General features: G+C 39.1%; 104 protein-coding genes, 2 tRNA genes and 2 pseudogenes (2 of these 108 running past the window's edge). 57 read left to right on the forward strand and 51 right to left on the reverse strand.

What is annotated here, in order from left to right; all coding sequences use genetic code 11:
• From G7074_RS07145 to G7074_RS07205, 13 genes are all read right to left on the reverse strand, one after another.
• Nucleotides 1-284 carry the 5' portion of a hypothetical protein gene (locus tag G7074_RS07145; RefSeq protein ID WP_166207615.1) on the reverse strand. It extends 181 nt beyond the left edge of the window, so only the first 284 of its 465 coding nucleotides appear in the window; the start codon lies at nt 282-284; its stop codon lies beyond the left edge, outside the window.
• Nucleotides 285-335: 51 nt separating this feature from the next.
• A complete protein-coding gene (gene argH / locus G7074_RS07150) occupies nt 336-1667 on the reverse strand; it encodes an argininosuccinate lyase (RefSeq protein WP_124560633.1) in 1332 nt (443 codons plus the stop codon).
• 6 nt (nt 1668-1673) lie between these two features.
• Complete coding sequence (locus tag G7074_RS07155; protein ID WP_166207618.1) at nt 1674-3092, reverse strand: sialate O-acetylesterase; 1419 nt, start codon at nt 3090-3092, stop codon at nt 1674-1676.
• A 101-nt stretch (nt 3093-3193) separates the two neighbouring features.
• Nucleotides 3194-4261, reverse strand: coding sequence for a M20 family metallo-hydrolase (locus G7074_RS07160; protein ID WP_124560635.1), 1068 nt, complete (start codon nt 4259-4261; stop codon nt 3194-3196).
• A gap of 144 nt (nt 4262-4405) precedes the next feature.
• Nucleotides 4406-5215 (reverse strand): pyrroline-5-carboxylate reductase, encoded by an 810-nt coding sequence (gene proC / locus G7074_RS07165; RefSeq protein ID WP_124560636.1) that lies wholly within the window; start codon nt 5213-5215, stop codon nt 4406-4408.
• A gap of 250 nt (nt 5216-5465) precedes the next feature.
• A complete protein-coding gene (argB, locus tag G7074_RS07170; protein WP_166207620.1) occupies nt 5466-6254 on the reverse strand; it encodes an acetylglutamate kinase in 789 nt (262 codons plus the stop codon).
• 105 nt (nt 6255-6359) lie between these two features.
• The gene (locus G7074_RS07175; RefSeq protein WP_124560638.1) at nt 6360-7331 is read right to left on the reverse strand and encodes an acetylornithine carbamoyltransferase; all 972 of its coding nucleotides are present in this window, start codon (nt 7329-7331) and stop codon (nt 6360-6362) included.
• A 168-nt stretch (nt 7332-7499) separates the two neighbouring features.
• The gene (locus G7074_RS07180; protein WP_166207623.1) at nt 7500-8630 is read right to left on the reverse strand and encodes an aspartate aminotransferase family protein; all 1131 of its coding nucleotides are present in this window, start codon (nt 8628-8630) and stop codon (nt 7500-7502) included.
• 83 nt (nt 8631-8713) lie between these two features.
• Nucleotides 8714-9697, reverse strand: a complete 984-nt coding sequence (gene argC, locus G7074_RS07185) for an N-acetyl-gamma-glutamyl-phosphate reductase (RefSeq protein WP_166207626.1) — start codon at nt 9695-9697, stop codon at nt 8714-8716.
• A 2-nt stretch (nt 9698-9699) separates the two neighbouring features.
• Complete coding sequence (locus G7074_RS07190; RefSeq protein WP_124560641.1) at nt 9700-10170, reverse strand: N-acetyltransferase; 471 nt, start codon at nt 10168-10170, stop codon at nt 9700-9702.
• On the reverse strand, nt 10163-10513 hold the full coding sequence (locus tag G7074_RS07195; protein WP_124560642.1) for a cupin domain-containing protein: 351 nt from the start codon (nt 10511-10513) through the stop codon (nt 10163-10165). Before G7074_RS07195 ends, G7074_RS07190 begins: the two co-directional genes overlap by 8 nt.
• A 104-nt stretch (nt 10514-10617) precedes the next feature.
• A complete protein-coding gene (argG, locus tag G7074_RS07200) occupies nt 10618-11808 on the reverse strand; it encodes an argininosuccinate synthase (protein WP_166207629.1) in 1191 nt (396 codons plus the stop codon).
• Between the two features lies 1 nt (nt 11809).
• Entirely contained in the window at nt 11810-12508 is a 699-nt protein-coding gene (locus G7074_RS07205; protein WP_124560644.1) for a GNAT family N-acetyltransferase, read from the reverse strand.
• Nucleotides 12509-13090: 582 nt separating this feature from the next.
• Between G7074_RS07205 and G7074_RS07210 the strand changes: the two genes are divergently transcribed.
• A complete protein-coding gene (locus tag G7074_RS07210; protein WP_166207632.1) occupies nt 13091-13789 on the forward strand; it encodes a DUF4397 domain-containing protein in 699 nt (232 codons plus the stop codon).
• A gap of 75 nt (nt 13790-13864) precedes the next feature.
• On the opposite strand, the gene G7074_RS07215 is transcribed toward G7074_RS07210, so the two are convergent.
• From G7074_RS07215 to G7074_RS07235, 5 genes are read right to left on the reverse strand one after another with little or no spacing between them, the layout of a single operon-like run.
• The gene (locus G7074_RS07215; protein ID WP_166207635.1) at nt 13865-14848 is read right to left on the reverse strand and encodes a DUF5007 domain-containing protein; all 984 of its coding nucleotides are present in this window, start codon (nt 14846-14848) and stop codon (nt 13865-13867) included.
• 19 nt (nt 14849-14867) lie between these two features.
• Nucleotides 14868-15110, reverse strand: coding sequence for a hypothetical protein (locus tag G7074_RS07220; RefSeq protein ID WP_166207638.1), 243 nt, complete (start codon nt 15108-15110; stop codon nt 14868-14870).
• Between the two features lie 23 nt (nt 15111-15133).
• Entirely contained in the window at nt 15134-15553 is a 420-nt protein-coding gene (locus tag G7074_RS07225; RefSeq protein WP_166207641.1) for a hypothetical protein, read from the reverse strand.
• A gap of 27 nt (nt 15554-15580) precedes the next feature.
• A complete protein-coding gene (locus G7074_RS07230) occupies nt 15581-17098 on the reverse strand; it encodes a RagB/SusD family nutrient uptake outer membrane protein (RefSeq protein WP_166207644.1) in 1518 nt (505 codons plus the stop codon).
• A gap of 10 nt (nt 17099-17108) precedes the next feature.
• Nucleotides 17109-20288, reverse strand: coding sequence for a SusC/RagA family TonB-linked outer membrane protein (locus tag G7074_RS07235; RefSeq protein WP_166207647.1), 3180 nt, complete (start codon nt 20286-20288; stop codon nt 17109-17111).
• Between the two features lie 493 nt (nt 20289-20781).
• Here G7074_RS07235 and G7074_RS07240 point away from each other — a divergent pair, with 493 nt between their 5' ends.
• The 6 genes from G7074_RS07240 (at nt 20782) to G7074_RS07265 (ending at nt 28821) form a co-directional block, all read left to right on the forward strand.
• On the forward strand, nt 20782-23208 hold the full coding sequence (locus G7074_RS07240; RefSeq protein ID WP_166207650.1) for a TonB-dependent receptor: 2427 nt from the start codon (nt 20782-20784) through the stop codon (nt 23206-23208).
• A gap of 59 nt (nt 23209-23267) precedes the next feature.
• Nucleotides 23268-23978: a DUF4198 domain-containing protein gene (locus tag G7074_RS07245; RefSeq protein WP_166207653.1), complete on the forward strand. Its 711-nt coding sequence runs from the start codon at nt 23268-23270 to the stop codon at nt 23976-23978.
• 73 nt (nt 23979-24051) lie between these two features.
• Nucleotides 24052-25275, forward strand: coding sequence for a PepSY domain-containing protein (locus G7074_RS07250; protein ID WP_166207656.1), 1224 nt, complete (start codon nt 24052-24054; stop codon nt 25273-25275).
• A gap of 1 nt (nt 25276) precedes the next feature.
• The gene (locus G7074_RS07255; protein ID WP_166207659.1) at nt 25277-26215 is read left to right on the forward strand and encodes a DUF6607 family protein; all 939 of its coding nucleotides are present in this window, start codon (nt 25277-25279) and stop codon (nt 26213-26215) included.
• A 213-nt stretch (nt 26216-26428) separates the two neighbouring features.
• Nucleotides 26429-27571, forward strand: coding sequence for a M28 family metallopeptidase (locus G7074_RS07260; protein ID WP_124562730.1), 1143 nt, complete (start codon nt 26429-26431; stop codon nt 27569-27571).
• A 173-nt stretch (nt 27572-27744) separates the two neighbouring features.
• Nucleotides 27745-28821, forward strand: a complete 1077-nt coding sequence (locus G7074_RS07265) for a DUF5694 domain-containing protein (protein WP_166207662.1) — start codon at nt 27745-27747, stop codon at nt 28819-28821.
• A 61-nt stretch (nt 28822-28882) separates the two neighbouring features.
• Here G7074_RS07265 and G7074_RS27065 read toward each other — a convergent pair whose 3' ends face one another.
• The 6 genes from G7074_RS27065 to G7074_RS07285 all read right to left on the reverse strand — a co-directional run bounded on the left by G7074_RS27065 (nt 28883) and on the right by G7074_RS07285 (nt 32516).
• Nucleotides 28883-29032, reverse strand: a complete 150-nt coding sequence (locus G7074_RS27065; RefSeq protein ID WP_240916494.1) for a hypothetical protein — start codon at nt 29030-29032, stop codon at nt 28883-28885.
• The gene (locus tag G7074_RS27070; protein ID WP_370526641.1) at nt 29029-29703 is read right to left on the reverse strand and encodes an MsnO8 family LLM class oxidoreductase; all 675 of its coding nucleotides are present in this window, start codon (nt 29701-29703) and stop codon (nt 29029-29031) included. Before G7074_RS27070 ends, G7074_RS27065 begins: the two co-directional genes overlap by 4 nt.
• Complete coding sequence (locus G7074_RS27075; protein ID WP_240916495.1) at nt 29697-29885, reverse strand: hypothetical protein; 189 nt, start codon at nt 29883-29885, stop codon at nt 29697-29699. Before G7074_RS27075 ends, G7074_RS27070 begins: the two co-directional genes overlap by 7 nt.
• A 63-nt stretch (nt 29886-29948) precedes the next feature.
• Nucleotides 29949-30635: a bifunctional 2-polyprenyl-6-hydroxyphenol methylase/3-demethylubiquinol 3-O-methyltransferase UbiG gene (locus tag G7074_RS07275; protein ID WP_124562727.1), complete on the reverse strand. Its 687-nt coding sequence runs from the start codon at nt 30633-30635 to the stop codon at nt 29949-29951.
• 190 nt (nt 30636-30825) lie between these two features.
• Complete coding sequence (locus G7074_RS07280) at nt 30826-32226, reverse strand: MBL fold metallo-hydrolase RNA specificity domain-containing protein (RefSeq protein ID WP_166207665.1); 1401 nt, start codon at nt 32224-32226, stop codon at nt 30826-30828.
• A 62-nt stretch (nt 32227-32288) separates the two neighbouring features.
• Complete coding sequence (locus G7074_RS07285; RefSeq protein WP_124562711.1) at nt 32289-32516, reverse strand: YtxH domain-containing protein; 228 nt, start codon at nt 32514-32516, stop codon at nt 32289-32291.
• A 90-nt stretch (nt 32517-32606) separates the two neighbouring features.
• Here G7074_RS07285 and G7074_RS07290 point away from each other — a divergent pair, with 90 nt between their 5' ends.
• The 7 genes from G7074_RS07290 to G7074_RS07320 all read left to right on the forward strand — a co-directional run bounded on the left by G7074_RS07290 (nt 32607) and on the right by G7074_RS07320 (nt 41722).
• Complete coding sequence (locus tag G7074_RS07290) at nt 32607-33230, forward strand: HAD family hydrolase (RefSeq protein WP_124562712.1); 624 nt, start codon at nt 32607-32609, stop codon at nt 33228-33230.
• Nucleotides 33231-33469: 239 nt separating this feature from the next.
• Entirely contained in the window at nt 33470-34054 is a 585-nt protein-coding gene (locus G7074_RS07295) for an RNA polymerase sigma factor (RefSeq protein ID WP_124562713.1), read from the forward strand.
• 96 nt (nt 34055-34150) lie between these two features.
• Nucleotides 34151-35323, forward strand: a complete 1173-nt coding sequence (locus tag G7074_RS07300; RefSeq protein ID WP_124562714.1) for a FecR family protein — start codon at nt 34151-34153, stop codon at nt 35321-35323.
• Between the two features lie 261 nt (nt 35324-35584).
• Entirely contained in the window at nt 35585-37948 is a 2364-nt protein-coding gene (locus tag G7074_RS07305) for a SusC/RagA family TonB-linked outer membrane protein (protein WP_166207668.1), read from the forward strand.
• A complete protein-coding gene (locus G7074_RS07310) occupies nt 37894-38904 on the forward strand; it encodes a hypothetical protein (protein WP_166207671.1) in 1011 nt (336 codons plus the stop codon). The genes G7074_RS07305 and G7074_RS07310 overlap by 55 nt, the downstream gene beginning before the upstream one ends.
• Before the next feature lie 2 nt (nt 38905-38906).
• The gene (locus G7074_RS07315; RefSeq protein WP_124562716.1) at nt 38907-40748 is read left to right on the forward strand and encodes a RagB/SusD family nutrient uptake outer membrane protein; all 1842 of its coding nucleotides are present in this window, start codon (nt 38907-38909) and stop codon (nt 40746-40748) included.
• Nucleotides 40749-40765: 17 nt separating this feature from the next.
• Nucleotides 40766-41722 (forward strand): discoidin domain-containing protein, encoded by a 957-nt coding sequence (locus G7074_RS07320; RefSeq protein WP_124562717.1) that lies wholly within the window; start codon nt 40766-40768, stop codon nt 41720-41722.
• A gap of 96 nt (nt 41723-41818) precedes the next feature.
• On the opposite strand, the gene G7074_RS07325 is transcribed toward G7074_RS07320, so the two are convergent.
• Entirely contained in the window at nt 41819-43492 is a 1674-nt protein-coding gene (locus G7074_RS07325) for a DUF6600 domain-containing protein (protein ID WP_124562718.1), read from the reverse strand.
• A 280-nt stretch (nt 43493-43772) separates the two neighbouring features.
• Between G7074_RS07325 and G7074_RS07330 the strand changes: the two genes are divergently transcribed.
• Nucleotides 43773-44474: an SAM-dependent methyltransferase gene (locus tag G7074_RS07330; protein ID WP_166207674.1), complete on the forward strand. Its 702-nt coding sequence runs from the start codon at nt 43773-43775 to the stop codon at nt 44472-44474.
• A 307-nt stretch (nt 44475-44781) separates the two neighbouring features.
• On the forward strand, nt 44782-44961 hold the full coding sequence (locus G7074_RS07335) for a hypothetical protein (protein WP_124562720.1): 180 nt from the start codon (nt 44782-44784) through the stop codon (nt 44959-44961).
• Nucleotides 44962-45015: 54 nt separating this feature from the next.
• Here G7074_RS07335 and G7074_RS07340 read toward each other — a convergent pair whose 3' ends face one another.
• A complete protein-coding gene (locus G7074_RS07340) occupies nt 45016-45540 on the reverse strand; it encodes a DinB family protein (protein ID WP_199748432.1) in 525 nt (174 codons plus the stop codon).
• A 318-nt stretch (nt 45541-45858) separates the two neighbouring features.
• Here G7074_RS07340 and G7074_RS07345 point away from each other — a divergent pair, with 318 nt between their 5' ends.
• The gene (locus G7074_RS07345; protein WP_124562721.1) at nt 45859-46620 is read left to right on the forward strand and encodes a M57 family metalloprotease; all 762 of its coding nucleotides are present in this window, start codon (nt 45859-45861) and stop codon (nt 46618-46620) included.
• Nucleotides 46621-46692: 72 nt separating this feature from the next.
• On the opposite strand, the gene G7074_RS07350 is transcribed toward G7074_RS07345, so the two are convergent.
• A complete protein-coding gene (locus tag G7074_RS07350) occupies nt 46693-47364 on the reverse strand; it encodes an NAD-dependent epimerase/dehydratase family protein (RefSeq protein WP_124562722.1) in 672 nt (223 codons plus the stop codon).
• Between the two features lie 116 nt (nt 47365-47480).
• On the reverse strand, nt 47481-49619 hold the full coding sequence (locus tag G7074_RS07355) for a S9 family peptidase (RefSeq protein WP_124562675.1): 2139 nt from the start codon (nt 49617-49619) through the stop codon (nt 47481-47483).
• 225 nt (nt 49620-49844) lie between these two features.
• Here G7074_RS07355 and G7074_RS07360 point away from each other — a divergent pair, with 225 nt between their 5' ends.
• From G7074_RS07360 to G7074_RS07390, 7 genes and pseudogenes are all read left to right on the forward strand, one after another.
• Nucleotides 49845-50417, forward strand: a complete 573-nt coding sequence (locus tag G7074_RS07360; protein ID WP_166207677.1) for a Crp/Fnr family transcriptional regulator — start codon at nt 49845-49847, stop codon at nt 50415-50417.
• A 107-nt stretch (nt 50418-50524) separates the two neighbouring features.
• Nucleotides 50525-51061, forward strand: a complete 537-nt coding sequence (locus tag G7074_RS07365; RefSeq protein WP_166207680.1) for a YceI family protein — start codon at nt 50525-50527, stop codon at nt 51059-51061.
• 28 nt (nt 51062-51089) lie between these two features.
• Nucleotides 51090-51308: a 4-oxalocrotonate tautomerase family protein gene (locus tag G7074_RS07370; RefSeq protein ID WP_166207683.1), complete on the forward strand. Its 219-nt coding sequence runs from the start codon at nt 51090-51092 to the stop codon at nt 51306-51308.
• 4 nt (nt 51309-51312) lie between these two features.
• Nucleotides 51313-52047, forward strand: coding sequence for an SDR family NAD(P)-dependent oxidoreductase (locus tag G7074_RS07375; RefSeq protein ID WP_166207686.1), 735 nt, complete (start codon nt 51313-51315; stop codon nt 52045-52047).
• Between the two features lie 49 nt (nt 52048-52096).
• Nucleotides 52097-52501: a nuclear transport factor 2 family protein gene (locus G7074_RS07380; RefSeq protein ID WP_205944169.1), complete on the forward strand. Its 405-nt coding sequence runs from the start codon at nt 52097-52099 to the stop codon at nt 52499-52501.
• Between the two features lie 12 nt (nt 52502-52513).
• Nucleotides 52514-53361, forward strand: a pseudogene (locus G7074_RS26535) (NAD(P)H-dependent flavin oxidoreductase).
• A gap of 421 nt (nt 53362-53782) precedes the next feature.
• A complete protein-coding gene (locus tag G7074_RS07390; RefSeq protein ID WP_166207692.1) occupies nt 53783-54490 on the forward strand; it encodes a DoxX family protein in 708 nt (235 codons plus the stop codon).
• 42 nt (nt 54491-54532) lie between these two features.
• Here G7074_RS07390 and G7074_RS07395 read toward each other — a convergent pair.
• From G7074_RS07395 to G7074_RS07405, 3 genes and pseudogenes are all read right to left on the reverse strand, one after another.
• A tRNA-Ser gene (locus tag G7074_RS07395) sits at nt 54533-54617 on the reverse strand.
• 85 nt (nt 54618-54702) lie between these two features.
• Nucleotides 54703-56132: pseudogene (pyk, locus tag G7074_RS07400) on the reverse strand (pyruvate kinase).
• Between the two features lie 149 nt (nt 56133-56281).
• Nucleotides 56282-56701, reverse strand: coding sequence for an IPExxxVDY family protein (locus G7074_RS07405; protein ID WP_090765092.1), 420 nt, complete (start codon nt 56699-56701; stop codon nt 56282-56284).
• A 158-nt stretch (nt 56702-56859) separates the two neighbouring features.
• Here G7074_RS07405 and G7074_RS07410 point away from each other — a divergent pair, with 158 nt between their 5' ends.
• The 3 genes from G7074_RS07410 (at nt 56860) to rnc (ending at nt 59194) form a co-directional block, all read left to right on the forward strand.
• Nucleotides 56860-57096, forward strand: a complete 237-nt coding sequence (locus G7074_RS07410) for an acyl carrier protein (RefSeq protein WP_008508386.1) — start codon at nt 56860-56862, stop codon at nt 57094-57096.
• Between the two features lie 21 nt (nt 57097-57117).
• Nucleotides 57118-58371 (forward strand): beta-ketoacyl-ACP synthase II, encoded by a 1254-nt coding sequence (fabF, locus tag G7074_RS07415; RefSeq protein WP_124562681.1) that lies wholly within the window; start codon nt 57118-57120, stop codon nt 58369-58371.
• A gap of 94 nt (nt 58372-58465) precedes the next feature.
• Nucleotides 58466-59194, forward strand: a complete 729-nt coding sequence (gene rnc / locus G7074_RS07420) for a ribonuclease III (protein WP_124562682.1) — start codon at nt 58466-58468, stop codon at nt 59192-59194.
• 204 nt (nt 59195-59398) lie between these two features.
• Here rnc and G7074_RS07425 read toward each other — a convergent pair whose 3' ends face one another.
• From G7074_RS07425 to G7074_RS07435, 3 genes are read right to left on the reverse strand one after another with little or no spacing between them, the layout of a single operon-like run.
• Nucleotides 59399-60109 carry a hypothetical protein gene (locus tag G7074_RS07425; RefSeq protein ID WP_166207695.1) on the reverse strand — a complete coding sequence of 237 codons (711 nt, stop codon included), beginning with the start codon at nt 60107-60109 and terminating at the stop codon, nt 59399-59401.
• Between the two features lie 7 nt (nt 60110-60116).
• Nucleotides 60117-60833 carry a hypothetical protein gene (locus G7074_RS07430; RefSeq protein WP_124562684.1) on the reverse strand — a complete coding sequence of 239 codons (717 nt, stop codon included), beginning with the start codon at nt 60831-60833 and terminating at the stop codon, nt 60117-60119.
• Between the two features lie 10 nt (nt 60834-60843).
• Nucleotides 60844-61554, reverse strand: coding sequence for a hypothetical protein (locus G7074_RS07435; protein ID WP_124562685.1), 711 nt, complete (start codon nt 61552-61554; stop codon nt 60844-60846).
• A gap of 70 nt (nt 61555-61624) precedes the next feature.
• On the opposite strand from G7074_RS07435, the gene G7074_RS07440 reads away from it, so the two are divergent.
• From G7074_RS07440 to G7074_RS07465, 6 genes are all read left to right on the forward strand, one after another.
• Entirely contained in the window at nt 61625-62353 is a 729-nt protein-coding gene (locus G7074_RS07440) for a 1-acyl-sn-glycerol-3-phosphate acyltransferase (protein WP_124562686.1), read from the forward strand.
• Nucleotides 62354-62887: 534 nt separating this feature from the next.
• On the forward strand, nt 62888-63751 hold the full coding sequence (locus G7074_RS07445; RefSeq protein WP_124562687.1) for a YicC/YloC family endoribonuclease: 864 nt from the start codon (nt 62888-62890) through the stop codon (nt 63749-63751).
• Nucleotides 63752-63831: 80 nt separating this feature from the next.
• Nucleotides 63832-64398, forward strand: coding sequence for a guanylate kinase (gene gmk / locus G7074_RS07450; protein WP_124562688.1), 567 nt, complete (start codon nt 63832-63834; stop codon nt 64396-64398).
• A 122-nt stretch (nt 64399-64520) separates the two neighbouring features.
• Nucleotides 64521-65096 carry a nicotinate (nicotinamide) nucleotide adenylyltransferase gene (gene nadD, locus G7074_RS07455; protein WP_166207697.1) on the forward strand — a complete coding sequence of 192 codons (576 nt, stop codon included), beginning with the start codon at nt 64521-64523 and terminating at the stop codon, nt 65094-65096.
• A gap of 189 nt (nt 65097-65285) precedes the next feature.
• Nucleotides 65286-66905, forward strand: coding sequence for a glycoside hydrolase family 3 protein (locus G7074_RS07460; protein WP_370526642.1), 1620 nt, complete (start codon nt 65286-65288; stop codon nt 66903-66905).
• A 150-nt stretch (nt 66906-67055) separates the two neighbouring features.
• Nucleotides 67056-67259 carry a hypothetical protein gene (locus G7074_RS07465; protein WP_166207703.1) on the forward strand — a complete coding sequence of 68 codons (204 nt, stop codon included), beginning with the start codon at nt 67056-67058 and terminating at the stop codon, nt 67257-67259.
• An 87-nt stretch (nt 67260-67346) separates the two neighbouring features.
• Here G7074_RS07465 and G7074_RS07470 read toward each other — a convergent pair whose 3' ends face one another.
• Both G7074_RS07470 and G7074_RS07475 read right to left on the reverse strand, forming a co-directional pair.
• Complete coding sequence (locus tag G7074_RS07470) at nt 67347-67718, reverse strand: hypothetical protein (RefSeq protein WP_166207706.1); 372 nt, start codon at nt 67716-67718, stop codon at nt 67347-67349.
• A 43-nt stretch (nt 67719-67761) separates the two neighbouring features.
• On the reverse strand, nt 67762-68295 hold the full coding sequence (locus G7074_RS07475; RefSeq protein WP_124562693.1) for a thioredoxin family protein: 534 nt from the start codon (nt 68293-68295) through the stop codon (nt 67762-67764).
• 192 nt (nt 68296-68487) lie between these two features.
• Between G7074_RS07475 and G7074_RS07480 the strand changes: the two genes are divergently transcribed.
• From G7074_RS07480 to G7074_RS07545, 15 genes are all read left to right on the forward strand, one after another.
• Nucleotides 68488-69144, forward strand: a complete 657-nt coding sequence (locus tag G7074_RS07480) for a TatD family hydrolase (RefSeq protein ID WP_166207709.1) — start codon at nt 68488-68490, stop codon at nt 69142-69144.
• Between the two features lie 75 nt (nt 69145-69219).
• Entirely contained in the window at nt 69220-70014 is a 795-nt protein-coding gene (locus tag G7074_RS07485; RefSeq protein ID WP_124562695.1) for a ThiF family adenylyltransferase, read from the forward strand.
• A 78-nt stretch (nt 70015-70092) separates the two neighbouring features.
• Nucleotides 70093-71829: an exodeoxyribonuclease V subunit beta gene (locus G7074_RS27080; protein ID WP_240916496.1), complete on the forward strand. Its 1737-nt coding sequence runs from the start codon at nt 70093-70095 to the stop codon at nt 71827-71829.
• A gap of 38 nt (nt 71830-71867) precedes the next feature.
• Nucleotides 71868-73307, forward strand: coding sequence for a 3'-5' exonuclease (locus G7074_RS27085; RefSeq protein WP_240916497.1), 1440 nt, complete (start codon nt 71868-71870; stop codon nt 73305-73307).
• A gap of 87 nt (nt 73308-73394) precedes the next feature.
• On the forward strand, nt 73395-74525 hold the full coding sequence (locus G7074_RS07495; RefSeq protein ID WP_166207712.1) for a carboxypeptidase-like regulatory domain-containing protein: 1131 nt from the start codon (nt 73395-73397) through the stop codon (nt 74523-74525).
• A complete protein-coding gene (locus G7074_RS07500) occupies nt 74462-76225 on the forward strand; it encodes an outer membrane beta-barrel protein (RefSeq protein ID WP_166212373.1) in 1764 nt (587 codons plus the stop codon). Before G7074_RS07495 ends, G7074_RS07500 begins: the two co-directional genes overlap by 64 nt.
• Nucleotides 76226-76249: 24 nt before the next feature.
• Nucleotides 76250-79105, forward strand: a complete 2856-nt coding sequence (locus tag G7074_RS07505) for a PD-(D/E)XK nuclease family protein (protein WP_166207715.1) — start codon at nt 76250-76252, stop codon at nt 79103-79105.
• Nucleotides 79106-79207: 102 nt separating this feature from the next.
• Nucleotides 79208-79765, forward strand: a complete 558-nt coding sequence (locus G7074_RS07510) for a GNAT family N-acetyltransferase (protein ID WP_124562699.1) — start codon at nt 79208-79210, stop codon at nt 79763-79765.
• A gap of 246 nt (nt 79766-80011) precedes the next feature.
• Nucleotides 80012-80998: a pyruvate dehydrogenase complex E1 component subunit beta gene (locus G7074_RS07515; RefSeq protein ID WP_124562700.1), complete on the forward strand. Its 987-nt coding sequence runs from the start codon at nt 80012-80014 to the stop codon at nt 80996-80998.
• Nucleotides 80999-81154: 156 nt separating this feature from the next.
• Complete coding sequence (locus G7074_RS07520) at nt 81155-81631, forward strand: hypothetical protein (RefSeq protein ID WP_166207717.1); 477 nt, start codon at nt 81155-81157, stop codon at nt 81629-81631.
• 25 nt (nt 81632-81656) lie between these two features.
• Nucleotides 81657-82229 carry a pentapeptide repeat-containing protein gene (locus tag G7074_RS07525; protein WP_233603995.1) on the forward strand — a complete coding sequence of 191 codons (573 nt, stop codon included), beginning with the start codon at nt 81657-81659 and terminating at the stop codon, nt 82227-82229.
• 42 nt (nt 82230-82271) lie between these two features.
• Nucleotides 82272-82643 carry an iron chaperone gene (locus tag G7074_RS07530; RefSeq protein ID WP_124562703.1) on the forward strand — a complete coding sequence of 124 codons (372 nt, stop codon included), beginning with the start codon at nt 82272-82274 and terminating at the stop codon, nt 82641-82643.
• A gap of 125 nt (nt 82644-82768) precedes the next feature.
• The gene (locus G7074_RS07535) at nt 82769-85060 is read left to right on the forward strand and encodes a Tex family protein (protein ID WP_124562704.1); all 2292 of its coding nucleotides are present in this window, start codon (nt 82769-82771) and stop codon (nt 85058-85060) included.
• Between the two features lie 232 nt (nt 85061-85292).
• The gene (gene pnuC, locus G7074_RS07540; RefSeq protein WP_240916498.1) at nt 85293-85904 is read left to right on the forward strand and encodes a nicotinamide riboside transporter PnuC; all 612 of its coding nucleotides are present in this window, start codon (nt 85293-85295) and stop codon (nt 85902-85904) included.
• 111 nt (nt 85905-86015) lie between these two features.
• Nucleotides 86016-86369: an ORF6N domain-containing protein gene (locus G7074_RS07545; protein ID WP_124562706.1), complete on the forward strand. Its 354-nt coding sequence runs from the start codon at nt 86016-86018 to the stop codon at nt 86367-86369.
• 147 nt (nt 86370-86516) lie between these two features.
• Here the strand turns inward: G7074_RS07545 and G7074_RS07550 are convergent, their stop codons facing one another.
• Nucleotides 86517-87362 (reverse strand): hypothetical protein, encoded by an 846-nt coding sequence (locus G7074_RS07550; RefSeq protein WP_166207723.1) that lies wholly within the window; start codon nt 87360-87362, stop codon nt 86517-86519.
• A gap of 352 nt (nt 87363-87714) precedes the next feature.
• Here G7074_RS07550 and rplM point away from each other — a divergent pair, with 352 nt between their 5' ends.
• The 4 genes from rplM (at nt 87715) to tsf (ending at nt 90375) form a co-directional block, all read left to right on the forward strand.
• Nucleotides 87715-88158 carry a 50S ribosomal protein L13 gene (rplM, locus tag G7074_RS07555; RefSeq protein ID WP_039481184.1) on the forward strand — a complete coding sequence of 148 codons (444 nt, stop codon included), beginning with the start codon at nt 87715-87717 and terminating at the stop codon, nt 88156-88158.
• A 3-nt stretch (nt 88159-88161) separates the two neighbouring features.
• Entirely contained in the window at nt 88162-88548 is a 387-nt protein-coding gene (gene rpsI, locus G7074_RS07560; RefSeq protein ID WP_124562708.1) for a 30S ribosomal protein S9, read from the forward strand.
• An 18-nt stretch (nt 88549-88566) separates the two neighbouring features.
• On the forward strand, nt 88567-89400 hold the full coding sequence (gene rpsB, locus G7074_RS07565; RefSeq protein ID WP_039481189.1) for a 30S ribosomal protein S2: 834 nt from the start codon (nt 88567-88569) through the stop codon (nt 89398-89400).
• Between the two features lie 129 nt (nt 89401-89529).
• Nucleotides 89530-90375: a translation elongation factor Ts gene (tsf, locus tag G7074_RS07570; RefSeq protein ID WP_124562709.1), complete on the forward strand. Its 846-nt coding sequence runs from the start codon at nt 89530-89532 to the stop codon at nt 90373-90375.
• A 55-nt stretch (nt 90376-90430) separates the two neighbouring features.
• Here tsf and G7074_RS07575 read toward each other — a convergent pair whose 3' ends face one another.
• Nucleotides 90431-91636 (reverse strand): metallophosphoesterase, encoded by a 1206-nt coding sequence (locus G7074_RS07575; protein ID WP_124561088.1) that lies wholly within the window; start codon nt 91634-91636, stop codon nt 90431-90433.
• Between the two features lie 85 nt (nt 91637-91721).
• Here G7074_RS07575 and nagA point away from each other — a divergent pair, with 85 nt between their 5' ends.
• From nagA to frr, 3 genes are all read left to right on the forward strand, one after another.
• Nucleotides 91722-92819 carry an N-acetylglucosamine-6-phosphate deacetylase gene (gene nagA / locus G7074_RS07580; protein ID WP_166207726.1) on the forward strand — a complete coding sequence of 366 codons (1098 nt, stop codon included), beginning with the start codon at nt 91722-91724 and terminating at the stop codon, nt 92817-92819.
• A gap of 64 nt (nt 92820-92883) precedes the next feature.
• The gene (gene pyrH / locus G7074_RS07585) at nt 92884-93588 is read left to right on the forward strand and encodes a UMP kinase (RefSeq protein ID WP_124561090.1); all 705 of its coding nucleotides are present in this window, start codon (nt 92884-92886) and stop codon (nt 93586-93588) included.
• Nucleotides 93589-93626: 38 nt separating this feature from the next.
• The gene (gene frr / locus G7074_RS07590; RefSeq protein WP_124561091.1) at nt 93627-94190 is read left to right on the forward strand and encodes a ribosome recycling factor; all 564 of its coding nucleotides are present in this window, start codon (nt 93627-93629) and stop codon (nt 94188-94190) included.
• A gap of 58 nt (nt 94191-94248) precedes the next feature.
• On the opposite strand, the gene G7074_RS07595 is transcribed toward frr, so the two are convergent.
• The gene (locus G7074_RS07595; RefSeq protein WP_124561092.1) at nt 94249-95265 is read right to left on the reverse strand and encodes a LacI family DNA-binding transcriptional regulator; all 1017 of its coding nucleotides are present in this window, start codon (nt 95263-95265) and stop codon (nt 94249-94251) included.
• Nucleotides 95266-95412: 147 nt separating this feature from the next.
• Nucleotides 95413-95557, reverse strand: a tRNA-Asp gene (locus G7074_RS07600).
• A 344-nt stretch (nt 95558-95901) separates the two neighbouring features.
• On the opposite strand from G7074_RS07600, the gene G7074_RS07605 reads away from it, so the two are divergent.
• Nucleotides 95902-96378 carry an Lrp/AsnC ligand binding domain-containing protein gene (locus G7074_RS07605; RefSeq protein WP_025145395.1) on the forward strand — a complete coding sequence of 159 codons (477 nt, stop codon included), beginning with the start codon at nt 95902-95904 and terminating at the stop codon, nt 96376-96378.
• 467 nt (nt 96379-96845) lie between these two features.
• Here G7074_RS07605 and G7074_RS27860 read toward each other — a convergent pair whose 3' ends face one another.
• The 6 genes from G7074_RS27860 to gcvH all read right to left on the reverse strand — a co-directional run bounded on the left by G7074_RS27860 (nt 96846) and on the right by gcvH (nt 103344).
• Complete coding sequence (locus tag G7074_RS27860; protein ID WP_370526606.1) at nt 96846-97925, reverse strand: ferrous iron transporter B; 1080 nt, start codon at nt 97923-97925, stop codon at nt 96846-96848.
• Nucleotides 97877-98953: a FeoB small GTPase domain-containing protein gene (locus G7074_RS27865; protein ID WP_370526607.1), complete on the reverse strand. Its 1077-nt coding sequence runs from the start codon at nt 98951-98953 to the stop codon at nt 97877-97879. Before G7074_RS27865 ends, G7074_RS27860 begins: the two co-directional genes overlap by 49 nt.
• 10 nt (nt 98954-98963) lie before the next feature.
• Nucleotides 98964-99179 carry a FeoA family protein gene (locus G7074_RS07615; protein ID WP_039481214.1) on the reverse strand — a complete coding sequence of 72 codons (216 nt, stop codon included), beginning with the start codon at nt 99177-99179 and terminating at the stop codon, nt 98964-98966.
• Between the two features lie 306 nt (nt 99180-99485).
• Complete coding sequence (locus G7074_RS07620) at nt 99486-102293, reverse strand: outer membrane beta-barrel protein (RefSeq protein WP_124561094.1); 2808 nt, start codon at nt 102291-102293, stop codon at nt 99486-99488.
• Between the two features lie 260 nt (nt 102294-102553).
• Nucleotides 102554-102952: a VanZ family protein gene (locus tag G7074_RS07625; RefSeq protein WP_124561095.1), complete on the reverse strand. Its 399-nt coding sequence runs from the start codon at nt 102950-102952 to the stop codon at nt 102554-102556.
• Between the two features lie 11 nt (nt 102953-102963).
• Nucleotides 102964-103344 (reverse strand): glycine cleavage system protein GcvH, encoded by a 381-nt coding sequence (gcvH, locus tag G7074_RS07630; RefSeq protein WP_124561096.1) that lies wholly within the window; start codon nt 103342-103344, stop codon nt 102964-102966.
• Between the two features lie 239 nt (nt 103345-103583).
• Here gcvH and G7074_RS07635 point away from each other — a divergent pair, with 239 nt between their 5' ends.
• Entirely contained in the window at nt 103584-104048 is a 465-nt protein-coding gene (locus tag G7074_RS07635; RefSeq protein WP_166207728.1) for a hypothetical protein, read from the forward strand.
• A gap of 97 nt (nt 104049-104145) precedes the next feature.
• On the opposite strand, the gene sprA is transcribed toward G7074_RS07635, so the two are convergent.
• The 5 genes from sprA to G7074_RS07660 form a co-directional block, all read right to left on the reverse strand.
• Nucleotides 104146-111342 carry a cell surface protein SprA gene (gene sprA, locus G7074_RS07640; protein ID WP_166207731.1) on the reverse strand — a complete coding sequence of 2399 codons (7197 nt, stop codon included), beginning with the start codon at nt 111340-111342 and terminating at the stop codon, nt 104146-104148.
• A gap of 12 nt (nt 111343-111354) precedes the next feature.
• Complete coding sequence (gene ruvA / locus G7074_RS07645) at nt 111355-111939, reverse strand: Holliday junction branch migration protein RuvA (RefSeq protein ID WP_124561099.1); 585 nt, start codon at nt 111937-111939, stop codon at nt 111355-111357.
• Between the two features lie 6 nt (nt 111940-111945).
• Nucleotides 111946-114264 (reverse strand): NADP-dependent malic enzyme, encoded by a 2319-nt coding sequence (locus G7074_RS07650; protein WP_124561100.1) that lies wholly within the window; start codon nt 114262-114264, stop codon nt 111946-111948.
• 348 nt (nt 114265-114612) lie between these two features.
• A complete protein-coding gene (locus tag G7074_RS07655) occupies nt 114613-115221 on the reverse strand; it encodes a Fic family protein (protein WP_166207734.1) in 609 nt (202 codons plus the stop codon).
• Between the two features lie 120 nt (nt 115222-115341).
• Nucleotides 115342-115343: a 2-nt sliver of a lytic transglycosylase domain-containing protein gene (locus G7074_RS07660; protein ID WP_124561102.1), read on the reverse strand. Its footprint extends 1402 nt past the window's final position; just 2 of its 1404 coding nucleotides fall inside the window; the start codon falls outside the window, past its right edge; its stop codon straddles the right edge of the window (only 2 of its three bases are visible, at nt 115342-115343).

A 115343-nucleotide genomic window follows, 5' to 3' on the forward strand; every position in this document is an offset into this window, starting at 1 on the left:
AAGGCCGTTGCATTCATTACCTCCGCATCTTCTTTCAATGAAATATCAACCCCTATTGATTTGTCAATCTTTGGCTTTAACATATCTGTAGAACTAATGCCGGATAAGCCTACTGCTTTAAAATCTTTTGGGTCTACAAGTTGTCCTACCAAAATATCACAGGCATTCCCATTAAATGAAGCTTTTGATATTGGATTAGGTTTTTCCTGGTGATTTGGCTTTTTTTGTGCATTAGCAATACTTACAGCGAACAGAAGTGCGAAGGTAGCTAGGTAAAATTTCATTTTTTTTAATTTATATTATTAAAATTTCAACAACTTGAGATTTAATAAAAGTTATTTAACCAAATCCCTTATCGCTTTATTCACTTTTTCGAAACCAAATTGTGCTAAAACAGCGTTCATTGAAGCAGAAATTTGCTCGTTACAAAGGTTACCTATACTGCCTTCATGTGTATGATGTATTTGGCTTGATGGTGCAAAAGTACCACTTTCAATCTGTTCGCCAACTATTTTGTAGGCCTCTCTAAATGGAACACCTTGCAATGCCAAATCGTTTACCACTTCTACACTGAACAGGTAATCGTATTTTTTATCTTTTAAAATATCATCCTTTATCGTAATGTTCTGGAACATAAACGTAGCGATCTCTAAACACTCATTTAATGAAGTAATTGCCGGGAAAAGGTTCTCTTTTAACAATTGTAAATCGCGGTGATAGCCTGATGGCAGATTGGTGATCATCATGGCAATTTCATTTGGCAGTGCCTGAATTTTATTGCAGCGCGAACGGATCAGTTCGAAAACATCAGGATTCTTTTTATGCGGCATAATGCTCGAACCTGTGGTAAGCTCAGGTGGAAAACTGATAAAGCCGAAATTCTGGTTGATAAACAGGCAAACATCCATAGCCATTTTTGCAAGAGTTGCGGCCACTGCACTCATGGCTTGCGCCAGGATTCTTTCGGTTTTACCACGGCCCATTTGTGCATAAACCACATTATAATTTAAGCTTTCAAAGCCAAGCAATTTAGTGGTTAAAGTTCTGTTTAACGGGAACGACGAGCCGTAACCTGCTGCAGAACCCAATGGATTTTTATTGGTGATTTTCCAGGCAGCCAACATCAGTTCCATATCATCAGCAAGACTTTCAGCGTAAGCCCCAAACCATAAACCAAACGATGAAGGCATAGCAATTTGCAAGTGCGTATAGCCCGGAAGTAATTTATCTTTGTGGGTATTGCTCAGTTCAATTAGCTGGTTAAATAAAGTTGCAGTTTGACCGACCATGTCTTCGATACAGGCGCGGAAAAACAGTTTTAAATCAACCAAAACCTGGTCGTTGCGCGAGCGGCCACTGTGGATTTTCTTACCCGCCTCGCCAATACGCTGCGTAAGCAACCACTCTACCTGCGAGTGTACATCTTCTACAGTATCTTCGATGGTAAAATTACCGGCTTCAATTTCGGCGTAAATATTTTTCAGTTCCTGCTGAACGGTTTTTAATTCATCAGCAGTAAGCAAATTAATAGTTTCCAACATTTCTGTGTGGGCCAAAGAACCCAAAACATCAAATTTTGCCATTTGCAGATCCAGTTCGCGGTCTTTACCAACGGTAAAGGTTTCTACAAATTTATTTACATCTATATTTTTTTGCCAGATTTTCATGTCTAATTATTTGATTTTCGTCTGCCCTATTTCCCAATTATCTGTTCTAAAAGGGGCTACTGGTAATCCTTCTTTATTTTTTAAATTTCCAATACCTGTATTACTGAATTGGTACCTTACCGCTTTAGGAGATTTAACCTGATTGCTACTTACTGTAATTATATTCTTTCCAATATTTGCCTTAGCAGGATAAAATATACCATCCTGGCCAGCGAGAAACAGCTCATCGATATTTTCACCCTGTAACTGAAGGCCTTTACTATCGCCAATATTAAAAGTTACCTGTGCCTTTGCCCCATTAAAGCTCACAGATTGATAAAGGGGACTGCCAGCACCTGGTATAATTTTTCCATAGGTTTTAGACAAAGCTAAATTGCCCAATCGGGTGCCTACATCTTTCTTATTTGTAGGGTGGATATTGGTTACATCGCCGGTAATGTCAGAAACTACAACCATACCGGCATTAGTATTCTGACCAAGAAATTTAGCCTGTTGCTCCTGCAATAGCGCAACCTCATTATCAATAGCCGATTTAAACGGTGCAATTTGTACAAAATAAAAGGGAAAATCTTTTTGCCATTTATTACGCCATGCGTCCAACATTTTACCTAATAGCTTGCTATAGGTTGAAGGGAAATCGCGGTTGCTTTCGCCCTGGTACCAAATAACACCAGCAATATTAAAATTGGTTAAGGGAGCTATCATGCTATTATAAGCCAGGCCTGCGCTTACCGGCCACCAGGCAACCTGAGCTCGCTTTTCTGCAACCGTCTTTAAAGACGTATCTGCATTTACCAATTGCTCGGGTGTCCAAACTTCAGCAGGCGTACCACCCCAATTGCTCCCGATTAAGCCAATAGGTACATTTAAATTCTGATTTAATTTTTTGCCGAAATAGTACCCTATCGCACTAAATGCCTTTAAAGTATTACTATCACATACTTTCCAACTGGCCTGCAAATCGTCCTGCGGAGATTTAGAAGTGCTTTTAGGCACCTGGAAAAGCCTGATTTTTAAGCCACTAAGCTGCCCGAACTCCTCTTTAATACTTTTAATGGTTTGATTGTAACTCCATTCCATATTTGATTGACCGCCACATACCCAAACTTCTCCAATCAGGATATCTTCCAATACCACTTTATTCTGCCCCTCAAAGGATATGGTATAAGGTCCACCGGCAGCGGGCGTTTGCACACTAGCTTGCCAATCGGCATTCCCTGTTGCGGTAACTTCAATTGTTTTATTGTCCCATGAAGTAGTAATTTTAATTTTCTCAGCAGGACTTGCCCAACCCCATAATTTTGTAGTCGATTTTTGTTGCAAAACCATATTACTGGCCAATACATTAGGAAGCCGGATATCCGCTTTCGCAACGAAAAAATTAAATAATAGGATGGAGAATAAAAATGTGATATTTTTTTTCATCTGCTTAGATTTGTTTCAGTAATAATGAAACTGACAGGCTATAATCATTTGATTTTTATAAATCCTGGTCGTTTCATTTTGTCATTTCAAACCAACAACTGCTATAAACCTAATACAGGTTTTAACATATTAACATACCCTTCAACACCTTCAGCTACTTCCCTAACATACAAAAATTCATCGGCCATGTGCGAACGGCCTGAAAAACCCGGACCAACTTTTACTGATGGAATATCCAGTAGAGCCTGGTCAGAAGTTGTTGGCGAGCCATAGGTTGTTCTTCCCAAAGCAACTCCAGCCTGTACAAGTGGGTGGTTTTTATCAATAGACGAAGGTTTTAAGCGGATAGAACGTGGGGTAACATCACAATCAACATTGGCACGGATAATCTCCAAAACCTCTTCGTTGGTATAGGAATCTGTTACGCGTACATCAACTGTAAAAGTACAATTGGCCGGCACAACATTATGCTGCGAACCTGCATTGATAATGGTCACCGTCATTTTTAACGGGCCGAAAACCTCTGATACTTTTGGGAAATGGTAGTTTCTGAACCACTCAATATCTTTTAATGCTTTGTAAATGGCATTCTCGCCTTCTTCACGTGCAGCATGCCCGGCTTTACCGTGCGATACACAATCTAAGACCAGTAAACCACGCTCGGCGATGGCTAAATTCATTTCTGTAGGTTCACCTACAATACCAAATTCAAGCTCCCCTAAATCTGGCAGCACCAGTTCTAAACCATTATTGCCCGAAATTTCTTCCTCGGCAGTAGCAGCCAAACAGATATTATATTTTAAATTTTCCTGATCGTAGTAATACAGAAACGTTCCAATTAGCGAAACCAGACATCCTCCCGCATCGTTACTGCCCAAACCAAATAATTTATCACCTTCAATTGCTGCATCGTACGGATCACGGGTATAACCAGAATTTGGCTTAACCGTATCGTGGTGCGAGTTTAAAAGAAAGGTTGGCTTAGCGGCATCGAAATGCTTGTTGTAGGCCCAAACGTTGTTCATTTTACGCTGGGTCTTAATCCCTCTCTCTTCCAGAAACTGAGCAATTAAATTCGCCGTTCTATCTTCTTCTTTGCTAAAAGACTGGATACGGATTAACTGCCGCAATAAGTCCAGACTTTCTTTTTGTATATTTTCTAATGACATAGTATCAAGTACTCTTTATCTGGTATCAAGTATTCAGTATCAGGATTAACCTGTTCGAGATACTGAATACTTGATACCTGTTTTATTTTAGCTTTAAAAGTATAGGCATTGCACGTCCTTCTTTAAACTTTAGTCTTTAAGCTTTTAGCTCTCTTTAGTGTACAAGTTCCCGGCTTTTAAGGCCGAAAGTTTAATACCTTTTATCAGCGAAGAACTATAACCATTGTGCTCCATTTCGTTTAACCCTGCAATGGTGCAACCTTTCGGCGAAGTTACCTTATCTATTTCTGATTCTGGGTGTGTTCCGTGTAATAAAAGTAAATCGGCCGCTCCTTTTGCAGTTTGTACGGCCATTTTCAAGGCTTCATCGGCATGGAAACCAATTTCTACCCCACCTTGCGAAGCTGCCCTGATTCCCCTTAAAAAGAAGGCAATACCACAGGCACAGAGTGCAGTAGCCGAAGTCATTAAATCTTCGTTTATTTTAACTACCGAGCCTACCGTTTCAAACATGCGGGTTACATCTTCTAAATTTTGTGGCGAAGCATTGTCGCTTGCAATACAGGTCATGGATTGGCCTATCGCAATAGCTGTGTTGGGCATAGCCCTGATAATTTGAACATCGCTATCCAGTTTCTCGCGAACCGCAGCACAGCTTACGCCCGAGATTACTGAAATCACCAAATGTTTAGCAGGATTTATGGCCGATTGGATTTCCTCTAAAACCACATTTAACTGCTGAGGCAGCACAGCTAAAATAATCACATCTGCATCAGCTGCTGCATCAGCGTTATTGGCAGTAACCTTGTAGCGCTCTTGTGCAAACTTATATAAATTGGCTGTGTTGCGCCTGGTTAAGGTAATGTTTTTGGTTGTGGTGTAGTTGGCTTTAACCAATCCTTTTGCTAAAGATAAACCGATATTTCCGCTACCGATTATGGCGATTTTTTTCATTTTGTGGTTCGTTTTATTGTTTCTAGTTCGTTTGATTTCACAGTTTATAAGATTGCACAGCTTTCTGTTTTATTCTGAAAAGCAATTTCATCATACTATTGATGTTCTGTCCTGCTATCCGCTTTACTCCGTTACACTCCGTGCCCGCTGCTATTAGTTTTATTAGGCAAAACCAGTACATTTCAGCCTTTTTCTGCAAAAGCCTATATAACAGATTAACCTTCCGCCCTCAACCTTTAAGCCTTCTACCTTACTTCAGCATTTTAGTGCCAAAAGTACCTGTTGCAAGTTCAGTCAGTTCATCTGCTTTACCAATATACACTGCCGAAACACCTTTTTTAATCGCCTCAAAAGCATTATGCAATTTCGGGATCATCCCACCTGCAACAGTCCCATCAGCCTTCAAACCTTCAAATTCATCTGCCCTAATTTCTCTCACCACAGAGCCATCATCATTTACATCTTTCAGCACGCCCTTTTTCTCGAAGCAATATACCAAACGTGTTTCATATAAGCCCGACATCGCCACCGCCACCGACGAGGCAATAGTATCGGCATTGGTATTTAACAATTGTGTTTCCCCATCATGGGTAATGGCACATAAAACAGGTACCAAACCTGCTTTCAGTAAATTATCTAAGGTTGTTGCAGATACTGAATTTTCATCCAAATCGCCAACAAACCCATAGTCGATTTCTTTTACAGGACGTTTTTTTGCCTGAATAATATTTCCGTCTGCACCAGTTAAGCCAATTGCATTACTGCCTTTGGCCTGCAACTGTGCTACCATATTTTTATTAATCAATCCGGCGTAAACCATGGTTACAATCCGCAAAGTTTCAATATCGGTAATCCGGCGGCCTTCAACCATTTTAGCTTCAACGCCTAAACTTTCGCCCAGTTCGGTTGCAATTTTGCCGCCCCCGTGCACCAGAATTTTATCACCGGGCAAAGCCGTAAAATCCAATAAAAACCGGTGCAGGTTTTCAGAATTATCAATTACGTTTCCGCCAATTTTTATGATAGTGAGTTGTTTCATAACTTATGCTTTCCTTGGTTCGTGCCTCCACGAACCACATTAATTGTTTTATTTCACCATATTAACAATTTCGGTTCGTGAAGACACGAGCCGGGGCTGAACGTTTTACAATTCTTCCAGCATCGCTTTAATTACAGCTTGCGCAGCCCATAAACGGTTTCCCGCTTCGTGGATCACCAATGAGTTTGGTCCATCCAAAATCTCTGATGATAATTCTAAATCGCGGCGAACCGGCAAGCAATGCATTACTTTTGCATCGTTGGTGATTTTTAACTTTTCGTTGTTCATCATCCAGCCGTCAGGATAGGTTAATACCTTACCATATTCTTTATAGCTGCTCCAGTTTTTTACATAAACATAGTCGGCACCGACAAGAGCTTCTTCTAAATTATATTCAATTTTAGCCCCTGGCGTAAAATCTTCTGCCAGCTCATAACCTTCAGGCTGCGCAATCGTAAAATCGATCATGCCCTCTTCCTGTGCCTTACACATCCATTCGGCAAAAGAATTTGGTACCGCCTGCGGTAAAGCTTTTACATGCGGCGCCCAGGCCAAAACTACCTTGGGTTTTGCTCCGTCAGGTTTCTTGGTCCATGTTTCATGAATGGTAATGATATCGGCAAAACTCTGCAGGGGGTGACGTGTTGCACTCTCCAGGCTCACTACTGGTACCGCACAGTATTTTACAAACTTGTTAAAAAAATCTTCACTGTAATCCTCCTCACGGTTGTTTAGTTTCGGGAAAGACCGCAAGCCCAAAATATCGCAATACTGGCCCATAACAGCCGCAGCTTCACGGATATGCTCTACTGTAGAACCATTCATCACTACCCCATCCTGGGTTTCCAAAGCCCAGCCTTCTTTATCCAGATTCATCACCATTACATTCATACCCAAATTTAAGGCTGCTTTCTGCGTGCTTAACCGGGTACGTAAGCTTGGGTTCATAAAAACCAAACCCAGGGTTTTGTTCTTACCTAAATCCTGATGTGCATAAGGATTAGCCTTCAATGCCAATGCATCAGTTACAAATTGTTTGATGTTTGGAACATCGTGTACGGAAGTGAACAATTTCATCTTTTTTATTAGGTTAAAGGTTGGAAGGTTGAGGGTTTGCTACACCTCAATCCTCCATCACTCAAAATTTACAATTGCGATTAATACCGCCTGATTTAATTTTTTAATTTACAATTCTTAGCCTTTTCATCCCAGGCCTTCCAGCCTTCTACCTTCCTGCCACCTACCTTATTTTACCAATTTACCAAACGCAGCCAAAAACTCATCAGCATGTGCTTTGGTTAAGTTTAACGCTGGCAGCAAACGGATTACATTTGGTTTTGCCTCGCCGGTAAAAATGAAGTGTTTAAATAAAAGCTCCTTTTTAACATGCGCCAGTTCTTCAGGCAATTCAATACCAATCATTAAACCACGACCACGAACTTCTTTTACCTGCTCAAATTTCTTCAGTTCGGCAATGAGGTAATTACCAACTTCTTCGGCATTTTTCATCAGGTTATCCTGCTCCATAATTTCGAGCACCGCCAATGCAGCTGCACAAGCCAGGTGATTACCGCCAAAAGTGGTACCTAGTTCGCCATGCCAAGGTTTAAATTTCGGAGCAATAGAAATTCCGGCTACCGGAAATCCGTTGCCCATACCTTTGGCCATGGTGTATACATCGGCTTCTACACCAGCCCAATCGTGCGAATAAAACAATCCTGTTCTACCGTAACCGCACTGCACTGAATCGGCAATGTAAACGGCATTGTACTCATCGCAAAGCGAGCGTATTTTTTGCAGGAAACTTTTCGAAGCTTCTTTAATTCCGCCAACACCCTGAATACCCTCAACAATTACAGCACAAATTTCATTGCCTTGCGTTTTAAAAGTTTCCTCCAAAGCCACCTCGTTATTGTGCGGCAAAAAGATTACGTTCTCGGTTTGATTAACCGGGGCTACAATTTTAGGATTATCGGTTACTGCCACTGCCAAAGAGGTACGGCCATGAAAAGCACCGCTAAAAGCAATTACCTTTTTTCTTCCATTGTAAAAAGAAGCCAGTTTAAGTGCATTTTCATTGGCTTCTGCGCCCGAGTTACATAAAAATAACTGAAAATCTTTTTTGCCCGATACTTCACCCAGCTTCTCAGCCAGTTGTACCTGCAAAGGAATTTTAACTGAATTAGAATAAAATCCCACTTTACTTAACTGATCGGTTAAACGACTTACGTAATGCGGGTTGGTATGGCCAATTGAAATTACAGCATGACCGCCGTATAAATCTAAATATTGTTGTCCGTTAGCATCCCAAACATTACTGCCGGATGCTTTGGTAATTTCTATATCGTTAAGTGGGTAAACGTCGAATAAGTTCATTTTATTAAGGTTTTTGTCATTCTGAGGAACGAAGAATCTGTTTCGTAAGTTGCAGATGCTTCGTGCCTCAGCATGACAGGTTATTAAAAGTTCGCGGCTTTCAACTTCAAGCCTGCAGTTTCCTCCAGTCCGAACATTAAGTTCATATTCTGAACCGCTTGTCCACTGGCACCTTTTAACAGGTTATCGATAATGCTGATTACAAATAGTTTATTGCCATGTTTTTCGATATGTACCAATGCTTTATTGGTATTTACAACCTGTTTTAAATCAATATTTTTCCGGCTTACATGCGTAAAAGGATGCGCGCTGTAATAATCTTCGTAAATGGTTTGCGCTTCTTCTAAAGTGAGGTCGCTTTCCATGTACATTGCGGCCAAAATACCACGTGTAAATGCACCCCTTTGTGGGACGAAGTTCAATGTCTGGGCAAGTGAAGGCTGCAACTGCAACAAACTTTCGCTGATCTCATTTAAGTGTTGATGCTCAAAAGCTTTATAAATAGAAAGATTATTATTTCTCCAGCTAAAATGAGAGGTTGTAGCTAAGCTCTGCCCTGCTCCTGTAGAACCTGTAGTAGCATTAATGTGCACTTCTTGGTTTATCAACCCTTTAGCAGCCAATGGCAATAAACCCAACTGGATACAAGTTGCAAAACAACCTGGATTAGCAATATTGTTTGCAGATTTAATTTTATCGCGGTTTAATTCAGGAAGGCCGTAAACAAATTGACGGTTTTCGAAAGTAGATTTTTCGTGTAACCTGAAGTCCTGCGATAAATCTATTACTTTGATGTTTTCGTTAATTGAATTTGCCGCTAAAAACTTCTTTGCATCGCCATGGCCAACGCAAAGAAAAAGCACATCAATATCCTGCGGAATATCATTTACGAAACGTAAATCGGTATCGCCTATTAAATCAGTATGTACATCAGAAATCAGATTTCCGGCATTACTTGTGCTATTTACGAAAGCAATTTCAACATTTGGGTGGTTAACCAAAATGCGTAGCATTTCGCCTCCTGTGTAACCTGCCCCGCCAATTATCCCTGCTTTAATTTTATTCATCGCTATGAGTTTAGTACTATTTTATAAAGAAAAAAATCTTCGTCGTTTGCCTGTTTAATAAAGCCTATACTTTCGTACAAATGCTGTGCATTGTAATTATCTACAGCCGTTTCCAGTTGTACAAATGTAGCACCGGTGGTTTTGGCAAACTCCATGGCGGTTTTAATCAGCTTTTCGCCAATACCTTGTTTACGGTAATTTGCATCAACGTACAAATCGTTTAAGATCCAGTTTTTACTTAATCTTACCGAGGAGTATTTTGGGTATAGCTGCGTAAAACCTATAGCTTGCTGGTTATCCGCATCGATGGCTATAAAAATTACCGATTCGTTGTGCTGCAAACGTTCATCGATAAAAGCCTTGGCCATCCCGATATCCGAAAACTGATTGTAGAATATACGATATTGATTAAACAGACCCGCTACCAGATGGGCTTCATTTATTCCTACTCGTTTAATTCCTATATTATTCACAATCAGTTCTGTCGTTTTGGGTTGATGGATAGGAAAAAAGAATAAATTCCAGGTCATCAGGCCCGTTGTTCATGATTTTATGTTTGTGGCCAGCTTTAATTTGCAAGCCTTTGTTGGCGTTAACGGTAAATGTTTCACCTTCAATTAAAAATGTTGCCTGCCCTTTCAATATGAAGAAAAATTGCGCTGCATAAGTATGAAAGTGCAATTTCTCAGCGGTTTTCGCAGGCATCAGCTCTTGTTTAACCGATGCCTCCGGGCTATTTACAAAATTCCAACCATCACAATTATCGCCCCATTTGTAGTGGTTCAGACATTGCTCTTTGGAAAGGATTTCTTTCATTTTTAAGTGTTCAGTATTTTAGTGCTGGATCAAGGCCTTGCGTTAGGTTTGGATAAGCATTAAAAAGATTGCTTCGTCCTGCCTCCTCGCAATGATGTTTAGTCTTATGCTTCCTCTCCGTTTACTTTGTGCCAGATCATTACCTGATTACCGAAAATTTTAGAGAAACCTTTAACATCTTCTCCGCTCCAGGCGTTGTTCATTTCACCGTAGCTACCAAATTTGTTGCTCATTAAATCATGGTTAGATTCAATACCGATAATCTGAAAACGATATGGCAATAGTTCAACGAACACTTTACCGCTCACAAATTTTTGTGTATCAGCCAAAAATGCTTCAATGTTCCGCATAATCGGATCGTGGAACTGACCTTCGTGCAACCAGTTACCATAGAAAGAAGATAATTGCTCTTTCCAGCTTAACTGCCATTTGGTTAAAGTATGTTTTTCTAAAGTGTGGTGTGCTTTGATGATAATTACAGGACCAGCGGCCTCGAAACCAACACGGCCTTTAATACCGATAATGGTATCGCCTACGTGGATATCGCGACCAATACCAAAAGGTTGTGCAATAGCCTGTAATTTCTGGATAGCCCTTACCGGCGCTAATTTTTCGCCATCAATAGCAACCAGTTCACCTTTTTCGAAAGTAAGCTCAATTTTGCGCGATTCGGTTTCTGAAACCTGCGTTGGCCATGCAGTTTCAGGTAAAGTTTCGTTAGAAGTTAAAGTTTCTTTACCACCTACCGAAGTACCCCATAAGCCTTTGTTAATTGAATATCTTGCTTTCTCAGCGCTATACTCAACACCATGGCCGGCTAAATATTCGATTTCGGCTTCACGCGATAATTTTAAATCCCTGATTGGGGTAATAATTTCAACACCTGGAATCAGGATATTAAAAATCATATCGAAACGAACCTGGTCGTTACCTGCACCAGTACTGCCATGTGCTACATAATCAGCACCGATTTTCTTTACATAATTAGCAATTGCTGTAGCCTGACTTACGCGTTCTGCACTAACAGAAAGTGGGTAAGTAGCATTTTTCAATACGTTACCGAAAATCAGGTATTTAATACAATCTTCATAATAACCTTCTGTTTCATCTACCACAGCATGCGATTTCACTCCTAAAGCATAGGCTCTTTTCTCAATTTCCTGTAATTCCTCATCAGAGAAACCACCAGTATTTACAATCACCGAGTGAACTTCTAATCCACGGTCTTTTGCCAGGTAAATACAGCAAAATGAGGTATCTAATCCTCCGCTAAATGCTAAAACAACTTTTTTCATGCTATTTAAATAAAAGGGTAAATAAAAATAAAAGGGCTTTTAAGCCAGTTTTTGGCTTAGGTTTAACAACCAAACGTTGTTTAATGCGCATAAAGCGCTCGTATAATTTGGGTTTCTTTTGCAGTTCTTCGGCAAATTGTTTGGCTACTTCGTGTTTTTTCTCAGCCGGATCGTAAAGCATGGCGGTGCACATGCAATTTTTACGTTCCTTCATTTTTAAAATTTCGAAGTTCACGCAACTCTGGCAGCCTTTCCAAAATTCTTCATCCTGGGTAAGTTCGCTGTAAGTAACAGGTTCGTAGCCTAAATCTGAATTGATTTTCATTACCGCTAAGCCTGTTGTTAAACCAAATATTTTTGCCTTTGGGTACAACTTTCGCGATAAGCCGAAAATTTCATTTTTAATGGCTTTTGCCAATCCGGCTTTGCGGTATTTAGGACTTACTACCAAACCACTGTTGGCCACAAATTGCCCGTGGCTCCAGGTTTCGATATAGCAAAATCCGGCCCATGAACCATCCTTGTGAAAAGCAATAACCGATTTGCCCTCTTGCATCTTGTTAGAGATGTATTCTGGCGAACGCTTTGCGATACCCGTACCACGCGCTTTCGCAGATTCGGCCATCTCGGTTACAATTTCTTCTGCAAATACACGATGTTCAGGAAGTGCAACCTGCACTATAAATTCGTTAATATCCATTCGTTTTCTAACGAAAAATTATAAGTATTCTTGTTAATTGGGTTTTTAGAGAGGATCAATTCCTCGTTACGTTTAGTTGAGTACTAAATACGTGGAGTAAAATTTTGCCGGCTTGTGGGGTAATAAAATACGGGTTGAAAACGATTAATAAATAAACTCTCACCAGCAACCAAATGGGCTGTGAAAACAGAAAGTTTATGTAAAAATTGTTTAATCATTTCTTGCGTATTAAAACGGCTTTAACTCTATTGAGGTGCAAAGGTTTAAATAAAAATCGAGTTACACAATATTATCATCATTTTTTTATGCCTTGAGCTTAATTTTTTAAACTAATCTGACTTAATTATGCCTAAACGCACACATTCATTTAAAATTAAAAAGCAATTGTTAGGCAGATCGAATTAAATCCAACCGGCCAATGTTAACATTGTTAAAAAAAGCCGGTAAACTTTAACATCTGCTTAACATGATTTAACAACCTCCAATAAGGTTTAAAAGCAATATTTGTGGGCTTGTAGCGAAAGTTGCCAGGCAACCGTTTTATGGATACCCTTTAATATTTAAATCAAATTTCAAAAAAAGATGAAGAATTTTACTCTGTTCAATCTCAAATTTATCCCTTTATTTATTTTCGTTGTTTTAACCGCATTAATTTCCTGCAAAAAAGATGAGACAGACACTACGATTTCCTATTTAAGGGTTGTAAATGCCTCCCCTTCTTCAGCTACTTATAATGCTTATTTCAATGGTACCATGGTTACTTCGGCGGCCTTACCTTTCGGTGGCTCGGCTGCTTACGGTTCTTATGCACCAGGTGCCTATACTTTAAAATTTACCACAGCCAGTAGCGCTGAAAGCCTGCTGAGCAAAACCGTAACCCTGGGCGTAAACACCTATTATTCTACTTACCTGATTAATAAGCCTGCGGCGTTAGATATTTACACCATTGCCGACGACTTGAGCATCACTGCTACCGACAAAGCTTATGTGCGTTTTATCAACTTATCGCCTGACGCACCCGCGTTAGATCTGGCTAAAACAGGTGCAACCACCACATTGGCTACCAACAAGGCTTATAAAACAGCAAGTGCTTTTACTACAGTTGATGCCGGAACTTATACGCTTGATACTAAAGAAACCTCCTCAGGAACGGTTAAGGCTACATCAGCCAGTACTACCTTTGTGGCGGGCTACCATTACGATGTTATTTGTGGAGGGCTAGTAACACCTGCAAATGATACGGAAAGACCGTTAAGCTTGCAAGTGATATTGATTAAGTAAGAAGATTAAAAATCCCAAAACAAAGGCGGCAATTTTCTTTTAGAAAATTGCCGCCTTTGTTGAAAATTGAAATGATTATTTTTTGATTACATCAGGAAATTTTACCTGGATTACATAAGTTCCTTCTAACTTCAATTGCCACGACCATCTTGGATTTACAGAAAAACCTGGCGATGCCGGAAAGCCATCTATTGACTTGATAAAGGTACTCGGTATTCTGTAATACATTAAGAAACCCCAATCGGTAGTTGGTGTAACGTATTTTGTTAAAGGAAACGGTGCTACCTCAAAATCGCAGATCATAGCGGTATCAGTTTGAATAACCGGGTTGAATTTAGCATAGTTTTCAAAAATTGGCCTATCTCCCCTTGCTATAATTTCTCCTGCTTTAGGATTAAAAACTTTACCATTTTTATCAACCATCTTTAAAATGGCCCTGGCACCACTGTTAGATATTTTGGTACAGGTAATGATTGGGTTTTTCATCGGCGTTACTGCACCCGTAACATCATTAAAGCCGTTAGCAACATCATCTGTGATAACGAATAAATCGTCAATGCTTGGATCTACCACGTTGATCGTAGCCAGTTTTGGAAAAAGCTTTGTGCCGGTAACGTTGGTCATCTCTACATCAAAAATATATCTGCCCAATGGCAAATTAGCCGAAGCTTTATTAAAGGTAAGCTGGCCGCTATTTTCATTAAAGTACATGGGTAACCGCTTAACTAACTCTCTCTTTTTATCCAGTTGTTCACGCGTAACATCTGTTTCCGGATCAAAATTCATTCCTGTTTTAAACACCAAAATTTCGTATTCTTTTGAAAATTCTGCCGGTGCCGGAGAGCCGTCCTCTTTTCTCAGGTTTAACATTTTAAAGGTGTAAGGAGGCGTAGATCCATCAGCATTAATTCTATCAGACTGGAAAAGGATTAATCCCCTTTTGGCAAAAATATCATTGTCTTTATAACGAATTCCATCACTTTGGAAACCTTTCTCAATTTTTGTACAGGCATATATGCTTAATAAGAATAGTAGGCCTAAAATATATTTAACTTTCATATTTGATAATATTTATGGTTTAATTCCCTAAAGGTTGTGCATTAAAGAACAAACGATGATTTCCAGTTAAAACATGAACAATTCCGGTTTTGGTTACGATGCCGGAAGTTTGAACATCCGCGGCTTTATCTTTTTGATTTTCGGGTATAGCATTCAAATCGGGTTCTTTATCATCACGTGTACCAATCACCTTAGTATAAGTAACATAATCTACGTAATTTATATACTGACCGTATTCATAAGAACGTCTAAATTTTATCATATACTGGACGTTTGGAATTACACCTAATACACTATTGTATAATTTACCCCAAGCGTAATCTGATCCCTGTTTATTTTTCCTGCAAACAGATAGGTTTTTAAAGAATCGCTTAGCTCCTTCGATGGAATATCCTTTATTCCGAAATTAAAATTTTCATTCCCGGTTTCAATAGCCTTTTGGTTCTTCTTTGCCTTTACATAATCGGCAACGCTATAATTGGTAGCAGCAAAGAAGGTAACATCTCCATTTACGATATCTTTTAAGCCCGCTTTATCAATTACTTTCACCAAAGAATCAAAATTTCGGTTAGATTTTAAGTAATCGTAGGTGGTCATATCCACATAGGCATTACTAGTACCTCCATCACGTTTATAATCGTCTTTCTTACATGCCGATAAGGCAGTTAAGATTATGCATATATATATTAAAATATTATTTTTCATGATTTTTAATCTTAGGATTAAATTTATTTATACTTTACCCAACCAATAGGTAGTTTGTTTCAGATAAGGATTGTTCCTAAACAAAGCAGGATCTAAAGGCCAATAAAAGCCTTCTTTTCTAAATCTTGCTTCAGGAAGCCAGTCTACAATAAAGCCATATCTTCTGGTCCGCAGCAAATCATAAAATAAATGTCCTTCCAAAAACATTTCCCTTCCACGCTCTATAATATATTCGTCCATTACATCACTTACCGATAAGCCATTGTCTACCAGAACAGGGGAAGGATCATTTCTTTTTCTAAAGTTATTGATAATTGTAGTTGCAGTAGCTGCATCGCCTTTGTAAAGTGCAATTTCTGCTTTTAGTAACTGCATATCCCCTAATCTGAATATGATAATGTTATTGCTTAAATAAGGGTTTAATTTTTGTCCCGGATTTCGGTAAGTTACATTGCTGTATTTAATACACATTGGTTTTTCGGGCAGTGTAAAATCAAAACCCTTTTTTAACCTGATGTCGGTATCCGTGTAAAAATGATCATTGATATACCTTGGCACGACATAAAACCTGGGGTTATTACCAAAACCATTAATGTAGCTTCCGTTTAAAAATTCTGCACCTACCGAACTTGCCGATCCCTCAAGCGTATTTTCGCTAATATTAATCTCAAAAATACCTTCCGAAGAGCGTCCTATAAATGTGTTTTTATAATTGGCTGTATCGGTTAAGGTATAACCACCGCGACTAATCAAGGTATTAATAGTTGTATCGGCACTGTTTACATCTACCATATTTGGCGCATCTGTGGAGACATCAGACATAGTTGCCCGCCACAAATATAAATGGGCTAACAGTGCATAAGCAGATCCTTTATTAGCCGTCACTTTCGCATCGCCAGTATTGCTATAGGTCCAACCCAACAAATTAATGGCCTTATGACAGTCATCCTCTACCAGTTTCATTACCTCTGCTCTTGGTTTTCTGGGTAATTGAGGTGCATTAAGCGGATCTTCATAAGATTCGGTAACAATTGGCACATCACCCCAAACGCGTACCATCATAAAATAACTTAAGGCCCTTAAAAAATAAGCCTGACCTAAAATGTTATTTCTAAATTCGGTAGCATCATCTTCTGTAGATAATTGCGCATCTGTCATACCTGCTGCTTTCTGTAATATGAGATTAGACATGGCTATACTTTTATAATAAAGTGTGTAATTAGCCAATGTGTTTAAGTTGTATTGAAAGGTGAAATCGCCGTTTTGTATCCCCTCCAGCCCATCGCCGGTATACTGCATGGTAAAGTAGTTTTTAGCAATGGCATCGCCATACATGTAGTAGCGGTTATTTTTGTTGGTAATGGCATTGCGGAACAAGGCATAATTACCAGCCATAGCACCTCTTGCATCTTTAGCCGTTTTCCAGAAAGTTTGCTCGTATGGCGCATCTTTAGGCTCTTCGTAAAGTAGCTTTTTACAAGCACTGGTACTTAAAATAATGATTACAGTACTTAATATACTGAGTTTTGTTATTATATTTTTCATCTTAGTAGTATTAAAATTGAACCTGAAGACCTAAAGTATATTTTTTCGGGATTGGATATCCCGTTCCGATATACTCACCATATCCGTTTACAGCCTCTGCATCTGGCAATTTTTTTGATTGCTGGAACATGTGCACATTATCGATCATAGCAAACACTTTAAACTGACTAAGCCCCCACTTACTAAGGGTTTTGGCACCTAAATCGTACCCCAGCGTAATATTTTTTATCCTTAAATACCCTCCCTTTTCTAAGAAAAACGTTTGTGCACCTGTATAATAATAACGGTAAGTACCCAAATCGTATTTAGCATACTCTGCGTTATCACCCGGATTTCTCCAAATATTTAATTTATCCAAATCAGGCGTAGAGAAGCTGGCAAATTGGTAGATTGCATTCCCATCCTGAGAATTTGCAAAACGGTCTGAATCGAACAAGTTTAGCACATCTCTTTTAAAGGTAAATGTTGCAAAAACACTCAATGAGAAATTTTTGTAGCTAAAATTATTGGTCCAACCACCTGTAAAACGAGGATTCGGATCGCCAATTGGCTGTTTGTCCGGATTAATACCATCATTAAAAATATCTACAAAATAATCGCCATCTAAATCGGCCAGGTAAAAATCTCCTTCGTTAAAAGTGCCGTTACTGTTCCGGTAACGTTCGCCGGTAAATGGATTTTGTGGAATATCTCCGGTTCTTGAAAATACACCCTTGGTTCGGTAAAGGTAAAATGCATTAAGTGGGCTACCCACTGATAGAATATGGGTTTTATCAAACCGATCACCTCTCAAAATGATATCGCGGCCACCATTAGGCAAGCTCATAATCTGGTTCTTATTATAAGAAATATTAAATGAAGTATACCACTTAAATGGCTTGCTGATCAGGGTACCGTTAAAAGTAAGCTCCAAACCTGAGTTACGTACTGAAAAAGCATTGGTAAAAGCCACATCGTAACCCGAGGTAACCGGCAAATCAACGTTAAATAACTTATCCTTTACTTCTTTATTATAAACATCAAAGGTAATGGCATACTTCCCATTTTGAATTTCTAAATCCGTACCAATATTCCACTGTGTAGATTTTTCCCAGCTCAAATTCTTTTGGGCTACACCATTATTAAAATTAGGTGTGATAGCCGTAACACCATTGTAAGAGGATGCGCCGCCATTACCATCAAAAATACCATTATTAACCAGATATTTATTGTATTGGACGTAGGCATTATTTAGATTTTCGTTACCTGTAACACCATAACTACCCCTGATTTTAATGAGGCTAAATGGATTATTGGTCATGTTTTTCATGAAATTTTCTTCAGACAAGATCCAACCAACAGATACTGACGGGAAAAAACCATATTTGTTGTTTTCACCAAAGCCCGATGAGCCATCAGTCCTTATCGAGCCAGATAATAAGTATTTATCGGCATAATCATAGCTAAAACGGCTGTAATATGCAATTAATCCATGGCCACGGTATTGTGATGAGGCAAAAATGTTAGCCTGCTGAAAACCAGTCACAACTGTTATATTATCAGAAGGACCACCAAAGCCAGCAGCTTGTGTATTTTCGTACTGATTATATTCTATATCTTGCCCTGCTAAAACATTAAATGTATGTTTACCCAGTGAACCGCTATAATTTAAATAATTAGAAGCTCTTAATCCTATTCCGCTTGAAGAAAAACTGCTGGCGCTATTTCCCAATCCATTGTTTAACAAGCTACTAAAACTACCATCTCTTCGTTGATTATCTGATGTATATGATGATTGGGAGTTTAGCGTAAAATGTTTATTAAACTCATAACTTAAATTAAGGTTGATACCAAACTGGTTACTGATATTACGGTCTATGTTTTCGCTATTTGGGCTTACATAATATTCGAGTTTTTCTGGCGAAAGATTGATCAGTGACGAAGGTAAATTGCCCGCACCAAGCCTGGTGGGATTTGATGAGTTGTTGGGATCTTCGCCACCCCTGCCTCTATCAGTTCTTGAATAATAAAATTGAGGATTGATCGTCAATTTTTTATTAAGTGCTTTTGTTGATAAGTTGATTCTGGTACTATAGCGTTTAACGCCTGTACCTTTTACGATCCCCTGCTCATTGTAATAGCCACCGCTAAAGCGGTAAGTCATTCCATTATCCGAACCACCGGTTAAACTGATGTTGTTATCGTTTATTTTAGCCAAACGATAGAACAGATCCTGCCAGTCGGTATTTCCATTAAATACCGGATTCAAGCTATCAGTAAGCAAATAAGGCAGTTGTCTTCTCTGGTCGTAAGTGAGTTGCCTTTGCAAAACCTCCATTTTTTGTCTGCGTTCAGTAGCGCCAATGGTAGCTTCACGCAAATCAGGCCGCTGCGAAAAACCTACATAGCTACTTATATTAATTTTAGTGTCGCCACTTACTCCTTTTTTTGTTGTAATTAATATTACGCCATTGGCCGCTCTCGAACCATAAATGGCCGCAGCAGATGCATCTTTTAATACATCAATTGATTCGATATCGTTCGGATTTATACCCGCCAAATAGTTGGTGCCGGTACCTGTTCCTGGTGGAACAAAATCCTCAGAAGCCTGAGGTACCCCATCTACCACATATAGTGGCGATCTTACCGTATTAACCTGGTCGTAACTGGTGCTACCTGTAGAGTTACCACGAACCGACACGGTTGGCGCTACACCAGGCTGACCACTAAAGTTCTGAACATTTATACCGGCAAGTCTACCCTGTAGCAGCTGGTCGAAACTTGGCGAAGGCAAATTGGCAAGTTCTTTTCCTGAAATACTGGAAATAGCGGCTGTTGATTTTTTTCTGGTTATTTTCTGATAACCAATGAGTACTACCTCATCTAGCATCTTATTGTCATCCTGCAGAGAAAAGTTTATGGTACCGCTTGCAGTAATTGTTTTTTCCGCGGTAACGAAGCCAACTATCCTGGCAACCAGCACAGCTTTATCGCTCTGTACAGCCAATGTGAATTTCCCTTCAGCATTAGTCGAAGTCCCGTTTTTTGTCCCCTTCTCCAAAATAGATACCCCTGGTATTGGTTTATCATTCTGATCTAAAACCGTTCCTTTTATTGTTTTTTGGGCAAAAGCCAGCCAGGGAATTAATAAATAAAAAAATGTGGCCGCTAAAAATTTAACATAGCAATGTCTTGTAGAAGTTTTTTCCATTGATGATTAGTTAGTTAGGTTTGATTACAAGTAAAAGTATCGGTAATTTTAATTAGGGTTCAACTATTTTTTAACTAAGAAAAACCATATTTTAACCCAAACAATTCCAATCACACGATATTTAATTCCGAAAAAAGCAGCAATCACAACGTAAAAAGCAGATTACATCAAGCTACATGGCACTTTTTTGATTCAATAACCATTATTCATACGCAATTCTGGAGTAAATGTTAACTTCAAAAAATAACTATTGAATAAATCATAAACTAAAACGTTAAACTATCTTCTTTTTCCTAAATATTCTACCTGAATTTGGCAAGTATGCATAATGCGCCGCCCCGCTATTTAGAATAATTCAAAATAATTTGGATAATCCAAATTTCTGCCGTTATTTTGCGTCTCTTTAGAATTAATCCAAATAAATTTTAAAGAACAAAAAACCAGCATGCGCTTCCATTTTAATTCGCATGAAACATATTCTTAAAATAATAAAATGAATAAAATCAGACTATTTGTATTAACCGCAGTGATGCTCTTAATCAATACCCTTGCTTTTGCACAGCAATCAGGAACTTTAAAAGGTACCATTACCACTTCAGATGGTAAGCCTGCGGCTTACATTTCAGTAGGTTTAAAAGGCAAGGGCTTAGGGAACGTTACCAATGATAAAGGCTTATATGAAATTTTACGTGTTAAACCGGGTACTTACATTTTAAGGGTATCGGCGGTTGGTATGCAAAATTTAGAAAAAACCATTACCATCCAGGCAGGCGAAAACAAAATAGTAGACGTGGTAATCAGCCAAAATTCAAATCAGTTGAGCGAGGTAAACATTAACCAGGGTGTAAATAAATATATCGCTAAAAAGAGCGAATACATTTCTAAAATGTCACTTAACAATTTAGAAAACCCACAGGTTTATACTACCATTACCAAAGAAACTATGGCCGACCAGCTTGTGTTTTCAGTTGATGATGCGACCCGTAATGCTACAGGTGTTCAAAAAATGTGGGAATCTACAGGTCGTGGTGGCGATGGTGGTGCTTATTATGCATCGAGAGGCTTTATTGTACAGGCCAAGTTAAGAAATGGTATTGCGGGCAACGTTACCGGCCGCAACGACGTTGCCAACTTAGAAAGTGTAGAATTTATTAAAGGTCCATCGGCTACTTTATTTGGCAGTACATTAACTTCGTACGGTGGTTTAATTAACCGCATCACCAAAAAACCTTTTGAAGGAACGGGAGGCTCAGTAAGTTATTCAACCGGCACTTACGATTTTAACCGGGTTAGTACCGATTTTAATTTCCCTGTTGATAAAGCCAACCATATTTATGCCCGTATCAATACTTCTTATAATTACAAGGGTTCTTTTCAGGAAAATGTTTTTGACAAAGGCTTCTTTATCGCGCCAAGCTTGTCGTATAAAGTAAACGACAAATTAGACTTCGTTTTTGATGCTGAAATTGCCAATGGTAAAAACACTTTAAAACCATTTGTTTTCTTCTATTTCCCGGTTGCACAACTGGGTTTTGACAGGGCCGATCAATCTGGTATTCCTTACGATAAATCGTTCACCGGCGATGCCATGAAACAAAAATACAACAGTTCGAATTTCTTTGGTCAGGCCAACTATAAGTTTAACGACAATTGGTCTTCACACACTAGTTTTTCGAGCAATTATAGCTTTTCAAATGGTCGTGGCACTTATCTTTTTCTTGTTCCAAACAGTTTCTTCAATCCTGCAGCAGCTCCCGGTGCCGATAATTTATCGAGAGCAGATCAATCAACCGACAACAGTAAAATCTTCACTTATGAAGTACAACAAAACTTTAACGGTACATTTAACTTAGGTTCAGTTAAAAACCGCGTTGTACTTGGCCTAGATTATTTACGCCAAAATTCCGATCAGTTGTTTTACTCGATAGACACCTTCGATATTACCAACAAAAACGGAACAGGTGCCAATTACAACAATTTTACTGAGGCTAATTTAGCGGCGTTTTACGCGGCAAACCCTTATTCTAAATATCCGGTTAACTTCAAATCCAACACCTATAGTGCTTACGCATCAGATGTAATTAACTTAACCGACAGGTTAATTGCCCTTGCAGCTTTAAGGGTTGATCGTTTTGACAACAAAGGCAATTCTGACCGTGCAGGTTCGGCACCGAAAGGCGCTTACAAGCAAACTGTTTTCTCGCCAAAATTCGGTTTGGTATTTCAACCGGTTAAAGATCAGTTATCATTATTTGCCAACTACCAAAATGGTTTTAATAACATCAATGGTATAGATTACAAAGGGGATGCCTTTAAAGCAGAACAAGCTAACCAGATTGAAGGTGGTATTAAAGCCAATGCTTTTAACGGCAAAATAACCGGATCGGTATCTTACTACTACATCAAAGTGAAAGATATTGTCAGGGGTTATAATTTAGATCCAACAAATCCAAATGCCCAGATTCAGGATGGTAACAAAATCAGCAAAGGTATAGAAGCCGAAGTTATTGCAAACCCGGTAAACGGCTTAAATATTATCGCAGGCTTTGCCTATAACGATAACCATTTAGAAAATGCATCGCCTGATGTTGAAGGCAGAAGAGATGCTTACTCAGCCGCACCTTACTCGGCAAATTTATGGGTAAGCTATAAATTCTTGTCGGGTTCGTTAAGAGGCCTTGGCCTGGGTGCAGGTGGTAACTACGCCAGTGATAACAAAATTGTAAATAGTGTAAGTCAAGGGGTATTTATTTTACCGGCTTATAAGGTTTACAACGCCTCGGTATTCTACGATCACAGCAGATTTAGAATCGGTGTCAAAGTCGACAACTTTACTAATCAAAAGTACTGGACAGGCTACAGCACCATGAACCCACAAGATCTCAGAACTTTTACGGGTAGTGTAACCTATAAATTTTAATCCATCATACCATGCGATACTGGATCAGATCAGTACCGCATGGTTTAAAAACCGAAAACATGAAAACTAAAATCTCAATATTATTATTTTTTCTGGCCTTCAGTATCTCTGGCGCTTTTGCACATGCTTTATGGATAGAAACATCGGCTACAGGCAAAAAAGGCCAGGCACAGGAAGTGAAAATTTTCTTTGGCGAATACGAAAGCGGTGAGCCCGATTCGGCAGCCAAATGGTTCAGTAACCTTAAAGATTTTAAACTGGTTCTAACAGCTCCAAATGGTAGCACTAAAGTTTTAACCGCTTCGCCTGATGTACTTTTTTACAAAGCCAGCTTTACACCCGATCAGGATGGCACTTACAAACTTTCTGTTGTGCATGAAGTTGCTGCTGTTTACGAAAAAGCAAAAATCGAATATTATGCTTTTGCCGATGTTGCAGTAAGTACCCTGAAAATAAATACCACCTTTCCGGCTGACGCTGCCTTAACCATCAGACCAGATAAACATGCATTGAAAGCAGGAGAAACGGCCATACACCAGGTGATTTACAACAAAGCACCTTTTGCAAACAAGAAATTAACAGTGGTGGGTCCGGATAAAAAATCACAGCCTACCGAAACTGATGCGGAAGGTAAGTTTACTTTTAAACCTGCCGCCAAAGGAAATTATTTCCTGGAGGCGTTTACCGAAGATAAAACCCCGGGGAAACTAAACGGAAAAGATTACGATAAAATCTGGCACCTGGTTACCTACACCACTCAGGCAAACTAAGGCATTTTATCAAAAAACAATTTAACCAATTGACTTTAATCTGTCAATTGGTTCTTTCATTAAACAAAGCTTAATGGCGCTAACAAAACCAATACAGAAAAAAACAAATAAATCGCGACTGAGACGGATTAGCGATTGGTTACACCTGTGGTTGGGTATTGCCTCTGGCCTGGTGGTTTTCCACCTGGGTATTACTGGTTGTATTTTCGCTTTCCAAAAAGAGATTACCGAATTCATTCACCGAAAAGAGGTGTTTGTTGAGGTACCTGCTAACAGAAAAACCATTGCCTTAAGTACATTAACAGCAACTGCCGAAAAAGAACTGGGCGGCAAGAAAAAAATCACTTTCTTATCCACTTATGCCGAGCCCGACAGGGCCTGGGAGTTTGGCACTTATAAAGCTGGTAATCCAGACGCTTTCTGGTATTTCGATTCGATAGATTATTACGATCTGGCCCTCATTAACCCATATACCGGAAAGGTTACTTTGGTTGCCGATCACAAATATGAGTTCTTTGGCATCATCAAAATGCTTCACTGGAGCTTCCTTATTAATCACCCCATCGGGCAGCAAATTATTGGCTGGTCTACCATCATTTTTGTTTTTCTCTTGATCTCAGGCATGATTATGTGGTGGCCTAAAAACCTCAAAAAATCAAATTTCGACAAGAGTTTTAAGATTAAGTGGAAGGCTAAATTTAAGCGGATTAATTACGATGTGCACAATGTACTGGGCTTTTATGTGATGATTATTTGCCTGATGCTGGCCTTAACTGGCCTGGTATGGGCTTTTCAATGGTTTCAATCAACCGTATATGTAGTAGCTGCAAGAAGCACCACTCCGCCTAAACAACCCGAGGCCAAATCAGATTCGACCAAAACAATTTCAGCTATCCCTTTTGATGTAGCTTTTGAAACGGCTAAAAATACTTTCAAAGGTGCCGATCGCATTGGCATGTCGCCGGCAGAAGGCGGAACAACGCCAATATATGCCACGGGATACAGGGGAACAGAAACGTACTGGAATTTTGATGTGTTGTTGTTCGATCAGTACACGGGTAAATTGCTTGCCCGTAAAAATCAGACTGAAAAAAATGCAGGCGAAGCATTGATTGGAATGAACTACGATATCCATGTGGGTGCCATTTTAGGTCTGCCCGGAAAAATTATGGCATTTTTTGCAAGTCTTATTGCAGCCAGCCTGCCTATAACCGGATTTATTATCTGGTGGGGCAAAAAGAAAAAGAAGAAAAATCCCGCAGTTGCGGAAAACAAGCACACCTCTAATTTATTATAAAATGAAAATCTTAAACCTAATTTTGGTGTTAAGCAGTATGATTACCCTTAACACCAATGCGCAAACAAAAGTTGATTCGCCGGAAGAAAAACTCGAAAAAGATAGAAAAGCAATCAAATCTTTAGCTGGTTTTTACGAAGTGAATTTCAATTACGGCGAAGTAACTGCTCCGGATCCAAATTACAAATTCAGCAAACCTTACGAAAGCCACGGAAGTGAGTGGGCAGAAATCATTGTAGATGAGCCTAAAAGAATTGTAATTCAGCACATGCTTGCTATTAACGATACTACGGTAATTAAACACTGGCGCCAGGACTGGACTTATGAAGACCCGAATGTTTTGCTTTACACGCAAGATAATGCCTGGAAAAAAGGTAGTTTCACCGCAGCTGATGTAAGAGGAAAATGGACGCAAAAAGTGTATCAGGTAGATGATAGCCCACGTTATCAGGGTTTCGGAACCTGGAGCCATGTTGGTGGCCACGATTCATGGTCGAGCGAAACCGATTCGCCCCTACCCAGAAGAGAATCGACCGTACGTAAAGACTATAACGTATTAACCCGAGGAAGCAGAATTACCATTACCAAAGATGGATGGATATTTGAACAAGACAATAAAAAAGTTGTGCGCACGCCGCAAGGCGATAAATTACTGGCTGTTGAAAAAGGTTATGAAGAATTTACCAAAATAGATCCTAAAACATTTGCTTATGCACAAAAATGGTGGGCAAGCCAGCAAACTTATTGGGCCGATGTACGCGGTGTTTGGGCCGATATTATCGGATCAGGCGATACCTTTAAAGTAAAAACCATGGCCAATGGCAAATTACTTTATGAAACACTTTTCAATTTAGGAGATCAGTCCGTTAAAGAAAAATGGACCGCTGCCCAAAATAAAGAAAAAGTAAAAACAGCCTTACAGCCATATCTGGCTAAGTAAAACGGATTGTTTTTTATCGCTAATGGTTGATGGTGAATCGCGATGCGGTTAACCATCAACCATTTTTTTGTTAGCGATTTCAATGTTAGTCGGGATTTGCAATCCCGATTTGATGAATTATGGATTTGTGATCCACCAGATGAATTATTGGAAGGCCGGGATTACAAATCCCGACCAGCGATCAACAATTAGTTTATTTTACTAAATTCCGGCATGAAAAAATTTGGCTTTCTTATCTTCTTATGCTTTGCTCTTAAAGGCTTCTCACAAGATTCTACTTATACCCGCAATGTAATTAATACGCTTACCGCTAAGCAATTTTGGGGCAGGGGTTATACTAAAAATGGGATGAAAAAAGCGGCCACTTACCTTGCTGAAAGCTACAAGAAAATTGGCCTGTTACCTATGGGAACCAATTATCAGCAATTTTTTAGTTTCCCTGTAAATACTTTTCCTGGTAAAATGCTGGTCGAAATTAACGGTAAGAAACTAATTCCGGGCAAAGATTTTATTGTGAACAACGAAAGTAAAGGCCTTAAGCAACGGGCTGTATTGAAAAAGATAGATAGTGTTAAATATGAAGCTAGTCCGGCACTGCAACTCGTGCTGAAAGATAAACTCACCTGGTCTGTAGCAACCGAAGTAGCCGCTACCACTACCATTCAGCTTAACAAAAAAAGCATTAGCACGCTACCCAAAGAAATTGATGTTGACATTGAAAACCAGTTTATCGAAAGCTTTACTGCAACCAATGTATGCGGTCTGGTAAAAGGAACCCAATATCCCGATTCGCTTTTAATCATTACTGCCCATTACGATCATTTAGGAGGTATGGGTGCAGACACCTATTTCCCCGGTGCTAATGATAATGCAGCCGGTGTGGCAACACTATTAAGTTTAGCTAAGTATTACGCTGCAAATCCACAGCCTTATAGCATTGGCTTTATCTGTTTCGCTGCCGAAGAAGCCGGATTGCTGGGGTCGCGGTATTTTGTAGAAAACCCGCTGGTAGCTTTATCCAAAATCAAATTTCTGATCAATTTAGACCTGGTAGGAACCGGAGTAAGCGGAATGACCGTAGTAAATGCCAGCGTTTACCCAAAAGCATTCGCCGACCTGAATAAAATCAATAACGAACACCATTACATTAGCAAAATTAACCCTCGCGGCAAAGCAGCCAACAGCGATCATTATTTCTTTACCGAAAGTGGGGTACCTGCATTCTTTATCTACACCCAGGGTGGGCCTGCGGCCTATCACGATGTGTTTGATGTAGCCGAAAACCTGCCTCTTACCGAATACAATGATCTGTTTAAATTAATTGTCGGGTTTAATCAAAAACTGATGCGAAACTGATTTTCAGGATCAAAGCCTCAGTTCTTTATTCCAACCTTTTATTTCCGGCTACAAGCAGCCCGCTATCCAATTTTTGCGTTGGGATAATATTATAAGCCTTTGGGATAATTAAATAGCACCGCTAAGCAGCACTACGCATCTTTGAACCAACAAAAACACAAACCCGGTTCACGATGAAAATTATAACAAAATTTAGCCTGGCATTATTCCTTTTAATTGGTGTTTCAGTTAAATCAAATGCCCAAAATCAGATCGAAATTGTAATTGTAGGTTCTGCCCACGACAATTCCAAATCGACCCAAAACTTTCAGCTGATTATTGATAAGTTGAAAAACTTTAAACCTGATATGGTTTTTGGCGAATATCTACCAAAAAGCGATTACGCCAAACTGGAAGCCGATAACTGGGCAAGAAAAGCCTTTGATAAAGGACACAATTATCTGGAAAAACGCAACCCCGAAAATGTCAAAAATCTATCTACCCAGATTAAAAAAGATAAGAAGGCGCTTGCATCATTTGCCTACTACCATAAAACCCGCATGAACCTTGCGGTTAATTATGCCAAAAACTGGGACCGCGGCAATGCAGACTATCAGATTTTTGTACTGGAAAACTATATGAAAAACAGCTTCGGCAAAGAAGAGCAGGCCGCGTATAACAAAATGTTCGGAGGTACTGACTCGCTAAAAAAGTTTGGCTTTTACCGCACAGGCAGTGAGTATGCCAAAATCTATTTTCCGTTAATTTATCAGTTAAAACAAGATCAAATTTACAATATGGATTGCCAAACTTACGATAAACCATGGAGCATAGCCTGGGCCGAAACAGATTCATTATCTCAAATATTGATCAAAAAAGCCAAAGCCGATAGTAGCTCACCAGAAGGGGCAACAATGAAAGCCATAGAAGCTTACTGGAGCTATACACCCGAAGAAGAAAAAGCTTTTAATGCTGATGCGTATGCAGGAATGAATACAACAAAATATGGCGTGTTGGATGAAGCCTGGAATTTTTATGGTGGCCCCCATTTTTACGGCTACGCGGGTTTCCCGACAGAAAGCGTTAAAGCAATGATTGCACAATGGACCTTAAGAAATGAAGGCATGTGCAAAAACATTATCGAACAGGCAAAAACAAAAAAAGCCAAACGTGTTGTAGTTGGCGTTGGTGCATCACACCGCAAATGGATGGAAGAAATTTTAGTTAAAAACCCGGATGTTAAAATCATTAATTACAATGATTTGCATTAGCGTAGTTAAATAGACCTAAAGCGTGTCAGATAGCAATATCTGACACCTACAGTAAGATTTATCATAAAAACATTTCAGCCAGTAACTGATAAGATTTTATCCGGTCTTCGAAATGTTCGGTAATGGTAACAGCCATCAATTCATCTACATCATAATCAGCAGCGAGTTTACTAAGTCTCTCCTTAATCACATCAGGCGTTCCATAAATCATTCGGGTTTATTTGCATTTATCCGTTCCTGTTCCGCAGCAGTATAGGTTATATGTTTAATATCTTCCCAACCGGTGGAAGTTAAGCCTCCTCCTTTTTCCAATTGCAAAAAGCGATGACTCATTAAAGCTTCCTGCTGCCTAACTTTCTCTTCATCTTCTGAGCAGAAAACAAAAAATGCAACATTATCAACCGGTCTGGCCAAATCAACCGAAGGTTTAAAATGATCGCGGTAGTATTGAACAGCCTGAGGTCCGCCATGTGGATTAATGAAATGGGCAAATGAAAAGCCGAGACCAAAATGAGAGGCAAACACTGCACTTTGTCCGCTGCTACTTAACAGCCACTGCGCAGGTACAGTTTCCGAAATCGGAATTGCCTTTATCTTAGCCTGAATTCCACCATCCGAAGTATCGTGCAGGTAATGCTGTAAATCACGTAATTGCTCCATAAAATCCTGCTCGCTCCAATTGTTAGATGGATTTAACATCGAAGCTGTAATACGATCGGTACCGGGTGCCCTACCCATTCCCAGATCGATGCGGTTTGGATGCATCACTTCGAGTAAACGGAAGCTTTCTGCAACTTTCAACGCACTGTGATTGGGCAACATAATACCACCCGAACCTATACGCAGGGTTTTGGTATGATTTGCCAGGTGGGCAATTAAAATTTCGGGGTAGAACCAGCTAAACTAGTAGTATTGTGATGCTCCGAAACCCAAAAACGATGGTAGCCCAGTCGCTCGGTTTCTTGTGCAAGCAAGGTAGTTTCTTCAATTGCCCTACGTGCGGTAACACCTTTGCGCACCGGCGACTGATCTAAAACGCTTAATTTAATTTTAGTACTGCTCATTTCAACAAATGTAGCAGACCATCGATTCAATTAATGAACAGGAAAGGCTTTATGACTTTAAAATTATTGCGCCAGCGTCAATTTGACCAAATACTGATCTTCGCCATCATCAAAAATAATTGCGCAGTCCCAACCCGTTTCTTTAGCTACCGATTTAATGGTTTCTTCATCCACGTAAATCCAGTTAAACCAGTTGCCCTTTTCTCCTTTGTACTCGTACTGGTAAGAAACCTCGCCGTAATACTGATTTTGGGGCTTAGGCATATCTTCGTACAGGTAAGCAATATCCGATGAATCGAAAATGACCTGTCCGCCGGGATTAAGCAAATCTTTGATCTTGTTCAAAAAATCTTTAAAGCCAGGCAATGTACCTGTAAGGCCAATACCGTTCATCAACATTAAAATGGTATCGAATTTTTCCTGGTAGGTAAAAATATCATGCACCTGTGCTTTTCTCACACCACGGTCTTTCATAATATTTACTGCAGCTTCAGAAATATCGATAGCAGTAACATCGATGTTAAAGGCCTGCAACAATAAGGCGTGGCTCCCCACTCCTGCTCCGATATCCAAAACCTTGCCGGTACACATGTGTAGGGCCTGCAGTTCTAAAACCGGCATATCTTCATCATCGCGAAAGAAAAATTCTAATGGCATTTCTTCGGGTTCGCCATAAGAGTTGTGCAACCACAGCGTATCGGCTTCGCCGTTTCTGTAAATATCAGTAAGTGCTTTACCAAAAACATCCATGCGGCAAAGATATGGAGGAAAGCTGAAAGACTAAAGCAAAAAGCGAAGTATGGCAGTTTAGCTGCGCAAGTTAGTCGGGATTTAAAAGCCCAACCTTAAGAATCCTTTAGCCAAGGTCTGGATTACAAATCCAGACCAACGTAAAGAGTTGTCAACTTTAATAACCAGTTCGTTAGAAAGGTGACAACTCTCAACCTAAAACAAATTCCTGATGATATTCTGGTATGGCTACATGCTTAAAGCCATGATCTTTTAACCGGGAGGCGAAATGCTGCTGCACCTCGTATTCTCCATGTACCAAAAACAATTGTTTCACTTTTGCAGGGTCCTGAGCAGATAAGAAACGTAACAAATCTTCATAATCGCCATGGGCACTCATGGATTTTATGGCGCGTACTTCGGCTTTAACTTCGTACTTATCTCTAAAAATATCTACCACCTTTTGGCCGGCAATTAACTTCCCACCCAGAGAGTTTGGCTCGCAATAACCCACCATTAAAATGGTATTTTTAGCATTGCCAATATTGTTGCGAATGTGGTGTTTTACACGCCCCGCCTCAGCCATACCCGAGGCAGAAATAATTACGCATGGTCTGGCATCTTCATTTAAAGCTTTCGATTCTTCTACGCTTTCAACAAAGCGCAAACTTTTAAATGCAAAAACATCATGATCGATTTTTAGTGTTTCTTTAACCCCGTTGTTATATACTTCGGGATGGTTTTTCAGAATTTCAGTTGCTTTTGACGAGAGCGGACTATCTACATAATAGGGCACATTGGGCAATTTACCTTTTAGCTCTAAACCGTTTAAAGCATAAAGTAGCTCCTGGGTGCGCCCTACGGCAAAAGCCGGAATAATAACCTTTCCCTTTTTAATATTACAGGTATTGTTAATGATTTCCAGCAACATGTTTTCAATCGGATCGAGATCTTTGTGCAACGAATCGCCATAGGTAGATTCCATTAAAATGTAATCGGCTTGATCAAACTGTTGCGGACTTTTTAAAAGCAAATCGCCATAACGCCCCACATCGCCCGAAAAGGTAATTCGGGTTGGCTTTCCATCTTCAGTAATGGTTAAATGCACAGCAGCGCTACCTAAAATATGACCGGCATCGGTAAATTTTAAACGGATCCCAGGTTCAATTTCAAAATCCTCTTCGTACTCCACAATTTTCATCTGGCTTACCGTTTGCACTACATCATCTTCGGTATAAAGCGCTTCTTCCATTTCTTCACCATGGCGCAGGTGGCGATTGGCAAATTCAGCATCCTGCTCCTGTATTTTAGCCGAATCCATCATCAAAATACGGGCAAGATCCATCGTAGCCGAGGTGCAAAAAATCTTTCCGCTAAAACCTTCAGCAACCAATTTGGGCAATAATCCGCAATGATCAATATGCGCATGCGATAAGATCATGTAGGTAATCTTTTTGGCATCGAAACCAAAATAATCGTTCAATTTATCGGTAACCTGTCCCATTCCCTGGAAAAGGCCACAATCTAGTAGTATTTGGGTGTTATTTTTTAAGGTAATAAGATGCTTACTCCCTGTAACTGTACGGGCAGCACCATGAAAGGCAATTTTCATTTAGGTGGTGGTTAGATTATACAAGAATAAAAATGCCGGATATTTCCGGCACTTCCAATTCTTTAAGCATTTATTTCTGCTATTTTATCTTTAACCTTATCGGCAGCGCCTGTGGCTTTATCTGCCAGACCTGCCAGTTTATCTTTTGAGGCATCTAAAAGATCGGCGAAAAAGTCTGATACCTTGCCTTTAAGATCGCTGGTCGAATCTGATGATAATGCCAATGCGATGGTTGCCCCTAATGCTGCTCCGGCTAAAACGCCTACTATAATTTTTGTCTCTTTTTTCATGATATTAGTGATTTACTTATTAAACATATTTAATGAAAAGGTGTTTTAATTTTTTTAATCTACAGCGTTTCAAACAAAAACCAATCCACAATGAAAAGCATATTCTTTATCGATTTAGATAATACCATTTATTTTACCAAACCGAACGAAGAACAGTTAATGGGCGAATTGTACTATTTTTTAGAACAGCAGGATCTGGGAATTAGTAATGAAGCCTTTGCGTTGGCTAAACAGGAAATGCTGCGCATACCTTTTCAAAAAGTAGCTAAAAAATATGGTTTCAGAGAAGAAGCAATGCCCAATGTACTGGCATATTTGCGGAACAGGGAAGTAACTCAACCCTTAAAACCCAGCAATGAATATCCTTACATCAAAAATTTAAACGGCAGAAAATTTATTGTAACTGCAGGTTTTACGAAGCAACAAAACTCAAAAGTAAAAATGTTGGGTATTGCTGCCGACTTTGAAACTGTATATGTTGTTGATGTATCGGTAAGCAATAAAAAAGAGGCTTTTGAAAAATTGATTGATCAGCATCAACTAAATAAAGAAGATATTTTAATTATTGGCGATGATGCCGAATCGGAAATTAAATTTGGTTTGGAGCTGGGGATCGATACTTTTCTGCTCGACCCTGAAAATCTGCATTCCGACGCAACAAGTACTTTCAGGGGTGTTGATTTGAGTAAGTTGCCGGCTGCAGCAGGGCAATAACACGATGACTTATTACAAAAAGCCTAACAATATTCTAATCTTTAACATTAACCAAAACCGTTACTCTTCTTGATGTTTTCTATACAATATGCTGAAGGGTTTAGATATTTAATCAGCCTAAAAAAAGTTTACAACTAAATTTAGCACTACAGCATGGTAGATTATTAGCATCTTAGCTCAAATTTATTTTTTGCACTTAATTAAAAATACTTAGTTTTATCTCACAGCGAAACTAAAAAATGGCGATTAAACCTCTTCCGAATGAAAAAGATTTGCTTTTGGAAATAGCAAAAGGCGATGGAATTGCATTTGCCGAATTGTTTCGTGCATACCATGGTCCTTTAATCAAATATATTTACACCTTGCTTGAATCGGTGGAGATCTGTGAAGAGATTGTACAAGATGTATTTTTGAAAGTATGGGAAAACAGAGCAACATTACCTAAACTGGACAGGTTTACCTCTTATCTTTTTATTTTAACACGGAATTATGCCATAAGTGCCATCCGTCAAATGGTTAAAGATAAAAAACATAGCCAGTTGTATGCAGAAGAAGTATTAAACCTTAATGAAGGTGAAGAAACTTTTAATGTAGACCAGGAATACCAGAATATTCTCATCAAAGCAATTGCAGAATTACCTCCATCTCAACAAAGAGTGCTGCAGCTTCGCCAGCAGGGGTTAAAGAGCCGGGAAATTGCAGGAGAAATGGGGATATCTATTGAATCTGTTAAAAAATACCAGCAATGGGCAACCAAATCGGTATCAAAGTTTCTAAAATTACATACTGCCATAACTATTTCTGTTATTCTAAGCATGAATTAAGCCCCTTTTTTCAAGCTTATTTTTTTTTACTTTTTTATATCCCGTTTTTTGTTTTTCTGCGTCTTTAGTAAAGATTCTCCGAAATCCTAACCAAATATGACTGAAAACCAAAGATTGAATTTTTTATTCGATCGGCAATTGCATCACTTAAATTCTGCCGGGGAAAAGGAAGAATTTCTATTGCTGATGGCCGATCCGAATAATGAAGAGCAGGTTAAACAATTACTTAACAGCTATTGGGAAGAGTTTGATGAAAATGAATTTAGTCCTGCTGTTTTCCTGTTTGGCGATGGGGAAGAAATCCTCACTAAAATACAAAGTAAAAATATTCATTCCTTACCACAATCTCCGCGAAGGCCGAAACTTTGGATAGGAATTGCTGCTGCACTGGCTATCATTATATTCGGCGCCAGCCTGTTTTATTTAAAGCAAAATACCGGTTTAGCCAGACTAGCCGATACAGACACACATATTATACCTGGTACAACAGGAGCAACACTTAAACTGGCAAATGGCAAAACAATCAAATTATCTGACGCAGTAAATGGTGAGCTTGCAAATGAAGCTGGCGTAACCATTACCAAAACTGCAAACGGCCAGTTAGTTTATGAAGTAAAAGGGACTACACGTCCGGACCAAATCAACACACTCTCTACCAATAACGGGGAAACCTATCAGGTTCGATTGCCTGATGGTTCCCTGGTTTGGTTAAACTCTGCATCCAGTCTTTCTTATAGCACCGCCTTGATCCATTCCGGGAAACGATCTGTTAACCTGAGTGGAGAAGCATATTTCGAAATCTCGAAAGATAAAAAGCATCCTTTTGTTGTTAAAACCGGCAATCAGGAAGTGGAGGTGCTGGGTACACATTTTAATGTAAACGCTTACGACGATGAATTAACTGCAAAAACGACATTGCTGGAGGGAAGTGTTAAAATTAAAAACAAGGTGAATCAAAAAGTTATTACCCCTGGCGAACAGGCAACAGTAAGTGGCGAAGATATTTCGGTTAATAAAGTAAACACAGAATATGCCATAGCCTGGAAAAATGGAGTTTTCCGTTTCACTGATAAAACACTGGAAGCCGGAATGCGTGAAATTGCCAGATGGTACAATGTTCAGGTTACCTATAAGCGACCCGAATTGAAAAATGAACTATTGGGCGGCCGGATTTCCAAGTATGCCAACATTAATCAGGTATTAAAAAAAATGGAACTAGCCAATGCCTTTAGGTTTACGGTAAAAGGGCGGGAAATCATTGTTGAATAACAAGAACCAATTAAATAATATATCAACTAATCAATTAAAAAAAACAAACATGAAGAAAGCAAATTACCATTAACAGAAAGCTCCTTTCAGGTACGGTTAAAATAAAAGCTGGAAGTGCGACCAACACCTCCAGCAAATGACTTGCCTGAGTAAAACTAGCTTGCAAACTATTTTTTTGACCTAAAACAAGACAACCAAATGTATAAATTTTACCTAAGAATATTAGGCCCCTATTCCTGTGTACCTAAAATCCTGCGAATTATGAAATTAACGACGTTATTACTCATTGTAACGATCATGCAGGTCAGTGCTGTCAGCTATGCACAAAGACTAACATTTAAACAACGAAACGTAAGTATCGTCCGGGTATTTGAAGAGATTGAGAAACAGACGGGTTACGACGTTTTTTACCTTCCGAAAGTATTAAAAACGAATCGAACCATCGATGCTGATTTTAACAATACTTCATTAGACCAGGTAATGAAGGTTTGCCTGATGAACCAATCGCTTATATTTACGATTGACGAGCGGACAATCGTGATTACCAAAAAAGACCAGCCAGTTCCAGATCAAAGGCCGGCAATGCCAAAGCCCGTTATTGAACAAGCAAAGTATAAGGTTAGCGGAACGGTTAAGGATGAATTAGGCTTGCCCATTTCAAGCGTTACTGTACGCATACTACATACTAAAAATGGTGTTTTAACAGATTTGAACGGGAAATATGCCATAGATGTTGAAGCTACTGACTCGCTAGAATTTATCTATGTTGGATATAAACGGGTTGAGGTACCTGTTCGAAACAAAGTGGATATCGATATTACTTTGGAGCCAGAATCGGGAAGTCTGAACGAAGTTGCCGTTGTGGGCTTTGGACGACAAAAAAAGATAAGTGTAGTGGGAGCCCAAGCTACCATAAAGCCCGAAGAGCTCAAAATCCCGGTAAGGGATTTAACCTCGGCACTGGCAGGACGCCTTGCCGGTGTAATATCTACGCAACGCGGTGGAGCTCCAGGCGCAGACGGAGCCAATATTTTTATTCGTGGTATTGCAACTTTTGCCAGCAGCCCTCAATCCCCACTACTTGTGGTAGATGGTGTTCCCGACAGGCCTATTAATAACATTGACCCTGAAGATATAGAAAGTTTCACCATATTAAAAGATGCAACAGCTACCGCTGTATATGGTACAAGAGGTGCCAACGGCGTAATCCTCATTAATACCAAAAAAGGTAAGCTAGGAAAACCGAACATCAATTTCGAGTTAAACAGTTCGCGCTCAAAGTTTACAGAGCTTCCGAATTTTATAGATGCGCCTACCTTTATGACCTTGTATAATGAGAGTTTATCCACCAGGGGAAGAACGCCACAATATGATCCGGCTGTTATAGCTAAACATGCCAGCGGAGAAGATCCTGATTTATACCCTAACGTGAATTGGTATGATTACCTGTTTAATGATTTTTCGAGTGCCAGCAGGGCCAATCTGAATGTAAGCGGGGGCATAGATGCTGCCCGATATTATGTATCAGCTGGTTACTACACCGAAAAAGGGATGTTTAAACAAGCTGAAGCACAATCTTTTAATTCGACACTGAAGCTGGATAGATTTAATTTTAACAGTAATGTAAGTGTTAAAGTAACCAAAAGTACCAATCTGGAACTTGGCATTAACGGATTTATCACCAATTACAACACGCCATCAGCTGGTGTAAATGCCATTTTTGATTACGCCACTCAACAAGCTCCCCATGTTGTACCCCCTATTTATTCAAACGGCCAGTGGCCTAAATATCCTGGTGTTCCATTCAACCCCTACTACTACCTTGTGGCAAACGGCTATTCAAACACCTATTCAAATACTGTTAGGAGTAACATTAAAGTAACCCAGGAACTAGATTTTCTAACAAAAGGATTGTCTTTTTCAACCATGTTTGCCTTCGATGCTGTTAACGGAAGCAGCTTAACCAGGTCAAGAACCTTACAATCTTACCTGGCCACTGGCCGCGATGCTAACGGCAAGCTAATCACCAGAATTGCAGAAACAGGTTCTGATGTATTGGGTTTTTCGGCCGATCGCAACAGTAACAGAAGATTTTATACCGAAACTTCCCTTAACTATTCAAGAAAATATGGCAATCATGATGTTTCCGGCTTATTTCTTTTCAATCAATCAGACTATGTAAATGGAAATGCAACCGATCTGATCAATTCTATACCATTCAGGCAGCGCTCGCTGGTAGGAAGGGCTAATTATGGTTATAAAGATAAATATTTTGTTGAAGCCAACTTTGGTTATTCAGGATCTGAAAACTTTGTTCCAAGCAAACGTTTTGGTTTCTTCCCCTCAGTTGGTGCTGGCTGGGTAGCTTCAAATGAGAAGTTTTTTGAACCCGTTAAAGACATTGTATCTTACCTGAAATTCCGCTATACCTATGGTTTAACAGGCAATAGTAATACCGGTTCCCGCTTCTTGTTCTTATCTACTTTAGGCGATGCATTTTCGTATACTTTCGGTATTCCGGGGCAGACAGGGCTTATACCGGCTATCAGGAAAACCGGATTGGTAGCGAAGTGCAATGGGAAACCGGTTTCAGACACAACCTCGGTGTTGAAATCAATTTCTTAAAAGATGATCTTCAACTGATTGTGGAGTTGTTTAAAGAAAAGAGAAACGACATCTTACTTCAAAATTATACTATTCCTTACATTTCCGGCTTCACAAACACCAATATCCCTTATGTAAATGTGGGTAAAACAGCGAACCGTGGTATCGATCTGACTTTAAGCTACAACAAGAGCTTCAGAGATGGCTTTGTAACTTTCAGGGGAACCTTCAACATGAATGAGAACAAAAACATTTTTGACGGTTTACCTCCATGGCAATACTCGTGGCTTAACCGTACCGGACACGCCATTGGTCAGCGTTTTGGTTATGTAGCCATGGGATTATTTAAAGACCAGAATGAAATTGATAACGCACCTACACAAGCAGGCGATGTACGTCCAGGTGATATCCGCTATAAGGATTTGAATGGAGATGGCATCATTTCCTCATTTGACCAGCAAGCCATAGGCTACGGTAGTACTCCAAGAATTTTATATGGTTTAAACGTAGGCGCGGGTTACAAAGGATTTGACCTTGTACTTTTCTTCCAGGGTGCAGGCCAGGTTGATTTCAGTTATAATGGTGGTACAGGCACAACGCCTTTCTCTCAGGGAGCTACTTTCGGAAACATGTACACCAAGGTAACTGATCGCTGGACCGTAGAAAACCCTAATCCAAATGCATTCTACCCTCGCTTATCTACCAATCAGGATGTTACCACAAACTATTATTCGAGTACCTGGTGGGTAAAACGTGCTGATTACATCCGGTTGAAAAGCGCAGAAGTGGGTTACACCTTTGGAATAAAAGCATTGAGCAAAGTTGCTATTAAAAAGTTGAGAATTTATGCCAATGGTACCAATCTGGTAACTTTTTCAAAATGGAAGTTTTGGGACCCGGAACTAGGAGATGGCCGTGGCGCATCTTATCCAAATACTACAACTTTCAACTTAGGTTTACGTGCTAATTTTAACTAATTATGAAAAACACATTCGCAAAAAAATTAATTCTGGCCCTACTGATACCTTTTCTTTTCCTACCTACAAGCTGTAAAAAAGGATATTTTGATACCGTACCAGATAATATCAATACCATAGATAAAGTATTTTCGAACAGAGCCAATACCGAACGCTGGTTCTTTGGCCTTTATGCAGGTATAGAAGATATATGGGATCAACCTTACGGCTTTCAGTATGCAGGGATCAGCGATGAACTGGAATATGCCAACTGGGGCACAGGTAATGCCCTAACCATCAATTCGGGAGCAGTTACCAGCGATAATTCGCCAACACGCTTCGAAACATACTACCAGTTGATCCGGAACATTAACATTTTCCTGGAAAGAGTGGATGAGTGTAAAGAGCTTTTAGAGCAGCAAAACGGCGAATCCATTGTAAAGGAATATAAAGGAGAAGCACGTTTTTTAAGGGCTTATTATCATTGGTTATTGATGAAAGAAGTAGGCCCTGCAGCCATTGCCCCTTTAGTTTCGGGCTTACCAAATGATAACTTTCAAATTCCAAGAAGTTCATGGGACGAATGCGTAAAGTTTGTGCTGAATGAAATGCGTGCATCTGAAGCCAACCTTACCAGTTTGCACCTTACTGGTTCCAACACCGTCGATGATTATCAGGTAGGCCGAATTACCGTACCTATAGCAGCTGCAATTGAAGCGCAGGTTTTACTATCACATGCCAGCCCATTATTTAACGGAAATTCAGAATTTGCAGACTGGAAGAACTTTGATGGAAAGCAATTATTTAATCAAACTTACGATCCTACCCGTTGGCAGGCCGCTGCTGAAGCGATGAAACGAGCTATTGATCTGAACATAGCCCAGGGTCGTAAACTTTTTATAAAACAAAATGCCAACTTATTTCTTCAGGGATTTAATTCAACCAGAGATATGTTTTGGGATGGTTGGAAAGAAGAGGGCGTATGGCTAAGAAGGGCCAATAATGTGCATTCTGGGTGGTCTCAGCACTGTGCACCAAAAAATTCTCTGTCTGGCAATGGCTGGAATGGTATTGGTGTATTACAGGAGCTTGTTGATGATTTCAGGATGGTAGATGGCCGTACAATTAAAGAAACACCAACATATAGCGAAACAACGTTCACAAACACTTCAACGCCATATTATTCTACCGGTACAAATAATATGTATGTTGGAAGAGAGCCTCGATTTTATGTCGATGTAACCTTTAGCGGATCGGTAATACCAGTTGTACCTGCTGCCGGACAAACTTATGTCACCTATTTTTCTACGGCATCATCGGGCAAAAAAGCAAATGCCAGAGATTATCCAAAAACAGGATATACAGCCAGAAAAAACATCCATCCCAATACCAATTTAAGTACGGGCAGTAATCCGGCCCGCCCGGCTATGCTGATTAGGATGGCCGAATTATATTTAAGTTATGCCGAGGCTTTAAACGAATCGCAGCCAGGCCATGCAGATATATTAAAATACCTGAATGATGTGCGTACACGGGGAGGCATACCACAAATCCCGGCAGACCTCGGGCAAATAGAAATGCGTAAACAAATCCGCCTGGAAAGAAGAATTGAGCTGTGTTACGAATCTGGACTCAGGTTCTGGGATGTACGCAGATGGAAAATCCCAAATGAACCAGGTTCGAAACAAGGTGGCGATTTTTATGGCATGAACATGGATGCAGGCACTTCTTTGTCTGACCCGACTTTTTACAAGCGGGTAGTTGCAACCTCCAGAGTACAATGGCAACGTAAATTTTATTTCCTTCCCTATCGCCAGAATGAAATGGATAGGAATAAACAAATTGTTCAACTTCCAGGATATTAATTTAAACCGATGTTATAATGAAATTATATAAAATATTATGCTGTATCATAGCGGCTTTCACCGTTACTAGCGCTTGTAAAAAAGAAGAGGCATACCTTGAAAAATCAGACACCAAAGAAAATGCATTGGTGTATGTTTCCAGGCAGGCCAGTGCACAGAAAATTACAGTTTATCCGGCAAAAGACACCGTTGTGTCTTTTGATTTTGGTGCATCATTTGCCGCTGTAGGCTTGCCTTCAAGTAATATTGCGGTGAAATTTAAGGTAGACGACAAAGCTTTTGATAGCGTAAATGTTGTGCGCACCAGCCAAAACCTTACGCCCTATTTAAAACTCCCCGAAAATGCCTATAGCATTAGCGGGCTGGATGTAACCATATCAGGCGGGGCCATTACTTCTAATCTGGTTTCCTTAAAATACAACTCTAAAAACCTGGATCCCAACAAACTGTACATGCTACCAGTTAGTATTATTGATGCTTCAGGATATAAAATTAATCCTTTATTAAAAACTATGTTTATTACTACGGTGAAGTACAAAGCGCCAGAGATTCTTGCAGATAGAACAGGGTGGGCTATTACCGCATCAACAACGGAGGTAGGCGATGGATCGCTTGCCAGTGTCCTTGATGGTGACCTGACAACTTTCTGGCATTCGCAATACTCCGCTCCAGCGTCCTCTTATCCACATTGGATCCAGGTTGATATGCGTACTTTAACCAATGTAACCAGCATCTCTATGGCACCCAGAAATAACAATAACACCGGATTTACCAAATTTAACTTAAAAGGAAGTGTTGATGGAACTGTATGGACAGATTTGTTAACAGCTAAAATAATGGATCCTAACTTAAAATCTTTGCAGAACTACGAACTTGACGCGCCTACAAAAGTGAGGTTCTTGAAATTAGAAATGACAGAAGGGCCTCAGGCATATACGCATTTAGCCGAATTTCAGGTTTTCAAAGTAAAATAACACCAATAAATGTTCTTGTTAACTTCTTGAACCACAAAAGGAGTGAAAATAAGCATGACATAAAAAAAGTCCCGGTTTGCACCGGGACTTTTCCATCTATCCTCTGCCACCTCTCGATGGTCTTCCTCCTTCAGAGCCACTTCTTTCGCCACCACCACGTTGTTGCTGTTGTTGCGGAGCTTCAGATCTTCTTTGTTCTTGTCGCTGCTGCATTTGCTGTTGTTGCTGTGCTCTTTGTTGCTGCGCTTGTGCATCACGCTGAGCACGTTCCTGTTGTTGAGCTTGTTGCTGTTGTGCACGTTGTTGTTGCATTTGCTCGTTACGTTGCTGTTGCATCTGTGCATCACGTTGAGCTCTTTCCTGTTGTTGAGCTTGTTGCTGATTTGCACGCTGTTGTTGCATTTGCTCGTTACGTTGCTGCTGCATCTGGGCATCACGTTGGGTTCTTTCCTGTTGCTGAGCCTGTTGTTGTTGCGCACGTTGTTGTTGCATTTGCTCGTTACGCTGTTGTTGCAACTGGCCATCGCGCTGAGCACGTTCCTGCTGTCCACGTTGTTGATCAGCCTGTCCGCGTTGTTGCATTTGTATATCGCGTTGTGCTCGTTGCTGATCCTGACTCATGCGGTCTTGCTGGTTACGTTGCTGACGCATCTGCTCGAAACGTTGTTGTTGTTCCTGGCTTCTATCTACATTACCTTGTCCATTTCTGCCATCAATACCATTCGCACCATTACGGCTTACTCTTCCGTTAGCATCTCTGTTATAAGCTTCCCCCCTATTATTATTGGGTTGGTTGTTATTGTCGCGCCCTACATTGTTATCATTACGCCTGTCGGGTTGTACCGAACGGTTGTTGTCGTTTCTTGATCCGAAGCGGTTATCATTATTATCACCATTGCGTTGTTCGCGGGTAGCATAACCTTCGTTTCTGCCATTTCTGCTAATGCCTGCATTGCCTTGTTCAAATCTTCGTGGTGCTGCACTACGGTTATCAACCTGGTTACGTTCTGGTCTTGGTCTGTAAATAGATACTTCTCTACCACCTACCCGGCTTGCACCTGGCCTGTTGCTTTGCGCATATCTGTAAACAGTTACATCGCGGTTGGTTGCACGTCTGATATCCTCAATCCTTGGGCCACCATAATAACTTCTTCTGTTATACACATAAGTATTGTTAATGATGGTCGTATTACGGATATATACATTGTTACGGCCGTAATCATATCTCGGAAATGTGTTGATGTAGATATTGCGTTGTGGTATAAAATTCCAGCAGAACTCAGGCACTACATAACGGCGGCCAAAGCTTAAATTAATGCTAATGGTTGGTGCCATTGGTGCCCAGCCATAATAACCATCGCCACTTCTCCAGTCTACCCATGCAGGTCCCCAGGTGGTATCAGGTAACCAGATCCACTGTCTGTAACTGTTAATTACCCAACGACCGTAGTGGAAGGGTGCCCAGCCCCAATCGTAATTGGAAACCCAGGTATTTCCGTACTCGGTCATGGCCCAGCGGCCATTGCTATAGTATGGGCGGAAATCGCTCTGATCTACATCCGGACGCCAAACATAACCGTATTGCGGATCTTGTATCCAGGTGCCATAAGGCGAAAGCTCATCGTAGAAAGTTTGTAAAGAAATATTACCAGTGCTATAACCATCGTTCTGGTAATCGTCCTGGTAGTCTTGTGCCCTGACAAGGGTGGTGGTTCCGGCAAGGAGCCCAAAAAGCCCCAGCACAAGTGCCGTAAATTTCAGTGTTTTCATTTGTGTGTTTTATTTTTAATAACCTAATGTGTGTGTATCAATTAGAGAACCAAAAATTCAGAAAGTTTAATATGCGAGCATAGTTTTAATGTTTTCCGCGAAATATTGCCCTACAGGGCATATTTAACTCTTATTTAACGTTTTAAGCAAAGTTTAATTGTGCAGAAAATAAGTCAGCTAGAAATAAAATTTGCTACACCTGTGTTTACAAAAGAGATTATATTGTAACACTGTTAAACTTTAAAACTTAAATCCTATTTATTGTAAGTATTTTTGCAACATGCAAAAAGGCACTTTATACCTTATTCCCGTACCATTGGCCGAAGAGGTAGCACACAAAACGTTTACTCCTTATCTGGTTGATACGATTAATCAGATCGACACCTATATTGTAGAAAACAGCAAAACAGCCCGCCGCTTTTTAAAAGAAGCCGGATTGAAAACGCCACAAAAAGACTTAATTGTTCACGATTATGGCAAACACAACCGTAATGATTTAGGGCAATTTTTTACAGAGCTTACTGCGGGAAAAGATGTTGGCCTGATGAGCGAAGCCGGTTGTCCGGGTATCGCCGATCCGGGAGCAGATATTGTTGCCGAAGCACATAAGCGCGGTATAAAAGTAGTACCATTGGTTGGCCCCAGCTCCATCCTTTTAGCCTTGATGGCATCGGGCTTTAATGGTCAAAGCTTTGCATTTTGGGGGTATTTGCCAATTGATAAAGAACAACGCACCAAAAGGATTAAAGATTTAGATTTATCGGCCAGCCGTTATAAACAGACCCAGATCTTTATCGAAACACCTTTCCGCAATAACCAGTTGTTTGAAGAGGTTTTAAAAAGCTGTAAGCCCAATACTCAGGTTTGCGTGGCTTGTAACCTAACTGCTGAAGATGAATTTATTAAAACCCAAAGTGTTTATAACTGGCGCAAAGAAGAAATAGATCTGCATAAAAAGCCAACTATATTTTTGTTGTATTAGGCGATTTAATGGTTTATTAGTCATTCGTTCATTGATAACTGTAAATTGCCTATTGTAAAACTGGTTAACCGGTTAATTGTTTAAATCGATTAACCAACTCCAAACTTGTACCTGGTTCATTGGTAACTGCAAATTGCCTATTGTAAACTGATGCCTTAAAATCTTTGTGCTTTCGTGCTTTGGTGGTAAAAAAATGACTGATATGCGGAAGTTTCGATAGCAACCTCTTTTAAAAAATCAAAACATATCCAAATCCCATTGGTTATTACTATAGCGCTCCGCAATTTATTCACTAAATTTTAGAGTTATGAAAAACATGGGCACACCAAAAAATAACCCAACAGTTCAGGGAAGTTCAATCGCAGACAGGGCTAATCATGACCTTAAAACCGATAAAAAAATACAAGGCATAACCAATGGGGGCGGACAACGGTCCGATCAAACTTCCAACAAAGACAATCAACGGAAGTACGATAATAAGAAATAAAAAAAGAGATGATCCTGGAAGATCATCTCTTTTTATGGTTAAACTATGAAAATTTTATTTGGCCATCACATTATAAAAGTTATAATCGGTCATCGGTGCCCCGGTAATCCCTAAATTATGGCAAATGGTTACAATTTGACCGCGGTGGTAGGTACTGTGGTTAAAGACCTGCATTACATATTCGAAATTTTGAAAATCGCAGCTAAACCAGGGGCTCTCTATCGGTGTATTTTCTTCAAACCTACTTTCGCTTAATGCAGTAACATAAACGGCAAGGTTTTCTGATTGCTTCAACAAAGTGTCAAAAACATTGTTTAAACTTCCATATTCGCGAAATTCAAATTCGGTTTTACTCAGTATTGAGTACCAATATTCCTGGGTTTGTAAAATATGAGCGAGGGTTAATTTTACGCTTTTAAAGCTCGATAAAACTTCCTGCTCCAATAATTCTTCCGGATGATTTTTTAACCAGTTTACCAAGGTTAAATTGGCCCAGAAATTATAGTTTGCATAATTTTTCATTAAATAAACAATAGAAGTTTCTTCTTTTGTTTCGGCGAATAATTGTTCTTGATTCATATCTTTTGCTTTAGTTACACAAAGAAAACACACCACACTGACAACCCTATGGCAGTGTAGTTTTTGAAAGAAAATATTTTTAAAATTCCTTATTTACCTCGAAAAAGCATTGTAAACAACCCTCCTACAACAGTTAAACATACAAAAAATAACAGACAAAAAGCGTATTCATGTAAATATTTAAATACATAAATAGCTTTCATAAACCACAAAGCAATATGATTAAGTTTTCGTGTAAAATTCTGCTGAGTAGCAAAATTGAATGTAACAAGTTGTGTTACATTTGTTTTGTTATCCAAACAACCTAACTTATTACTTATGAAAAAATTAATTCAAACAATCGCTGTCGTAGCGATGATGGCTCTTGTAATCGTATCGTGTAAGAAAAACCAGGAAACATTAACCGACGAACCTCAGGAAACAGTAAAAAATGCCGACAAAGTATTGCAATACATTAAAGATCTGGGTTTTCCGGCCGAAAGTATTGTAGATAATGGAAATGAATTTGTTGTAGAGGAAGATATTCTGTTTCCAAAAAACATAGTAGTACCTTTTGTAACAGAAGGGCCAAAAACAGAGCAATATTATACCGGAAGTATCGTAAACAGCACCAATAAACTAAACGTTCGTGTTTTTATAGATCCATCCATGACCTCAATGACCAGCGAAATTAACAGTGGTATTGCCCAATGGAATGCTGTACCTAATTCTACACTTCGTTTTAATGTAGTAACCGCTGCGCCTTATGATATCCTGATTAAAGATGAAAATTTAGGCTCAGGCACTTGTGGCCAGGGACAATTCCCATCAGGCGGTAGCGCAGGTGCTTTGGTTAAGATTAACAAAAGTTATATTGCAGGCAATTCATTTGCCCAACGCGCCAGAACCATTTGCCACGAATTTGGTCATTGCATTTCATTCCGCCATACCAATTGGTCTGCCCGTGGCGAATCTACCGCTACAAACGTACCTGGCGTTACCGGAACCGATGCTTCATCGCTCATGAACGGCGGCCAATGCAATTCGGGTGCTACAGTATTATCGCAAAAAGATAAAGATGCTACCGCAGCTTTATATTAAGATCATTTTTTAATCAATTAACCTATTCATTTGGATAACAAAATAAGCTTGGGAGCAAAATGGCTCCTGAGCTTATTCTTTGGCCATAGCAATAATATCCTTCCCTTCCAAAATCCGTCTTTCGTTCTGGTGGTTTAAGGTGTGGATCATGGCATTGCTAAGCTCGGCCATGGTGCAAAAACCACTGGCGTAAAGCGCCCGGCCAATTGGGAACATCCAGTTGATATATTTATAAAATTTATGCGCATACTTTTGCCCAGGCAAGGGTTTAATAAAACCCGGTCGAAAATTAAAAACCTGATCAAAGGGTAATTTCATTAAATCATTTTCAGTCTTTCCTTTTACCTGTGCCCACTTCAAACGACCATTTTCATTGGTTCCACCACCAGAAACATAACAAAAAGTCATGTTGTTATTAAGTTTGCTTAATGTTTCAGCCACGTGCATGGTTAAGGTATAAGTCATTTTGTAATACACATCGGCATCGACCCCAACAGAGCTAATACCCAGGCAAAAAAAGCAGGCATTATAACCGCTCAACTGATTTTCTATTGCCGAAAAATCTAAAAAATCGGCATGGATAATTTCTTTCAGCTTAGGGTGTGCATAGCCACAAGGTTTTCGGTTAATCACCAAAATTGTATCTATCTGATCGCTTTCCAAACACCGCATTAAAACACCTTCGCCTACCATACCCGTAGCGCCTGTAATAATCACATTGCGCTGATCTCTTGCTTTTTCCATCGTTAACCTTTTTATTAATAGCCTAAAAATAAGGCTTTGTTTCGCATTTTATCATATTGAACGATAGTATTAATGTTATAAACAAAAAAGAGCAGCTAAATAGCTGCTCTTTAATATTATCTGCTTCCTGAACCTTGCATTTGGTAATCTTTTGGTGTTTCTGCACCTAAAAGATTTTGGACGAAGTAATCCCAGCGGCGGCGCATCATATAAGGCGAGTAAGCCCCGAAACCATGTGCACTGTTTGGAAAAATAACCAGATCGAAAGATTTATTGGCTTTTTCCAAAGCTTCTACTACCAATAGTGTATTGTAAGGTGGAACGTTATCATCCATCATACCATGTACCAGCATTAACTTACCTTTTAAGTTTTTTGCATAGTTTTGGTTGGCCTGTACTTCATAATCAGCGTTTTCTACCAAACCATTGTAACGTTCGCCCCAATCGTCCTCATAGTTTCTGTTATCGTGGTTTCCTGATTCGGCAATACCCACTTTAAAGAAATCGGGATAACGGAACATAGCCGCAGCAGTGGCAAAACCACCACCCGAGTGCCCCCAGATACCAACTTTAGTAGTATCCATAGGGTATTTCGCAGAAAGCTGACGGATTGCAGCAATCTGATCTGGTAAAGTATTTTCGGCCATGTTGCCATAGCTCATATCGTGAAAACTTTTAGAACGATCGGGATTGCTGGTACCTTCAATTACCACTACAATAAAGCCCAGTTCGGCCAAAGCCTGGTTGTCGCCACGTGAGGCTGAGAATGCCCAACTGCCCACGCTTCCACCCTGCGGACCTGGATAAATATAATCGATAACCGGATATTTTTTGGTCGCATCCATTTGCGTTGGCGTAAAAACTAATCCGTAAATATCTGTTTTACCATCTTTAGCCTTAACTGAAACCGGTGTTGGCGCTTTCCAGCCAGTAGCAGATAAACGCGAAACATCTGTTTTTTCTAAATTCTGAATCAGATTGCCTTTCATATTCCTCAATACGGTAACCGACGGAACATTTGGTTGCGAATAGCTATCTATAAAGTACTCGAATGACGGTGAAAAAGTAACCTGGTGGTTACCTTCTTCTGGTGTTAACGATACCAGGTTTTTACCATCAAAGCCAATTTTATATAAATGGCTGAAGTAAGGGTTGCCAGACTCACGGCCATTTGCAAAGAAATATAAGGTGCGGGTTTTCTCATCAACCTTAACTAAACGGCTAACCATCCAGTTTCCTTTGGTGATCTGGTTTTTCACTTTTCCGGTTGTTGCATCATACAAATACAAATGACCCCAGTTATCGCGTTCCGAATACCAGATAATTTCTTTAGATGCCGGAAGATAACGCCAGTTAATGGCTCCCTGACCTGATTCGTACTGTGTTTTTACAGTTTCTTCGAAAACTTCGCGAACGGCACCGGTTGTTGCATTGGCAATGCGGAATTTTTCCTGTTTGTGATCACGTGAGGTAGATACAAAAGCTACTTCCGAACCATCGGCTTTCCAGTCGATATCATCAAAAGTACCACTACTCGAAATGTCGTCGCTTAAAGTTGCACGGTGCGGATCGGCAGGGATACTCAAAGAAACTACTTTCGGGTTTTCTACATCAATCACCACACGTCTGATGGTTGCAATCTCTTTATCGCCAGGCAAAGGGTATTTCCAGGCTTTTAAAACCGGCGCACCAACATTGGTAGTTACCAGATACATATCTTTCGAATTTCTCTGATCTTGTTGAAAGGTTGCTATTTTTTTCGAATCAGGAGACCAGCGTAAAATCGGAGCATCGCTGTGTTTCCAGCCCGCATTATCGGTAGCATATCCATAATCTTTAATACCATCGGTAGTTAACTGGGTTAACTGGCCAGAGGCTACATCTTTCACAAAAAGATTATAGTCTTTTATCAGAATTGATTTTTTACCATCTGGCGATACCACTTCGTTGCGGCCGCCAAAACGACGTGATGGCGAAGACGGTGAGCCATTTTTATACTCAGTAGTTAAAGTTTTTGTTTTCTTTAGCGGATCCACCAAAAAAGTCTGTTCGGTATTTTCGCTTTTGGTGGTGTACCAAAATTTATCGCCTTCAAGCCAGTTCGGTTGTACACTTGCGTGATCGATGTACTTTGAGGTGTTATAGCTCATAAAGCTTTCTGCCCTTTCGTAATCTTTAACGGTTAAAGCTTTCTGCTGAGCATTTGCCGCAAAGGCTAAAGTACAAGCCGTTACGGTAAGCCAATTTTTATTCATAATATGTTGTTGGTTAATCTCGGCGATAAAAATAAGACTGTTTTGGCATATAAATGGTATTAAAGCTGATACAAATTTAGCCAGATCATTAGCTTGATTGATCGAACGGGCTCCTTCAAAAGTTTTGGCATTGCCATTTAACATTATCGCTTTAACAAAGATGACTTTGTTAAAGCAGCTTTATTTTTCTAATTTTATTGTCCGCATATTCCAAATTACAACCGCATGTCATCCAAAGAAATACTTCAAAATTACGTTGCCAAAACTATTTCTTTAACAGATGAGCAGTTCGACTATTTTTTTTCTCATTTCAAGCCGCAATCATTTAAAAAAGGTCAGGCCATTATTACTGCCGGCGATCGGGTAAATTGCGAGTACTTTGTAACTGCGGGCTGCTTAAAGGCTTTTTATATTAATGACGACCTGAAGATGTTTATTCTTCAGTTTGCGATGCCTACATGGTGGGCCTCTGATTTTGATGCCCTTTATAGTGGAAATATAGCAACCATCGGCTTGGATTGCATTACCGATGCTGAGGTATTATGCTTAACCAGTGCCGACCGCGAAAAGCTTTGCAAGGAAATACATGACATTGAACATTTCTTTAGGTGGCGAACCAATAAAGGTTATGTGGCTTCGCAAAAACGGTTACTTTCCTTCATGAATAACGATACCAAATACCGGTACGAAGAGTTAATGGCGCAATATCCCGAATTGTACAACCTGGTACCCAAGCAGTTAATTGCCGCTTATTTAGGCGTATCGCGCGAAACCTTAAGCCGACTTTACCATTCGTAAGTGACCTACATCACATTAAACTTGTCCTCAGGCTAATGTGACTTACATCACGCAGCTAGCCGGCATATCCTCTCCATATTTGTCCTGTTAATTTAAAACAACAGAAAATGGAAACAACAAATTTTAACGTTAATGGCGCTCAGAGCGAAATTAATTGGATAGGCCGCAAAGTAACTGGTGCACACAATGGTACCATCGCAATCAAATCGGGCGAGCTTGTATTAAACAGCAATAAACTAATCGGCGGTAAATTTACGATTGATACCACTTCGATTATTATTTTAGATGTAACTGATGAAGGTACCAACGCGCAGTTTGCCGGACATTTGGCATCTGATGATTTCTTCTCTTCAGAAAAACACCCCGAAGCTTTCTTTGTAATTACTGCAGTAACCGCTAAAGAGAATGATCATTACGATCTTAAAGGAGATTTGACCATTAAAGGAATTACTAACGAAGTAACCTTTGCGGCAAAGATTAGTTTAAACCATAACAAGTTAACTGCAGGTGGTAAAATTGTAATCGACAGAACCAAATACGACATGAAATTCCGTTCTGGTAATTTCTTTCAAAATTTAGGCGATACACTTATTTACAATGATTTTGATCTTAATGTTGATATCGCTGCTGAGCTTGCTGCCTAAGGATTTTTAAACTTAAAAAACTAAAGCCATGCCATACGTAAAAATAGAAGTAACACGCGAAGGTGTTACACGCGAGCAAAAACAAACTTTGATTAAAGGGATTACTAATTTGATTAGTGATACCCTGAATAAAGATCCGCACCTCACCCACATTGTAATTCAGGAAATAGAACTGGATGACTGGGGTTATGCCGGAGAACAAGTATCAGTTTTAAGGAAAAAAGGCATTACAGCCGATAAAAAATAAAGCCATGAAAAAACAAACCATCATCGTTACCGGTGCATCATCCGGTATAGGCAAAGCAGTGGCCCGCTTATTTGTTGAAAAAGGAAATAATGTGATCCTGAATTCGACAACTGCCGGAAAACTGGAACAGGTTTATCAGGAACTGGGTGCCGGCGAAAACATAGCTATGGTAGCCGGAAACGTAAGTGACAAAAGAACCGGAGCACGATTACTGGAGGTAGCTTTAGCAAAATTCGGTACAGTAGATGTATTGATTAATAACGCCGGGATATATGAAACCAAGCCCTTTTTAGAAGTAGATGAAGCTTACCTCGACCGCTTTCTAAACACCAATTTTAAAGGCACCTATTTTACCACACAAAGCATTATTCCACAAATGTTAAAGCAAAAGGGCGGAGTGGTAATCAACATTGGTACACCGTTGGTAAACCATGCTTTAGGTGGTGCACCAGGTACAGCGTCCATATCAAGCAAAGGAGCCATCCATGCACTAACCCTGCAGCTTGCCGCCGAATTTGGTACACGTAACATCAGGGTAAACACCATTGCACCTGGCGTAATCCGCACGCCAATGCATGCAGGCGAAGACGATAAGAGTGCCGGACTGCATTTGTTAAACCGTGTAGGGGAAGTAGAAGATGTGGCAGAAATGGTATATACCGTTGCGAAAAGTAATTTCATTAGCGGTGCCATTGTCAATGTAGACGGCGGAATGGGTGCCGGTCACAATTTGAACTAAATTGAAAAATTTTATTTTAATGGCTTTCTTGTTTTGCATATCGTTAAGCTTGAAAGCACAACAAACAGAAAAAATGGAAAATAACCAGCAAAGCAAGATGGCCATTACAAAGGCGCTTGAAGATAATTATTTTAAAGGCATTTATACAGGCGACATCAACCTGCTTAAACAAATTTTTCATCCAGACACTGATCTTTATGGTGATGTAAAAGGACAGCCATACGCTAAAACATTGGCTGTTTATCTGGATGGTGTAGCAAACCGCCAAAGCCCCAAAGATTGTGGCAAACCATTTAAAGGGAGGATTGTTTCGATAGATGTGGTTAACTCTATTGCTATGGTTAAAGCACGGGTACAGATGTACGATTTTAATTATGTCGATTTATTATCCTTTCATCAAATAAACGGCAAATGGTTTATTGTAAACAAAATGCTCAGCGATGTAGCTGAATAAAGTGCAAACAGCATGTGGTACGAGAATAAAGCTAGCCGGTTATTGGGTATTCAATATCCGATATTACAAGGGCCTTTTGGGGGTAATCTATCATCAGTTGAGCTCGTGGCCGCGGTATCAAACACAGGCGGTTTGGGTGGATACGGGGCTTACACCTTAAATCCCAGTGAAATAGCAGATGTACACCAGCAAATATTAACCGCGACCAATAAACCCTACAACCTTAACCTTTGGGTATCGGATAACGATATAAACGGAAGCGATACAGATAAGCAATTTGAAAAAACCAGTGCGCTGTTTAAGCCCTATTTTGATGAATTGAATATCCCAATGCCACCAAAACCAGCACCTTTTAGTTCGCGCTTTGAAAACCAGCTTCAGGTGGTGTTAGACATTAAGCCCAAGGTATTCAGCTTCATGTTTGGCGCGCTACCAGCCGATGTGCTGGAGCAGTGTAAAAAACGGGGCATTGTTAGTGTTGGGGCTGCCACCACATTAGACGAAGCGATTTTTTTAGCAGATACAGGTGTTGATATGATTATTGCATCGGGTTTTGAAGCAGGCGGCCACCGACCTTCTTTTTTAGACCGGGCAGAAAACTCGGTTACGGGCACATTTGTACTTTTGCAGCTTATTAAAGAAAAGGTTAAAATTCCTGTAATAGCTGCCGGGGCATTGGCAATGGTAAAGGTATAGCAGCTGCACTTACACTGGGGGCCGATGCGGCTCAGATTGGCACAGCTTTTCTGGCCTGTAATGAATCGAACGCACTACCCATTCACAAAGAAATGCTTTTTTCTGATGCGGCTAAATACACCAAATTATCGCGTGCTTTTACCGGAAGATTGGGCCGGGGATAACGACCCGTATTGCAAGCGAACAAATTGGAAAAGAAAGCGGATTCTTACCTTTCCCATTACAAACCACTTTTATATCGCCCTTGAGAAAAGCAGCCATCGAGCAACAAAAATGGGACATGGTAATGTTCTGGAGCGGGCAAATTGCTCCGATATTAAAACATAAAAAAGCTAAAGTACTTATGGAGGCATTAATAGCAGAAACTAGTGCTTATTTCGAGACCCTTAAAACGGGCTAGTAAACCTGGTTAAAGTAGCGGATGAAGGCTATGCAAAGCGGTGAAGTAAATTATCAACCCCGAAACTTTGCATAGCCTATATTTTTTTTAATACCCGGTGATAGTTTAGCGTCTGTAAATTTGATATTATAATCTTCTTTAATAACTTTGAATTACAAAGCACTTTTAGAAAATACAACAAAAATATGAACGTATTTACCCGACTACAGCAATTCCAGGAAGAGGCCTGTTACAATATATGGTTCCGCATTTTTACAGTTTTTTGCCGTGTGGTACTTGCTGCCAGTTTTATTCCATCGGGCATTGTAAAGATTATGGGCGAAAGATTTACCGCTCTACCTGCTAATCACCCACTGGGACATTATTTTGATGCGCTACAGCTTACAGGTTATTATTATACTTTTATCGGGATTGTGCAACTCTGCATAGCCTTGCTGCTGCTTATTCCACGAACGGCTTTTTTGGGCGCTTTGGCTTACTTCGTGGTAATCATAAATATCTGCATTTTAACCTATGCAACCCGTTTTGAAGGTACACGGATTGTTACCCTGATGGTACTGGCAGACCTTTATCTGCTATGCTGGGATTATAAACGACTGAAAGCGATTGTATGGATTACCAGCTTACCCAAAGTCACTTTGAGCAAAAAGTTTCCCTTTGCCTTTTCAGGGTTTGTGATACTTGCCATCGCCATAGTGGTTCTCAGTAATCAGTTCCTATACGAGATCAGACCAGGCAATTCAATGATTGAGTGTAAAAATCAAAGCGCAGGGAGTAAAAATCCAAAAGGTTGTGCAATTTTTTGCGATTGCATCTACCAAAAAGGATTGCCACTTGATAGTTGCCTGAAGGAATATGAGCGGTCTAAAATATATCAGAAACGACTCAGATAGCCGTTTTTCGTTATAATGTAACTGTTTTTAGCATTAGTTATGCGGAGAGAGCGGGATTCGAACCCGCGGTACCTTACAGTACACACGCTTTCCAAGCGTGCTCGATCGACCACTCTGACACCTCTCCAGTAAGGCTGCAAAAATATATTTTTTATTGATAAAAAAAATGCTCCCGACATAAACGGGAGCATTTCTAAACAGATTAATCGCTATTAGTCTATAACAGTGATTTTTAACATATTGGTTTTACCTTTAGCCTCGATTGGAATAGCTGCAGTATTGATAATAATATCGCCTTGTTTAACCAGTTTTTTAGCTTTTAAGAACTCATTAACCTCAATGATGGTGTTATCGGTACTTTCCCACTTATCGTAGTAAAAACCTCTTACCCCCATAACAAGCTCACTGCGTTTAATAATGCACGGTTGCTTGTAAAAATAAAGGTTAAAGCTTCAGGACGGTGGCTCGAAATTTCGAAAGCAGTATAACCGCTCAAAGTCATCGAAACAATACCTACAGCATTGGTTTGTTTAGCTAAGAAACAAGCTGAATCACAAATCGCATCGCTCAAGAAAGACTCCGATTTTGGTTTTAAGAACTTATCAGGATTGAAAGGATAATTGTTTTCTTCAATGTTCTGGATAATTTTTTGCATTGTTTCAATTACGATCAGCGGAAACTCACCAACTGATGTTTCGCCACTTAACATTACCGCATCGGCGCCATCCAATACAGAGTTAGCTACGTCATTCACTTCAGCACGCGTTGGGCGAGGCGTAGTAATCATACTCTCCAACATCTGGGTAGCCACAATTACAGGTTTAGAAGCCGCCCTACATTTGGCAACGATCATTTTCTGTAACAATGGTACTTCCTCCATCGGACATTCAACACCCAAATCGCCACGGGCAACCATAATACCATCAGTTACTGCAATAATCTCATCGATATTGGCAATCGCTTCAGGCTTTTCAATTTTGGCAATTACACGGGCAGATTTACCGCGTTCAGCAATTATTTTTTTCAGTTCGATAATATCTTCAGCTTTACGCACAAAAGATAAACCGATCCACTCTACGTCATTTTCTAATACAAATTCTAAGTTCTCACGATCTTCAGGCGTCAAAGAAGGAATAGAAACTTTAGTGTTTGGTAGGTTTACCCCTTTTCTGGAAGTTAAAATACCACCATGAACAATCTCGCAGGTAACTTCATCTTTCAAATTGGTAGATAAAACTTTCATTTGAAGTTTTCCATCATCCAAAAGGATAATCTCGCCAGCCTGAACATCCTGAGGGAAGTTTTGGTAAGTGATGTAAATCCGTTCTTCGTTACCGATACACTCGTTAGTGGTAATTACGGTTGTTTTACCGTTAATCAGGTTAATACCACCTTCTTTTACCAGGCCAATACGGATTTTAGGTCCTTGTAAATCGGCAAGAATACCCACATTATAATCGTATTTTTTGTTTAAATCGCGGATGGTATCCAAAACCGCCTGGTGATCGGCTTGCGACCCGTGCGAAAAGTTTAGACGGCAAACATCTAAACCTGCGTTAAACATACTATATAATACATCTGGTTTTGCTGATGCAGGCCCTAGTGTGGCTACGATTTTGGTTCTCGAATGAAAAGGTTTCATTTAATTAATTGATTTTAGGATGCGGTTTTAGAAAACGCAATTATTTATCTAAAATAGACAAACCGCATTAAATTTTATATATTTTGTTTCTTTGTTCTTTGTTTGTAACCGTCAAATATAGTGTATTTAATACACCAAGTATATAATTTTTATATTACCAAATTCTCCTTACTCTTTAACTTGGTCGGATCTATCTTCGCAGCCACCTGTATATCAGGCAGTTTATTTAATCCATTTAGCAGATAATCCAAATCTTCCTTATCTATAAATTCTTTAATAATAATAAAGAAATCTACCTTGTTCATCTCCGGAATCAGAAAACCATCACTACTTCTGTTGCTAATCAGGTAATATTCTACCTCGCCTTGCTCTACAAAAAAGTAATATTTAGAAAAACACCAGGCTGGTTCGTCAATATTAAAAAAAATTTCGTGGTCTTCTATTTTTTCAAATTGTGTGTTTAAACGGGTATTAATTTTGTGGCAAAGTACATAGTCTTTTAGGGGTGCAGTAATCGCAATTAGTATAAAATCAAGGTCTAAGGTAAGTTTTAGGTAAGTTCTATTCAAAGCGAAATAAATTATTTACAGAACGAAATTAAAAAACTAATTCTATATTCGCTGTGTTATTGAGATACCAAAATTACGTATCGAAATAAAAACATTTGAAAATTGTAAGAATTTATTTTTCTTTGCACAGAATTATTTAACCATTAAATTATAAAATTATGTCTGATATTGCTTCAAGAGTTAAGGCTATTATCGTAGAAAAACTAGGTGTTGACGAAAGCGAAGTTACGCCAGAGGCTTCATTCACCAACGATTTAGGTGCAGATTCTTTAGATACCGTAGAGTTGATTATGGAATTTGAAAAAGAATTCAATGTAGCTATTCCTGATGATCAGGCTGAAACCATCGGTACTGTTGGTCAAGCAATTGCTTATTTGGAAAAAAACGTTAAATAGAATTACGCTTTTTCAGTATAAATGGAATTAAAAAGAGTAGTAGTAACAGGGTTGGGTGCGCTCACTCCTATAGGCAATAATGTTCCCGATTTTTGGGAAGGATTGACTAACGGGGTGAGTGGCGCTGCTCCTATTAAGGGTTTTGACACTGAAAAGTTCAAGACTAAATTCGCATGCGAGGTTAAAAATTTCAATCCGGAAGATTTTTTGGAGAAAAAAGAGGCTCGCAAGCTAGATCCGTTTGTACAATATGCCCTTGTGGCTACAGATGAGGCTGTGAAGGATGGTGGTTTCGATTTTGAAAAATTAGATACCAACCGAATCGGTGTAATCTGGGGTGCGGGCATAGGTGGATTGAAAACATTTTTGGATGAAATTTCAAATTTTGCCAAAGGTGATGGTACGCCAAGATACAATCCATTTTTTATTCCTAAAATGATTATTGATATTGCTCCAGGGCATATCTCTATCAAATACGGTTTACGTGGGCCAAATTTCGCAACTGTTTCGGCATGTGCTTCTTCTACCAACGCCATGATTGATGCATTTAACTATATCCGTTTGGGTATGGCCGATGTTATTATCAGTGGTGGTTCTGAAGCAATCATTAACGAAGCAGGAATGGGTGGTTTTAACGCCATGCATGCACTATCTACACGTAACGATGATCCGGCAACAGCATCTCGTCCTTTTGATAAAGATCGCGATGGCTTCGTAGCTGGTGAAGGTGCAGGAACCATTATTTTAGAAGAACTTGAACATGCAAAAGCAAGGGGTGCAAAAATTTATGCAGAACTTGTTGGCGGTGGAATGAGTGCAGATGCTAATCACATCACGGCACCGCATCCTGAAGGTTTAGGTGCCAGAATGGTAATGACAAATGCGCTAAAAGATGCCGGTTTAACAACTGCTGATATAGACTACATCAATGTTCATGGTACCTCTACACCACTTGGTGATATTAGCGAAACCAAAGCCATTGGTACATTATTTGGTGAAGATGCTTACCGTTTAAACATCAGCTCTACCAAATCAATGACGGGCCACCTCTTAGGAGCTGCCGGTGCTGTTGAAGCAATTGCCGCAATTCTTTCTGTTAAAAATGATATTGTTCCTCCAACAATCAATCACTTTACAGATGATCCTGCATTTGACCCTAAATTGAACTTTACTTTTAACAAAGCGCAAAAACGTACAGTTAGAGCTGCTTTAAGTAATACATTCGGTTTCGGTGGTCATAACGCTTCTGTGATTTTCAAGAAATACGAAGATTAATTTAGCCCAGCTGCCATATAATTTTGTATGCTAATTTAAAAATGGATAACTTAGTTAAATATGCTGATTAGCCGTTAATTGTGTTATTTATTTAATGCCGATATTAAAATTATATAAACTTTATCTTTCTCCCGAAAAGGAGTTTGTTAAAAAGCTGAGAAATATTTTAGGCTTTATTCCAGGGAATGTTACGCTATATAAAATGGCGTTCAGACACCGCTCTGTGGCAAAAGTTTTAAAAAACGGCAGCAGAAGCAGCAATGAGCGCCTCGAGTTTTTGGGCGATGCTGTTTTAGGATCGGTAATAGCAGAATTGCTTTTTAAACATTACCCCTACAAAGAGGAAGGTTTCTTAACAGAAATGCGCTCAAAAATTGTGAATCGGGCTAATCTGAACCAATTGGCAAAGAAAATTGGTTTCGATAAGCTGATCCAGTTTGATCAGCGTTCAGTAAGCATCCAAACCAAGCATAATTCAATGCTGGGTGATGCTTTTGAAGCCATTGTTGGGGCCATTTACATGGATAAGGGCTATAACTTTACTAAAGAGTTTTTGCTCCGTCGCATTGTAAAGCCCCATATCGATATCCATACCCTTGAACTTACCGAAACCAACTTTAAAAGTAAGCTGATTGAGTGGTGCCAGCGCCACGGCAAAGATGTAACGTTTGAACTGGTGCAAAATAGCGAAGGCGAAAGTGCTAAACTGTTTACCATCAGCGCTATTGTTGAAGGTGAAAAATATGGTACAGGCAGAGATTACAACAAGAAAAACGCAGAGAAACTAGCAGCAGAGAAGGCCTGCGAAGCACTTAGTATCTAGAGGTTCATTGATAACTATTCACTACAAACTGTATTGTGGTTAATTGTTTAAATCGGTACCTGATAGGTAAACTGACTCCATGCCGCATGTTAACTGCGCTATGCCACTTACTAGTTTAATTGGATAACTGTTTATCGGTTTATATATTAACTCACACCATGCTCTATGCACATGGCTCTTTGCTTCTTATTAGCCAACCCAAAACTACCTCCCCTTCCCCAGTGTATCAGTAAATTTTTTCGATGATTCTTTAATGTACTTAATGTAATCGTAGCTGTTCCAGTATTGAGCCTTATCAAATTCCGGGCGACAGTTTAGCATATATTTTTCCAAAGTATCGCCTCTTAATTCGGTATTGTTTTTTATGATGCTCTGATTAAAGTATACATCAATCTGTGACTGCTTTATCTCATTATCCGCATAACGACCAAACCTGCGTGCATTTTTAGGGTCGCTGCCAAATAAATTGTATAAGGCATTAAGTGGACTGAATATAGCCGATAAAAGCGTTGTTTTACCGCCATTGTAAACTCCTTTATTTTTAAATTCTCTTTTAATTTCAGCTAAATCCTGCTGTTTGGTATTGCCACGGATAGTCACATCATCAAGTGTAGTACTTCCCCGCACCAAATAAACTACAATATCTTCCTCATTTTTAACTACCACTCTTTGATCGATCAGGTTTCTTTTGATTACCAAAAGCGTATCGCCAATTTTTGCTTTAAGCTGAAACATTCCGATGTCGTTACTGCCCACACCAATCCCCGTACGCAGATTGGTGATTTCAGATAAGGCAATCCTGATGTTCGAACCTTTTTCAATAACCACTCCTTTAACAATAAAATCCTGGGCCTGGGCAAATAAGCCTAGGGTAGTTAAAAAAATGAATATAATGCTAAATTTAAAATTCTTCATGTTGTAATTAATTGTTGCGTTTCAAAGTATCGGTATAATATTTAGCCGATTCTTTGATGTATTTAACAGCATCGTAATTGCTCCAGTTGTTTGCCATGCTACTGCTGGGGTAATAATCGAGCAAAAATTTATCCAGTTCTTTCCCTCTTAAAGTGGTATAACTGATTACCAGGCTTTTATTAAAAAATTTATCTATTTCAATTAAGCTCAGCTCTTTTTTATAATAACGGTTAAAATTACGCGCTCTTGCCGGTGTTTTCCCAAATAACTCGTAAAAAAAAGTTAACGGACTACCACCAAAAGGATTTAATAAAATCAATGGCGGCTTACCAGCATAAAAAGAGCCATTATGTCTGAAATCGCGCTTAATATCTTCCATCTCCTGCTTTTTGGTTTGCCCTTTAACTGTTACTTCCTCTAACATGGTACTCCCCCTAACCAGGTAAATTACCAGATCATCATCCGTTTTAACCACTACCATTTGATCGGTTAAATTCCTTTTTTTAACCAATAAGGTATCGCCAGCCTTTGCATTTACCTCAAACAGGCCAATCTCATTGCTGGTCGCCCCAATTTTATTGTTCAGATTGGTAATTTCGGCCAGCGCAATCCGCACATTCGAACCTTTTTCAATTACCACGCCTTTAAGCACAAAGTTTTGAGCCATGCTGTTTAAGCCCTGCAGCACAACGATCAGTAAAAGAATAAGTCTCAAGTGCTTCATCAGGTATTTATTATGGCGTATTCAATGTATCTAAATATTGCCGGGCCGATTTTTTAATGTATCCGGCCGCATCATAAGTATTCCACTTTTTAATCTGTTTATGTTTAGGCCTGTAATTTACCATAAACACCTCCAGCTGTTTCCCTGTTAAACTGGTATTCCTTTTAACCAGGCTCAGATTAAAAAACTTGTCTATTTCCAGTTCCTTTAGCTCCTCGTCGTAATACCGGTCAAACCGCCTGGCTCTTTTTCGCTCTGCGCTAAACAGCTCCATTATCGCTGCAAGCGGGTAGCGGATATAGTGAAGCGGATTTTTGTTCTTCCCGTAAAAGTAAGTTTTCTTACGGTGTTCTAACCTAACAGCCAATAAGTTTTCTTGTTTGTTTTCTGCCTTAATTGTTACATCTTCCAAAATCATATCGGTCCGTATAAGGTTTACAATAAAATCGTTCTCGTTTTTAACAACCACATACTGATTATCGAACTTTCGCTTCTGGATCAATAAAGTATCGCCAATTTTTGCAGCGATTTGAAAGAAGCCCATATCATTTGTGCCAACCCCTTGATTGGTGCGAGTATTGGTTACAACAGCTAGGGCAATTCTGATGTCGGTACCTTTCTCAAAAACCACACCTTTTGAAGCAACAACCTGTGCCTTAATATTTTTAGGTACAACCAGAAAGCTTATTGAGAGAAAAAAGAGCGTAAAAAATGCTTTCATATCTGTAAGATATTTTTCGTAAAATTAACACTTGTTACACGTTCAAATTGTTAATAAAACGTTAATAAACATGAGAAAGCTATTGGGTGGATTTTATTTATTGTACGCAGCAATTGTATTTTTTATGCTCATGGTTTTCGTTTGCCCGTTTATCATCCTCAGCATGGGTATTTTTAAAGAAAAAACCGGCCGGAAGATTTCTTTCTATTTCCTAAAATTCTGGGCCTGGGGCTTCAGTTTACTTACCTGTTTATGGTTCTCGGCCAGCGGAGCCGAAATTGACACCTCGCGTGCTTATATTTATGTTGGCAACCACAGTTCATTTTTAGATGCGGTAGCCATCGTACTGGGTATCCCGCAGGCTTTTAGTCCGCTGGGGAAAATAGAAATGCTTAAAATACCAGTATTTGGCTGGATTTATAAACGTTTGGTCGTAATGATTGACCGCAGCAGTCGCGAAAGCCGCGACCATTCGGTAGCCGAATTGCGCAAAGACCTCGCCGATGGCCAATCGATCCTAATTTTTCCCGAAGGAACGATGAATAAATCAGACCAACCCTTAGCTCCTTTTTATGATGGCGCTTTTCGCCTGGCTATTGAGACCCAAACACCAATTTTACCTTTTGCAATTTTGAACAGCAGGGCGCATTTACCACGAACGAAACCGCTTTTGTTAAACCCAGGTACTATTAAAACAATATTTGGTGAAGCCATTGAGACGAAAGGTTTGGTAGCAGAAGATCTGGAAGAATTGAAGCAAAAAACGTTTAACGTGATTTTAAACTTGCTGAAAAAGTAGCTTAATATTCCTTTTGATCAGAAAATGAGGGTTCCGGTATTTTTGACCAAATCAGTCTTACTGACCGTTTTATTCTGATGAAAAATCGGGGATGTTGACTCCCATCAGTATCTATGTAATAAGTAATCTTAGTTCAAGTGGTCTTTAGCAGCCACAATTGTTAAATTTAAATAAATAGAAACCACCAATTCACAGGATAGTAACCTGTTTTTTCCATAAAAAAAGAAAAAGCTTCCAAAGACACTTGAAAAAGGGTTTTATTCATAGGAGGTTTAGAAACGGTGATTTTGCACTTTGTAGGGAACAGGCTCATCCAAAGACGACAGGTCTTGAAAATTAAACGCGATTGCAGCGGGCATCGAGTGTAACCAAGTAAAGCGTAAAGGTACTGCTTCTGCGATGAAAAACTGAACGTTGGTTTTCAAAATATCGGCGATGTCATATTTTATTTGCAACTATACACAATTCTGAGTCACTGACCATTATTATTTCTCCTTTCGGCTTAAAACCCTATCTTTGCGCATGATAAAATCCATGACAGGATACGGCTTAGCAACAGCCGATTATGCAAATGCAAAGTATAGTGTCGAAATCAAATCGCTCAACAGTAAATTCCTGGAGCTCAATTTAAAATATCCTAAAGCTTTTTCTGATAAAGAATTGATTTTGCGCAATGTATGCAGCAAAGATATCGAAAGAGGAAAAGTAAGTTTAAGTATCAATGTAGAACGCAGCAATGGCGAAGTTACCGGTGCCAGCATTAATACCGCCTTATTAAGCCACTACTACCAACAACTTGTTGCGGTTAACAACGAATTAGGAGCCGATAGCAGCAATTTACTGCAAACTGCTTTAACTTTTCCGGATGTGATCAGCTATAAAGAAGAAAGTGTAAGCGAAGATGAGTGGAACCACCTATACCAGATTTTTACTACTGCTTTAGCCAACTTTAATAAATTTAGAGAAGACGAGGGTGCTGTTTTAAAGACAGATTTAGAACTGCGCATTAAAAACATTCTTTCTTACTTTAAGTCGGTTGAAGAACTGGAGCCCAAAAGAATTACAGCTATCCGCGATAAATTTAATCAGTTTTTAGAGGATGCGGTGGGTAAGGTAAATATAGACCAGAACCGTTTTGAGCAGGAATTGATCTACTATATTGACAAGATTGATATTACCGAAGAAAAAACACGTTTAAAAAGTCACTGCGATTACTTTTTGCAAACTTTAGCCAGTAAGGAAGCAAACGGAAAAAAAATGGGCTTTATCTCGCAGGAAATAGGACGGGAAATTAACACCATGGGTGCTAAGGCGAATGATGCCCAAATGCAACAATTTGTGGTGGGAATGAAAGAAGAATTAGAAAAGATAAAAGAACAATTACTGAATGTGTTGTAATGGTTGAATGTTGTTAAGTTGCAATGTTTACAAGCAACCTTCCAACCTTTAACTTTCCAACTTTCCAACAATATTAAAGCATGCAAGGCAAATTAATCATATTTTCGGCACCATCAGGAGCAGGTAAAACCACCATCGTACATCATTTATTACAGAAATTTCCTGAGCTGAGCTTTTCTATTTCTGCAACTACCCGTGAGTTAAGAGGAACAGAAAAACACGAAAACGATTACTATTTCATCACTAAAGAAGAGTTTTTACATAAAGTGGCTCATCAGGAGTTTGTTGAGTTTGAAGAGGTTTATAACGGAACTTTTTATGGCACCCTACGTTCAGAAATAGAACGCATCTGGAATGAAGGCAAACACGTTATTTTTGATATTGACGTAGAAGGTGGTATCCGCCTGAAAAGAAAATACGAAGAAGATGCACTGGCCATTTTTGTTCAGCCGCCATCGTTAGAGGTATTAAAAGAGCGTTTAAGCGGTCGCGGAACAGATAGCCCTGAAAAATTACAGGAGCGTTTCATCAAGGCCGAGAAAGAATTGCTTTATGCTGATAAGTTTGATGTAATTTTAAAAAACTTTGACCTAGCAACCGCCTGTGCGGAAGCGGAGCAGTTGGTTGGTGATTTTTTGAAGAAATAAATACATCATTGCATACATAAGCAATAGACTTTGCAGCGCGCGAAGCAATCTTTTATTTCGGATGAGATTGCTTCGGCTCGCTCAACCCAGCCTCGCAATGATGGGTACAAACAATGAAAAACATGAAAACTGGACTCTTCTTCGGTTCTTATAACCCCATTCATACCGGCCATTTAATTATTGCCAACTATATGGCCAATCATACTGAGCTGGATGAGGTATGGCTGGTGGTTTCTCCACATAATCCGTTAAAAGATAAAAATGGTTTAACCAACATGTACGACAGGTTGGAGATGGCCAAACTTGCCACCGAAAATGCCGAGCATATTCGGGTGAGTGATATTGAATTTGCCCTGCCACAACCTTCTTACACCATCGATACCTTGACATATTTGCACGAAAAATATCCGGAAAAGGAATTTGTGCTGATTATGGGCGCCGATAACCTGGTTTCGTTTAAAAAGTGGAAAAACTACGAGGTACTTTTAAAAAACTACCAGATATACGTGTATCCAAGGCCAGGAGCTAACATTGAAGAATGGGAAAACCATCCGGCAATTACTTTTACTCAAACACCTTTAATGGAAATTTCTTCAACCTTTATCCGCAAGGCCATTAAAGCGCAAAAGAATGTCCAGTTTTTCTTACCCGATAAAGTAATTGATTTTATTGAGGGTAAAGGGATGTACAAATCTTAACCCATACAGTTTTCTTAAAACCTACTGTATTAAATCGATTACTTGGACGAGTTTTTGTTTAATACGGCTTTGGTTTATTAATTTAGCTGAACTGATACAACAAAACAAGTGAAAAAAAATCTTTTTATACTCATTGCACTCTGTGGAACTGCATTTTCGGGCAGTGCACAACAAAAAACCTATTTAGAAATGTTAGCGAATCAACCTAAATGGGTCGATTCGGTTTTTAATAAGCTAAACCGCAGGGAGCGCATTGCACAGATGTTCTTTGTACGTGCGCATACCAACCTGGGCCAAAAATACACCGATTCGGTTGGTCAGGTAATTAAGCGGGAGCAACTGGGTGGGGTTATATTTTTTCAGGGCGGTCCGGGCAGGCAAGCCATTGCCACTAATGCTTACCAGAAATTAAGCCGGGTACCTTTAATTGTTGCCAACGATGGCGAATGGGGATTGGGAATGCGTTTAGACAGCACTATATCTTACCCTTATCAAATGGCATTGGGTGCAATCCAGAACAAGGAACTTTTGTACAAAATGGGTTTAGAAGTTGCCAAAGATTATAAGCGCATGGGCATGCAGATGAATTTAGCTCCCGATGCCGACATCAACAACAACCCGAAAAACCCGGTGATTAATTACCGTTCTTTTGGCGAAAATAAATATAACGTAGCCACTAAAGTTGCGGCTTACATGAAAGGCATGCAGGATGGCGGCCTTTTAACTACGCTGAAACATTTTCCCGGTCACGGCGATACGGATGTAGATTCGCACTACGATTTACCTCAGCTTACCTTTTCGGCCACGCGGTTAGATACTTTAGAAATGTATCCTTTCAAAGAGCTGATTAAGCAGGGCGCGTCGGGCGTGATGATTGCACACATGAATATTCCCTCTCTTGATAATACCCCAAATTTACCTTCTACACTTTCTAAACCTATCGTTACCGGTATTTTAAAGCAAAAACTAGGTTTTAAAGGTCTGATTATTTCTGATGCAATGGATATGAAAGGTGTAGTTAAATATTTCAAAAACGGTGAAGCTGATTTAATGGGCATTATTGCAGGAAACGATATACTCGAGCTTTCTGAAAATAGCGATAGAGCGATTAAACTGGTGCGTAAAGCCGTTAGGCAAGATCGCATAAATATGGCAGAAATAGACCAGAGTGTACGCAAAATATTGACGGCAAAATACTGGGCAGGTTTAGCCAGAAAAGATACAGTGGTAACACAAGGCATAGTTGCCGCCGTTAACCGTAATGCCAGCAATGCATTGGTGCAGGAACTGGCCAATGCTTCGGTTACTTTATTAAAAGGTAAAGATTATATTAAAAGGTTAATTCCGATCAGAAGGACTGCTATTATCAGTATCGGTGTACCTGCTGTTACTACTTTCCAGAAAGAAATTGCAAAAGGTTATTACAACTCGGTTTATTATGTTTTGGATAAAGATGCAAATCCTACACAAATCTCGAACATTGCCCGCGAGGTAGCTGCTTTTGATCAGGTTATTGTAGGTATTCACGATAGCCGTTCCCGTCCGGCCAATAACATGCCGCTAAATGCCGGAGTAAAGAATTTCATTAAAGAACTATCAGCCAAAAATGCTGTTTTTGCCTTATTTGCCAATCCATATAACCTGGCAGGCTTACCTGGTTTAGAAAACAGTAAAGGGCTTGTTGTGGCTTACCAAAAAGAAGATTATATGCAGATTTCGGCCGCAGCAGTAATTAACAACAGACTGGTACCAACAGGTAAATTGCCTGTAAGTGTGGCTCCCTTTTATAAATTTGGTGAAGGATTTTAATTTTAACCGCAAAGACACGAAGCGCACAAAAGATAGCATTTTGAATGAGTGAATGTTTTGGATATCCGCCATTCACTCATTCAAAATTCATTCATTTTTTCAAAACAATTTCTAGCTTAAAGCGATTATCTAATTATAAATCTTAATGTTATGATAGATCCAGAAAATGACAATTATTCCAGCGATCCTAATGATGCATTGCGCAGAGAGGATGAGGTAGAAAATATCAATGAAATTACCGGCGATGATACCAGCATTGAGCACGATAAAGATTTGCTGGAGCAGGCAGATGAAGCATCAAGAGGTTCTTATGAGCTAAATATTGATGACGAAACCGATGATTTAGACGATTAAAAAAATAGCGGCAGATCAGATTTAACAATATGACCTGCCGTTTTTTAAGGGAAAGTTTTTGATTAAAGAAGGAATTATTTAGCGCGATTATTGCATATTATTTAACTTAATAGAAATTTCATCCTCAATTCGAGCTATTTCAAACTCGCCGACAGTTATTTCATATTTTTTCAACCTTAAGTATTCAACAAAGTCATGGTCTAAATGCATGCCTGGGTACTTCGATAAATAATAGGGAAGATATGCAGGCCAAACCCATAAACCATCTGTAAAATAGCTATCAGGTGCAATAAGCGCTTTAGTTTCAATATCAACAAAGTACCCCATCCAGGCGAAAGCTAGAATGCCATCTTTTAGGTAATTTATAATATCAAGATAATCTGGATATTTTACTACATCCTGTAGCGGCTTAGCACTATCAATGATATTATATTCTTTAATAAAGCCGACATATTTCATTTTTTAAATTTCTTATTAAAATAAATATCGACCAACTTTAAAACTACTTTGCTTTTGGCTTATACGTTTCCGGATTAACCGCAGTTGTGGTCCATCCCTTTAAAAAAGAGGTAATTTTCTTTACATCATGGCCAACTTTCCTTTTGCCATTAGCGCCTACTTCTTCAGTTTCCAGGTACGACGAATTTTCGATGTGCAATACCTTTCCTTTTCCGTCCAAAACTAAAAACACCGGAAAACCGAAACGTTGCGGATAACCTAAATTAGCCAAAACACTTTCATTTTTATTTTCAGGGCTGTAGTTAACCAATACGGTTTCGAAGTTATCGTTGATATATTTTTTCAAAGTAGCTGTACTATCAACCAAATTGTGGAAAGCAATACACCAGGTGCACCAGTTACCCCCAACCTGTAATAAAACATGTTTATTTTCTTTAGCTGCCTTTGCAACAGCTGTTGCAATATCTGCTTTGGCATCGGCCTGAGGGTTATAAATGTGAACCCCTTCCTTTTTCACCTGACTAAAAGCTGCAGTAGAAATCAATACAGCAGTTAATAAAATCACTATTTTTTTCATCTTTTTTTGAATAATATTCAAAAGTAGTAAAGTCTAGTATTATAGTAGATTATTCGCAAATTCTTTACAGAGCGGAAACATTCATTAGTCATTAACAGATTTGTTTTTACCAAAAGGTTTAATCGATCCCACATTTTCCATCATCCATCTTGCATTTCCCATCTTCCATTTCTATATTATCTTTGTAGTTCAATGGATTTTTTAGACATACATAGCCACAAAACCGCTGAACAGCCAGGGGCTATCAGTATTCAAAGCTTATCGTTAACCAGCGATATCTTTCTAGCCATGTCCAAAAAAAAGCCAATTTCAGTGGGTTTACATCCCTGGTATGCGCAGCTTGATGCTTTAGAAATGCAAATGCGTTATTTAGATGTGTTGGCGAGGCAACCCAATGTAAAGCTCATTGGCGAATGTGGTTTAGATAAACTCAGGGGCGAAAATGTAAACAACCAGCTGGTTATTTTAACCGAACAAATCAAACTGGCAGAAAAGCTTAACAAGCCATTAATATTGCACTGTGTAAAATGCTTTTCCGAGCTGATTGCGCTTAAAGACAGGCTTAAGGTTAAAGTTCCGATGATTATTCATGGTTTCAATAAAAAAGAATTGCTGGGCAAACAGCTGTTGGATAAAGGCTTCCTCCTTTCGTTTGGAACGGCAATATTAAAAGCCGGCACAGGCGCAGCAAAACTGCTAACGGAAATAGATAACTTCTTTCTCGAAACCGATGATGCGAATATTCCGATCTCTGAAATTTACCAGGCCGCAGCCAATTTAAAAAAATGTACGGTTGATGAGCTTAAAGCTCGTATTTTTGCCAACTGGAAAAATTTGAATTTATTGTAAAATAACCAGGGAGGCCACAGAAAAATATCAATTCTGTATTAATGAGTGTCTCTTTGGTATAATAGAAAAATTATAATGTCTGATGTAACCTGGCTTTCGCGCTCTGCCCTGCTTGTAGGAAATGATGGGATAGAAAAACTTCAAGCCAAACATGTTTTAGTAATTGGTTTAGGTGGTGTTGGCTCCTTCGCTGCAGAATTTATCTGCCGGTCGGGAGTTGGCGAAATGACTATTGTGGATGGTGATGTGGTAGATCCTACCAACAGGAACAGACAGCTGCCAGCTTTAGCCACCAACCATGGTGTAGGTAAGGCCGAAATTATGCGCGAGCGTTTACAGGCCATTAACCCTGAATTAAAACTGCATGTCGTTGATACTTTTCTTACCCCCGAGAAGTGCCGGGAAATTTTAGAAGGTAAATTCGATTACATTATGGATTGCATCGATAGTGTAATGCCCAAAATTACCTTACTATCTACGGCATTAGAGAAAAATATCCCGATTGTAAGTTCAATGGGTGCCGGCGGTAAAATGGATCCTACCAAATTAAGGATTACCATGCTTCCGGATACCTATCAATGTGTTTTTGCAAGCTATGTACGCAAAAGATTAAATAAGCTGGCAAATGCAGAGAAAATCAAAACAGTTTTTTCAACGGAGCAGATGGATAAAAATTCGATGATCATGACCGATGGGAGCAACTTTAAACGTTCGGCCTATGGAACAGTTTCCTATCTGCCAGCTGCATTTGGCGGAGCCTGCGCTTCGGTAGTAATCCGCGACTTACTGGGCTTAAAAATCGAAATGGCCGAAAGACCAGCCAGAATCAGTCATAAAACACTTAACAAAAGGAAGAAAAAAAAAGCTTAACGGAATAGAATTGTTGATATCATGATTTCGCGAAGATTTTAAATTGTTGTAAGTTTAAAATCCGAGAGCAATCATATTATGCCCAAACCACTTAAAATTCTTCAGGCTTCTGCCGGTTCTGGTAAAACATTCAGTTTAACAGCGCATTACCTTACACTACTATTTTCCGGTGAGAATAAATACCGCGAAATTTTAGCCGTTACTTTTACCAATAAGGCTACAGAGGAAATGAAAACCCGGATACTGGAAGTCTTGCTGGGATTAGCAAAGGGCAATCCCGCAAAGAAAATAGACGATTACCGGCAGCTCATTTTACAGGCTTATCCCGAAATGAGCAGTCAGGAGCTGCAATTTAAAGCGGATAAAATCTACCGTAAAATCCTGCACGATTATAGCCGCTTTTCGGTTAGTACCATTGATGGCTTCGTGCAAAAAGTAATCCGTGGTTTCGCTTTCGAACTAGGCCTTAATGCGGATTATAATTTAGAGATGAATTATGATAAAGTTAAAGATGACCTAGTTGCCAAACTAGATGAAGCTTTAGACCATAATAAACAACTTCTACAATGGATTATCGATCTGGCTATCGAACGCATTAGCGATAACAAAAGCTGGAATTATAAATTCGAACTATACAACCTGATCGGGGAAATTTTTTCAGAGCGTTTCCAGATTTTTGAAGATGCAGTAAGCGCTTTGGGCTTAGAGAATATCGACGAGCTTTTCAAAAAATATATCAGCATAACTAAAGCCGAGATTAAAAATTTCGAAGATGAAATTATCCGTATTGCGACCGATGCACACGAAGCTATGGGCGTTACAGGCGTCGAAAATGAACACTTCAAAGGAAAATCCCGCAGTGCACTAGCCAAAATAATACTCGTTGCCCGTGGCGATTTTTCTAAAATAGAACCACTTTTCAACCTGATTGATGAACCGGATGAGTGGTTTCAAAAAAATGCAAATTTTCCTGAGGCCTACGAAATTGTAAATCCCCTTCTAAAACAACTTAAAACTCATTATTTAGCACATTTACCTAATTATAGCCTGGCTATAGCTTTTAACAAAAACCTATATTATTTAAGGTTAATGCAGGAAATTGCAGTGCTTTTGAAAGAATACCGTGCAGAAAACGATAACCTGCTTATTAGTGATGCACAGAAATTAATTTCTGGCATTACCGAAGATGCAGGCGATAACCCTTCGTTTATCTGGGAAAAAGTGGGCAACAGGTATCGCAATTTCTTGTTCGATGAATTTCAGGATACTTCAACCAGTCAGTGGGGAAGTTTTAAATCACTCCTCACCAACGCCATGGCCACGCCAAGCGAAACGCTGATCGACCACCTGATTGTAGGCGATACCAAACAATCTATTTATCGCTGGCGCAATGGCGATTGGAATATCCTGCACCAACACGCTAGACGCGATGTAGGTCCAGAAAATGTAATGGAAGACAGTCTGGCTGAAAATTACAGGAGCGCTGAAAACATCATCACTTTCAACAATTTTCTTTACAAGTCTATTCCCCTTGTGCTTCAAAATGAATTAAATCAAAACCTGCTTACCAAACCCAAGAGCATTTCTTCGTGGTGGGAAGCAGAACACTATACCCAGATTATAACCGATATTTACAGTACTTCAACCCAAAACTTTGCAACAAACACCCCGAAAGGTGGCACTATTAAAATTAAAAAATTTGGGAAAGAACATGCCCCAACGAGGCTCGTTTCACCGAAACTACTTTCAGGGATATTGCCCTGGGTGATATTATCAGCGAAATCAAAGTACTCCAGGAGCATAACTATGCCTTAAAAGATATCGCCATTTTGGTCCGTTCCAATAGCGAAGCCATGCTCACCGTTAGAAAATTAATGGAGCATAAATTACCCGTATTATCTGGTGATGCATTATTAATATCGAACAATTCGGCCATACAACTTATTATTAATACGCTAAAGGTGCTTATTGGCCTCGAATCTCAAACAGCCCTGTACAAAGCCAATTGCATTGCCCTTTATCGCTCTTTACAAGAAAAAGAAGTAAACGCCAACGATTACCTTAACCTTACTAACCGGCCGTTAAATAGCCTTAACGAAGTTTTGCCTTCTGCCCTTTGCGAAAACTGGCAGAGTTGGTTACAGCTACCATTGCCAGAACTCGTTGAAATATTAATTGAAAGCTATGGTTTAAAAAACCTAACAGCAAACTTACCCTATTTACTCGCCTTTAGAGATTTAACCGCATCGGCAGGCAAACTGGGCGAAAAAGGAATTATTGCCTTTTTAACCTGGTGGGAAGAAGATGGCATTAAAAAGTCTTTACCATCTCCAGAAGGTGCAGATGCGATCCAAATCATTACCATCCACAAATCGAAAGGGCTTGCATTTAGGGCTGTCTTTGTTCCTTTTTGCAACTGGGAAATCAAAGGTAAGGCAAATGGGACTTTCTGGGTTTCATCAGATGACACTGTTTATAAAGAGTTGCGTGGCATTCCGCTAAAATACAATGAAGCCCTGGCCGATTCGGCAATTGCTAAAGCTTACTACGAAGAACTGCTCTACAATAACATGGATGCGCTGAATATGCTTTATGTGGCAACCACACGCTCAAAAGATTACCTTTATATCGCTACCATGGCTAAAAAGGAACTTAAACTATCAAACATGGGCGACGTAATAAACCTTACTTTCGAAAATGAATTTGATGAAAACGGGGTGTACGAAATTGTAGATTTTGTTTCAGCAGAAAGTAAAAATGAAGAAGCAAACTTTATTGACCTGAAAAGCTATCCAACCACTACACGCTTATCAGAATTATATATCCCATCCGAAGACAAACACCTCAGGCACCTGGTTAATATTGAAAAATCGGGAAGAAAAGGATCCCTGCTCCACGATATTTTAGCCAATGCCAGTACCCCAAAAGAGGTTGAGGCTTATATTACCAATTTGATTTTAGATGGGATTGTACAGGAAGATGAAAAGCCAAACCTGATTTCGAGAGCTTTAGAAGTGCTGGAAAACGTTGATTTAAAAGTGGTTTTAAGCAAAGCTACCGGTAGCATTACCGAAAAAAACATTATCGATGCAAAAGGTAAACTTCACCGCCCCGACCGTATTTTGTTCAACAATGATGAGGTAATTATCCTCGACTATAAGTTTACATTGGAAGAAAGCGACAAACACATCGAGCAGGTAAACAATTACAGTACTTTACTTGCAGAGATGGGGTATGAAAATATTAAAACTTATTTATTTTATGCCGTAAAGGGTAAGTTGAAACTGGTATAATCTGGGTTTTTAAAAATTAAGGCTTATGGAAAATTGGTAAAACATTCATCTTAAAATCAAAAAACTACTTTAATAATTAACCTCTCATTGAAAACTTTTCTACTCTCGCTCTCCATGACATTACTGATTTATGGTATGCAAGCTCGCGCGCAAACAAACTGCAACATCCATGGTATTATTGCTGATTCTTTGAAAAAAGTGCTTAGTAACACTACAATTAAACTCTATTTTGGCAAAGACTCATTAAATACCACTACAAATGATAAAGGATACTTTTCTTTTTCAAATATCAAAGCAAAGGAAGTGACCTTAAAAGTTAGTAGTATAGGATTTAAAACGTATTTGGCAAAATATAGCATCAAGTCTGACATGCAGGAAATAGACCTGGGGACAATTGTTTTGAAAGCTGGAGAAATTTCATTGGCCGATGTTACCATTAAAGCAAAACCTGTTGCCATAAGGTACAAACAAGATACAGTTGAATACGACGCGAATGCTTTTCACGTGCAAGACGAAGATAGGGTGACCGATCTATTAAAGCAGTTACCGGGCGTAGAAGTAGATGAAAACGAAAACGTTACTGCGATGGGAAAAAGCATGACAAAACTCCGGGTTAACGGAAAGGATTTTTTCACAAATAATGTTAAAGATTTTATATCCAAACTGCCTGCAGGCATTGTTGCAAAAATACAGGTAATAGACGATTTCGGTGATCAGGCAAACTTTACCGGCATCAAAATTGGGGAATCGCAGAAAATGTTAAACATTGTTACCAAGCCCGGTATGGATAACGGACAGTTTGGAGGTCTATCCATTAATGGCGGTACAAATAAACAAATTGGCGGCAATGGGAACGTTAACTTATGGAATGGCGAAAAGCAATCGAGTGGAGGCCTGGGTTACAACATAGCAGATAATGGAGCCGGGCTTTATCAAAATAGAACTTTCGGAATAAACCACAACAATAAAATCGGTAAAAATGCAAGCTTTGGCCTTAACTATAATTACAACGGAGGGATCAACAATTCTAAAACCCTTCAAGCAGTAGAAACAGTTAATACTTTAGGAAAATTGAATAGCCAGCTCGAAAATGACAATTATTCGGCAAATAACGGCCATGGTTTGGGGGAAGTTTTAATCAAACTACCAAGAAAATATATTTATCAAGTTCTTTTAATTTCAATTATAATAACACCAACTCTCGTAACAGTTCATTAAATCATCAAACAGGTTTTAGCAAACAAGATTTTAAAAACTACACCAATAACAGCAACAAAACTCCGTCATTACGCGCCAGTTTAAATTTTTCTAAAAAGCTAAAAAAAAATACTTTATCAGGAAGTTTTTCATTTTCAACTTCATCAACCGGATCTGATCAGGATATCATAACCAATACTTTATATTATGATGCAAATGGTAAGTTAGAGAAAGACTCCTTACTTAACAGAAGTGTTTATAACAACAATAACCATAAACAATTTGGTGTTGGATTGAGTTACGGATTCATACTTAAAAGAGATTCATTAACTACAAAAAGTATTTCCTTAAATTATAATGGATCAGTAAATATAAACCAGAGCGATCTTCAAACTTATGTACTAAATCAAACAACTTTTACTTCATCAAAGGTCGATTCATTAAGTGTATTTACACAGAATTCGACTATCAACCAGTCATTAAATCTTTCCTATTACCAATCAGGAAAAAAAAGCAGAATAACCGGAGGATTAAATATCAGGCCTAACCTGGTTCGGAATAATTATCCGGAATTAAATAGTACCTATAGCAACACCTACATTAATTTTTCACCAACGTTTAACTACTCCAGAAACATAACGCAATCCAAAACAATATCGGTTAATTACAGTGGCCAGAATAGCAACCCGTCTATTTTGCAGATGCAACCAGTTCGAAATACACAAAACCTACAAAATATTGTAATTGGAAACCCTAATCTAAAATCAACTTTCAACCATTCCGTTTCATCTAATTTTAATTACTTTGGAAAAAAATCAAATATTTCCTTTCAAAGTGGCTTCAGTATTAGTACCAGCAATAACGAAATTGTAAATAATATCATCATCATTCCGGATACACTTGGGGCATTTAAGCAAGAAACTCGTTTTGAAAATGTAAATGGCAATTATAACGCAAACTTTAACTACAATTTAAACATTCCTTTTAAATCCCGTAAGTACACCATCAGTTTAAACGGAACAGCTGGCAATTCCAGAAAAACGGCCATAATTAACAACGATAAAACTTTTAATAAGGGCTTTAATTTTTCACAAAACATTTCGGGCGCTTTTACAATTAAAAAGTTTACCGTAAATATGAGCATGGGATATTCAATGAGCACTAATAATGATAATATGTTTGGGCAATTTTCGTCCTATGGCCAAACACCTTATAATCTTTTGCTCAATACCGGCCAATCTTTCTTTAGAACCAAGAGTTTCAGCAGTAATTTTTCTACATCACTTAGATTAAGTGGTTTAAGGCTAAGTTTTAACGGAAATTATAACAGGAGTAAGAATGACAATAACAATACGCCACTAAATGTAAATACCAAAGTACAATCGCTTAATTTAGGGGCTTCGGGAAATGTAACGATATTTAAATCATACAATTTCAATATCAATGCAAATAAACGAATTACCAAAGGATATAGTTTAACTAATATTAATCCATTAATGATTAATATTGAGGCTGGAAAATCCTTCTTAAAAAACAGAGCGCTAAACTGCAGCATAAGTGTTAATGATTTGCTCAATGAAGGAAATAATGTATCGCAAAGAGTTATGGGGAATTCCATTATAGAGAGTAGAAGCAATCAGGTTATGCGGGTTGTTACTTTTGGAATGAGTTATAATATATCCACTTTTGGCGACAAATCGTTTAGATTAAGGAAAGAATAAGTAACTATCAAAAATAATTTAAAGATGATCTCATTTCTACAGGAAGTTGCCGAAGATCTAATTGAAAAATTTGGAGCCAACCTCCAGCATTGCGCCATTGTTTTTAACAATAAGCGCCCAGCTGCTTATATGCAGAAATACCTGTCCGATATAATTAAAAAGCCTTTTTTTAGCCCTTATTTTTATACCATACAAGAGTTTTTTGCAGCAGCCACCAATTATAAAATTGCCGATTTTTACCTGCAGTTTTTCACCCTGCATAAAATTTACAACCAGCTTTTAGCTGAAGAAAAACTCGAACCAATTTCGAGCCATAAGTTTTTTCCACTGGCTAAGATTATCTTGAGCGATTTTACCCAAATAGACAACGACTTAGTTGATGCTGAAAAACTATACCGTGACCTGGAAGATATTTCAGTAATCAATAAAGATTTCGATTATTTAAGCCCCGAACAATACGAGTTTTTAGCACAATTCTGGACCTCTTACTCAGAAGGGAAACATAAAAAGCAGCAGGAGCTCTTCATTAAAATGTGGCGCAGAATGCCAAAACTTTACCATAAGTTTCACGCCGCCCTTAAAGTACAGGATTATTTAACCAATGGCTATGTATACCGCCATCTAGCAGAGGAAATGAGTCTGCAAGAGAATTTACCAGTAGATTTCGAAAAAGGAAAGATCATTTTGGTAGGCTTTAACGCGTTAACCAGGGCCGAAGCCAAAATATTTATGCAGTTGCAAGAAGCAGATAAGGCACTTTTCTATTTTGATGCAGACGAATATTACCTAAACGATCCATTGCAGGAAGCAGGCCTGTTTTTACGTAAAAACCTCAATCAGCTGGGTTTAAAAAATGTGTTTGAGTACAGTACCAGCCTGATGAAAACCGAATCTCATCAGGTTAACGTTTTTAAGGTTCAGGGGCAATCTGCGCAGGCAAAAATATTAAACAACATTCTGGCCGACGATTATTCTGACCCCAATGAGGTTGGCTCAACTGTTGTAGTACTAGCCGATGAAAGCCTGCTGATGCCTGCTCTGCAAACCATCCCGACCAGTTACAACAAAAAAACCATCGACTTAAATGTAACCATGGGTTTTGCCCTGGCCACCTCGAGCATATTCGGATTGGCCGACTTGTGGTTTTCCAGTCAGCTGGAAATTATACAAAATGGCAAAGTGAGTTATAAAAATGTGGAAGCCTTTTTAACGCATCCGCTAACAGCTTTAAGTCAGAAAATGCGCGATAAAATCCTGACGGCACTATTAACTGAAAATGAGGTTGAAATCCAGCATGAACGTTTATTGCGTCAAAGCGGTTTGTTCGAAGTTTTTTATAAAAAAATCGACAGTCCAAAAAGTGTGGTGCCGTATTTGCTGGCTGTGTTCGATTTTATTTTAACCCGCTTATCGAACGCCAAAACACTAAAGAAAATAGATGCCGAACTGTTTGTTAAAACCATACAGGAGCTTAACCGCCTGCACGACACCTTTGGGAAGCATATTGGCGAAGAAGATGTAACCTTTGTAATCTACCTGGTGCAAAAATCGCTGCAGGCTATAGCCGTTCCTCTTTCCGGCGATCCTTTGAACGGCATCCAGCTGATGGGTTTACTGGAAACCCGCAACCTGAATTTCGATAAGGTGGTGATTTTAGGTTTTAACGAAGGAATTATCCCTAAATCATCAATTGGTAACAGTTTTATTCCCGATAGCATCCGCCGGGTATATGGCCTGCCCGTACTCGAAAACCTTGATGCAATTTCATCCTATATGGTTTATCGGCTAATGCAGCGTGCAAAGAATATCAACTTTGTGTATAACAGCCTCACCGACGAATCTACATCAGGCGAAGCCAGCAGGATTTTAAAGCAGCTGGAATACGAAAGCGGTTTCAGTTTTGCTTATCATGAGCTTAATTTAGAGGTAAAAACCAAAGCCTTTAAAGAAGTAAAAATCGAAAAAACCAATAATGTTTTTATCCAGCAAACGCTGCAAAAATACCTCAATAAACAAAAAGTACTTTCGCCATCTGCACTAACGCAATACATTTCGAACCCGATAGATTTCTTTTTCAATTACATTGCAGGCATTAAAGAGCCCAAAGAAGTTAGTGCAGTGGTTGAAGCAAACGAAATTGGTTCGATATTGCACAAGGTGATGGAATATTTCTACGAAGACTTAAGAAAAGCAGAAATCTCAGCAGAAAAGATTAAGGAAAAAAGGAAGCAGATCCCCGCTTTAACCCAAAAAGCTTTTAATGCGGTTATGTTCAACCATCCCGACAAGGTAATGGAGTACAAAGGCATGCAAAAGGTAATTTTATCTATTGTTGAAGCCTATGTACACATCATTTTAAATCAGGATGAAAATCAGGCTCCCTTTAACATAATCAGTTTGGAGCAAAAGGTTGAGGCCGAAATTAGCTTTCCTTTAAAAAATCAGGAAGCGAGTATTAAAATTTTTGGTTTTATAGACCGTGTTGATGTAAAGGATGGCATAACCAGAATTGTAGATTATAAAACCGGAAGCGATAAACTTACTTTTAAAGATGTTGCTGAACTCTTCAATTCAGATGGAAAAAACATCAATAAGGCGCTGGTGCAAACCTTGCTTTACACTTACGCCTACGAACAATTTTCGGGTAAAACCGGTGTAGAGCCGAATCTTTATGTGGTTAAAACCATGGCGGTAGATGGGGTTTGGTTTAAATCGGGCAGACAAAGCCTTTCTGGTGAATACCTCGATGAAATAAAACCGGAATTCCTTGCAGAGCTCAGAAAAAAACTGACCGAACTTTTTGAGGCACCTTATTTTGTAGCCAGCGCCGTTGAGGATAATTACAAATACTCTATTTATAAAACTTTGTTTGGAAAATAGTTTTTAACCACAAAGCAGAAAATGAAAAATCGCAAAGAACACTAAGTCTTGTACTTTGCGAAAAAACTTTGCGCACTTTGCGGTTAATCCTTAAATTTAAAAATGCTAACCTTAAACTTCACCAAATTCCCAATATTAGAAACCGAAAGATTAATCCTTCGTGAGCATCAGTTATCGGATGCAGATAACTTATTTGCCATGCGCACCAATGAAACAGTGATGAAATACATTGATAGGGAAAGGCCTAAAGATTTGTTAGAGATTAAAACCTTTATTACCACATTTAATGAAGGTTTTGAAAACGGCGACAATTTAGCCTGGGTGATTGCATTGAAAGAAAATCCAGATCAAATGATAGGCTCCATTGGGTATTGGCGTACCGATTTTGCCAACCACAGAGCAGAAATTGGCTATATGCTTCATCCCGACTATTGGCGCCAGGGCATCATTTCTGAAGCTTTAAACAGAACAATACATTTTGGTTTTGAGGATATGAATTTGCATAGCATCAAAGCAAACATTAATGTTGAAAACAATGCTTCAAGGCAAATACTGCTCAAACACAGTTTCGTAAAAGAAGCGCTTTTTAAAGAAGATTATTATTTCAGAGGTCAATTTCTTGATAGTGAAATTTATGGTTTGTTGAATCCAAATCATTAAAAATCAATATTTCTCATTTTTCGATACAATATTTCAAAAAAAATATTTCGGAAAACAAGCAAACCAGAATGCAATCGCTGCTTTTATCTGCACAAAAGCACAATAATATTTCCCTTATTCCCTATAAGTAAAAATCGCTGGCAAAAAACCTCGCAATCAACCACAATTATTACAAAACACACAGATTATTGCCTTTGGTTTCAACGCGATTAATAATTATATTTGCCACCGTTATTAAAATTTACAATGAGAGAAATCCAATTTAGAGAAGCACTACGCGAAGCCATGAGCGAAGAAATGCGTAAAGATGACCGCGTTTTTTTATTAGGTGAAGAAGTAGCAGAATATAACGGTGCATACAAAGTAAGTCAGGGTATGCTTGATGAGTTTGGTGCTAAACGTATTATCGATACACCTATTGCCGAATTAGGTTTCGCTGGTATTGCAACTGGTGCAGCAACTGCTGGCCTTATTCCAATTGTAGAGTTCATGACATTTAACTTCTCTTTAGTTGCAATCGATCAGATTATCAACGGAGCAGCTAAAATCTTATCAATGAGCGGTGGTCAATTCTCTTGCCCAATGGTTTTCCGTGGCCCAACAGGTAATGCCGGTCAACTAGGTGCACAACACTCACAAAACTTCGAAAACTGGTTTGCCAACACTCCAGGCTTAAAAGTTGTTGTTCCATCAACTCCTTACGATGCTAAAGGTTTATTAAAACAAGCTATCATTGATCCAGATCCGGTAATTTTTATGGAATCGGAAGTAATGTACGGCGATAAAGGCGATGTTCCTGCAGAAGAATATTACATAGAGTTTGGTAAAGCCAACGTAACCAAACAAGGTACTGATGTAACCATCGTAACTTTCGGTAAAATGTTAACCCGCGTGGTAAACCCTGCTGTAGAAGAATTAACCAAAGAAGGAATCAATGTTGAGGTAATCGATTTACGTACTGTTCGTCCTATCGATTATGCAACGATCATCGAATCGGTTAAGAAAACAAACCGTTTAGTGGTAGTGGAAGAAGCATGGCCATTGGCTTCAATTTCTTCTGAAATTGCTTTCAACGTACAAAGAAATGCATTTGATTATTTAGATGCACCAGTTTTACGTATCACTTGTGCCGATGTTCCACTTCCATATTCACCAACTTTAATCGCAGCAAGCTTACCAAATGCTGAGCGCGTAATTAAAGCGGTAAAAGAAGTAATGTACGCAACAAAATAAATTGTCATTCTGAGCATAGCGAAGAATCACATTAAATATATAGAATCCTCTAAAGCAATTTGGGGGATTTTTTTTTGCTATTTCTAAGCCTTTCAGGTATTGAAAACCATATTTAAAATTGCATTTAATGATAATTTTGAATAATATAGTAGTCAAATGCGTGAAAAAATTAATGATTTTCTAACAATTGTAATTATCATTCCAATTGTTATGCTTTTCCTTTTGTTTTTCCTGCCCTTTATTGTGATTCATAAAATCAATTACTATTTCGAAAAAAAGAAAACTGATAAATTATATATTGATTACCTTCTAAAAATTGATGGACATAAATTCTTTTGTTACAATAACAGAAAAGATGTACAGGAATTTATCGAAAAACAGATTATACCAACCTTGCCAAAAGATGTAAAATTGATTTTTCTTGACGGAAGGACTCCAAAATCAGAATACACGGAAAGCTTTGCATCTACAATTTTATATCGTATCCAAAATCAGGTAGGTTTTCCCTATCTATTAAGAATCCAGGAAGGTAGTGTCCTCGAAAAATCGATCAATAATGAACTTTACAACAGCTTAAACCAAGGCCACAACAATGAGCCATTGTATGACGCAATAAATAAATTTTATCAATAACTTCGTTCAATATCAAAACATCATCATGCCTGAATACATTGCCGACCAAACATTCGAAAAAGCCGATTTTACCTTACGCGCATTGCCAAAAGCAGAATATGAAAACTGTAAATTCATCAACTGCGATTTTTCCAATTCAGATTTAAGTGGTGTTAAATTTCTGGATTGTCAGTTTACCCACTGTAACCTGAGCTTAGTCAATATTACCAAAACAACATTCAACGATGTAAATTTCAGCGATTGCAAAATGTTGGGATTGAGGTTCGAAAACTGTAACGATTTTGGGCTGGCGTTTGGCTTTAACAATGCAAAACTAGATCATTGCTCCTTCTATAAACTCAAATTAAAAAAAACAGCTTTTAAAAATTCACAACTGCACGAAGTCGACTTTTCAGAAAGTGATCTTGCAGGCGCTACTTTCGAAAACTGCGATTTATTGAGTGCTACATTCGATAAAACCATGTTGGAAAAAGCAGATTTTAGAACTGCTTATAATTATTCTATAGATCCGGACAACAACAGGATCAAAAAAGCTAAATTCTCACAATCTGGCTTAGCTGGCTTGTTACACAAATATGATATCGTAATCAGTCAATAATTTTACCAGAGATTCTTTGTAATTTCATAACAAGATAAAGTTATGGAACAGCCGAAACCAGAAAACATCGATCAGTATATCGCCAATTTCCCCGCAGCAACCCAGAAACTGCTACAACAAGTGCGAGAAACCATTCAACTTGCAGCACCTGAAGCTAAAGAAGTAATCAGTTATGGTATGCCAGCCTTTAAGCAAAAAGGGATTTTAGTGTACTTTGCCGGTTATACCAAACACATTGGCTTTTACCCTACTGGCTCTGGCATCAACGCCTTTAAAAATGAATTTGGCGATTATAAATGGAGCAAGGGAGCTGTTCAGTTCCCGATAGATCAATCCATGCCTTTAGAGCTGATTACAAGAATTACCAAATTTAAAGCAGAACGTGATCTGGAGAAAGCCCTAAAAAAGAAATAAATACCCAATGCATCGCTAAACTCAGTTTTCTAAAGAATTTACTCACACATTTCGGTGGAAAACTTGATTTTAAAAAGCCTTAATTTCTAAAAATCCTAATTAGCTTTGATCTTTTAATTTTAGATATGTTAACCCACCATAAAATAATTGCAGCCGAATTAAAGGTTGCAGAAAAGCAGGTAACTGCTACTATAAATTTGTTAGATGAAGGCGCCACTGTACCTTTTATTTCACGTTACCGTAAAGAATTAACAGGCAGTTTGGATGAAGTTGAAGTTGCCGCAATCCGCGACCGCGTTTTGCAGTTACGCGATCTCGATAAGCGTCGCGAAGCCATCCTAAAATCAATGACCGATTTAGGAAAACTTACCCCTGAGCTCGAAAAACAGATTAACGAAGCAGAAACCATTTCGCTTTTAGAAGATATTTATTTGCCATACAAACCTAAACGTAAAACGCGTGCGTCGGTGGCTAAAGAAAAAGGACTCGAGCCATTGGCTTTACAGATTTTTGATCAAAGTAGTTTCGACCTGGGTGCTGAAGCAGATAAATTTATAGATACCGAAAAAGGTGTAAATTCTTTGGAAGAGGCTTTAGCCGGAGCAAGGGATATTATTGCTGAAATGATTTCGGAAAATGCCGAAGCCCGTACCAAAATGCGCACCTATTTTCAGGAAAAGGCCGATTTTAAATCAGAAGTAATTAAAGGAAAAGAAGAAGAAGGCATTAAATATAAAGATTACTTTGAGTGGAATGAGCCAGTTAAAACCGCAGCCTCGCACCGCGTACTTGCGATGCGTCGTGGCGAAAAAGAACTTATTTTGCGCCTAGATGCCCTCCCACCTGCAGAAGATGCCATTGCATTATTGGAAAATCAGTTTGTTTTAGGCAACAATGCAGCTTCAAAACAAGTACAGCAAGCTTTAGAAGATGGTTACAAACGCTTACTTGAACCAGCAATGGAAACCGAGCTGCGTGTTTTCACCAAACAAAAAGCTGATGAGGAAGCTATCCGCGTTTTTGCCGAAAATGCACGTCAGTTGTTACTTGCAGCACCGATGGGCCAAAAAAATGTCTTGGCTATCGATCCGGGCTTCCGTACCGGTTGTAAAGTGGTTTGTTTAGATAAGCAAGGTCAATTATTAGAAAATACTGCCATTTACCCACACACAGGACAAGGAAATGTTAAAAATGCCGAATTCAGTATTCAGCAGCTTTGCGAAAAACATGATATTGAAGCCATTGCAATTGGTAATGGAACAGCTGGGCGGGAGACAGAGACTTTTGTTAGAGGTTTAAATTTACCGCATATCACCATTGTTATGGTAAATGAAAGTGGTGCTTCAATTTATTCGGCCTCAGAAGTTGCCCGCGAAGAATTCCCAACCCATGATATTACCGTTCGTGGTGCTGTATCTATCGGCCGCAGGCTAATGGACCCACTGGCAGAGCTGGTAAAAATCGATCCAAAATCTATCGGTGTTGGCCAGTACCAGCACGATGTGGATCAGAATAAATTACAGGCAAGTTTGGATGATACCGTAATCAGCGCGGTAAATGCCGTTGGGGTAGAACTAAATACCGCTTCGAAACAAATCTTAGCATACGTGTCAGGTTTAGGACCAGCTTTGGCCCAAAATATTGTAGATTATAGGAACACCCATGGCGCGTTTAAAAACCGCGAAAGCCTGAAAAAAGTTCCGCGTTTAGGCGATAAGGCCTACGAGCAGGCTGCGGGCTTCCTGCGCATCCGTAATGCCGAAAATGTATTGGATACCAGTGGTGTACACCCTGAACGCTACGCGGTAGTAGATAAAATGGCTAAAGACCTGGGCACAACTGTTTCTGCATTGATGAAAGATACGCAACTACAAAAACAGATTAAGCCACAACAATATGTAACTGACGAAATTGGTCTGCCGACCCTTAACGATATCTTAAAAGAATTGGCAAAACCTGGCCGCGATCCACGTGAGCAGTTTGAGGCATTTAGCTTCACCGATGGCGTTAACGAAATTGCCGATTTAAGAACAGGTATGAAATTGCCAGGTATTGTAACGAATATTACCAATTTTGGTGCTTTTGTTGATATCGGCGTTCACCAGGATGGATTGGTGCATACCAGCCAATTGGCAAACCGCTTCGTAGCCAACCCGAACGATGTGGTAAAAGTGCATCAAAAAGTAGAAGTTACTGTTATGGAAGTTGATGTAGCCCGTAAAAGGATTTCGCTATCGATGAAAACTGAAGCTAGTCCGAAGTCAGAAGTCCGTAGTCAGAAGCCAAGGGATCAAAAAACAAAGCAAGATTACAAGCCGAACAATAATAAACAAAACTTCAAGCCACGCAATGAGCCAAAAGATGCCGACGGTGATCTGCAGGAAAAACTTGCAAAATTGAAAGGTATGTTTAAATAAATTTCAATCTGTCATTTCGACCGTAGTGGAGAAATCTTTTTAGATACTTTTCTAAAGGATTTCTCCATTCCGCGATGCTTTAGTCGAAATGATGATAACTGTTATTTATTTTCCGTATTCCTAAACACTAACCTTTTCATTATATACTTTAGGGTTTTATATTCCATAAATAGATCAGCGCATGGTTTTTTTTAATGCCCAAAGCATATTTTTTACCGTTCTGGATTACAAAATGAGTTACCTAGAGTTCTTTGCGGTAATAACCGGAATTATCGCTGTAATCCTCTCTGCTAAAGCCAGTATCTGGAGCTGGCCTGCGGGTATTGTAAATGTTTTCCTTTCAGCATTTTTATATTATCAAACCCAGCTCTACCCCGATATGTTTCTGATGATTTTCTTTTTTATTACCAATATCATGGGCTGGTGGCGATGGAAAAACCCAAAACCTGAAGAAGAAGATAAAAATAAAGAACTCAAAATTAGCTTTATGCCGCTGAGACAGTTTTTAATTTTACTTGTTGCAGGCATTGTTGGCACAATATTAATAGGCACGCTGGCCAGTCAACTCCACAATTGGCTCCCATTGTTGTTTAACCTGCCGAGTGCCTATCCATTTGTCGATTCATTTATTTTTGTAATGAGTGTAATTACCACTTTTTTAATGATAGAGAAAAGGGTTGAGTGCTGGATTATCTGGCTCATAATCGATATCGTGGCTACTTACCTTTATTTTCTCAAAGGAATCAAATTTATGGGAGTCGAATATTTCGTTTTCACCATTATTGCCGGCTTTGCATTGTGGAACTGGGTAAAAGAATATAAAAGCTACAGTAAAGCAAACTAATTGGAGCGCTACTTCAGGAGCCTTAAAGTGATTCAACCTTATATTTTTTTGAAAAGAATGATTTGATTTGTATCTTCAGGTAAAATCCAAAATGATATGACAGCTAAACAAATGCTTCCTATCATCCCTGACAATATTCTGGTTAATAAAATTCACGAACTGAGAGTCTACAAAGTAATGCTCGATAGTGACCTGGCGGAGTTGTATAATGTGGGAACTAAACGGCTAAACGAGCAGGTAAGTAGAAACCCGGATAGATTCCCTGAAGATTTCATGTTCCAGCTCACAGATGAAGAGTGGCTAAACTTGAAGTCGCAAATTGCAACTTCAAGTTGGGGCGGTAGACGAAAACTTCCATATGCTTTTACTGAACATGGTATATTAATGCTTTCGAATGTATTGAGTAGTAATACAAATTGTAAGGATCTTTACCCGTATCCCCAATTTGCTTTCAGAAAATACTAGCCTCAAGCTGGAAATAGAAGAAATAAAAAAGAACCTAAGCAACCACGATAAAAATGTTGAATTGATTTTTGGCTATCTCGATCAGCTTATTGAAAAGAAAAGTAAACCGAGGAGACGGATTGGTTACATGCCCGATGATCTTTAATGTTAATCACATTTATATTTAAAATTATAAACAGCATCCCAAACTACCCTAACGTAGTTGGGTACCCCAGGATTAATTTCTGAATGTGTATTAATTAGTTTCATAGAAATGATTTTTCCATCCGAATCTTTTGTATATAGAAATGAATATGAAACCGAATATCCACTACCATAATTTGTTTGTAAACTGGTTTGTTTTACCCCACTTAACTGATTTTTACTTGTTTTACCAAAGAAACCCGGTATAACTTCAACAATATCAAGATAATAAAGTGGATTTGCATTACTTGTTAAATCAACGGCAATATCATTATTATAAGTATATTCCAAAGTTTCAGTATGTCCTCCCAAAGAACTAACACTAGCTATCTTTACCAAATTCTCATTGTTATAGTTGAAAATATATACAGTTTGACTGTTTGAGTAAGTATCAATTTTGGTCAGACTTGAAATATATCCTTCAGCATTATAACTTAAATTAGCTCTAATGCTTCCATTATAAAATTCTACATAAATAGCCCGCCCCTGCCCATCAAGCTTATAAATCCAGTCACCATTATATTTTGTTCTTAGCGTTAGTTGGCCAGGCGTAGTTATAACGGAAAAACTTCTGAAAGCACTATCCTGTGTGCTTACAATACCCTTAACATTATATTTTTCGTCATAATTTACAACTGCTGACCCTGCATAATAGGCAGCATTTATTTTTTTATCGGGATTAAAAACCATATCCGCAGAAATTATCCGGCATTTCTTCGCATTATCAGCGTCCTTTTCAGGAACAGAATCTTTGTTACATGCAGTAAATAAAATAATTGCGAAAAACAGGCTAAAAAATTGTGATTTCATTATTGAGCGTTCATATTAAAATTAAGGCACTAAAATATTGTTTTTATTTAACAATCATTAGAATTCTATTCATAGCACATATCAAATTTGTTTTCTAACACTCCCTGAATAATAGGTGAGTTCAAAAGCAACTAAAAATACCAGGCACGAGTTTTTCGCAGAAACTAACCTTGTTATCTAAAGCCGCAAAGTCGTCATTCCTGAATCTCTAAATTAGAGGGAGGTGAGTAGCTGATTCTAAATCATTAAACTTTTTTCAATCAACTATTTGATAATAAAAGTATTCTATCTATCTTTGCAGTCCCAATTTTAATGGGAATAATAAATTGTTTAATAAATTAAATACAAGCAAGTGAATACGTTAAGTTACAAAACTGTCTCGGCCAATGCTAAAACTGTAAACAAACAGTGGATTGTTGTTGATGCGGAAGGCGAGATTTTGGGGCGCTTGTCATCGAAGATCGCTATGATCATCCGTGGTAAAAACAAGCCTGAGTACACCCCACACGTAGATTGCGGAGATAACGTAATTGTTATCAATGCAGACAAGGTTAAATTGACAGGAAACAAATTCAGCGAAAAGCAATATGTTTCTTATACTGGTTATCCAGGTGGTCAACGTTTTATCTCTCCAAAAGAGTTAATGGCGAAACACCCTCAACGTGTAATCGAGAAAGCGGTACGTGGTATGTTACCGAAAACTAAATTGGGTAAAAAATTATACACCAATCTTTTTGTGTATGCTGGTGCAAATCACCCTCATGCAGCTCAATCTCCAAAAACCATTAAACTTTAAGAAATGTCAGTTACTAACACTTCAGGAAGAAGAAAAACAGCTGTTGCACGTATCTACTTAAAAGATGGTGCTGGCACAATTACCGTTAACGGTAAAGACCACAAAGAATATTTCCCTACCTTACCTTTGCAATATATCGTAAACCAAAGTTTAGAAGTTTCTGAGCTTACTGGCCGTTATGATATCACTGTAAACGTACAAGGTGGTGGAGTAAAAGGACAAGCAGAAGCTGTTCGTTTAGCTATTGCTAAAGCGATTGTTGAACTAGATGCGGAGAAAAAACCTGCATTACGTGCTAAAGGCCTAATGACGCGTGATATGCGTATGGTTGAGCGTAAGAAACCAGGACGTGCTAAAGCTCGTAAGAAATTCCAATTCAGTAAACGTTAATCACAGGAGGCAAAGACAATGGCAAGAACAACTTATCAAGACTTATTGGATGCAGGTGTACACTTTGGTCACCTTACCCGTAAATGGAATCCAAAAATGGCTCCTTACATTTTCATGGAGCGTAATGGAATTCACATTATAGATTTAAATAAAACTTTAACTAAAACTGAAGAAGCTGCGGCAGCGATTAAACAAATCGTAAAATCAGGACGTAAAGTTTTATTTGTATCAACAAAAAAACAAGCTAAAGGAATCGTAGCTGAACAAGCTAAAAAAGTAAACATGCCTTTCGTAACTGAACGTTGGTTAGGTGGTATGTTAACTAACTTTGCTACTGTTCGTAAGTCAATCAAAAAGATGTCTAACATCGATAAAATGACTAAAGACGGTACTTATGCTATCCTTTCGAAAAAAGAGCGTTTAATGATCCAACGTGAGCGTATTAAATTAGAATCACTTTTAGGTGGTATTGCTGATTTAAACCGTTTACCTGCAGCTTTATTCTTAATTGATGTTAAGAAAGAGCACATCGCGGTAACTGAAGCGTTAAAATTAAACATCCCTACTTTTGCGATGGTTGATACTAACTCTGATCCTTCTAACATCGATTTCCCAATCCCTGCGAATGATGATGCTACAAAATCTATCTCTTTAATTACTGATGTAATTATCAAAGCGATTGAAGAAGGTTTAGAAGAGCGTAAACGCGAAAAAGATGATGAAGCAGAAAAAGAAGCAGTAGCTGCTAAAGCTGCAGCTGATGCGCCTGAAGCTAAAGAGCCAAGACGTAAAAAAGCTGCTGAAGCTGAGGTTGAAGCCTCTTCATCAGAAGAAACTAAAACAGAAGAATAGTAATATTTTTTAATTGCAGGTTACTGGTTTCAGGTTTTAAGTTGGCTTAACACGAGTTTAACTTAGCGCTTGTAACTTGTAACCTGTAATTGTTATAACAAGATTGTAAATTTTAAAAAAGGAAATAAAATGTCTACAGTACAAATTTCTGCAGCAGATGTAAACAAATTGCGTCAACAAACTGGCGCTGGTATGATGGATTGCAAAAAAGCTTTAGTTGAAGCTAACGGCGATTTCGAAGCAGCTGTTGATTTATTGCGCAAAAAAGGTCAAAAAGTATCTGCCGCACGTTCTGGCAATGCTACTTCTGAAGGTCTGGTATCAATCGCTCTTTCAGCAGACGGTACAAATGGTAAATTAGTTGCTTTAGCTTGCGAAACTGAGCCAGTTTCTAAAGTTGAAGATTTCCGCAACCTGGCTCAGGCTGTTTTAGCTGCAGCAGTTGCCAACAATCCTGCTACTGCTGAAGAATTATCAGCAATTACTTTGGAAGACGGACGTACAGTTGCTGAAACCATCACTGAACTAACCGGCAAAATCGGTGAGAAAATCGTTATTCAGGAGTATGCAAATATCTCTGGCGAAAAAATCGTTTCTTATATCCACTCTAATGGTAAAATGGGTGTTTTAGTAGTATTTGAAGGTGCTAATGGCGTAGATATTACTGAAGCTGGTAAAGATGTTGCAATGCAAATTGCTGCAATGAACCCAGTTGCTGTTGATAAAGACGGTGTTGATCCAGCTACTATTGAGCGTGAAATCGAGATTGCTAAAGACGTTATCCGTCAAGAAGGCAAACCAGAAGAAATGGTTGAAAAAATCGCTGCTGGTAAATTAAACAAATTCTACAAAGACAGCACTTTATTAAACCAGGAGTTTGTTAAAGACAGTTCAGTAGATGTTCGTAAATTCTTAGACAACACTGTTAAAGGATTAACTGTATCTGCTTTCAAACGCGTACAATTAGGTGCATAAGTACTAATAAAACATATTTAAAAAGCCGGTTAACTAAATAGTTAACCGGCTTTTTTTATTTCCTTGAAGCGGTGTAGGCGCCTACTTCTTTGCCCGAATCATCTAGCATGCTTACCACCAGCTTATTTTTATTTGCTGTTATTCTGGTAATGGTCCTATTGCCTTTTTGCGGTCCGCCGCCAATAATTAAGGGATAATGATTTAACGCTTTATCAGGCTGGTGTACCATATATTTGTGCGTATGGCCACTTAACACCAAATCAACCTTTCCCTCGTTCAATAAAGGTTCAAATAACTCAGTACAATGTTTTGGTCCATGCGCATCGCCCGAATAGCGCGGCGGAATATGCATCAACACAATCCGGAACGGGGCTTTTTTAAACTCCTTAGAATTAATCTCTGTTTTAAGCCACTCGGCCTGTTGAATCCGGTAATCATCAAAATTTACAATACCTGCATAAACCGGGTGAGCATCTTCTTTATCTTCTCCTGTATCGATAATTACAAAGCGAACCGGCCCTAAAGTAAAAGCCGTGTGGCCAACATGCATGTAATATTGTGCAAACTCACGCGCAAATTTGCCACGGGTTTCATGGTTACCCCTAACATATATAAAAGGTGTATTTTTAGCAAAATTATCTACACAGGGTTGCAACATGTGATCGATGATCTGTTTTTCGTCTGTTTGGTAATCGAAAATATCACCGTTAAAGAAAACAAAATCCTGTTGGGCAGCCGGAACAAGTCCCAACAAATGGGGAATAGACTCGGGACGATCATGAATATCGTTCATCATCACAAACGACACCTCTTCCTTTGCCTGATTCGTATTCAGAAATGTTTCTACATCGCTGCTTACGGTTTCGCCATAAGTTAGTTTGTAAGGCTGAAAATCTTTAATCTCTTTGGAGACAATTTTATAATAATACTTAACTCCAGGTTTTAAATTATTAAGCGTTACTGCATTTAGCTTACTGTTAGCCTGCATTAAACCCAGCTCGGCCTTTCCATAGGCTTTTTGGCTTAACTGATCGGCCTGCTCACCAAATTCTACCCAGCCAGCTGCATTTTTGTTGGTTAACCATAAAATGGTCATCGAGTTATTAAAATTGGTTTGAAGGTAAGGTCCAACTGCAATTTTAAATGCATCTTCTCTTTCTGTGACATCTGCAATAGCTGCACCAGGCGCAACCAATGTTGCTGCACTTAAAGTAAGTCCTGCTTTTAGAAAGCTCCTTCTATTGGACTGATTTTCATTCATTTGATTAGTTTATCTTATTAACCAAATATATCGTTACAATATTTAACTTTGATCGTGTAAGCTTAAATTTACTCAAACGTTTGATATGCCTAAGATAATTCCCAATACCTCCTACTATAATAACAACGTACTCTTAACCAACCAGGAAATCGAAATCAGCGGTGCAGATATTGCAGCCATCAGGCCGGCTGCAATAAACGGCAATCACCAGTCGATTACTGCACCGGGTTTTATAGATTTACAGATTTATGGATCCGGAGGTCGCCTTTTCTCTGCCGATCCAACTATCGAATCGCTGACCATTATGGAAGACGATTTGCTAAAAAAAGGGACAACAGGTTTCCTGGCCTGCCTGGCTACCAATACGCCCGAAGTATTTAATGCCTGTATCGAAACTGTTAAAGCTCATCGCCCCTTAGCAAAAAACTGCATGGGACTTCATTTAGAAGGGCCATTTTTAAGTCCAAAACGTTTAGGTGCACATGTTCCGGCATTTGTGCGTAAGGCTTCGCTGGATGAAATCAAACAATTGCTCGATTTTGGCGATGGAGTAATTAAAATGATAACCATCGCGCCAGAGCTTCAGGATGATGATGTAATTCAATACCTGCTCGATAATGGCGTGGTAGTTTCTTTAGGCCACAGTAACGCCACTTTTGATGAAGCTACCGCCGCTTACAATAAGGGTGTACAAACCACCACACATCTATTTAATGCAATGAGCCCCATCCACCATCGCGAACCGGGTATTCCTACGGCAGTTTTTAACCATAACAAGGCTATGGCCAGTATCATTGCCGATGGTCAACATGTAGATTTCGAGGTGGTTAAATTTGCGCAAAAATTGTTAAAAGAGCGTTTATTCCTCATTACTGATGCCGTTACAGCATGTGCTACCGGACCATACCAGCATGTACAAAAAGGAAATAAATTTGTAATGCCCGATGGAACGCTTTCCGGTTCATCGTTAACGATGTTAGAAGCCGTTAAAAACTGTGTAAGCCATTGCGATATCGATTTAAACGATGCGTTGAAAATGGCTACCCTCTATCCTGCTAAATTAATCGGCATTGAGCATTTAACCGGAACAATAGAAACCGGAAAAACAGCCGATTTGCTGGTTCTTGACAGTGCCCTGGAGTTAAAAGAGGTGATATTTAAAGGCGAAAAAATTTCTATTTAAATATTTACATCAATTGTTAAAAAGCATAGCGAGGTATTAAAAAATTGTTAATATTTTTGGGGTCATGAAATACAAACGTATCCTACTAAAGCTTAGCGGAGAATCGCTAATGGGCGACAAACAATATGGCATTGATAATGAACGCGTTAAGCAATACGCCGAAGATATTAAAGCCGTACACGATAAAGGTTTAGAAATCGCAATCGTAATTGGTGGAGGAAACATTTTTAGAGGTTTAAGCGCCGAAAAAAGCGGGATGGACAGAGCACAGGCCGATTATATGGGCATGTTGGCTACTGTAATCAACTCAATGGCCTTGCAGGATGCCTTAGAAAAAGTGGGCATTAAAACACGCTTACTTACAGCAATTAAAATGGAGCAGATTTGCGAGCCTTTTATCCGCAGAAGAGCTGTTCGCCACCTGGAAAAAGGACGTGTAGTTATTTTTGGTGCCGGTACAGGTAACCCTTATTTCACTACCGATTCTGCTGCTGCCTTACGTGCCATAGAAATTAAAGCTGATGTGGTATTAAAAGGAACCCGTGTAGATGGTATTTATACTGCCGATCCGGAGAAAGATGCTACAGCAACAAAATTTGAACAAATTTCTTTCAGGGAAGTGTATGATAAAGGACTTAATGTTATGGACATGACCGCCTTTACACTTTGTGAGGAAAACCAGTTGCCTATTATTGTGTTTGATATGAACAAACATGGTAACTTCATGAAAATTGCCAGCGGTGAACCAATTGGTACCCTGGTTAAATAAGCATATTAAAATATTAATTCGTAGAAATACCCACAATTATGAACGAACTTATACAATTACAATTAATGGATGCCCAATCTTCAATGGATAAAGCCATCGATCATTGTGAAGCAGAATTAACTAAAATTAGGGCTGGTAAGGCATCGGCAGGAATGCTTGATGGCATTTTCGTTGATTATTATGGTGCTTCAACTGCTTTAGCACAAGTGGCAAGCATCAATACACCTGATGCAAGAACTATTGTGATCCAACCATGGGAAAAATCACTTTTAACCGTAATCGAAAAAGCCATCCAGGTTGCAAATATTGGTATCAACCCACAAAATGATGGTATTGTAATCCGTTTGGTTGTACCTCCATTAACTGAGGAGCGTAGGAAAGAACTGGTTAAAAAAGTAAAAGAAGAAGCCGAAAGAGGCCGCATCACTGTACGTAACATTCGTAAAGATGCCAACGAGAAAATTAAAAAACTTAAAGGCGATGGTGTTTCTGACGATGAAATCAAAACCGGTGAAGGTGAGGTTCAGAAACTAACTGATGCGTACATTATTAAAGTAGATAAACACGCAGAGGCTAAAGAGAAAGACGTAATGACAGTTTAAACTGTTTAAAACATAATAAAAAGGGGAACGAATTAAATTTGTTCCCCTTTTTATTGCCTTATTTTTTTGCGCTCGATGGCCTTATATTTAATGATGTAGGGAGCGAAATTTGTGTATTCCCGACGTTCTGCCCAGCTTTTTTAAGTTTATTGAGTAAAACCTTCATAATATTCTCTGCAATGGCCTCAAGGGGCTGTGCTATCGCCGTAACAGCTGGCTCACAAAACTCCAAAATCTCAAAATCATCAAAAGATACCACGGCCAGATCTTTGTGAATCCGGATGCCCGATTTTCTAAAAGTTCTCAGGCCATCTAAACAGATATAGTTGGCTGCAAAAATTACAGCGTCTAGTTGTTTTTCAGCTTTAAAAAAACTGGTCATCTCCAGAATCGAATCTTCAGATCCTGTGTATTTGATTTTCTTTACAACCGCTGGTAGTTTATGTTTTTCAATTGCTGCTTCGTAACCAGCCAAGCGGTCAACCATTTGTAGCTGCAACGTATCAATGGTAACAAAGCCAATATTCTTGTAACCGTTCTTAATCAGGTGTTCTGTGGCTTCGAATGTACTTTTCTTATTATCAATAATTACATAATCGGTTTTTACATCCTGTACGTAACGGTCAAACAAAACCACAGGTGCATCTGTCTGGATCAGCTTCTTCACTTCGTCTTCCAACCCTTCCGGCAGGGCCATAATGTAACCATCAACATGGCGGTCTTCAAAAATTTGCAACAGTTCTATTGCCTTCTCTGTATCGTTACGGGTACTGCTAAAAAGAATTTTATAACCAAGGTTCGATGCAATTTCATCAATATGGCGGGCTATACCCGAAAAAAACGGCTCAGAAATATCATCAACCAAAAAGCCGATAATTTTTGTTTTACCCGTTCTTAAACTCGTTGCAAGTGCATTTGGCTGATAGTTTAACTCTGCAACCAGATCCAATACTTTTTTGGTAAGTGCTTCACTAATATTTTTTTCGCGCGCCTTTCCATTAATTACAAATGATACGGTGGTAATGGAAATATTTAATTGTTTGGCTATATCTTTAATTGAAACGCGTTTCTTCATCACAGTACTTAAGTCGTTTTGAATAATTTAAGCCGGTAATATAACAATAATCTGCAAAGATTGTCATCTAAACTGGTGCTCTTAAACAAAAAAAGAGCAACCTATCCAGGATTGCTCGATTAACTAACTTATTATTCATAAAAAATGCTGTTGGGGAAGGAGTCGAACCTTCAAGGGGTAGTTAGCTACAGTTCAAAAAATTAATTTGTGGTCAACCCAATAAACTGCGTTTGTCCCATTATTCCCCACCACCGAGACAAGGAGGCGTGTCTGCCAATTTCACCACCCAACATTTTAAAAGTTAACAGTTTTAATTTGTAGCTTTCAGTTTTAAACTGCCAACCGTAAATTGATAACTGCAACTAGCTGTAGGGGAAGGAATCGAACCTTCAAGGAGTGGTTAGTACCGAAACCGGTATATTCCCATTATTCTCCGCCACCGAGACAAGGAGGTGTGTCTGCCTGTTTCACCACCCTACATTATGTTTAGCAATTTTGAAAGAACGTTTCCTTTTTGTTAATTGCTTGATACAAATGTAAAGGAACAACCAATACCTTGCAAATATTTTAAACATTTAATTTTATTTTTATAATATTGATAAATATTCGTAAATTCGCTTATCATAATTCAAAAATATGCTTAAAAAAGACAATTCCAATTTAGAAATTGACAACCTCGATATCGATATATTGAAACAATTGATGCAGGATGCCACTAAACCCTATACAGAAATAGCTAAAGATCTGATCGTTTCGGGTGGTACTATACACGTGCGAATGAAGAAATTACAGGAAATGGGCATTATTAAAGGTTCTCATTTAATTATCGATCCGCAAAAAGCCGGCTATGATATTTGTGCTTTTTTGGGTATTTATCTCGAAAAGGGAATACAGTATAAAGATGCGGTGGCACAGCTGAGTAAAATTAAGGAGGTGGTAGAGCTACACTATACCACAGGAGCCTATAGTATGTTTGCAAAAATAATCTGCAGAGACACCAACCACCTGCGTCATGTTTTAAACGAAGAAATTCAGGCAGTGAATGGCATCCAACGTACTGAAACATTAATTTCATTAGAAGAGAGCATTAAAAGGCAAATTGAGTTGGGCTAACAGCCCATAACAGGAAGAATAAAGCCAACAGCTAAAATAGTTTATTGAGTACGCCTGAGCTCAAACAACCTTATATGCCTTAAATGGTTAAAGGAACTTGTTGATTTTAATCTTTTCGAAAATGAAAGTTTAGGTGCATTTCGGGAGCAGCAGTCCCGTTATTCGCTATAGCCCCGATTAAAAATCGGGAGCTGCCGCTTCTACCAGTTTTAGAAACAATGGTTAATGCACAGGCCAAGTTGCTTAAAGTAAAGGCCATGCTACGCGCTCAACTAATTAGCAGCGCTAATTGGTCGTAAAGCGCCGATTCGGCAGCTATTGGATGATGCTGATCTTATGATGTAATCGGGATAAAACTTAGATAGTTGAGCGGGCAGAACTCCTCATGCTATCGACTCTGCTTAGATTGACCTTAAAATTTGAAATGCACCAGATTAACCAGCAGAAATAAACTTGGTATAATTAACTTATTTCAACAGCTGGTAAGCCACAAGCGCTGCAACATAAGCCATGGCCGTCATATAAGCCAATTGAATAACCGGCCATTTCCAGCCTTTTGTTTCGCGGTAAACAACAGCCACTGTACTCATGCACTGCATAGCAAAAGCATAAAAAAGCATTAATGAAATACCAGCAGCAAAAGAGTAAACCGGTAAGCCGGTACGGCTGTTAACAGAAGCCGCCATACGCTCCCTAATGGTCGAGGTATCCTCATCGCCACCATCAACACTGTAAATGGTTGCCATCGTTCCTACAAAAGCTTCACGGGCAGCAAAAGAGGTAATTAAACCAATGCCAATCTTCCAATCGTAACCCAGCGGACGAATTACAGGCTCAATCCAGTGCCCAAGCACACCTACGTAAGAATTTTCAAGTTTCTCTGTTGCTTCTAAAACCTTAATGTGATCGGTGTTTTTGGTAGTATCGGCAAGTGCCGTAGCATATTTCTTTTCTATATTTTCGAAACGGTCTCCCGGTCCATAGGCAGCCATTACCCAAAGAATAACCGAAATAGCTATAATTACTTTACCTGCTTCGAAAACAAAGGTTTTAGATTTCTCGTACATGGTAAAAAGCACGTTCTTCCACCTCGGCATGCGGTAAACAGGCAGCTCCATAATAAAGTAAGATCTTTCTTTGGTTTTGATGATGAATTTCATCACCCAGGCTACCAGTACCGCAGCTAGAATTCCTACCAGGTACATTACCATTAGCGCTAAGCCCTGCAGGTTAAAAATACTCAGCACATGCTTTTGCGGAATAATTAATGATATAATCAGGATATACACCGGGAGCCTTGCCGAACAGCTTACTAAAGGGGTTACCAAAATGGTTATCATCCGGTCTTTCCAGTTTTCGATATTCCTTGCTGCCATAATTGAAGGAACGGCGCAAGCCAAACCACCAATCATTGGTACCACCGATTTACCGTTAAGCCCAACCTTGCTCATAATTTTATCCATCATAAAGGTAACGCGGGCCATGTAGCCGGTATCTTCTAAAATGGATATGAAGGCAAAAAGAATGGCAATCTGAGGAATAAACACAAAAATCCCCCCAAACCTGCTATCACACCATCCAATAATAAATCGGTAAGCATACCTGCCGGCAAATATTCGTGCCCAAGTTCGGTAATAAATCCAAAACCACTTTCAATCCAATCCATCGGGTAAGATGACCAGGCAAATATGGCATTGAAAATTATAAAGAGGATCAACAAGAATATAGTAAAACCCCAAATTTTATGGGTAAGTATCGCATCAAGTTTATCGCTGAAAGAGAATTTCTTTTCTGTTCCTTTATCCACCACCACATTAGCAAGAATAGTACTTAAATGCTTATAGCGTGCAATGGTTTCAGCAGCCTGTATTTTAGCCGATTCGAAATGGTTCGATTGTTCTATTTCTTCAATTTCTTCCTGCTCTTTTTCGGTAAAGAAAGTTAAATGCTCGTGCTGGTGCAAAACCTGCAGGGCATAATAATCGTTATCCGAATTTAGTTTTGCCTTAATTGCATTAATTGCTTCAGGGGCTAGAAAATTTAAATCAACCTCCTGAAACTGCGTGGCTATTTTAGTGGTATTGGCTATTGCATTTTTAAGTTTATCGATGCCAATGTTATTCCGTGCTGAAATAGATACTACCTGAATGCCTAATTTTTCAGCCAGCTTATCCAGATTAATCTCAATGCCCTGTTTGGCAGAAAGATCGATCATGTTTAAAGCCAAAATCATCGGGATGCCCAGATCGGCCACCTGCGAATACAAAAGCATGTTGCGCTTAAGATTGGATGCATCGGTAACCAATACAATTACATCGGGATGGCTATTGTTTTTTTGATCGGCCAGCACCTGAAAAACAATGCTTTCATCAGCGCTTTTGGGGTAAAGACTATAAGTTCCGGGCAAATCAATAATTTCAGCATCCTTATCGACTGCAAGTTTGGTAAAACCTGTTTTCTTGTCAACTGTTATACCCGGGAAGTTACCAATTTTCTGATTTAAACCGGTTAAACGGTTAAATAATGTAGATTTACCTGTATTGGGATTACCAACTAATGCAACTTTAATATCCAAACCCAAATATTTATTGAATGATTACCACATCAGCTTCGCTTTTACGCAAACAAAGCTGATAACCAGCAACACGAATGGCCATTGGATCGCCAAGAGGGGCAAAACGTTCAACCTCTACAACCTCGCCCGGCAAGCAGCCCATCTCCATTAACTTTACAGACATATCTAAATCTGTAAAAGCTACAATTGTTCCTTTTTCTCCAACTTTTAGGTGCGACAGTTTCATCTGTGTTTATTTATATTTTATTAGCCAGATAGAGCCTAAAGGGTTCATGTGCTAATCTTGGCGCAAGTTAGCCTTTCTTTAGATTTATTCCAAATAACAAGACTTTTACATTCAGGAAATAATGCAGGGTTTTACGGTATCATGATTAATTTCTTTGACGGCCGCCACCAAAACCACCACCGCCACACCTTCTTCGTTACCGCGGATCCCGTTTCTGCCCCCCATACGGTTCAGCGAATAGGTAAACGCTGTAAAACAAAAAAAGGCCCGAAAAATCGGGCCTTTTAATTCTGATATTGATATTTTTTACATTCTCATGCGTCGGCCTTCCCCACCCTGACCCGGCATTTGCATATCGCCACTCATGTTACGACCACCAATACGGGTTAACGAATAGGTGAACGAGAACATGTAGTAACGTTTTAGAACGTTATAGTTTAAATCGGTAATTGAAGTACCTGATGTAGTTCTCGAAATACCTGTATTCTGATTCAATGCATCATTTACAGAGAATTTAAAGGTAGCCCTATTTTTAAAGAACTGACGACTGATGTATGGGTTAAGAATGGTATATTCCTGGTTGTATAAATCGCCACCACCAAAATTTCTGAAATAATCGATATCCATAGCCAGCCTGATATTGGCTGGAAATACATAGCTTACATTAAAGCTTGGGTTAATGGTGTAATACTGCGTATTTGCCGATTGCTGTGCCGAAAACGTAGAGTTGGTATAGCTACCGGTAATACCACCTGTTAAATCAAATTTATCAACGTTGGTAACCAGCTTATAGCCATTAGATATGGTGTAACTATTGGTCACGTTTTTAACCAGTTGAGTACTTGCGTTAGGCGCAATAAAGTTTACGTTTCTGCTATACGAACCATTACCAGAAATATTTAAGGTAAGCTTCCGCTCAGGCATTAAAGGTAAAGACCAGGTAGCATTGGCATTACCGGCATAAACGCCATTAACGTTAATGTAACTAACCTGCTGAAGGCCGCCAGATATTGGAACAACCGTATTACCGATACTGTTAAAGGTTTGCGTAAGGTTTAATCCAGCAAAGAAGAAACGGCCACTTTCGATATTGAAATTATTGAAGTTAATCCTCAACTGGTTATTAAACGAAGGTTTCAAGTCCGGGTTACCTACATAACGGGTTTGCGAATTTGTATTATCTGGGATAGGCTGAATCTGATCGATACTTGGCTGAGTTGTAGAACCACGATAGTTAATAAATAATCGTTTACGGTTACTGAAATTATACCTGAACTGTGCCGACGGCGTAATGTTAATGAAGTTCTGTGTACGTTTTAACCCTGTGGTTAAATTGGTATTTATCCTATTGGTTTGTTGTGCAGCTAAGCCAATATTCCAGTTGTATTTTTTCTCGGTTGTAGTAAAACTAAAACCAGCTGCATTGGTTAAAGTACGGTTATTATAAATATTCGAGAATGTATTATCTACTAAATCGAATTGAAGGGTAAGGGGATTATAGTTATATACGTCTCTCTGCGAATCGCTGTTTGAATAACCGTTCTGATAATTAAACTCTACGCTTAAGGTTTTATTTAAAGGCTCGGTATATACCACTCTTGTGGTATTGTTTATAGCATGGCTACTGGTATTGTTTAACTGGTTGGTTAACGAATCTCTTTTTACTCCATTTTCAGTAATATGATCTAAACGGTAATTCTGATTGGTACCACTGTTGTCGTTAATACTGGTGTTTACATTAAGCGAAAGGGTACGGCCTCTGCGTTTAAAACTTTTACGGACTAATAAATTATTGCTAACAGCAGGAGTAGCAGCAGTAGTTGTATTTTCCTGACTTCCATCTGTTATACTCGTCACATAATTCCTGTAATATTTGGTTATGCTATTGCCATCGCTTTCTGTATAAGTTACGTTCGGTTGGATTTTAATAGATAATGACGGATCGATTTTTGTATCCACCATAAAATTGAATCGGTGGTTGGTACGGTCGGTTGTATTGTTTAAATTCTGCGTAACATCGGTCGTAATCCCCCCAAAAAGATTTTGGATATGTGAGTCCTGAATGATATCGGCAGTCGATTTATTGAAGAAATAACTGGCCTGAAATTGTGTACCATCTTTGTAAGTGTCGGCAAAGTTTAAACCTGCTGCATTGGTTGTGGTAATACCACCTCCGCCACCACCAGAGTTACCTCCACCGCCGCCGCCAAAACCGCCACGGCCGCCGCCACCTCCACCAAATCCGTTTCCTACGCCACCACCCTGGCCAAAGTTTTGTTTATTTACGTTGTTAAACTGACCAATGAAACTAATCTGACGATCATCATCAAACTTGTTTACATTTAAACTGGCATCATAACGGTCGTTAGAACCATAACCTACAGTACTGTTTCCAAAATAACCATGTTTCATACCATTTTTAGTGGTAATGTTCAGGATTTTGTTTCTGGTTCCATCATCAATACCGGTAAATTGTGCCTGTTCAGAAAGCTCGTCAATTACCTGGATTTTATCAACCATATCGGCTGGTAAGTTTTTGGTAGCCAATAAAGGATCGTTACCAAAAAACTCTTTTCCATCAACCTTTACTTTGGTAACGGTTTCGCCTTGTGCTTTAATACTTCCATCTTTCGCAACTTCTACTCCGGGCACTTTCTGTAATAAATCTTCTACTACAGCATTTTCGCGTACTTTGATTGATTTTGCATCAAATTCCAATGTATCTTTTTTCACCACAATCGGAATAGTAGCGGTTACATTTACCGTATTTAAATCAACACCGTCATCGCTCATGGCAATTTCGCCTGCGTTTACGGCCGCCCTAGCCACTTCGACATCTTTGGTAGCTGTTTTTAAACCTAAAAAGGCCGAGTAAATCCGGTATTTACCAGGTGCTATAGCTTTAAAGCTAAAAGAGCCATCAGGATTGGTTTGACCTGAGGCTACCACGCTCGAATCTTTCAAGCTCTTAACGGCAATGGTAGCAAAATCAACAGGCTTTTTATCTTTTGCGTTAATTACTTTACCACTTATAGCGCCGGTATTTTGGGCCTGAGCGATATATCCACAAAATAGGAGAACAATAAAGATTGCCCTCTGAACGTTCTTTTTCATCAAAAAAATTTAGGTATTACATACAAAACTAAGCTATCAGACTACGTAAAAGCTTAAAGGTTTGTTAAGGTGTGTTAAAACCTTGGTAACATTTTAAATACAGCAAACAGGCTGCACATCAAATCAAAAAGGGGGAGGTGATTTGGTAATGTTATTTTTGTGGTGAAGGATAACTCTTGTAATATACTTTTGGGCAATTACAGTTTTTTTTAAAAATACTACAGCTGCTTAAACTGATGGCTATAATAACGCAGATAATACTAACTTTCGTTTTCATTGAAATTTAATTTATGGAGCAATACATAACTGAAAACAGCCATTAAAGCCCCTAACATATCGCAAGCAAAATCCCACCATTCAGCAGATCGGTAGGTAAAAACTTTCCACTGTAATATTTCGATTGCCCCCCCAATAATGGCATTGATCAGGAGTATTTTAAAAATTGTTAATGTTCTGAAAGCGAAAGTATGCTGATACCTTATTTTTCCATAAAAGAGCAGCACTGATAAAACAAAGAAAAAACCCAGGTGGGCCATTTTATCAAAACCTTCGAAGAAAAAACCCGGACCAGAAGACTCGGGCATCCTCATATTACAAAGCACTAAAATAACAACGGTCCAGATAATGGCCCAAACTTGTCTTTTTAGTGCTTTGTACAAAATATGATAAATTAAGCGCCTACCAATTCCTGGTATGCAGCAGCTGTAAGTAAACCTTCTACTTCAGTTAAATCAGCTAAAGATACTTTTACCATCCAGCCTTCTCCATAAGGATCAGAGTTAACCAATTCAGGGTTATCGTTTAGGTCAGCATTAACTTCTAATACGGTTCCGGTAACAGGCATATATAAATCAGACACAGTTTTAACGGCCTCTACTGTACCGAAAACTTCTTCTTTAGCTACTTCGCTACCTACGGTGTTGATGTCAACATAAACGATATCACCCAATTCGCGTTGTGCAAAATCAGTTACGCCAATATAAGCTTCGTTACCTTCAACTCTAACCCACTCGTGGTCTTTAGTGTACTTTAATTCTGATGGAAAATTCATTATTTTATATGTTTTGAAAATAAGTTATTTATTTTTTTAATCTCGTTAAGCCAACATACCAGGTTCAAAATATTTATATGTCTGGTAGTGTTTTCGCCTCAAAAATACAATTTAGTTTATCCATTCGCAATGGCTGAAAAATTAACTTAACAGAAAAGTTGAATGATGCGATCACTATAGCTGGTTAACGCCAAACTCAGGAATAATATCTATATTGAAAATACAAATTAACCCTCAATATGAAACCTTTCATTGTTTATACCTTAAAAGTATGCCTGGCAACCCTAATTGCTTCTGTTCCCCTTACTATGACGATCGGATTTGTCTATATCGGTTTAATCATGCTGATTAAACCAGCGAATTATATTTTTACGTTTAACCTTCCATTCAACCATCTGTTTATATTTGTCGGCATTATAGCCATTCTTATTACATTTAATATATACCTGATTGAAAAAATGGGGTATAAAAGGTTTATTAATGACAGGCCCATAGCGCACTCAATTGTAATCTTTCTTTTTTATCTGATTGCCAGCGGAAACGCCTATTTTATGCATTTCGATCATCTTTTATTTAGTTATGTCCCCATGTTCGTCACTGCCTATTTATTTAGCAGGGTATTCTCTACCGGGTGGAACAAGGTTTTTTCTAAGTTAACGGATGAAAGAGATAACAATAACTTAGAGCAGTTAAGTGATCAATAACTTTTCACTATCTGCGACATTGATCTGTTTAACATTTTTTTCTTCTGCATGAAAAAGCCTCATTAAAAATGAGGCTTTTTCATATGATTGAAATTCATTAATTCAATGTAAACCTTAAACTAAACCCAAAATTACTGAACGAGGTATTAAAGGTTTGCGAGGTATAAGGTTTGGTAATGTTCGAATCGTAAAATAACTTAATATTAAACTTCTGGTTTAACACATAATCAACACTTGGCCTAAGTGTAATATTTTTTGCTCCTGAAGAAACCTCTGCTTCGGTAATATCAGCCCGGTAAATAACCGTTTTATTATCGCGAATGGCTACATCAAGTTTAAAATCCATGTTGTTATCCATTTTTAAGCTTTTAAACCAGCCAAACGGGAAACGGAATTTATTGGTACGATAACCCAGGCCTAAAACCATATTGTTTTCTGATAGTTGTGCCAGTTGACTGTTCGATAAACTTAAGCCTAACAAACGTGACCGGTTTAACTCAAAAGAAGCCGTCAGGTTATTTTTAAACCTCGTATCAATCCCAACCAGCGGAGCAAAGTACTCTGAAATGGTTACCTGCGCAAACTGGTATTCGGGTAAAAAGTTATTGTTCACATCCCTGCTGCTAACCCCACCATTGGTTTCCTGATAGCGCAATAATGAATTGTAGCCATTAATGTTGTACATAGAACGGTAGCCATGCCTGATATCAACCGACGAAAATTTATCAGCAATAAAAGGAATGCGGGTTAAACCGCTATACGTTAAGTTCCAGTTTGGAAGCGGAATTTTAGGGAATGAATTCATTTTAACCTTTCCGGCATCCTTGCCCGAGTAGGCAGCCATAAAAGCAGAGATAATTACATCCTGACTTTCTTTACTATATCCGTCAGCAAAACCTCCGGTAGCTCCCGATGAATTAGGGTTTTGCGCACCCAACCTTCTCGAAATCACACTACGGTTATTCATAAATTGCTGGAACAAGCCCGAAACCCGGGTTGCATTATTTTCTTTAAACGCAGTACCTAAAGCAATGTAAGAAATGCTGTAATCACCCGTGGTAATGGCACTCAAATTTTCGAACGAAGACACACTGGCTACATACCTGAAATTGGTAGAGAAGTTACGTGTTTGCGCCTTGTTTGCTTTTAAGGTAATACGCAAATCTTTAAAAGGCTCTAGCTGACCGGTTAATTGTAAATCTTCGCGAAGCGTGTTAACATACAACTGGGTTTGCAAGGTATCCGTAGTTAACCAACCGTTGTTAAGGGCCATTTCGCGTATGTCGCGCTGACTACCAAAAGCAAAACCTAAACCTGGTGCACCCGTGGCATTATCGATACCAAAATATCTGGTTGTTGGCAGATAACCCGGTAAGAAAATACCTTTGGTTTGCACAAAACTGGCATTTACATTTTTTAAACTGGTTAAAATATTGATGAAAAAGTTTTTCGCCTTATTTCCATTGTCATCGTTACCGGCATTGCGGATAAAACCAAACTTATTGTATAGTGTGGTTAGGTTTAAAGTCGGGTTAACCTGTACCGTACGGCTGTTTTGCACTGTATTACCTAAATTGATATTTGGATCGCGCAAGGTAGCCAGCGGCTCTGTTTGCCAGTTAAAATTGGTTCCGTAACGGGTTTTAACAGTAATCCAGTTTAAGCCTGGTATCTTATCAATCGGCAGGTTATAGGTAACGTTTAAGTTATGATTATAATCGGTTGTACGGCCTAAACGTTTTAAGTTTTCCCAAACGGTATCGCGTTTTAAACCTTCAATTCTGCCATCAGGTTCATCAATAATAGAATAGTTAGTGGCATTAAAATCTAACTGTAACGAACGGGTAAGGTTCCAGGCAATACCATAAACACGGCTCATGGTAAAGTTTTTATTAAAAGTGGTTCCGTAGCCCCTCTGATAAACGCCTATGGTATTGTTCGGGTCATTATTTCTCAAAGTATTTTCTGAGTATAAACGGTCTACATCAATCCTGAAATTAATGGCACTTGGAAAAATACTGAAATTAAAATCTTTCAGTAAGGCCAGCATATTCGATTTTATGATTTTTTCGAACGGCGCAATAGTTTTAGCTTCTTTCGAATAGCTGTACTGTAACGATGCCCTATAGGTATTCTGGATACTGCTTTGATTAATAAAATCGCGGTGGTTATATTGGGTATAGGCATAACTTGCAGAGAAGTTTTCGATATCCCATAGCCTTACAGGTTTACTATTGTTGGTGCGTTCTTTCCTAACATTAGTAAAGTTAATCCCTCTCCTAACGGTATAATCCTGGGCAAAATTTAAAATAGAATCTTTTTGCTCTTTGGTTGATCGGTCTAAAGCATTTTTCAACTCAATATCCGGCGTTCTTGGGTTATACTGCGGCGTAGAAACCTGCTTAGAATAACTGACAAACATTGGTATTTTAACCCCTGATTTTTGTGGCAGGAATTTTCCTAGTTCCATAGCCGAAGATACATCCAGCAACACATTATCGGCACGGTTACGTTCGCTTACTTTCGAGTCAATTGAACCAAAACCAACGGTCGATTTACTGCCCGAAATATTTACGTCGGCAAAATCGGCCAGCTTTAAATTCAGTCTTCCTGTAGCTGCCCATCCGCCTTTTTCATCAAATTCTGTTAGCCTTAATTCGTTAAACCAAACCAGGGCATTTTTATCCTGTCCATCATCATTACCTACATCGTTAGCCAGGCGAAGCGGATTTTTAATCCCCACCATGTAAACCCTCACTTTACTCATATCGGGCTGACCCTTAACCACAATGGTTCTGGCACCATCGGTATAAGTAAATGGAACGTTAATTGGCCATGGCTGCCCGTTGGCCTGTTTAGCCACATTCCGGGCAAGTTTGGCATTTTGGAAAAGCGTTAAATCGATATCCATCCTGTTGGCTTCTGGCCAAATCGCATCCGGATCGCTGGTGCCTGGCGCAGTCACCTTCAATGGCATTACATATTCGTAATAGTTATCCTGATTATCGGTTCCGATCCTTAAAAAGGCGTCCACATCGCCATCGTTTAATAGCTGGTTATTAACAGCCTCTGCATGCACAAACATCTCCAAATGTTTATATGACCTGAAATCGCTATAGGCAGTTTTAAATGCAGCGCGGCCATATCCATCTCTTAACGATTTTACCGTTACTGACAACGATTGCTCATTTAAACGGGTATCGCCACGGTAGTTGCTGTAATCGCGCTCGCGCAGAATACCCGGAGGGGTAACATAAGGAATAGGCGAACGTTTACCGTTTTCCTCAATATTTACAGTCGATACTTCGATTGTAGAATTATCTGGCGTTAAAGCTGGCAAAGCCGGATCGACAATAACCTGTGCAGCCTGATTGGATGCATTGTACTCGCGCCACTCGCCACGGATTAACTGTAGTTTTGCAAAACGCATAACTGCGGTATCGGCGAAGTTGGTCATAAACATCCTGAAAAAACGGATCGATTTAAAATCCTGAATACCGCCAACTTTTTGCTGGTACTGCCCGATTGGAATTCTGAACTGATACCAGGTTACTGCCTGGGTATTTCCGTTAGCTAGTTTAACCTGCGAGGTTACTTTATCGGTAATGAAATTCTGACCAACATTTAAGTCGCCGGGACGAATAGAAACCTTGTACTGGAAATACTCGTCGCTTTGCGTCATGTTGTTATCGCGGTTGATATCTTCACCATCTGGTAAAGAGGTTGAAGCCGAATTTTCCAATCCAAGTTCAGCCTGCGATTGTTGTGAGGTTTTAGAGTTACCCTCAGTTCCGTTGTATTTTTCGTAGCGTTTTAAAATGCCGGCATTAATCTGATCTAAAGCCGGACCTCTGAAATAAGCATAGTTATCTGATGATGGATCGGCATCAAGGGTGGCAGCGGCATTGGCATTCAACTGCGATTTAATCTGGTTGATTTCGGCTGCGAACTTTGTCTTTTCATCTGCATCTGATAAACCATCTAAACCAACGTCCTGTGCCTTACGCGAATCTGCATTGTTATCGAAAGCCTGTACCACAGGTTGTAGTTTGGGTACTCGGCCCCAGACGGTTTCATCATATTTTGTCGGATCGTTCGTAGCCGGCAAACCATTCTCTAACGATTTCCGTCCATCTTTAAGAATATCCTCCGAAATATTTCCCAGGTTAAAATACAGATCTCCACCGCTCGAATTTGGTTTATAAATAAACGGATCCATCACCCAAAGTTCAATAAAGCCAACGTTTAAGGCTTCAAAATCATTGGTTTCGATCTTCCGCTGAAAACCTGCCCAGCTATTTTGTGGTTGCAATAATGATCCGTCAGGTTTGAAACCTGTAGTACGGAAATTATAAGGTCCCCTAACCGTTGGGTAGTAAGCCACATCAAAAGTGGTAATATTTAAGGCCTGTCCGGTTGCGGTTTCTTTGAAAGGAAAAACCTCCTGTTCTATTACTTCCCTAACATAGTGGTTAGAAAGCTCGGCCCTGTTATTTCTGATATTGGCCGGTGTAGTTGAAGCTGCCGAATTGTAAAAAGTCGGGTCGATATTATAAAAGGCTACCCTTGCCCTGTTGTATCCGTACGAAAGATCGTTCGACCGGTCGAACTCCTGAAACAGTTGAGGTGTACCCGATAACTGCCATGAAATAGCACTTTTTAAATCGATAACTGAACGCGAAGCTTCAAAGTCATCGAGATAACTCACTCCGTTTTTACTACCTGCAAAATTCAAAGCCCTAGGGTGCCCGGGAATTAACTGTGCAAACTCCCCATAAAAAGTAACGCTCGATGGCGCCTTGGTAGAAATAAGTGGAATTTTATCAACCAGCTTGGTTAAAAATCTTGATGGCGAACTGTAGTTGATATCCGCTCCCCAAATGGTATTCGAAATGGGTTCTTCGCCAATATTCACTTTTTGGGTAAGCGGTTTTTCCGTCAGGTTCATTATGGTACCACCTAAATTCAGTTTGTTGTTTACGCGGTAATCTAAACGGGTACCAAAAAGCGAGCGCTGTTGTAAACCAAAAAGCTCGTTATTTTCGGTTGTAATGCGAATAGGCTGCCCCGAAACCAAAAGTGCCTGGTTAATTACGCTTACCCTTCCACCCTGGTAATCAACAGTAAAATCTACACCCTCGGTTAAAGGCATCGTACCGGCAAAAACCTTTACCGATCCTTCAGGAACATTAATGGCATTTAAACTAAATTCAGAAGAAATATCAGACTGATAGTTTACTTTAATCACGTAACGGTTCTGATTTTGGAACAATTGCTTGGCAATGGTTTGTGTCGAATCGTAAAGTGCAGTAAAAGTATATTTATCTATCAAAGCCTGTTCGCCTGGTAAAAATTTCGCGGCCAAATCCTTTCCAAATGGTTCTATCACCGGAAATATAATTCTTCCGTTTGCAGGGTCGATGGTAATATAACCCGTATTGGTGTTGGTTACCAGCGAAGTTTGTCCGTTGCTGCCGGTTCCAAATAAACTTGGGATATTGGAATTACTGGCTGTAGAATAGGAGCCAAAGGCATTATTTGCTGCGACAAAATCGAAAACCCCATCGGGTCTACGCTCATTCTGCTGGTTTAAACGGTCAAATTCGGTTAGAGCAATCCACTGTTTATTGGCTGTATTCTGCCCTTCGGTCATTACCGGATTATCAACACCCGTTTGGTTGTCGATTCGGTAAATGTCCAGTTTAAAATTCTGGCTGCTGATCTGATATCCACCTATTGAGTAGATGTTTTTCATCATCAAATCCCATGTTGGAAGCGAGATTTTGGTGGTTTCGTTCTTTAATAATTTGGTGTAAAGTACTTTTGGTTTAGCAGCGTCAAAAGGTATGTCAGTAGAGAACTCACCCACCTGGTATTCTACTCCATTATAGGTATAACGGTAGGCAACCGACAAAACTTCATCGGCATTGAGTGGATTATTTAGTGACAAATAACCCAACTGCGGTTGAAAAGTAAACTCTCTTTCCGTTAATCTCCTTGCATAAGTTAATTTGGCAAAGTTATCTGTACCAGCCATGTATGGCGGACTTGACTGAAAGAAAGATATAACAGCATTAGAATTGGTCTCCCTGATAGCTCCACCCTGATAAGCATTTAATTGCGAAATCAGGTTATTGGATTGTTGAGAGAAACCGGCAGCAGTTGTTCCTGCAGGCAGACCTGAAGTACCGCCTGTAATTAAGTTATTATAAGGTGTATTCTCACCTAAATCAAGCAAACCCAAAACATCTCTCGAATCGGAAGTATTGCCAGCTTTATTGGTAATCCATACCTCAATTTTAGTAATCTGAATTGGTGAGGTAATAATTGGCGCATTAGCCAGATTTTTATTGTAATTATTTCTAAAATACTGCGAAAGGAAATAGTGCTTATTGGCCTCGTAGCTATCGATATTTACGGTTGTGGTATTTTGCTGGGCACCATTGGTAATTTTAATTTCGCGTGATTCGGATTTCTGTTGGGTGTAAACACTGGTTACATTTAAACGTCCGAATTTTAGCTGTGTTTTAATACCAAAAAGTGCCTGTGTTCCGGTAATTAAAGAGGTATTTAAAGGTAAACTTACGTTACCGGCCTCAATTTTCTGGATAATATCATCTTTACCACCGGTATAATCGAGTTTAATCTGGTTTTCGAAATCGAACTGCGCCTCGGTATTGTAATTACTTTTTATTTTCAGTTTTGTTCCGATATTTCCTACCAGGTCCATCTGAATCCTTTGGTTAAAATCGAAATTGGTTTGAACTCTTTGTCTTTCGTTAAAAAGCGGATTTTCATTTTTATTTACACGGCCTAAAAACGTAAGCTCGGCCTCACCACGTGGTTGAATATCAATGGTGGTACCGCCAAATAATTTTTCGAAGGCCTTGCTGTTTACCTGAATTTGCGGGATAATGCCTGTACTCCGGTAATCGCTCACCTCTGCATTGGAAATGCTACGCCAGTTACCGCGTTTAATTTCACTGTTTACCAGGCGCTGATATTCATCGATGGTTAAATACTGGGTATTGAGTACAAATTGCTCGCCTATCAGTTCTTTAACGATATAGCGTTTGTTTTTGGCATCGTATTCTACTACGCGCTTTAAATTACTGGGCGCAGGATAAAATGGATTAACAGATGGCCCAAGGCCTAAACGTTCCTTTTCACGTAAACTAAAGTTATTTTTTTTAACAACAGTATCCGCTTTGCTTGGAACAACTTGAGAGAAGGCGTTTTGAGTAGCAATTAATAAAAGGGGGATGAGAAACAGAAATGTAGATATTCTCTTCAAAGGCGTTAAGATCTATAAGGTTTTCAAGGCATATTTAATTAGTTGTTCAACCGAAAGTGTTCCCTCATTCACTTTTAATATCTGATCTATAGTTTTTTCGGCAGTTTGTTTGGCAAATCCGAGCATTACCAATGCTGATAACGCTTCATCTTTAACAGTATTGTGTAAAGGCATAGAAATTAATGAATCTGCGCCTTCTTTTTTCAGTTTATCCTGTAATTCAAGAACCAGGCGTTGTGCTGTTTTTGCACCCAGGCCCTTAATGCGTTGAATAAGTGGCAAATCGGCCTTAATTATTGCCGTTTGAATTTCCACAGGGGTAATGGACGATAAAATCATCCGTCCGGTATTGGGCCCGATTCCTGATACCGAAATCAGGTGTAAAAATAAACGGCGTTCGCCTTCATCGGCGAAGCCGTATAATGTGTGTGCATCTTCTTTTACATGCAGCCAGGTATAAATTTTACACCTTTCTGCATCGCCCAAAGCACTGTAAGTATTTAATGAAATATTTATATGATAGCCTATACCTCCGGCTTCTACCACAACATAAGCTGGGTTTTTAAACGTCAATTTACCGTCGATATAGGCGTACATGTAATTCTACTTCTTGGTTGATTTGGTAAATATACCTTTTCGTTTCGAAGTTCCAGCAATTTCTTCTTTGGCTTGAACATCTACTACTGCAATAGTAACCATATTTACGATCTCACGCACCGAACTTCCTAACTGAACAATATGAACAGGCTTGTTTAATCCCAATAAAATTGGCCCAACTGCCTCTGCTCCACCCAGCTCTTGTAACAATTTGTACGCAATGTTACCTGACTCTAAATTCGGGAACACCAAAGTATTTGCAGGAGCATCGGCCAGGGTACTGAAAGGAAAGTTATCTTTCAATAATTCGTTGTTAATGGCGAAGTTTCCTTGCATCTCTCCATCAACCACTACATCGGGATGATTTTTATGCAAAAGATTTACGGTTTCTCTTACTTTGTTTGGCGTTACACCATCGTTTGAGCCAAAGTTTGAATAAGATAATAAAGCAATACGTGGCTTAATGTTAAACTGTTTAACCGATTTATCCAGTAATAAGGTAATATCTACCAGTTCTTCTGCAGTCGGATCAACATTTACAGTTGTATCGCCAAAGAAAACCGGACCTTTTTTGGTCATCATCATATACATACCAGCCACACGTTTTACGCTTGGATCAACACCAATTACGTGTAATGCAGGCTTAATAGTCGATCCGTAATTTTTGGTTAAACCAGAAATCATGGCATCAGCTTCGCCAAACTCAACCATCGATGCACCGTAATAGTTACGGTCTCTCAATAATTTAGTCGCATCGGTTAATGAAATACCCTTACGCTGACGTTTTTTATAAAGCGCCTCGGCATATTGTTTAGTTTTATCAGGGTTCTGCATCTGATCGATTATTTCTACACCTTCAAGTTCTAAACCATGCTCATCAATAATGGCTTGTATTTTATCTTTATTTCCTAAAAGGATCGGAATCGCAATATTTTCGTCGTTAACGATCTGCGCTGCTTTTAAGATTTTATAGTTGTCTGCTTCAGCAAAAACCACACGCTTCGGATCCGTTTTGGCTTTAGTGGTAATGGCACGCATAATGGCATCATCCAAACCTAAACGTTTTCTCAGTTCTTCGGTATAAGCATCCCAATCGGTAATGATTTTACGGGCAACACCACTTTCAATAGCAGCTTTGGCTACAGCAGTAGAAACTTCGGTAATTAACCTGAAATCTACTGGTTTAGGAATGATATAGTCTTTACCAAATTTAAGGTTGCGGGCATTATAGGCCAGGTTTACCGATTCCGGAACCGATTTTTTAGCCAGCTCGGCAATCGCTTTAACCGCAGCAATTTTCATGGGCTCGTTAATGCTGGTTGCACGTACATCAAGCGCACCACGGAAAATATAAGGGAAACCTAAAACGTTGTTAACCTGGTTAGGATAATCAGAACGGCCGGTTGCCATAATGATATCTTTACGGGTTTTGATCGCCAGCTCGTAAGCGATCTCAGGATTAGGGTTCGACATGGCAAAAACAATCGGGTTTTTCGCCATCGAGTTCAACATATCTACGCTAACACAATCAGCAGAAGAAAGACCGATGAAAACATCCGAATCTTTCATGGCTTCTTCTAAAGTGTTGATCTTTCTGTCGGTAGCAAATTCTGCTTTAATCGCATCAAGCGACTCGCGGTCTTTGCGGATTACACCAGAACGGTCGCACATTACGATATTCTCTTTTTTAGCGCCTAAAGAAACATATAATTTGGTACAAGAAATTGCAGCGGCACCAGCACCATTAACTACAATTTTAATCTTATCCATTTTTTTCTTGATGATTTCGCAGGCATTTAATAAGGCTGCAGCAGAAATAATTGCGGTACCGTGTTGGTCATCGTGCATTACCGGAATGTTCATCTCTTCCTTTAAACGGCGTTCGATTTCGAAACATTCTGGAGCTTTAATATCCTCAAGGTTTACACCTCCAAAGGTTGGCTCTAAAGCTTTAACGATTTTTACAAAATCATCTACGTTTTTGGTATCCAGCTCTAAATCGAATACGTCGATATCGGCAAAGATTTTGAAAAGTAAACCTTTACCTTCCATTACCGGCTTTCCGGCTTCAGGGCCAATATCGCCCAAACCTAATACGGCTGTACCATTACTGATTACCGCAACAAGGTTTCCTTTTGCGGTGTACTTATAAACATCTTCTTTATTTTCTGCTATTTGCAAGCAAGGCTCGGCTACTCCCGGCGAGTACGCGAGGGTTAAATCTCTCTGCGAATTTGTAGGTTTTGTTGGAATTACCTGTATCTTTCCTGGACGGCCTTGTGCGTGATAATCAAGCGCATCTTGCTTTCTAGTGGTTTTACTCATTACGTAACTTATTAGTGACGGCGCAAAGGTACAATTCTTTTTATGAGGCATAAAATAAAAAGCCCTCCAAAAAAGTTTAATCTGGGTTTAGTAAAAAATTGAGTTAACATAACAAGAAGAACTCATTATTTCAACCTTGCAAATGTGATAGCAAAATCTACCTCCCTCTTTTACGTGGTTGGAAATTCATCTCAAAATTATTAGTGAGGTTTCTTTTTTGATCAATCTCTGATTGCATGCGTGCTATGCTCAATTCTGCAAAATAGTTTGTCAAGATACTAGTATCTCTATGCTTTTCTGAAAGTTTGAGTGCATTAATATAAGCTGGTTTATCTGCCGCTGTTACAATCACATGGGCTGTGACAATCTGGCTAAAATATAATTGGATATTAACCTACCCACTCGACCATTGCCGTCTGGGAACGGGTGGAGATAGATAAAAAACTTGTGGAAACGCGCACTGATTTCCAATGGGTGCAAACTTGATTTGATGATTGCGTCTTCCGTTGACTGCATCAATTGAGGCATTCTTTTAATACTAGTCTCGAAATCCCCAAAAACTGTATCTCCAGCTGCCATTTGAGTCTTCGTGTATTCCCCTGGCTCATACCCTTTTGCAAATTTAATCGTATTTCTGGTAAGCAATTCCTGTGTTTGCTTGACAAAAAGTTCTGATAAAGGCTTGTCTAGGTTGTCAAAAACAAATTCGTATGCATTAAAGTGGTCTAAGATTTCGAAAGCTTCAAAAAGCGAATGGTTTTGAAGTTTAAGGCTCATCCCCTTCTCTCTTAATTCCCTTGTCTCATCTACCGTAAAAGAATTGCCCTCAACTGCACAGCTGTGTGCAGAGAAAAGGATCTCGTTGTACTCCCGAAAGTCATCAACATCAAAACTATCTGAAATAATTTTTTTATATTCGGTTACCGTCTTGTCGTAAGTTCGGAGAAGTTGATCCATTCTGTAAAATTACAAAAGAGATTTAACAAATGTCATTCGATTAATGGACAGTACCAATTTAGTTAGGAATTCAACTGACTGAATCCGAATAAAAATAGTGAAATCCCTTTTGAGACTCGCTT

Source organism: Pedobacter sp. HDW13, from assembly GCF_011303555.1.
Lineage (GTDB): Bacteria > Bacteroidota > Bacteroidia > Sphingobacteriales > Sphingobacteriaceae > Pedobacter.

Excerpts from the sequence above, each read along its gene's own strand:
- G7074_RS07550 (WP_166207723.1), bottom strand. The coding sequence starts at position 87,362 with ATGAAATCACAATTTTTTAGCCTGTTTTTCGCAATTATTTTATTTACT.
- G7074_RS07635 (WP_166207728.1), top strand. The coding sequence starts at position 103,584 with ATGAAACCTTTCATTGTTTATACCTTAAAAGTATGCCTGGCAACCCTA.
- rnc (WP_124562682.1), top strand. The coding sequence starts at position 58,466 with ATGCCGATATTAAAATTATATAAACTTTATCTTTCTCCCGAAAAGGAG.
- G7074_RS07215 (WP_166207635.1), bottom strand. The coding sequence starts at position 14,848 with ATGAAAGTTAAATATATTTTAGGCCTACTATTCTTATTAAGCATATAT.
- G7074_RS07425 (WP_166207695.1), bottom strand. The coding sequence starts at position 60,109 with ATGAAGAATTTTAAATTTAGCATTATATTCATTTTTTTAACTACCCTA.
- G7074_RS07530 (WP_124562703.1), top strand. The coding sequence starts at position 82,272 with ATGGAACAGCCGAAACCAGAAAACATCGATCAGTATATCGCCAATTTC.
- G7074_RS07205 (WP_124560644.1), bottom strand. The coding sequence starts at position 12,508 with ATGGATATTAACGAATTTATAGTGCAGGTTGCACTTCCTGAACATCGT.
- G7074_RS07510 (WP_124562699.1), top strand. The coding sequence starts at position 79,208 with ATGCTAACCTTAAACTTCACCAAATTCCCAATATTAGAAACCGAAAGA.
- G7074_RS27080 (WP_240916496.1), top strand. The coding sequence starts at position 70,093 with ATGCCCAAACCACTTAAAATTCTTCAGGCTTCTGCCGGTTCTGGTAAA.
- G7074_RS07485 (WP_124562695.1), top strand. The coding sequence starts at position 69,220 with ATGTCTGATGTAACCTGGCTTTCGCGCTCTGCCCTGCTTGTAGGAAAT.
- G7074_RS07235 (WP_166207647.1), bottom strand. The coding sequence starts at position 20,288 with ATGGAAAAAACTTCTACAAGACATTGCTATGTTAAATTTTTAGCGGCC.
- G7074_RS07525 (WP_233603995.1), top strand. The coding sequence starts at position 81,657 with ATGCCTGAATACATTGCCGACCAAACATTCGAAAAAGCCGATTTTACC.
- G7074_RS07195 (WP_124560642.1), bottom strand. The coding sequence starts at position 10,513 with ATGAAAGAAATCCTTTCCAAAGAGCAATGTCTGAACCACTACAAATGG.
- G7074_RS07345 (WP_124562721.1), top strand. The coding sequence starts at position 45,859 with ATGAAAAAATTAATTCAAACAATCGCTGTCGTAGCGATGATGGCTCTT.
- argB (WP_166207620.1), bottom strand. The coding sequence starts at position 6,254 with ATGAAACAACTCACTATCATAAAAATTGGCGGAAACGTAATTGATAAT.
- G7074_RS07515 (WP_124562700.1), top strand. The coding sequence starts at position 80,012 with ATGAGAGAAATCCAATTTAGAGAAGCACTACGCGAAGCCATGAGCGAA.
- G7074_RS27065 (WP_240916494.1), bottom strand. The coding sequence starts at position 29,032 with ATGATTTATGGAACGCCTGATGTGATTAAGGAGAGACTTAGTAAACTC.
- G7074_RS07470 (WP_166207706.1), bottom strand. The coding sequence starts at position 67,718 with ATGAAATATGTCGGCTTTATTAAAGAATATAATATCATTGATAGTGCT.
- G7074_RS07225 (WP_166207641.1), bottom strand. The coding sequence starts at position 15,553 with ATGAAAAATAATATTTTAATATATATATGCATAATCTTAACTGCCTTA.
- G7074_RS07460 (WP_370526642.1), top strand. The coding sequence starts at position 65,286 with ATGTTAGCGAATCAACCTAAATGGGTCGATTCGGTTTTTAATAAGCTA.
- G7074_RS07370 (WP_166207683.1), top strand. The coding sequence starts at position 51,090 with ATGCCATACGTAAAAATAGAAGTAACACGCGAAGGTGTTACACGCGAG.
- frr (WP_124561091.1), top strand. The coding sequence starts at position 93,627 with ATGAACGAACTTATACAATTACAATTAATGGATGCCCAATCTTCAATG.
- nagA (WP_166207726.1), top strand. The coding sequence starts at position 91,722 with ATGCCTAAGATAATTCCCAATACCTCCTACTATAATAACAACGTACTC.
- G7074_RS07255 (WP_166207659.1), top strand. The coding sequence starts at position 25,277 with ATGAAAATCTTAAACCTAATTTTGGTGTTAAGCAGTATGATTACCCTT.
- G7074_RS07440 (WP_124562686.1), top strand. The coding sequence starts at position 61,625 with ATGAGAAAGCTATTGGGTGGATTTTATTTATTGTACGCAGCAATTGTA.
- G7074_RS27085 (WP_240916497.1), top strand. The coding sequence starts at position 71,868 with ATGCTCACCGTTAGAAAATTAATGGAGCATAAATTACCCGTATTATCT.
- G7074_RS07285 (WP_124562711.1), bottom strand. The coding sequence starts at position 32,516 with ATGAAAAAAGAGACAAAAATTATAGTAGGCGTTTTAGCCGGAGCAGCA.
- G7074_RS07360 (WP_166207677.1), top strand. The coding sequence starts at position 49,845 with ATGTCATCCAAAGAAATACTTCAAAATTACGTTGCCAAAACTATTTCT.
- G7074_RS07505 (WP_166207715.1), top strand. The coding sequence starts at position 76,250 with ATGATCTCATTTCTACAGGAAGTTGCCGAAGATCTAATTGAAAAATTT.
- G7074_RS27075 (WP_240916495.1), bottom strand. The coding sequence starts at position 29,885 with ATGAGCAGTACTAAAATTAAATTAAGCGTTTTAGATCAGTCGCCGGTG.
- G7074_RS07595 (WP_124561092.1), bottom strand. The coding sequence starts at position 95,265 with ATGAAGAAACGCGTTTCAATTAAAGATATAGCCAAACAATTAAATATT.
- G7074_RS07410 (WP_008508386.1), top strand. The coding sequence starts at position 56,860 with ATGTCTGATATTGCTTCAAGAGTTAAGGCTATTATCGTAGAAAAACTA.
- rpsI (WP_124562708.1), top strand. The coding sequence starts at position 88,162 with ATGTCAGTTACTAACACTTCAGGAAGAAGAAAAACAGCTGTTGCACGT.
- tsf (WP_124562709.1), top strand. The coding sequence starts at position 89,530 with ATGTCTACAGTACAAATTTCTGCAGCAGATGTAAACAAATTGCGTCAA.
- argC (WP_166207626.1), bottom strand. The coding sequence starts at position 9,697 with ATGAATAAAATTAAAGCAGGGATAATTGGCGGGGCAGGTTACACAGGA.
- G7074_RS07290 (WP_124562712.1), top strand. The coding sequence starts at position 32,607 with ATGAAAAGCATATTCTTTATCGATTTAGATAATACCATTTATTTTACC.
- fabF (WP_124562681.1), top strand. The coding sequence starts at position 57,118 with ATGGAATTAAAAAGAGTAGTAGTAACAGGGTTGGGTGCGCTCACTCCT.
- G7074_RS07320 (WP_124562717.1), top strand. The coding sequence starts at position 40,766 with ATGAAATTATATAAAATATTATGCTGTATCATAGCGGCTTTCACCGTT.
- G7074_RS07160 (WP_124560635.1), bottom strand. The coding sequence starts at position 4,261 with ATGTCATTAGAAAATATACAAAAAGAAAGTCTGGACTTATTGCGGCAG.
- G7074_RS07175 (WP_124560638.1), bottom strand. The coding sequence starts at position 7,331 with ATGAAATTGTTCACTTCCGTACACGATGTTCCAAACATCAAACAATTT.
- rpsB (WP_039481189.1), top strand. The coding sequence starts at position 88,567 with ATGGCAAGAACAACTTATCAAGACTTATTGGATGCAGGTGTACACTTT.
- G7074_RS07655 (WP_166207734.1), bottom strand. The coding sequence starts at position 115,221 with ATGGATCAACTTCTCCGAACTTACGACAAGACGGTAACCGAATATAAA.
- G7074_RS07220 (WP_166207638.1), bottom strand. The coding sequence starts at position 15,110 with ATGATAAAATTTAGACGTTCTTATGAATACGGTCAGTATATAAATTAC.
- argG (WP_166207629.1), bottom strand. The coding sequence starts at position 11,808 with ATGAAAAAAGTTGTTTTAGCATTTAGCGGAGGATTAGATACCTCATTT.
- pyrH (WP_124561090.1), top strand. The coding sequence starts at position 92,884 with ATGAAATACAAACGTATCCTACTAAAGCTTAGCGGAGAATCGCTAATG.
- G7074_RS07390 (WP_166207692.1), top strand. The coding sequence starts at position 53,783 with ATGAACGTATTTACCCGACTACAGCAATTCCAGGAAGAGGCCTGTTAC.
- G7074_RS07375 (WP_166207686.1), top strand. The coding sequence starts at position 51,313 with ATGAAAAAACAAACCATCATCGTTACCGGTGCATCATCCGGTATAGGC.
- G7074_RS07330 (WP_166207674.1), top strand. The coding sequence starts at position 43,773 with ATGCAAAAAGGCACTTTATACCTTATTCCCGTACCATTGGCCGAAGAG.
- G7074_RS07430 (WP_124562684.1), bottom strand. The coding sequence starts at position 60,833 with ATGAAGCACTTGAGACTTATTCTTTTACTGATCGTTGTGCTGCAGGGC.
- gcvH (WP_124561096.1), bottom strand. The coding sequence starts at position 103,344 with ATGAATTTTCCATCAGAATTAAAGTACACTAAAGACCACGAGTGGGTT.
- G7074_RS07615 (WP_039481214.1), bottom strand. The coding sequence starts at position 99,179 with ATGAAACTGTCGCACCTAAAAGTTGGAGAAAAAGGAACAATTGTAGCT.
- G7074_RS07265 (WP_166207662.1), top strand. The coding sequence starts at position 27,745 with ATGAAAATTATAACAAAATTTAGCCTGGCATTATTCCTTTTAATTGGT.
- G7074_RS07250 (WP_166207656.1), top strand. The coding sequence starts at position 24,052 with ATGGCGCTAACAAAACCAATACAGAAAAAAACAAATAAATCGCGACTG.
- G7074_RS07520 (WP_166207717.1), top strand. The coding sequence starts at position 81,155 with ATGCGTGAAAAAATTAATGATTTTCTAACAATTGTAATTATCATTCCA.
- G7074_RS07180 (WP_166207623.1), bottom strand. The coding sequence starts at position 8,630 with ATGAACTTATTCGACGTTTACCCACTTAACGATATAGAAATTACCAAA.
- G7074_RS07435 (WP_124562685.1), bottom strand. The coding sequence starts at position 61,554 with ATGAAAGCATTTTTTACGCTCTTTTTTCTCTCAATAAGCTTTCTGGTT.
- G7074_RS07365 (WP_166207680.1), top strand. The coding sequence starts at position 50,525 with ATGGAAACAACAAATTTTAACGTTAATGGCGCTCAGAGCGAAATTAAT.
- G7074_RS07315 (WP_124562716.1), top strand. The coding sequence starts at position 38,907 with ATGAAAAACACATTCGCAAAAAAATTAATTCTGGCCCTACTGATACCT.
- G7074_RS07335 (WP_124562720.1), top strand. The coding sequence starts at position 44,782 with ATGAAAAACATGGGCACACCAAAAAATAACCCAACAGTTCAGGGAAGT.
- G7074_RS07260 (WP_124562730.1), top strand. The coding sequence starts at position 26,429 with ATGAAAAAATTTGGCTTTCTTATCTTCTTATGCTTTGCTCTTAAAGGC.
- G7074_RS07445 (WP_124562687.1), top strand. The coding sequence starts at position 62,888 with ATGACAGGATACGGCTTAGCAACAGCCGATTATGCAAATGCAAAGTAT.
- G7074_RS07350 (WP_124562722.1), bottom strand. The coding sequence starts at position 47,364 with ATGGAAAAAGCAAGAGATCAGCGCAATGTGATTATTACAGGCGCTACG.
- G7074_RS07355 (WP_124562675.1), bottom strand. The coding sequence starts at position 49,619 with ATGAATAAAAATTGGCTTACCGTAACGGCTTGTACTTTAGCCTTTGCG.
- G7074_RS07230 (WP_166207644.1), bottom strand. The coding sequence starts at position 17,098 with ATGAAAAATATAATAACAAAACTCAGTATATTAAGTACTGTAATCATT.
- gmk (WP_124562688.1), top strand. The coding sequence starts at position 63,832 with ATGCAAGGCAAATTAATCATATTTTCGGCACCATCAGGAGCAGGTAAA.
- G7074_RS07300 (WP_124562714.1), top strand. The coding sequence starts at position 34,151 with ATGACTGAAAACCAAAGATTGAATTTTTTATTCGATCGGCAATTGCAT.
- G7074_RS07340 (WP_199748432.1), bottom strand. The coding sequence starts at position 45,540 with ATGAATCAAGAACAATTATTCGCCGAAACAAAAGAAGAAACTTCTATT.
- G7074_RS07325 (WP_124562718.1), bottom strand. The coding sequence starts at position 43,492 with ATGAAAACACTGAAATTTACGGCACTTGTGCTGGGGCTTTTTGGGCTC.
- G7074_RS07210 (WP_166207632.1), top strand. The coding sequence starts at position 13,091 with ATGAAGAATTTTACTCTGTTCAATCTCAAATTTATCCCTTTATTTATT.
- G7074_RS07535 (WP_124562704.1), top strand. The coding sequence starts at position 82,769 with ATGTTAACCCACCATAAAATAATTGCAGCCGAATTAAAGGTTGCAGAA.
- G7074_RS07295 (WP_124562713.1), top strand. The coding sequence starts at position 33,470 with ATGGCGATTAAACCTCTTCCGAATGAAAAAGATTTGCTTTTGGAAATA.
- pnuC (WP_240916498.1), top strand. The coding sequence starts at position 85,293 with ATGAGTTACCTAGAGTTCTTTGCGGTAATAACCGGAATTATCGCTGTA.
- G7074_RS07155 (WP_166207618.1), bottom strand. The coding sequence starts at position 3,092 with ATGAAAAAAAATATCACATTTTTATTCTCCATCCTATTATTTAATTTT.
- G7074_RS07545 (WP_124562706.1), top strand. The coding sequence starts at position 86,016 with ATGCTTCCTATCATCCCTGACAATATTCTGGTTAATAAAATTCACGAA.
- G7074_RS07280 (WP_166207665.1), bottom strand. The coding sequence starts at position 32,226 with ATGAAAATTGCCTTTCATGGTGCTGCCCGTACAGTTACAGGGAGTAAG.
- G7074_RS07480 (WP_166207709.1), top strand. The coding sequence starts at position 68,488 with ATGGATTTTTTAGACATACATAGCCACAAAACCGCTGAACAGCCAGGG.
- argH (WP_124560633.1), bottom strand. The coding sequence starts at position 1,667 with ATGAAAATCTGGCAAAAAAATATAGATGTAAATAAATTTGTAGAAACC.
- G7074_RS07605 (WP_025145395.1), top strand. The coding sequence starts at position 95,902 with ATGCTTAAAAAAGACAATTCCAATTTAGAAATTGACAACCTCGATATC.
- G7074_RS07240 (WP_166207650.1), top strand. The coding sequence starts at position 20,782 with ATGAATAAAATCAGACTATTTGTATTAACCGCAGTGATGCTCTTAATC.
- G7074_RS07620 (WP_124561094.1), bottom strand. The coding sequence starts at position 102,293 with ATGAAAAAGAACGTTCAGAGGGCAATCTTTATTGTTCTCCTATTTTGT.
- G7074_RS07575 (WP_124561088.1), bottom strand. The coding sequence starts at position 91,636 with ATGAATGAAAATCAGTCCAATAGAAGGAGCTTTCTAAAAGCAGGACTT.
- G7074_RS07275 (WP_124562727.1), bottom strand. The coding sequence starts at position 30,635 with ATGGATGTTTTTGGTAAAGCACTTACTGATATTTACAGAAACGGCGAA.
- G7074_RS07650 (WP_124561100.1), bottom strand. The coding sequence starts at position 114,264 with ATGAGTAAAACCACTAGAAAGCAAGATGCGCTTGATTATCACGCACAA.
- G7074_RS07465 (WP_166207703.1), top strand. The coding sequence starts at position 67,056 with ATGATAGATCCAGAAAATGACAATTATTCCAGCGATCCTAATGATGCA.
- proC (WP_124560636.1), bottom strand. The coding sequence starts at position 5,215 with ATGAAAAAAATCGCCATAATCGGTAGCGGAAATATCGGTTTATCTTTA.
- G7074_RS07305 (WP_166207668.1), top strand. The coding sequence starts at position 35,585 with ATGAAATTAACGACGTTATTACTCATTGTAACGATCATGCAGGTCAGT.
- ruvA (WP_124561099.1), bottom strand. The coding sequence starts at position 111,939 with ATGTACGCCTATATCGACGGTAAATTGACGTTTAAAAACCCAGCTTAT.
- G7074_RS07475 (WP_124562693.1), bottom strand. The coding sequence starts at position 68,295 with ATGAAAAAAATAGTGATTTTATTAACTGCTGTATTGATTTCTACTGCA.
- G7074_RS07245 (WP_166207653.1), top strand. The coding sequence starts at position 23,268 with ATGAAAACTAAAATCTCAATATTATTATTTTTTCTGGCCTTCAGTATC.
- nadD (WP_166207697.1), top strand. The coding sequence starts at position 64,521 with ATGAAAACTGGACTCTTCTTCGGTTCTTATAACCCCATTCATACCGGC.